Below are 113,127 nucleotides of genomic sequence, written 5' to 3' on the forward strand. Positions count from 1 at the left end.
GCGTTTTCCGCTCGATCAGTTAAAAGTCGACCGCTCCTTCACGCGCTCGATGCTCGGCAATCAGCGCGATGCGGAACTGGTCGATATCATCCTGCAACTCGGCAACACGTTTCAGGTTTCCACAACCATCGAAGGTATCGAGACCGAGGGGCAGATGGAATTCGTCCGTGCCCTCGGCGCTTCGGAGGCGCAGGGATTCCTGATATCGCGACCGGTTTCCGCCAACGACGCGCTGACCATCCTGCAGCGTGAATCGACGAAGCAGGCGGCGCGATCAACGGGTTAGAAACATTTCTCGCACCAAAGTGATTGCCATAAAGCCTTCCTAAATCCATGGAATCCTGTTTTTGTGGCCATGCAGGGGCGTGCGTCAAATATCATGCGCAAGGTCGCTGTAAGACGTGAAAGACGCCCCATATTTAATCTTGGATCGATCCTGATCCAAAGAATAGTGCGGGGGCGAAGCAGGGGCATTGCGTATGCGCAAAAAATGGTTGTGGCTCGCCGGCTCGATCCCCGCCGCTCTTGCAGCAGTGGCGACCTGGCTTGTCGTGATGCCGCCGGAGCTCCTGCGTGTCGGCGATGGTTATGCCGCCAAGATCGTCTGCTCCAATGTCTTCGTCGCCGGGCGGGATTCGCAGGCCGTTCTTGCTGACGATGTGCAGGCACCGGGGCATCCGCTGCTGCGCCTTGTGCGCATCTCCGTTGACGAAACCCGCAAGACCGTGACGGCCCGCATGTTCGGTTTTGCCGCCCCCGGTCACGCCATCTATCGCGAAGGGCTGGGCTGCACCAATGTGACAGAAGGCGAATTTGCCGCATTCCCGGGCAATCGCCAGCTTCGCCGTCGCGCGCCGCAGGCCGACGATGCCAAGCCCTGGCCGGATGGTAGCGGCACGACGATCAATCCGGCGGTGCAGACATTGGTGATGGATAGCCAACTCGCTGGTCCTGGCATGCGCGCCATCCTCGTGATCAAGAACGGCCGAATCCTCGCCGAGACCTATGCGGACGGTTTCAACAACGCAACGCCGCTGCTCGGCTGGTCGATGACCAAGTCGGTAACGGCGGCGCTGATCGGGCTTCGGATTCGTGACGGGCAAATGGCGCTGGATCGCACCGAACTTCTCCCGCAATGGCGCAATGATCCGCGCAGTCAGATCAAGCTGGCCGACCTGATGGGCATGCAGAGCGGCCTGCAGTTCAATGAGGATTATGGTGACGTCACCGACGTTACCCGCATGCTGTATCTCGAAGGCGACATGGCCGATTTCGCCGCGGACAAGTCTCTGGAAGCCAAGCCGGGTGAGCGCTTCAACTATTCGAGCGGCACCACGACAATTCTCTCACGCCTCTGGATGGATACGTTCGGCAGCGTGCGCGAGGCCCTGACCTTTCCACGTGCGGCGCTCTTCCGGCCGCTCGGCATGAACAGCGCCGTGCTGGAACCGGATGCGCACGGCACCTTTGTCGGCTCCTCCTACATGTATGCCACCGCACGGGACTGGGGGCGTTTCGGCCTGTTTCTTCTGCAGAACGGTGCCTGGAATGGCGAGCAACTGCTACCGGAGGGTTTCGTCGACTTCATGCGCACGCCGACCAAGGCGTCCGACGGGCGATACGGGGCAGGGCAGGTCTGGACGAAGTACGGTCGTGATGGCGGCCCAGCGCTGCCGCCCGATGCTTATTGGCTGCAGGGGCATGACGGCCAGACGGTGATGCTGGTGCCGTCGCTTGGGCTGGCGGTTGTGCGCATGGGGCTGACACCCTCGCGCAGCGGTTATGACGTCCGCGTGCTGGAGGCCAAAATAATAGAGGCGGTCAAGTGACCGCCTCTGGTAAGTAGTTTCGTCGGACGATATCGCCGGTTTTATCGCATGCCGAGCGTGTCGAGCAGGCCCTTGCGTTTGGCGTGATAGTAGTAGCCGCTGGCATAAAGCTTGACCGCGCCATCGTTCTGGTTGTCGGCCACCATCCAGGCGCCGGCCAGGTATTTCGTCGCGTATTTCAAGTTGGTTTCGGCGTCGAACAGGCCTTCAGCCGGCCCTTCGTAGCCCAAGCCCTTGGCCGTGTTGTAGCGGATCTGCATCAGGCCGTAATTGCCTGCGTGATAGGCGCGCGGATTGTAGGTGCTTTCGCGCTTGACGACGCGATGAACCAATTCTTCCGGAATATTGTTGAGCTTGGCGTAATAGGCGATCAGACGGTCGAGTTCGGGGCGAGAGCTTGTCGGCTTCTCTGTGATTCCCAAAGTGTCCGGAATAGCCTTTGCCATTGCGATGGCGCTCTGGCCAAGGGAGGGCTTGGGCATCGGTACGATCATGCGCTTGGCAACGAGCGTCTCAAGGCCGACCGGCTCGCCCGTATCGAAATCCGATTCCATGGCGGCCATCATGACCATGCCCTGCGGAATCTGCGGTGCGGTTTCGGTGGTGGCCGGCACCAGTGCATTGGCGGTTTGCGGCACGGCCGCGGCATTCAGTGCCTGAACGCTCGCGGAAGCCTGCTGGGGTGTCACCAACGCGTTGGCGGCGGACGGCGTTGCTACAGCTGTGTTCGCAGTTAACGGCGTGGTTGCCGCGACTTGCGCAGTTGCCGTTTCGCCGGGCTTCATCATCGCTGTTTCCGCAGCAAGAGCGGCGGCTGTCGCGGTTGTCGCGCCATCCGGTGTCGGTAGAGCGTAAGCCGTCATTTCCGTTCCGGGCTTCGGCAGCGGGGTCACCGTCTGCACCGCCATCAGCTGTTCCATCGGCGTCCGCTCGACACTCGAACAACCGCCAAGCAGCGTCGCCGAGATCAGGGCGCAGGCCGTAACGGCCGGTTTATTAACGGAAAATCGGGGTTTTGCCATGCTGTCGCTTTCATGCTGGCAGGCAAATCAGAGCCTGCAAATCAGCGGTCAAAAACCGCCATGCGCGAAACTTCATTAACCTATAGGGCTGCGAACCGCAAGCAGGGGGCGACGTTTCAGGTCGCGGCCCGCCTCAGACCGGCCGTCAGAAGCCCTGCGCCGACAAGCAAAGTGCCTCCCGTCCGGTTGACGATCCGCTGAACGTTCGGCTTGCGGATGGTCTTGCGCGCGGCTGATGCCATCAGCGCATAGGTGGTCGCGTTGACGGTGGCGAGGACCAGAAATGTCGTCTCGAAGATCAGCATCTGATTGAACAGCGGGCGGCTGAGATCGAGGAATTGCGGCAGGAAGGCCACGAAGAAGACGATGCTCTTCGGGTTCAGCGCCGTGACGATATAGGTGTGCAGGAAAATCCGCATGGGCCGTTCAACCGGGACGGCCATGGTGCCGTCGGCTGATTCCTGGGCGATGGGCGCCCGCCAAAGCTTGATGCCGAGCCAGATCAGATAGGCGGCGCCGACCCATTTGAGGACGGTAAAGATCGCGGCAGATGTGGCGAGCAGGGCGCCGAGGCCGAGCATGGAGGCGGTCATTGCGGTGAAATCGCCGAGCGCAACACCGGCGACGGTAGCGCCGGTCGTCTTGCGGCCATGGCCGAGCGCGTAGGAGATGACGAGCAGGATGGTCGGACCGGGAATGGCCAGCATAATGGCGGAGGCGGCGACGAAGGCCAGCCAGTGTTCGATCGACATGAAAACGGCTCCGTTTGAACGTGGTCTTCCATCGAAGAAGCCATGCGCAAAAGGAGCCGTCAAGTGTGATTCCCCGAAGGAAATTCGGGGCTGTCTCAACAGTTGACCTGAAAGAATCAGTGAGCGTTTTTCCACTTCTGGCCGATGGCATCCATCACTTCGCCGAACCACTTGATCGACGTGTCGAAATGCTTGCCGCCCTTGATGCGCGGGAATTCGATCGTCCGCAGCTTGCCGTTCTGGTCTTCGTCATGGCCGGTAACGCCGGAAACCTTGTTCAGCGCGCTTTCGACCGCGAGATCGACCATGCCCTGAATGAGGCGCAGGTCGTCGGCATTGGCGGGCGCCGAGCGGGCATAATAGCCGGATTTCTGCACCATCGAGCGCTCCGCGCCGAGCAGGGCAGCGAATTGCTTCTGGAACCAGCCGCCGACATTGATCGTGTCGATTTTCACATGGCCGAAGGCGTCGCGCTTGACAGCTTCGCCGGACGCTTCGCGCTCGGCGACCACGGCGTCGAGGCAGGCGCCTTCCGAGATGAATAGGGTGACGAATCCGGTCTTGTCCATGATCTGGCGCAGACGTTCGGCTTCCTCTTCGAGGTTGAAGGCCGTCTCGGGCAGGTAGAGGCCGTCGATATTCTTCATCTGGCGGTTCATCATGAAGCCGTCGACGAATTCCCGGTCATCGATGTGCTGGCAATAGGCGCGCGCGGTGGCGGCGGTCAGCCAGCCGCAATGGCGGCCCATGACTTCATGCACGACCAGAGTGCGAGGTGCCGCGCTCTGTTCGTTGCTGACATTGTCGAAGAACTTCGCACCGTACTCGGCGGCCGTCCACGCGCCGAGCGACTGGCGGATCGGCACGACGTCGTTGTCGACAGTCTTCGGCAGGCCGACCACGGTCAGATTGTAGCCGTTCGCGCCGAGATAGGCGGCAAGGTCTGCCGCGGTCGTATTGGTGTCATCGCCGCCGATCGTGTGCAGGATAGTGATGCCGTCGGCGGCCAGCCGTTCGGCAGCCACGCGCAGCGGGTTCTGGCCTTCCTTGACGAGACCGCGTTTGACGCAGTCTGCGGTGTTGGTCAGCTTGACGCGGCTGTTGCCGATCGGCGAGCCGCCATGGCGATGAAGAATGTGCGCCTTTTCCCGCATGTCGCGGGTGACTTCGATTCGATCGGCAAGCAACAGGCCTTGATAGCCTGAGCGATAGGCGACCAGTTCGATGTCCGGGGCAACATCCGTGTAGCGCTCGATCAAACCACCGACAGCGGAAGACAGGCAGGGCGCGAGCCCGCCTGCGGTCAGCATTGCAACTTTCTGTTTGGGCATGGTTCCTCCTCAGGGATGTCGGCGGTATCGTTCGTCGCTTCTCTATCGCAATTCCCATGGAAGTTAAATGACATACAGGAGGGGACATCATCCGATGCGCGCCTTCCTTCCGAGCAAGGTGATCAGGGTGATGGCACAGGCGGAACCGATCCCGGACCTGAACTTGGGTCGACAGGGCATGGTGCGCTGCCCGAGTTATCATCGATGCTGAACATCCCGCTCTCGCCGGGAACCGTTTCCCGCGAAATTCATTTGCCTTATCGGACGATCGCTGGCATGAATGTAAAAATAGTGAGGTGCCATCACAAATTCGTCATTTGGCCCTCGAGGTCGGGATTGCTGCCTTGCAATATGTCCTGAATTCTGGTCATGCTGAAGACCAGTGGGTGCATTTTCAGATGACGATAGGCCGTCTGGCCAGACTGGTATATCCGCTCCGACATACGGTCCCGGCGGTTCGCCCCAACCTTTGTTTATGAAGAGATCATGGGAAAGCACGTAGCCATATCGCTCTGGGACAGCATTCTCAGCATCGTCAACGCGACGGGCAATGCGCTCGCCGGCGTGGTCGAGGCAATCCGGACGCTGTTCGAAGGTGATCCGGAAACCCGCCGCAAGGTGGCCTTTTCCGTCGCCATGATCGCCCTATCGGCGAAGATGGCGAAAGCCGATGGCATTGTGAGCGAGGCCGAGGTTTCGGCTTTCCGCGATATCTTCAAGTTTCCGGACGATCAGGCCCAGAACGTCGCGCGGCTCTACAATCTCGCCCGACAGGACGTTGCCGGTTACGAGGCCTATGCTGAGAAGCTCGCGTCGCTTTGCGTGTCCTGCGAGCAGAACTGCCCGGTGCTGGAAGACATCATCGATGGCCTGTTCCACATCGCCAAGTCCGATGGCGCGGTCCATGAAAAGGAACTGGCGTTCCTGACGCGCGTCGCCGAAATCTTTCATATGAAAGAAGAGCGTTTCCAGGAAATCATGGCGCGGCATGTCCATGCCGGTGTCGATCCCTACAAGGTGCTGGGTGTCTCGCCGAAGGACGATTTCGCGGATATCCGCAAGCGGTACCGTGTGCTGGTCTCGGAAAATCATCCGGACATGCTGGTGGCTCGCGGCGTTCCGCAGGAACTCCATGCGCTTGCCAATGACCGCATGGCCGCGCTCAATGCCGCCTATGAGGCCATCGAGAAAGAACGCCGCGCCGCATGACGGATTTCGCCTGCGACTACCCGGCCGCGCGTGTCGTGCCGTCGCCCAACCATGGCGAGCGGGTCGGCGTCGAGGCGCCGGACATGATCATCCTTCATTATACCGGCATGGAGACGGCGGCAGCCGCGCTCGACTGGCTGTGTCGTGAGGAGAGCCAGGTTTCCAGCCATTACTTCGTCCATGAGGACGGTCGCGTCGATCAATTGGTCGCCGAGAACCGTCGTGCCTGGCATGCGGGCAAGAGCATCTGGAAGGGCGAAACCGATATCAACTCCCGTTCGATCGGCATCGAGATCGCCAATGCCGGCCACCCCGGCGGGCTGCCGGATTTCCCGCCGGAGCAAATCGTTGCCGTCGTCGAACTGTGTCGAAACTGTGGCGAACGCTGGTCGATCGCTCCCGAACGGGTGCTCGCGCACAGCGATGTCGCCCCCATTCGCAAGGTCGATCCGGGCGAAAAATTCCCTTGGGCGACGCTCGCTGCGGGTGGAGTAGGGCACTGGGTTGCACCGGCTCCGATCGGTGGCGGCCGCTTCTTCCAGCGTGGCGATCAGGGCCAGCCCGTCGAGGCGGTGCAGAGCATGCTGTCGCTCTACGGCTACGGAATTGAAGTCACAGGCGTTTTTTGCGAGAAGACGGAGGGCGCGGTGGCCGCGTTCCAGCGCCATTTCCGCCCCGCTCAGGTCGATGGTATCGCCGATATCTCAACACTCGATACGCTGCACCGGCTCCTGTCCGCGCTGCCGAATTTCAGCGTCTGAACACCTACGGAGACATGCCCGCCGGCTGTCCCGAATTCGCGTCGTCTCACTAGTTTTGTGCGCTGCCACATCATCACCATGATGCGCAGGTTTTTTGCGGTCATACCAAACCGCAGGTGATTTGCACGGCTTCGGCCTTCTCCTGTTGACGATGAGAATCGGGACGTTTGACGGCAGGGCAGGGTGCGCCCTCAACGTCATCCGCCTGAAATTTGGAGACTTCAATTTACATGAGACTATCGAAATTTGCTGCGGCGGCGGCATGCTTCTGCATGCTGTTTTCCGGGATTGAGACGTCGTATGCCGGGGGCAAGGACGATACCATCACATCCGCCATTCCATCCTTCACGCGAACGACGGGATATCCGGTTCCGGATGTTTCCTTCAAGCATTCAGCCTATGCCGATCTGATCCAGACCTATGCCAAGCAATACGGCGTCCCCGTCGATCTCGCCCATGCGGTGATCAAGGTCGAAAGCAATTTCAACCCGAAGGCCCGCGGGAGCGCCGGCGAAATCGGCCTGATGCAGATCAAGCCCGCCACGGCGCGGATGATGGGCTATTCCGGCGGCAAGGCCGGCCTGTTCGATCCCGAGACCAATATCAAGTTCGGCTTGAAATATCTCGCCGAAGCGCATGAGCTTTCGGGCGGTTTCACTTGCGGTACCATCCTGCGCTACAATGCGGGCCACGGCGCCCGGAAGATGAACCCGGTCTCGCGCCGCTATTGCGGCAAGGTGCAGGCAATCATCAATTGATGCTGATGATGCCGGCCTGATGGTAACGCGTCCTGCCCGGCATTTTTCCGATCCGAGGGTGTCAGCCGTGTCGCCTCGTGATATCCCCGCCTGATCTTTGCGAGGAGTGCGGATCATGGCGGAAACATTCGATTTTATCATTGTCGGCAAAGGCATGATGGGGGCGGCCGCCGCCCGGCATCTGGCATCAAGCGGCGCCCGGATCGCGCTGATCGGGCCGGATGAGCCGCAGGACTGGGGAAATCATCAAGGCGTCTACTCCAGCCATTACGACAATGGCCGGATCACCCGGACGATCGATCCGGATCCGGTCTGGGCTCTTCTGGCCCGCCGTTCGATCGAGCGTTACGGCAAGATCGAATCCGAAAGCGGCATCGGCTTCTATAGCGAAGCGGGGTGCCTGATCACCGGCCCCGCGCCGGGTGGTTCGGATCCCTATCTGGAGCAGGTCATCGCCGCGCGTGACCGGTTGGGTGTCGATGCACCGTTCTTCGAGGCGCGCGATATTCCCGCCCGGTTTCCCTGGTTCCAGTTTCCGCAAGGGTATTGCGGTGTTTTCGAGTCGCGCGATGCCGGGTACATCAATCCCCGCAAACTGGTCGAAGCGCAGGTCACCCTGGCGGAGAAGGCTGGCGTGACGGTGGTGCGCTCAGAGGTTTCGGCGGTGGTTCGCGTCGGCGGCGTCGTCAATGTCCGGACAATCGACGCCAAGGTCTTTTCTGCCGGCCGGGCTCTGATTGCCGCTGGTGGCTTCTCGATCGCGGGGCAATTGCTGCCGCGACCGCTGGATCTGACGGTCAAGGCGCGCACGGTATTGTTCGCCGAGATCGCCGAGGCCGATCTTGAGCGGTTTGCCGGCATGCCGTCCCTGATCGAGGCGGCTCCCGAGCAGGACCAGAGCTACTATCTCCTGCCGCCCATCCGTTATCCCGACGGAAAATTCTACATCAAGATCGGTGGTGACCCGAGCGACATCAACATCGGCAGCGAGCCGGATGTCCGCGCTTGGTTCCGTGGCAAAGCGAACAAGGCTGCTGCCGATCACATGCAGGGTCTTCTCGCGCGCGCCATGCCATCCCTGCAGCCGGCATCGCTGACCTGGAAGCCGTGTGTCACCACGTTCACCCGGCATGGCTATCCCTATATCGGCTTTGCCGATTCGGGGCGCATCGCCGTGCTGACCGGTGGCAACGGTGCAGCCGCCAAGAGTTCGGACGAGATCGGCAGGCTGGGGGCGCTTCTGCTTCAGGACGGCGTACTCGACGCGCCGGAATACGAGACGGATTTCGCCGTCTGCTTCCGCTAAAGCAGCGTTCCCTGAATGCGTCGTATTCAGGGAACGCTGCTCTCGCAGCGCCAGTCTTTCAACCTTTTTGCTTTTGGCGCTGGCAATTGGTCGGAGGCTCGGTTATGCAGCGCCTGCCAGTTGGCCGGGCAGCCGCGCTCCGCTAGGACCGAAAGGTTGCGGGGGGAGGAAAGTCCGGGCTCCACGGAAAAACGGTGCCGGATAACGTCCGGCGGGGGCGACCTCAGGGAAAGTGCCACAGAGAGAATACCGCCTGCATCCGTGTAGGTAAGGGTGAAAGGGTGGGGTAAGAGCCCACCGCGCGCATGGCAACATGGGTGGCAAGGCAAACCCCACCGGGAGCAAGACCGAATAGGGATGACGCGGTTCGCGCAAGCGGACCGGCCTTTTCCGGGCCAGTCATCCGGGTGGGTTGCAGGAGGCAGCGCGCAAGCGTTGTCCCAGATGAATGGCTGCCACGTTTCGGCTTTCGGGCCGGAGCCATACAGAACCCGGCTTACAGGCCAACTGGCAAATTCTCTCTTCGTCAAAGCCTTCGACGGACGATTTTACAAATCGCGTATCCGTTTGAATGCCCGTTCTTTTTAGATTTTACTAAAATTTAATGTGTTGATTTTTTGTCTTGTGGATTCGGCTATGAATCCAATGTCTTGGCACTCCAATCGTAACCATTTGTTAAACTTAACAGACTATCAATATTTGCTCGACGCGCATGCTGAAATAGAGCAAATCCCATTGACGCCCATATGGTCCCATGCTATCCCAATCATGCACTGCACAAGGGCTGATTAAGGCCCATTCACCGCAAGTTTCGGGATCGCCCTGCCAGGGGTTTTCGCGCGGACATGTCGTCCGTCGTTGGAGTGCTGTGTATTGTTTTGAGGGTGCGCGCGGGCTGTTGGGGCCGGCATGTCTACCGGAAACGGCTGTATTGCGTCATGAACCGCTTCCTATCGCATGCGACAAATCGGATCGATACGAAGGGGCGGGTGTCTGTTCCCTCGATGTTTCGTTCAGTTCTGTCGGCGCTCGATATTCGGGAGCTTTACTGCTTCCAGGATTTTGTTTTTCCGGCTATCAGCGCCGGCGGTCCGGATTTGCTGGATCGTTTCGAAAGGCAAATCATTGGCGAGGATCCCTTCTCGCCTCAGGCCAATCAGATGTCGCTCCTGGTTCATGGGGGCGGGGTCTTCATGAAGCTCGATCAGGAAGGCCGGTTGATGGTTACGGATTTTATCCGCGATTTCGCCGGAATCACTACGGAGGTCACCTTCGTGGGGCGGGCGGATCATTTTCAGTTGTGGGCGCCGCACGTGTTTCTCGAGACGCAGGCGGCGGCGCGGGAAGAGCGCAGGTTGCGAGGTCTGCGTTCGGACTAGAGTGGAGAAGCGGAATGATGGCGGATCAAGGCGGAGGTTCTACTGATGCCGATGGCGGACCGGTCCGTCACATTCCGGTTCTTCTCCCCGAGGTTCTGGCCAGTCTCGATCTGGCTGCCGGAAAAGTCATTCTCGATGGCACCTTCGGGGCAGGCGGCTATACATCCGCCATTTTGGCGACCGGCGCCGATGTGATCGCGCTCGATCGCGATCCGGCGGCCATCGCGGGCGGTCAGTCTTTGGTCGAAGCGAGTGGCGGCCGTCTCAAGCTCATTCATTCCCGGTTTTCCGATCTGGCGCAGCATGCGCCGGAAGGTGGGCTCGACGGGATCGTGCTCGATATCGGCGTCTCCTCGATGCAGATCGATGAAGCGGATCGCGGCTTTTCCTTCCAGCGCAAGGGACCGCTCGACATGCGCATGTCGTCAGACGGCGTTTCCGCCGCCGATGTCGTCAATCGCGCCAAGGTTTCGAATCTCACCCGCATCTTCGGGTTTCTGGGCGAGGAGCCGCAATCCGGCCGTATCGCCCGTGCCATCGAAAAGCGCCGCCTTGAGGAGCCCTTTGTCACCACGCGCGATCTCGCCGGCCTGATCGAACTCGTCACGCCGCGCAAGGCCAAGGACAAGATTCACCCCGCCACACGCGTCTTCCAGGCGCTGCGCATCTTCGTCAACGACGAACTGGGCGAGCTTGCCCGTGCGCTGTTTGCCGCCGAGCGTGTGCTGAAGCCCGGCGGCCGACTGACCGTTGTGACATTCCATTCGCTCGAAGATCGCATCGTCAAGAAATTCTTCCTGGATCGGGCCGGCAAGGCGTCCGGTTCCCGTCATCTTCCCATCGCACATGAACGCGCGGCAACTTTCGCACCAGTTGGAAAGTCCATGGTGGCGGCCAGCGAAGAAGAAGCGTCCCGCAATCCGCGTGCCCGATCCGCAAAAATGCGCGTCGGTGCCCGGACCAATGCCCCGCACGAGGCAGATGATCTGTCCATATTCGATTTGCCCAACCTTGCGAGCCTTGGAAAGATGGGGAGCTGAGACATGTTGCGTACTTTGGACATCGTCCTGATCGTCGTCATGACGGCCGCCGCGACGGTTACCTATACGATCAAGCACCAGGCCGAGAACAAGCTGGAAGAGGTGCGCAAGCTGGAAGCCGAGATCAAGCTCGAGGAAGACACGATCGATCTTCTGCGGGCCGACTGGGCGCTCCTGACGCAGCCGAACCGGCTGGAAAAGCTGGTGGGTATCTATCAGCAGGATCTGCAGCTGGTGCCGACTGCATCGACCCAGATCGCACGTCCGGAAGAGCTTCCGATGCTCAGGGCCGATCTGCCGCCGCCAGAGGATGTTCTGGAGGCAATGGGCATGGCCAAGAGCAAGGGCAAGTCGAAGAAGGCGCCGATCAAGATCGACGATACGGACGACCTTGAAACGGGTTCGGTGGCGCGCTGATGTCTTTTCTGTCTCGTATCATGGTCGTCAAGAGCAAGGCGCACTTCTCCGCCGGTGGCAACAACCATCCCGGCGATCTCGGTCGTCCTTTCGAAGGTACACGCAAGCGCAACAACAGTCAGGCGAGAAGCCGCGTTGCGATCGTCATCATCAGTTTTACCGCCGTCTATTGCGTGATTGGCGGACGTCTCGTCCAATATGGTCTGGCGAAGCCGGAAACCGTTTCGAGCATCGGCCGTGGCGACAATTTGATGGCGTCGCGCCCGGACATCCTGGACCGCAACGGTGAAATTCTCGCGACCGACATCCGGACCGTCTCGCTCTACGCCGAGCCGCACAAGATCGTCGATGCCGATGATGCCGTCGAGCAGCTCGCAACCGTCCTGCCCAATCTCAATGTCGCCGACATCTACAACAAGCTGAAATCGCAATCGCGCTTCCAGTGGCTGCGTCGCCAGCTGACGCCGAAGCAGCAGAGCGAAATTCTCGCACTTGGTATTCCCGGCATCGGTTTCCGTCCGGAAAAGCGCCGATTCTACCCTGGTGGGGCGACCGCGTCGCACATCGTCGGCCATGTCAATGTCGACAACCGTGGCGTCGCCGGCATGGAGCGCTATATCGACAGCCAGGGGCTCGCCGATCTTGCCGCCATCGGCATGACCAGCGATGCCAAGCTGGAGCCGGTAAGGCTGTCTATCGACCTGCGCGTGCAGAACATCCTGCGCGACGTCGTCGTCGATGCGATGGGGAAGTTCAAGTCTCTGGCCGCTGGCGGCGTGGTGATGGACGTCAAGACCGGCGAAATTCTCGCCATGGTCTCCTATCCGGATTATGATCCCAACAAGCCGGCCGATGGCGCCAAGGAAGGGTGGATGAACCGCATGTCGAACGGCACGTTCGAAATGGGTTCGACCTTCAAGTCCTTTACAACGGCGATGGCGCTCGATTCCGGCAAGGTGAAGCTCACCGACAGTTTCGATGCCCGCTTCCCGATCCGCATCGGAGGTTTCACCATCAAGGATTTCCACGGCAAGCATCGCGTGCTCAGTGTGCCGGAAATCTTCCAGTATTCGTCCAACATCGGAACGGCCAAGATGGCCGATATCGTCGGCATCGCCGGACACAAGGAATTCCTGACACGGCTCGGCCTGCTGACAAAGATCCCGACGGAACTGCCGGAAATCAAGATGCCGAGCCAGCCGCGGGAATGGAAGAAGATCAACTCGATCACCATTTCGTTCGGTCACGGTGTTTCGACGACCCCGCTGCAGACGGCGGTTGCCGGCGCTGCACTGATAAACGGCGGTAACCTGATCGAGCCGACTTTCCTGCCGCGCACGGAAGAACAGGCCGCGGCGGTCTCGACGCCCGTCATCAAGAAATCGACGAGCGATGACATGCGCTTCCTGTTCCGCTGGAACGGCGTCAACGGTTCCGGCAAGAATGCGCGCGTGCCCGGCTACAATGTCGGCGGCAAGACTGGAACGGCGGACAAGGTCAAGAATGGCCGCTATTCGAGTGACGCCAACTTCAATGCCTTCCTCGCCGGCTTCCCGATCGACAATCCGCGTTATGTCGTCCTGACCTTCATCGACGAGCCGAAAACCGACAAGGGCAATGGTGCGGCACTCGCCGGTAATACGGCCGCTCCCATGGTGCGTGATATCATCAGCCGCTCTGCGCCGCTGCTCGGTGTCGAGCCCAAGTTCGGTGAAGACGGTTCTGCCTTGCTTGTGTCTTATTGACCATGGAATGACAATCTGGAGGATTCGCCGCCCGGCGCATCGGTTTGTTTTTGAAAAGTGCTTCCATGAAGATCCAGGACCTGATCGGGAACGATTTCCCGGAAATTGCCGCGCAGCTGAACCCTGAAACCGGCAATATCGACATTTCCTCAATCACCGCCGATAGCCGGCATGTTGGTCCGGGCTCCCTGTTCGTCGCATTGTCCGGTACCAGGGCCGATGGCAGCGCCTTCATCGCCGATGCGATCGCGCGCGGTGCAGCGGCGGTGGTTGCCGGCGCAAAGCCGGCTGGCGAAACGGCGGTGCCGGTGCTGGTTGCCGAGATGCCGCGACGGGTTCTGGCTCTGGCCGCCGCCAATTTCTACGGACTGCAGCCGCACACGATGGTTGCCGTCACCGGAACGGCCGGCAAGACCTCGGTCGCATCCTTCACCCGCCAGATCTGGGCTCATGCAGGCTTTGCGGCTGCGATGATCGGCACGACCGGTGTCATCGCACCCGGCCGCAACGATTACGGCTCGTTGACGACGCCGGATCCGGTATCGCTGCACAAGCTTCTCGCCGAACTCGCCGAATCCGGCGTGACCCACGCGGCAATGGAAGCGTCCAGCCATGGGCTGGACCAGTATCGCCTGGATGGCGTTCGCCTTGCTGCGGCCGGTTTCACCAATCTCGGGCGCGACCACATGGATTACCATCCGACCATCGAGGACTACATGGCCGCCAAAACGCGGCTTTTCGACGGTGTCTTGCCGAAGGGATCGCCGGCGGTGATCTTCGCGGATGATGCCTGGTCGGGGCAGGCGATTGCCGCAGCCGAGGCGGCCGGCCAGGAGGTCCTGACCGTCGGCCGCAAGGGCGAATATCTGACACTCAAGCGGGTCGAACATTTCCGCCACAAGCAGATTGCCGAAATCCATGTCGGCGACGCAATCTTCGAGGTTCACCTGCCGCTGGCCGGTGATTTCCAGATTGCCAATGCGCTGGTCGCTGCCGGGCTGGCCATGTCGACCGGCGTCGGTACCAAGGCGACGATGGCCGCGCTCGAAAAGCTTCAGGGCGCCTCCGGCCGCCTCGAACTGGTCGGTCATACCGATGATGGCGCGCTGGCCTATGTCGATTACGCGCACAAGCCCGATGCGCTGGAAAACGTGCTGACCTCGGTTCGCCCTTTTACTACAGGCCGTATCATCGTGGTTTTCGGCTGCGGTGGCGACCGCGACAAGGGCAAGCGCCCGATCATGGGCGAGATCGCGACAAGGCTTGCCGACGTCGTGATCGTCACGGACGACAATCCGCGTTCGGAAGTGCCTGCCACCATCCGCAGTGAAATCATGGGAGCCGCCAAGGGTGCCATTGAGATCGGCGATCGTGCCGAGGCGATCAAGGCCGCCGTCGACATGCTGAAATCAGGCGACACGTTGATCGTCGCCGGCAAGGGGCACGAGGAAGGCCAGACGGTCGGTACGGTGACGCTGCCATTCTCCGATCATGCCGAACTTCGAAATGCACTGGGAGGGCATTGATTTGAGCTTTCTCTGGACAACAAGCGACCTGATGGCAGCCATGCATGGCCGCCCCATGGGCAGTCTCCCCGAGGGCATTACCGGCATCTCTATCGACAGTCGCTCTCTCGGCAAGGGCGAGGCCTTCTTCGCCATCAAGGGCGACCGCGTCGATGGTCATGACTATGCCGGTGTCGCGATGGCCAATGGCGCGGCACTGCTGGTTGTCAGCGAAGCAAAGCTGCCGGCGCTCGGCCGACTGAATGCGCCGATGATCGTCGTCGATGACGTACTCGATGCCATGGTCCGCCTCGGTTGCGCCGCACGCGACCGTAGCGCTGCCAAAATCATCGCCGTCACCGGTTCGGTCGGCAAGACGACGACGAAGGAAATGCTGCGCCATGTGCTCGAGCCGTCGGGCCGCGTGCATGCGTCGGTCGCGTCCTTCAACAATCACTGGGGCGTGCCGCTGACCCTGTCGCGCATGCCGGAAAACACCGATTTCGGCATTTTCGAAATCGGCATGAACCATGCCGACGAAATCCGGCCGCTGGTCAAGATGGTACGCCCGCATGTGGCAATCATCACCACGATCGCCGCAGCCCATCTCGGCAATTTCAAGGATCTCGGCGAGATCGCGGCCGCCAAGGCCGAGATCATGGAAGGCCTCGTCGATGACGGCCACCTGATCCTCAATCGCGACAACGACCAGTTCGACCTACTAGAAAAGACCGCTCAAGCGCAGGGGATCGCCCATGTGCACAGTTTCGGCAGCAGCCCGAAAGCCGATTTCCGCATGGTCGAGTTTACCGGTGGATCGGAAGGTGCGGTGCTTTGGGCTGTCATCGACGGCAAGACGCTGGAAATCCTGATGGGAGCGCCCGGGCGTCATATTGCTGAAAATGCTTTGGCCGCCATCGGTGCTGCGAGCTTGGTCGGTGCTGACATGGAAGCGGTACTGACGGCGCTTGCCACTCTTCACCCGGAGAAGGGACGCGGCGCACGCCATCACCTTTCCATCGGCTCAGGCTCGTTCACGCTGATCGACGAAAGCTACAACGCCAATCCGGCCTCCATGCGGGCTGCGATCGCACTGCTCAGGGATGCCGAGGTTTCGGGCGAGGGACGGCGGATCGCCGTGCTCGGCGACATGCTGGAAATGGGCGAGTTCTCTGGCCGGGTTCACGCCGAACTGGCGGCTCCGCTGATCGAGGCCTGCATCCGCGACGTTTGGCTCGCCGGACCGGAAATGGCGCATCTGCGCGATGCACTGCCTGGCGACATCAATGTTGTCTATCGCGAGACCGTCGATGCGCTGAAGGAATTCGCGATGGCGTCGATCGCTGTGGGGGACGCGGTGATGATCAAGTCCTCGAAGGGAACCGGCTGCGGCAGGATCGTCACGGCTCTTCTCGATGCATATCCGGAATTATCCGGAGCAGAACAGACACAATAGGCATAGGACAATAGCTTTCGAGCCGATGTCCGGTGCTAACACTTTTGATACCACGCAGTTATTCTTCCATTCGGTGATTCTGATGGATGGAATCTGCAACGAACCTTTGGGGAAAGGTCCCTCATGCTCATCTGGCTTGTCGAACTGGCGGACCATTTTCAGTTTTTCAATCTGTTCCGGTACATCACCTTCCGTACCGGCGCCTCGCTGTTCACCTCCGCACTGATCGTCTTTCTGTTCGGACCGCGCATGATCTCGTCGTTGCGCGTTCGCCAGGGCAAGGGCCAGCCGATCCGGGCCGACGGGCCGCAGACCCATTTCAAGAAGGCCGGCACGCCGACCATGGGTGGCCTGATGATTCTTGCCGGCATCGTCGGCAGTTCGCTACTCTGGGCCGATCTTTCCAGTGTTTATGTCGTCTCGACGCTACTGGTGACACTCGGCTTTGGCGCCATCGGCTTCTATGATGACTACCTGAAGGTCACTAAGCAGTCGGACAAGGGCTTCTCCGGCAAGGCGCGCCTCGGCCTGGAGTTCGTCATCGCCGCCATCGCCGTTTTCTTCATGATGCGGACGGCGCTGTCGGCCGGTGTCGCCGGTTCGACCTTCGGCTCCTCGCTGACCTTCCCCTTCCTCAAGGATTTCACCCTCAATCTCGGCTATTTCTTCATCCTGTTCGGCGGCTTCGTCATCGTCGGCGCCGGTAATGCCGTCAACCTGACAGATGGCCTCGATGGTCTCGCCATCGTTCCGGTGATGATCGCGGCCGCCTCCTTCGGCGTCATCGCCTATCTCGCCGGTAACGCGGTTTTCGCCAATTACCTGCAGATCCATTTCGTTCCCGGTACCGGCGAACTGGCCGTTATCCTCGGCGCCGTCATCGGCGCCGGCCTCGGCTTCCTGTGGTTCAACGCCCCGCCGGCGGCGATCTTCATGGGCGATACCGGTTCGCTGGCGCTCGGCGGCCTGATCGGCACGGTGGCTGTCGCCACCAAGCACGAGATCGTCATGGTCATCATCGGTGGCCTGTTCGTCATGGAAACCCTGTCGGTCATCATCCAGGTCTTCTGGTTCAAGCGCACCGGCCGTCGTGTTTTCCTCATGGCGCCGATCCATCACCATTTTGAAAAGAAGGGCTGGACCGAAAGCCAGGTCGTGATCCGATTCTGGATCATCGCGGTCATCCTCGCCATGGTCGGCCTCTCGACCCTGAAGCTGCGGTAATCCGATGATTCCCGTCACGACATTCAACGGCAAGCAGGTCGCGCTTTTCGGTCTCGGCGGCTCGGGTCTCGCAACCGCGCAGGCGCTGGTCGCCGGCGGTGCTGTGGTCACTGCCTGGGACGACAATCCCGACAGCACCGCGAAGGCTGCTGCCGCGGGCATCGGCACCGGTGATCTGCGTCAGGCCGACTGGTCTGCCTTTGCCGCGTTCGTCCTGTCGCCCGGCGTGCCGCTGACGCATCCGAAACCGCACTGGACCGTCGATCTCGCCCACGCAGCCGGGATCGAGGTCATCGGTGATGTCGAACTGTTCGTGCGCGAACGGGCCGCTGTGGCGCCCGATTGCCCGTTCATCGCTATCACCGGCACCAACGGCAAATCCACCACCACGGCGCTGATCGCCCATATCCTCAAGTCGAGCGGTCGTGACACACAACTCGGGGGCAATATCGGCACCGCAGTGCTGACGCTCGACCCGCCGGCTGCAGGCCGGTTCTTCGTGGTCGAATGCTCGTCCTACCAGATCGATCTTGCCCCGACGATCAACCCGACGGCCGGTATCCTGCTCAACCTGACGCCCGATCACCTCGACCGTCACGGCAGCATGGAACACTATGCCGAGATCAAGGAACGGCTGATCGCGGGAAGCGATACGGCGATTGTCGGCGTCGACGATGTCTATACCGAAGCCATCGCCGACCGCGTTGCGCTTGCCGGCCGTCGCGTCATCCGCATTGCCCGTCATCGCCCGCTGGGCGAGGGCTTCTATGCCGATGGCACGCGGGTCATGCGCGCCGAGGGCGGACTGGCCACGGTTTTCGCCGATCTCGATGGCATCGCAACACTGCGTGGCAATCACAACGCCCAGAATGCGGCGGCCGCCATCGCGGCCTGCCTGGCTGTCGGCGTGTCCGAAAGCGAGATCCGCGACGGCCTTGCCTCGTTCCCGGGCCTCAAGCATCGCATGCAGCCGGTCGGCCGCAAGGGCGACGTCGTCTTCGTCAATGACAGCAAGGCGACCAATGCCGACGCGGCAGCCCCGGCGCTGTCGAGTTATGACCGGATTTACTGGATTGCCGGCGGTCTGCCCAAGGAGGGCGGCATCACGACGCTCGCGCCATTCTTCCCGAAGATCGCCAAGGCCTATCTGATCGGCGAGGCGGCGCCCGCCTTTGCGGCGACGCTGGGGGATGCCGTCCCGTTCGAAATTTCCGGCACGCTGGAGCAGGCGGTCGCGCACGCGGCGGCGGATGCAGCGAGGGACAAGAGCGGTCCGTTGGCCGTGATGCTCTCACCGGCTTGCGCAAGCTTCGACCAGTACAAGAATTTCGAGGTTCGCGGCGATGCGTTCGTCAGCCATGTTGCTGCGATCGATGGCGTGACGATGCTGATATAGCCGCCTGGCGGCTGATGGGGCGATGAGCCCCGGCGAAAAGGATACTGGCGCACCGCGCCGTTGAAGGGGACGAAGAGATGGTAAGCCGTGCTGAACGTGGCCCTGTGGCCGACTGGTTCTGGACGATCGACAGGTTCTTCCTGGCGACCTTCATTCTGTTGATGGGTATCGGCTTCATGCTGTCCTTCGCGGCGAGCCCTGCGGTAGCGGAACGCCTCAACCTCGACAGCTTCCACTTCGTCAAGCGGCACGCGGCATTCCTGCTGCCGTCGCTCGGCGTGATGATCGCGATCTCGTTTCTCTCGCCCCGGCAGGTCCGGCGCATGGCGATGATCCTGCTGATCGTGTCGCTCGGCATGATGGTGCTGGCGCTGTTCTTCGGCGCCGAGGTCAAGGGCTCTCGACGCTGGATCTCGCTCGCCGGACTGTCGATCCAGCCGTCCGAGTTCATGAAGCCAGCCTTTGTCGTCGTCTGTGCCTGGCTGTTTTCAGAACATGCCCGTCAGCCCGAAATCCCCGGCAATCTCTTCGCCATCCTGCTTTATGGCATGGTGGCGGCGCTTCTCGTCGCCCAGCCCGACCTTGGCCAGACCATCCTGACCACCACCGTCTGGGGCGGCATGTTCTTCATGGCCGGCATGCCCTGGATCTGGATCATCCTGCTCGGTGGCGCCGGTGTCGGTGGTCTCGTGGTCGCGTATACGGTTCTGCCGCACGTTGCCGGTCGTATCGACCGGTTCATGACCGGGGAAGGCGATACGTTCCAGGTGGACACCGCCCGCGAGGCCATCATCCGTGGTGACTGGCTGGGCCAGGGACCGGGCGAGGGCGTCATCAAGCGTATCATCCCGGACAGCCACACCGACTTCATCTTCTCCGTCGCCGCCGAGGAGTTCGGCATCATCTTCTGCATGGTCATCGTGGCGATCTTTGCCTTCCTCGTCATGCGCGGCCTGTCACATGCCTTCCGCGAGCGCAACGACTTCAACCGCTTTGCCGTGGCCGGCCTCGTGCTGCAGATCGGCATCCAGTCGATGATCAATGTCGGCGTGAACCTGGAACTGCTGCCGGCCAAGGGCATGACCCTGCCGTTGATCTCCTACGGTGGTTCGTCCATGGTGGCGATCTGCGTCACGGCCGGCTTCATTCTGGCGTTGACGCGCCATCGTCCGGAAAAGCGCGCGGTCGAGCGCAGCCTGTTCCGCTCCGGCGTGGGTGTTCCCGCCGAATAAGGATTGATCATGAGCAAAGGCATCATCATGCTGGCCGCCGGCGGGACCGGCGGTCATCTGTTTCCGGCGGAAGCGCTGGCTTTCGAACTGAAGGCGCTGGGCTATTCCGTCCATCTGGTCACCGACAGCCGCGCCGAACGCTATGCCGGCAAGTTCCCGGCCGACGAGATCCACGTCGTACCCTCGGCGACGATCGGCTCGAAGAATCCTCTCAAGGTCGCGTCTTCCCTCTGGACGCTCTGGTCCGGCATCCGCATCGCCCGCAGGCTGATGGCCAAGGTTCGGCCGAAGGTCGTCGTTGGCTTCGGCGGTTATCCGACCATTCCGCCGCTGCTCGCCGCCACCGGCATGGGCATCCCCTCGATGATCCACGAGCAGAATGCGGTGATGGGCCGCGCCAACAAGGCGCTCGCCAAACGCGTCATGGCGATCGCCGGCGGTTTCCTGCCGGAGACCAATGGACCCTATGCGGCGAAAACGGTGACGACCGGCAATCCTGTTCGTCCGGCAGTTCTGGAAGCGGCCAAGGTGCCGTATCAGGCTTCGGGCGAGGGTGAGGAGTTCCGTCTGGTCGTGTTCGGCGGCAGCCAGGGCGCGCAGTATTTCTCCAAGACCGTGCCGACGGCCATCAGCCTGCTCGATGACAATCTGAGAAAGCGGCTGAAGGTGACCCAGCAGGCGCGCGCCGAGGATCTGCCGATGGTGCAGGGCTGTGTCGCCAAGCTGGAGATGAACGCGGAACTTGCCCCCTTCTTTACCGACATGGCCGATCGAATCGCACGCGCGCATCTGGTCATCTGCCGCTCCGGTGCCTCGACCGTCTCGGAAATCTCCGTCATCGGCCGCCCGGCGATTCTCGTTCCCTATCCCTATGCGCTGGATCACGATCAGGCCGCCAATGCCGCGACGCTCGCGGCGACCGGTGGTGCCAAGGTCATTGTGCAGGCCGAGCTTTCGGCGGAAAAACTCAGCCGCATCCTCACCGATGCAATGAACAACCCGGAGAAACTCGCCGGCATGGCGGAAAACGCCCGCAAGGCCGGCAAGCCCGATGCCGCCCGCTTGCTTGCCGCCATGGTTGAAGCTATTGCCAGCGGTTCGACGATTGCCAAGTTCAAGGAAACACGCTCATGAAAATGCCGCAGACGATCGGCCTCGTTCATTTCATCGGTATCGGTGGTATCGGCATGAGCGGCATTGCCGAGGTGCTGCACAATCTTGGCCACCGCGTACAGGGATCCGACCAGTCCGACAGCGCCAATGTGCAGCGTCTGCGTGACAAGGGCATCGAGGTCTTCGTCGGCCACAAGGCGGAGAATATCGGCGACGCCGAAGTGGTCGTCGTTTCGACCGCGATCAAGAAGAACAATCCGGAACTGATCGCCGCGCGCGAAAAGCTGCTGCCGGTGGTCCGCCGCGCCGAAATGCTGGCGGAACTGATGCGCTTCCGAAATGCCATCGCCATCGGCGGAACCCATGGCAAGACCACGACCACCTCGATGGTCGCGACCCTGCTGGAAGCCGGCGGGCTCGATCCGACCGTCATCAATGGCGGCATCATCAACGCCTATGGCACCAATGCCCGCATGGGTGAGGGCGAGTGGATGGTGGTGGAGGCCGACGAATCGGACGGTACCTTCCTGAAACTTCCGGCCGACGTCGCTGTCGTCACCAATATCGATCCGGAACATCTCGATCACTACGGCAATTTCGACGCGGTCCGTGCGGCGTTCCGTCAGTTCGTCGAAAATGTGCCGTTCTACGGTTTCGGCGTCATGTGCCTCGATCACCCCGAAGTGCAGACGATGGTCTCGAAGATCGAGGATCGCAAGGTCATCACCTATGGCGAAAACCCGCAGGCCGACGTGCGCTTCTCCAATATCCGCATGGACGGCGCGACATCGGTGTTCGACGTCGAGATTCGCCGCCGCCGCACCGGTCAGGTCATCCAGATGCAGGATCTGCGCCTGCCGATGCCGGGCCGCCACAACGTGTCGAATGCCACGGCCGCCATCGCCGTCGCCCAGCGCCTCGGCATTTCGCCGGAAGATATCGCCAAGGGTCTCGCTTCCTTTGCCGGCGTCAAGCGCCGCTTCACCTTCACCGGTGAATGGAACAATGTTCGCGTCTATGACGACTACGGCCATCACCCGGTGGAGATCAAGGCCGTGCTCAAGGCGGCCCGCGAGGCCTGCCAGGGCCGCGTGATCGCCGTTCACCAGCCGCACCGCTTCTCCCGCCTGCAAAGCCTGTTCGAGGATTTTTCCGCCTGCTTCAACGATGCCGACACGATTCTCCTGGCGCCGGTCTATTCCGCCGGCGAGGAGCCGATTGAAGGTATCAACTCACAGGAGCTCGTCTCTCGCATCAAGGCCGGCGGTCACCGCGATGCGCGGTTCATCGAAGGCCCGGAAGCAATCGCGCCGATTGTATCTGCCATTGCACAACCCGGTGACTTTGTGGTTCTCTTGGGGGCTGGCAGCATCACATATTGGGCTGCCGCGCTCCCGAAGGAACTCGCAGGCATTTCAGGAAATTCCGCATGAAACAGGTAAACGGTGAAAAGCTTCTGGCGTCTCTTGGAGACGGAATCAAGGATGTGCGCGGGCGTCTGACGCCGGACGCGCCGATGGAGCGTGTCACCTGGTTCCGCGCCGGCGGTCTCGCCGAACTGATGTTCCAGCCGCACGATACGGATGATCTCGTCACCTTCCTGAAGCTGGTCCCGGAAGAGGTTCCGGTCATGGTCGCCGGTGTCGGCTCGAATTTGCTTGTGCGCGACGGTGGCATCAAGGGTGTCGTCATCCGTCTGTCGGCCAAGGGCTTCGGCGATGTCGAGCTTCTGTCGGAAACACGGGTCAAGGCCGGTGCCATCTGCCCGGACAAGAATCTCGCCGCCATGACGCTCGATCACGGCATCGGCGGCTTCCATTTCTATTACGGCATTCCTGGCTCGATCGGCGGCGCGCTGCGCATGAACGCCGGCGCCAATGGCGGCGAGACGCGCGAGCGCGTTGTCGAGGTGCATGCCGTCGATCGCAAGGGTAACCAGCACGTTCTTTCCAATGCCGACATGGGCTATACCTACCGGCATTCCGGTGCGCCGAAGGACCTGATCTTCACGCACGCCGTCTTCGAAGGCTATCCGGAAGACAAGGCGAAGATTCGTGCCGATATGGATGCCGTGCGCCAGCATCGGGAAACCGTGCAGCCGATTCGTGAGAAGACCGGCGGTTCGACCTTCAAGAACCCCGAAGGCCATTCCGCCTGGAAATTGATCGACGAGGCCGGTTGCCGCGGCATGATGATCGGCGGCGCCCAGATGTCGCCGATGCACTGCAACTTCATGATCAACACGGGCCAAGCGAGCGGCTACGAGCTGGAATATCTCGGCGAAACCGTGCGCCAGCGCGTCTACGAGACCTCCGGCATCCGGCTGGAGTGGGAAATCAAGCGCATCGGCAATTTCATGCCGGGTTACGAGGTCAAGGAATTTCTCGGCGAACTGACGGCCTGAGCCTCGATCAGATTACAAAAAAAAGCCGCCGTGGATTCGCTCCGCGGCGGCTTTTTTGTTTCAGCTATATTACCTCAGACTTCGTCCTTGCCCGAGAGTAGGATGCAGCCGAGCGTCACGAGAGCCGCGACACCCAGGTAGTAGCCGACATAGGTCATGCCGTAGTTCGCCTGCAGATAGGTGGCGATATAGGGCGCCAGCGAGGCACCGAAGATGCCGGCGAAGTTGAAGGTGATGGACGAGCCGGTATAGCGCACGCTCGTCGGGAAGGGCGCGGCGAGCGCCGTGCCGATCAGGCCGTAGGTCATGCCCATCAGGCCCATGGCAATCACCACAAAGACGACGATGTTCGCCTCACCCGACGTCATCAGGCCGGGCAGGAAGAACGAGAAGATGCCGATCAGGATTGTGGTCAGGATCAGCACCTCGCGGCGCCCGAAGCGTTCGGCAAGTTTGGCCACGATCGGGATGAAGATGCCGAACAGGACCGAGCCGAGGATCTGGATTTCCAGTGCGTCGAGGAAGGGGATCTTCAGGACCTTGACGTTGTAGGACAAGAGATAGGCCGAGCCGATGTAGAACAGCACGAAGGTGGCGAGTGCCACGAAGGTGCCGAGCACGAGGCTGCGCTTGTGGTTACGGAACAGCTCAGCCACCGGCACTTCGACACGTTCGTGGCTGTCGATCGCCTTCTGGAAGGCCGGTGTCTCGGTGATCGACAGGCGAACCCAGAGGCCGACCGCGATCAGCAGGATCGAGGCGATGAAGGGAATGCGCCAGCCCCAGCTCAACAGCTGTTCCTGAGTCATCAGGTGAAGCAGCAGCCAGAAGGCGCCGGAGGAGAGAAACAGGCCGACGGGTGCGCCGAGCTGCGGGAACATGCCGTACCAGCTGCGCTTGCCTTCCGGCGCATTCTCGGTTGCCAGCAGCACCGCGCCACCCCATTCGCCACCGAGACCGAAACCCTGGCCGAAGCGGCACAATGCCAGAAGCAGCGGCGCGATGACGCCGATCTGGTCGTAGGAGGGCAGCAGGCCGATGACGACGGTCGAAATGCCCATGGTCAGCAATGCTGCCACCAGCGTGGTCTTGCGGCCGATCCGGTCGCCGAAGTGGCCGAACACGACGGCGCCGAGCGGGCGTGCAAAGAAGGCGATCGAGAACGTCGCGAAAGAGGCGAGCAGCGCTGTCGTCGGATCGGAATTGGGGAAGAACAACGTCGGAAACACCAGCACGGCGGCAGTGGCATAGACGTAGAAGTCGAAGAATTCGATAGTTGTGCCGATGAGGCTTGCCAGAAGAACGCGGGCAGGGGAATTGAGCGCGCCCTTGTTCAATGGCTTTGCTGTCGGCGACAACGTGGATGTTGTGTCGCTCATGGTCATTTTATCCATATCTTGGAAGTTTGATGGCCGTCTTGGGAGGCAGCTCCGGCGGCTAGTAAAGCAGATGGGCCGTCAGGAAAACCATCAAGCGCAATAAACGGCAAGATTTCTGGGGTCGCGCGTCTCGAAAATTTCACACCCTTCGCGGATCGGCGCTGGTTCTGATTCTGCCTGATCCCTTAACATTCGCTTCTCCTGGTGGTGCACCGTCAGGGCTTCAGATTGCCCAGAACTGCATCTGGTTTCGTGTGCCGATCGATGCGGATTCTTGCTTGCCCTGAAAGTAACTCTCTGATTCCAAGCGATGAATCGAAGCATGGCATTAATTCGATGCGAAATATTTCACCTTCACCCAAGGTGAGGTTAACCAAAGTAAACGGTTCATTAACCATAATGACGCTCTAGTGGCGTTGTGCCTAAGGCTGCGACTCGTGTGGGCGAGCCAGCCAGGCGCAAGCAGGAATGAGTAAGGCTGGCGTAATGTCGGGGGTTTTTATGAGTGGAAAGCACGTCGCTGTCCTGATGGGCGGATTTTCTTCGGAGCGGCCGGTGAGCCTGTCGTCCGGGACTGCGTGCGCCGATGCTCTGGAGGCTGAAGGCTATCGCGTCACCCGCGTCGATGTCAGTCACGACATCGCGTCCGTACTCGCCGACCTGCGTCCTGATGTCGCCTTCAATGCCCTGCACGGTCCTTTCGGCGAGGACGGAACCATTCAGGGTATCCTCGAATATCTTGAAATTCCCTATACGCATTCGGGTGTGCTGGCCTCCGCGCTTGCCATGGACAAGGCTCAGGCCAAGATCATTGCCGCTGCTGCCGGCATTCCGACAGCCGAAGCGCGGGTCATGGATCGCCACGATTTCGGTGTGCAGCATCCGCTGAAGCCGCCTTACGTGGTCAAGCCGGTGCGCGAAGGCTCGAGCTTCGGCGTGGTTATGGTCAAGGAAGATCAGTCGCATCCACCGCAGATCGTAACCTCCAGCGAATGGCGCTACGGCGACCGCGTCATGGTCGAGCGCTACATCGCCGGCCGTGAATTTACCTGTGGTGTGATGGGTGGTCGGGCGCTGGGGGTGACCGAAGTGATCCCTCAAGGGCACGCCTTCTACGATTATGATTCCAAGTATGTAAAAGGCGGTTCAAAACACGTCATTCCGGCGGAAGTTTTACCGAATATTTACCAAAAAATACAAACACTCTCCCTCACGGCGCATCAGGCGATTGGATGCCGCGGCGTAAGCCGCTCCGACTTCCGCTTCGACGACCGCTTCTCGGAAGACGGAGACCTCATCTGGCTGGAAATCAACACTCAGCCCGGAATGACTCCAACCTCTCTGGTGCCCGAAATGGCCGTTCATGCCGGCCATACCTTTGGTGAGTTCCTTAGCTGGATTGTGGAGGATGCGTCGTGTTTGCGTTGAGAGGCAGGAAGACAAGGCTTCGTGCGCCGCTGGAAGCAGCTGACCTGGACGGTCAGCGTGTCCTGCCGCGGCCGCTTCGCCGCGTCGTGCGTTTCCTGGTCAGCCTTGGAACCGGCCGCATCCACTTCATGCCGCATACCGGCACCATTTCCGCTGCCGCCTTTCTGGCTGCAACCGGCTTCTACGGCATGTCGCTCGGTGGCCACAGCCAGAACGTCGCGCAGGCGACGACATCGGCCGTCGGCTTTGCGATCGAAGACGTTAAGGTTTCCGGCAACGACCAGACCTCCGAGATCGACATCCTGCAGCAGCTCGGCCTCGACGGTACGACGTCGCTCGTGGCCCTCGATATCGACGTTGCCCGCAAGCTGATCAGCGAAATGCCCTGGGTCCAGGACGTTGCCGTGCGCAAGGTCTATCCGGGCACGATCGAGGTGACGCTGAAGGAGCGCAGGGCTTTCGGCATCTGGCAGCACGGCTCCGATCTGTCGCTGATCGAGGAAAGCGGTAGCGTCATCGCGCCGCTGCGCGACAACAAGTTTTCCGAATTGCCGCTGTTCGTCGGCCGTGACGCCGAGACATCGGCTGCGGAATTTTACGCAGGCTTTTCGCAGTGGCCCGAAATCTCCAAGCGCGTGAAGGCCTATGTTCGCGTCGCCGGCCGCCGCTGGGACCTGATGCTCGACAACGGCATCACCATCAAGCTGCCCGAGCACGATATCGACCGCGCCATGCAGGTTCTCTCGACCATGGAAGAGGGGCAGCAGCTGCTGGAGCGCGATATCGCCGCCGTCGATCTGCGGCTTGAGGATCGCACCACGATCCAGCTGACCAAGGAAGCCGCCGCCCGCCGCGATGTTGCCCTGGAAGCCCGGACGAAGAAATTGAAGAAGTTGGAGCAGGAGAGCCGGACATGAGCATTTTCGGTTCCTCGCATATTGGTCTGCCGCGCTTGAAGCCGCTCTCGTCGAAGCGGTCTCATGTCGTTTCGGTGCTGGATATCGGCTCCACCAAGGTCGTCTGCATGATCGGTCGTCTGACGCCGAAGGCGGAGAGCCAGATCCTGCCGGGCCGGACCCATTCGATCGAAATTATTGGGCTTGGTCATCACAAGTCGCGTGGCATGAAGAACGGGGTCATCGCCGATCTCGATGCCTGCGAAAGCGTTGTCCGTTTGGCGGTGGATGCCGCCGAGCGTATGGCTGGCCTCACCATCGATAGCCTGATCGTCAATATTTCCGCAGGTCGCCTGCAGAGCGATATCTACACCGCCTCCATCGATCTCGGTGGCCAGGAGGTCGACGCGGCCGACCTGAAGAAGGTTCTGGCGGCTGCCGGCCAGCAGTCGCTGCGCCAGGACCGCGTCATCCTGCATTCGCTGCCGACGGGCTTCTCGCTCGATGGCGAACGCGGCATCCGCGATCCGCTGGCCATGTTCGGCGATTCGCTGGGTGTCGACATGCATGTGCTGACGGCCGAACGTGCTGCGCTGAAGAATCTCGAGCTTTGCATCAACCGCGCTCACCTGTCGGTCGAAGGCATTGTCGCGACGCCTTATGCCAGCGGTTTGGCTGCGCTGGTCGATGACGAAGTCGAACTCGGTTGCGCCGCCATCGACATGGGCGGCGGCACGACGACGATCTCGGTCTTTGCCGAAGGCAAGCTGGTTCATGCCGATGCGATCAGCCTCGGCGGCCATCATGTCACGACGGACCTTGCGCGCGGCCTGTCGACCCGCATCGAAGATGCCGAGCGCCTCAAGGTCGTTCACGGCTCCGCGCTGCCCAACAGCGTCGATGAGCGCGATATCGTCTCCGTTCCGCCGATCGGCGAGGACGACCGCGACCAGCCGACCCATGTGCCACGTGCGCTCGTCTCGCGCATCGTGCGGGCACGTATCGAGGAAACCCTCGAACTCATTCGCGACCGTATCCAGCGCTCGGGCTTTTCGCCGATCGTCGGCAAGCGTGTCGTGCTGACGGGCGGCGCCAGCCAGCTCACCGGCCTGCCGGAATCGGCGCGCCGTATTCTGGCCCGCAACGTCCGCATCGGTCGCCCGCTCGGCGTGTCAGGGCTGCCGGCAGCGGCCAAGGGTCCAGCCTTTTCGACGGCCGTCGGCCTGATGATCTATCCGCAGGTCGCGGACATGGAAACCCACGCGACGCAGAGCGGCCTGCTCTCGTCGCTGGCAGGAAACAACAGCCGGATCGCCCGCATGGGCCAATGGCTGAAGGAAAGTTTTTGAGGCCGGAATCAGGACAGGAAACTGATTTCAGCCGACGGAAGCGTGAAGAGTTTTAGAGATTTGGCCGGCTCGGCAAGGCGGCCAGAAACCAGGAAGGAACGGGTAACATGACGATCAACTTGCAAAAGCCGGATATCACCGAGCTGAAGCCCCGCATCACCGTATTCGGTGTCGGCGGCGGCGGCGGCAACGCTGTCAACAACATGATCACCGCAGGCCTCGAAGGCGTCGATTTCGTCGTCGCCAACACCGACGCTCAGGCGCTGACCATGACGAAGGCCGAACGCATCATCCAGATGGGTGTTGCCGTTACCGAGGGCCTCGGCGCCGGCTCGCAGCCTGAAGTCGGCCGCGCGGCTGCCGAAGAATGCATCGATGAGATCATCGATCACCTGAACGGCACTCACATGTGCTTCGTCACCGCCGGCATGGGTGGTGGCACCGGCACCGGCGCTGCTCCGGTCGTCGCCCAGGCCGCCCGCAACAAGGGCATCCTGACGGTCGGCGTCGTGACCAAGCCGTTCCACTTCGAAGGCCAGCGCCGCATGCGCCTCGCCGACCAGGGTATCCAGGAACTGCAGAAGTCGGTCGACACCCTGATTGTCATCCCGAACCAGAACCTGTTCCGGATCGCCAATGACAAGACCACCTTCGCCGATGCTTTCGCGATGGCTGACCAGGTTCTCTATTCCGGCGTTGCCTGCATCACCGACCTGATGGTCAAGGAAGGCCTGATCAACCTCGACTTCGCGGACGTTCGCTCCGTGATGCGCGAAATGGGCCGCGCCATGATGGGTACCGGTGAAGCTTCGGGCGAAGGCCGTGCAATGGCCGCCGCCGAAGCCGCGATCGCCAACCCGCTGCTCGACGAAACCTCGATGAAGGGCGCCCAGGGCCTCTTGATCTCCATCACCGGCGGTCGTGACCTCACCCTGTTCGAAGTCGACGAAGCCGCAACCCGCATCCGCGAGGAAGTGGATCCGGACGCAAACATCATTCTCGGCGCAACGTTCGACGAAGAACTCGAAGGCCTCATCCGCGTATCGGTCGTGGCAACGGGTATCGATCGTACGGCCGCGGAGGTGGCCGGTCGTTCTGCTGACTTTCGTCCGGTAGCAGCAAAGCCGATCGTTCGTCCGTCCATCGCCATCCCGGCCGCCTCGGTTCAGCAGCCTGTTGCCATCCAGCAGCCGGCCCCGATCGCTCAACAGCCTGTTGCCCAGCAGCCGGTCGTTCAGCAGCAGCCGATCGCCCAGCCGGTTCAGCAGCAGCAGACTGCCGATTCGATCGCTGAAGCCATCCGTGCAGCCGAACTGGAACGTGAACTGTTCCTCTCCATGCCGCGTGGCGGTGCCACCGCTCCGGTGCAGCAGGCTCCGATCCAGCAGGTTCAGGACGACTTCCGTCCGCAGAGCAAGCTGTTTGGCGCCGCTCCGGTCGAACAGCCTGTGATGCAGGCTGCCGCCCCGGTCCAGCGTGCCGTCGAAATGCCGGCCTATCAGCCGCAGCCGGTTGCTCCGGCTCCGGTTGCCCAGGTTCGCCAGGAGCCGATCGCTCCGGTGATCCGCCAGCAGGCCGAACCGGTTCGCATGCCGAAGGTCGAAGACTTTCCGCCGATGGTAAAGGCCGAAGCCGAGCATCGCGCTCAGCCGGTCGCCCAGGAAGAACGCGGCCCGATGGGTCTACTCAAGCGAATCACCAATTCGCTCGGCCGCCGCGAAGAAGAAGCCCACGATGTGGCTGCCGACATGACGGCCGGTGCTCCGGCCGCAGCCTCGCAGCAGCGTCGTCCGCTGTCGCCGGAAGCCAGCGTCTACGCTCCGCGTCGCGCTGCTCCGCTCGAAGACCGTGCCCGCGTCGCCTCGCAGCCGCGTGCTCATGAAGACGATCAGCTCGAAATTCCGGCGTTCCTGCGCCGTCAGTCGAACTGATCTGACACCCGCCTTCCACCTTGCCGAAATGCCCGGGTTTGCGCCCGGGCATTTTTTATGAATTATGCTTTGTTTTCAGATGCTAATGAGCCCTTCGCAAAAGCGTAACAAAGCGAAAGAAACAGTGATTTGGAATGACGTCCCGCTGCAACTATCTTCACGATGGGACTGATGGGGCAGCATTGCGATTCGATACATCGCTAGCTTGCATGTTGGACCGGCAGGTGGCGCGCGGCGCCGCTTTCCGAACGTGTGGTCTGCGGCGTTTTTAACGATGCTCGGCTCTGTCCCTTAAGACAATTCGGCGGCAACGCCACGGTGAATTTTGAAGGCGAGAAGCATGGGACTTGGAATTGGACAGCTTGGGTTTCAGACGACGATTGCGGGTTCTGTCACTCTGTCCGGCACGGGCGTTCATTCGGGCGCAGAGGTAGCGATCACGTTCCATCCGGCGGAATCCGATAGCGGCATCGTCTTCCAGCGCATGAACGGCGATACTGTCGTTGCAGAATACAAGGCGGTTTCTTCGCAGGTCGGCAATACCGATCTTTGCACCATCCTCGGCTTCACGCCGGCCACCTTCATCGCCACGATCGAACATGTCATGGCCGCGATCTATGCGCTTGGCCTCGACAATCTGCTGATCGAGGTTCACGGCGCCGAGATGCCGATCATGGACGGCAGTTCCGCTCCGTTCGTCGAGGCGCTCGAGCAGGTCGGCATCCGTGCCCTGGCAACGAAGCGCCGTTACATCCGTATCCTGAAGCCGGTTCGTATCGAATCGGGCGCTTCCTGGTCGGAATTCCTACCTTACGAAGGCGGCATGCGCTTCGAGGTCGAGATTGATTTCGATTGCCCGCTGATCGGCCGTCAGGCTTGGAAGGGCGACATGACGCCGTCGACGTTCAAGAACGAACTGTCGCGTGCGCGCACCTTCGGCTTCATGCGTGATGTCGAGAAGATGTGGGCCGCCGGCCGTGGTCTCGGCTCCTCGCTTGAAAATTCCGTTGTCATCTCGGACGACAACACGGTCATCAATGTCGAAGGCCTGCGTTACGCCAAGGACGAGTTCGTGCGTCACAAGACGCTCGACGCCGTCGGCGACCTCGCTCTGGCTGGCATGCCGTTCCTCGGTTGCTACCGTTCGTATCGCGGCGGCCACAAGATGAACGCCAATGCCTTGAAGGCTCTGATGAGCGATCCGACGGCTTACGAGATCGTCGAGACCACGCCGCAGCGTCAGCGTTCGGCTCCGCGCGAGGTCGTCGCTGTCAACGCTCCGTGACGCACTCTGCGCGAAATCGGGTCCAAACTTGCCAGAAGCCGGTCTTTTGACCGGCTTTTTCATGATCAGGCTGCCACAAAATTGCGTTAATCAATCATCATGACGTTGCGGTCTTGTTGCATCTTGATCTAAAACGCGGTTCATAGGCGGCGGTATTCTTACTGCCGCACGAGTTGGGATTTACGAATGGTATTTGCAGGCCAGTTTGAATTGAAGAAGATGGCACGGATTGCCGTCATCGCGCTTGCGGCATCCGCAACCAGTGTGCTGGTGACTGCCTGCCAGAACGACCCCGACATCGACATCACCAAGCTGGCCGCCGAAACCGATCCGCCCGAAGTCTTGTACAATCAGGGTCTTGCCAACCTCAATGCCGGCAAGACGACAGAAGCGGCGCGCAAGTTCGACGCAATCGACAAGCAGCATCCATTCTCGGAATATGCGCGCAAAGCGCTGGTCATGCGGTCCTTCATCAATTACCGCAACGGCCAGTATCAGGACGCCATTAACGGCGCCAGCCGCTACCTGAACCTCTACCCGGAGTCCGAAGATGCTGCCTATGCACAGTACATCGTGGGGCTTGCCTATTCCAAACAGATCCCGGCCGTGACACAGGACCAGAAGCCTGCCTTCAAGACCATTGAGGCGATGCAGGCTGTCATCACGAACTATCCGGATTCGGAATATGTCGAGGATGCGCAGGCGAAGATTCGCTACGCCAAGGACCAGCTTGCCGGCAAGGAGATGCAGGTCGGGCGCTACTATCTCGAGCGCAAGGAATATCTGGCCGCCATCACACGCTTCCGCTCCGTGGTCGAGAAGTATCCGAACACGAACCAGGTCGAGGAGGCGCTGTCGCGTCTGGTCGAAACCTATTTCGCCATGGGTATCACCGGCGAAGCGCAGACGGCCGCCGCCGTTCTTGGCCACAATTACCCCGACAGCCAATGGTACGCGGATGCCTACAAGCTCCTGCAGACTGGCGGGCTTGAGCCGCGCGAAAACGGAAATTCATGGATTTCGCGTGCAGGCAAGCAGCTTCTGGGCGCCTGACGGTCCGCGACGAAGAGATTTGAAACGGGATGCTCTCACAGATTTCGATCCGCGATATCGTCCTGATCGAACGGCTTGATCTGTCCTTCGATGCGGGTCTCTCCGTGCTGACGGGCGAAACGGGTGCTGGAAAGTCCATTCTGCTCGACAGCCTGTCGCTCGCCCTTGGTGGTCGAGGCGACGGTTCCCTCGTGCGTCATGGCGGCGACAAGGGGCAGGTGACGGCTGTGTTCGACGTCGGCATGGGCCATCCGGCTCGACTGCTCATCCGCGAAAACGGCGTTGATGATGATGGTGACCTGATCTTTCGACGCGTCCAGTCCGCAGACGGCCGTACCAAGGCCTATGTCAACGACCAGCCGGTTTCCGTCCAGTTGATGCGTCAGGCCGGTCAGTTGCTGGTCGAGATCCACGGCCAGCACGACGACCGCGCGCTCGTCGACACCCATGCCCACCGTACGCTGCTGGATGCCTTTGGCGGCCTTGCCGAGGAAGCGCAGAACGTTGCCGGTCTCTATCGCGTCTGGAAGGATGCGGAGCGGACGCTGAAAAAGCACCGCGACAAGGTCGAGGCCGCCGCCCGCGAGGCCGATTACCTGCGCTCTTCCGTCGAGGAACTGGAAGGCCTGTCTCCGCAAGACGGCGAAGAAGATGATCTCGCCGAACGCCGGTCGCGGATGATGAAGGCCGAGCGCATCGCCGTCGATATCAACGAAGCGAGCGAGTTCCTGAATGGCAATGCCTCGCCGGTTCCGCTGATCGCATCGCTGGTACGCCGGCTGGAGCGCAAGAGCCATGAGGCGCCGGGCCTGCTGGAGGAAACGGTCGAGTTTCTCGATACCGCGCTCAATCATCTCTCCGATGCCCAGATGGCTGTCGAGAGGGCCTTGCGCAAGACGGAATACGATCCGAAGGAGCTGGAGCGTGTCGAGGAGCGTCTCTTCGCCCTGCGTGCCGCCGCCCGCAAATATTCGGTTCCTGTCACCGGCCTGCCAGCGCTTGCCGTCAAGATGATCTCCGACCTTGCCGATCTCGATGCGGGCGAGGAAAAGCTGAAGCAGCTCGAAGGTCAGCTGGGACTGACCAAGGCGACCTTCGATGCAGCAGCCACCGCCTTGTCGGCCAAGCGCCACAACACCGCGACGGCTCTGTCGGATGCGGTCATGGCGGAACTGCCGGCGCTGAAACTGGAGCGTGCGCGCTTCATGGTCGAGATGACCTCCGATCCGGAGGCAGGCACGGCCGAGGGCATCGATATCGTCGAATTTCACGTCCAGACAAACCCCGGCACGCGGCCAGGTCCAATCATGAAGGTCGCTTCGGGTGGCGAACTCTCGCGGTTCCTGCTGGCGCTGAAGGTGGCGCTTGCGGATCGCGGTTCGGCACCGACCCTGGTTTTCGACGAAATCGATACGGGCGTGGGCGGCGCCGTGGCGGATGCCATCGGTCAGCGGCTGAAGCGGCTGTCGAAGACGGTTCAGGTTCTCTCCGTCACCCATGCACCGCAGGTGGCGGCGCGCGCGGCGACCCATCTCCTGATTTCCAAGGGACCAACCGCAGAAAAATCCGAGACCATCGCCACCCGCGTCGCCCGCATGGACGACAAGGCCCGCACCGAGGAAATCGCCCGCATGCTGGCGGGCGCATCGGTAACGGACGAGGCGAGGGCGGCTGCGGCGCGCCTTCTGGCAGGCGGCGGCTGAGCGAATGCCCTAGAGAATAAGGCTGACCGGCGCGGTGTCTGCGCCGCCCGGCAGGCCGAGGATGGCGACCTTGCCCTCCATGCCGGCCATGCGGGCATCGATTCCCGCCAAGACCCGTTTTCCGGGATCGATGAAGGCGGTCGAATGGCCGTCCTTCTGCAGCTTGCGGGCGGAATCTTCCAGCATGAAGGTCAGTTGCTGTGTCGCGCCGCGAAAATCCGCAAGCGTTTCCTGATCCTGTACCGACAGGGACTTTCCGGATGGCGCGTCGCTCATGATGTCGCGATAGGCTTGGGGCAGGGCAGATTGCACTTCGTTGGTGGCCGTATCTGCAGCTGTGCTGCTGTCCACAGGCGTGCTGGAGGCCTGCGCCTCCGCCGAGCTGGATGCCATGCCGGCCTGCTTGGAGATGGCATCGGTGAATTGGGTCGCGGCGGCACCGAGTTCCTTCGCCAGTTGCAGGGAGCGCTGGGCCATGGGGCCGGACGCGAAGCCCCATCGCATCAGCTGGGTCATTTCCTCCTTCAGCCGCTTCAGCTTTTCTTCCGCCTGCGCCTTGCGTTCCCTCGGACCGCTATCGGCGATGTCGCGCAGTGCGTTCAGCGCATCCGAGGCACTTTGTTGTTTTGCGGCAGCGGCATCATCGGGGATCGAGGTGGAAATAGAACCGGCGCTCGCCGAGGCCGAGCCGTCCGGCGTAGCCCTCTGCGCGGTCGGACGCGGGTCAGGGGAATAGGAAGTCGTTGAGGGTATCATACCCGCTCCTCTCCATCGGGCCGGTTCATCCGGTCCTCGACGTCAATTCTCTTGGCGCGCATTTTAGCGGCAAGGAATTAAGAGGAGCTTTCTTCAACCCGCTTTTCATTCGTCGGATTTTCTCTAAAACGGAGCCGAAACATGGAGTCTGCCGCATGTCGACCTTGTCCGTTGCCGTTGAAAACCTGACGCTTGAAGATGCGGCCATCGAGCTGGAGCGGCTGGCCAAGGAACTGGCGCATCACGACGCTCTCTATCACGGCAAGGACGCGCCGGAGATATCCGATGCCGATTATGATGCGCTGAAGCGGCGCAACGAGGAGATCGAGGTCCGCTTCCCGGAGCTCATCCGCGCCGACAGCCCGTCGCGCAAGGTCGGTGCGGCTCCCTCCGGCATCTTCCAGCAGATCACCCATGCCCGCCCCATGCTGTCGCTCGACAACGTCTTTTCCGACGAGGATGTCAGCGACTTCATTTCCAGCGTCTACCGCTTCCTGGGACAACTCCCCGACAATTCAATCGCCTTTACCGCCGAGCCAAAGATCGACGGCCTGTCGATGTCGCTGCGTTATGAAAACGGCCGGCTCGTCAGCGCCGCCACCCGCGGTGACGGCACGACGGGCGAGAACGTCACGGCCAATATCCGCACCATCCGGGAAATTCCGCAGACGCTGCCCGCCGGCGTGCCTGCCGTGGTCGAGGTGCGCGGCGAGGTCTATATGGCCAAGAGCGATTTCCTGGCGCTGAACGAGCAGATGCTGGCCGAGGGCAAGCAGACCTATGTCAATCCGCGCAACACGGCCGCCGGGTCGCTCCGCCAGCTCGATCCGACGATCACCGCCAGCCGCAAGCTGAAATTCTTCGCCTATGCGTGGGGCGAGATTTCCGACATGCCGGCTGATACGCAGTTCGGCATGGTCCAGGTTTTCGAGCGCTGGGGTTTCCCGGTCAATCCGCTGATGCAGCGGCTGTCGTCGATCGAGGCCATTCTTTCGCATTACAACGAGATCGGCCTGAAGCGTCCGGAGCTCGACTACGATATCGACGGCGTCGTCTACAAGGTGGACCGGCTGGACCTGCAGCAGCGCCTCGGTTTCCGCTCCCGTTCGCCGCGCTGGGCGACGGCGCATAAGTTCCCGGCCGAGCAGGCGTTCACCACCGTCGAGAATATCGACATCCAGGTTGGCCGCACTGGTGCGCTGACACCGGTTGCCCGGTTGACGCCGGTTACCGTCGGTGGCGTGGTTGTCACCAATGCGACGCTGCACAATGCCGACTATATCGAAGGTCTCGGCAATGGCGGCGAGCGCATCCGGGCGGAGGAGCATGACATCCGCATCGGCGACACGGTCATCGTTCAGCGGGCAGGGGATGTCATCCCGCAGGTAATCGATGTCGTCATGGAAAAGCGCCCGGCAGAGGCTGTTCGTTATGAGTTCCCGAAAACCTGCCCTGTCTGCGGCAGCCATGCGGTGCGCGAGCGCAACGAAAAGACCGGCAAGCTCGACTCTGTCACCCGCTGCACCGGCGGTTTCGTTTGCCGGGCGCAGGCTGTCGAGCACCTGAAGCACTTCGTTTCGCGCAATGCCTTTGATATCGAAGGTCTGGGGTCAAAGCAGATCGACTTCTTCTTCGAGGCGGAGGATCCGACCCTGTCGATCAGGACAGCCGCCGATATCTTTACGCTTGAAAAGCGGCAGGCGGCCTCGGCCCTCACCAAGCTCGAAAATATCGACGGGTTCGGTAAGGTCAGCGTGCGCAAGCTCTACGACGCCATCAACGACCGCCGTGCAATCGCGCTGCACCGGCTGATCTATGCGCTCGGCATCCGTCATGTCGGCGAAACGACGGCTAAACTTCTGGCGCGCTCCTATGGCAGCTATGCCGCCTTTGCCGAGGCGATGAAAGCGGCAGCCGAACCGGGCTCGGATGCCTGGAGCGACCTGAATACGATCGATGGCATCGGTGAAGTGGTCGCCCGTGCGATCGTCGAATTCTACAAGGAGCCGCGCAACATCGACGTCGTCTCCCGTCTGCTCGATGAGGTGGCGCCACAGGACGCGGAAGCGCCGGTTGCAAGCTCCAGCCCCGTGGCCGGCAAGACCGTCGTCTTCACAGGTTCGCTGGAAAAGATGACCCGTGATGAGGCAAAGGCCATGGCCGAACGGCTTGGTGCAAAAGTTGCGGGCTCGGTGTCGAAGAAGACCGATCTTCTGGTGGCCGGTCCCGGCGCCGGTTCGAAGCTTGAAAAAGCCCGTGAACTCGGCGTTGAAACCACGGATGAAGACGGCTGGTTTACCTTGATCGGTGGGTAAACGCACTTCAATCGCCTGCAAAGCTTCCCTTTGCCATTCGTCTTGTTTATGAGCACTGCCAGATTTATGACAGTTTCGTGACAATGGCGAAAACGGATAGGGTGAACAATGCTGGGTTGGTTCCGCAAGCTGATGCCGCGCGAGGACAAGTTCTTCGAACTTTTCGAGGCGCATTCGCGCACGGTCGTCGGCGCCGCCGATGCGCTGAAGGCGCTGCTCGCAGGCGAGGGCGATCATGAGGCCAACTGCAGACGTATCATCGAACTGGAAGACCAGGCGGACAATATCACTCGCGATGTCATGCTGGCGGTCCGCCGCAGCTTCATCACGCCGTTCGACCGTGGCGACATCAAGGACCTGATCCAGTCGATGGACGACGCCATCGACATGATGCACAAGACCGTCAAGACCATCCGCCTGTTCGAGCAGACGAGCTTCGATCCCGGCATGCGCGAAATGGGCATTCTGGTCGTGGACGCTGCCCGGCTCGTCGCCGAGGCCATTCCGCTGCTGGATAAGATCGGCACAAACGCACCGCGCCTCAGCGCGATCGCCGAAGAGGTGACCCGCGTCGAAGGCCGCTCGGACGAATTGCATGACGAGGGCCTGAAGGACCTGTTCCGCCGTCACGGCGCGTCCAATCCGATGGCCTACATCATCGGCAGCGAGATCTATGGTGAACTCGAAAAGGTCGTCGACCGCTTCGAGGACGTCGCCAATGAAATCAGTGGCATCGTGATCGAGAACGTCTGATGGAGCCGACGCTCGCCTTTCCGCTGCTGCTGTGCCTGATCGGTGTGGCGCTGTTCTTCGATTTCCTGAACGGTCTGCACGACGCCGCCAACTCGATCGCGACGATCGTCTCGACGCGCGTGCTGCGGCCGCAATATGCGGTCATGTGGGCCGCATTCTTCAACTTCATCGCCTTCATGTTCTTCGGCCTGCATGTGGCCGAGACGATCGGCAAGGGCATCATCGATCCGGCGATCGTGACGCCGCAGGTGATCTTCGCGGCGCTGATGGGCGCCATCATCTGGAACATCGTCACCTGGATTTTCGGTATTCCCTCCAGTTCGTCGCATGCGCTGGTGGGTGGCCTCGTCGGCGCGGGCCTCGCGCGCACCGGCGGCGACGCCATCGTGCTGAGCGGCCTGTTGAAGACCGTCGGCGCGATCTTCATGTCACCGATGATCGGCTTCATGCTGGCGCTTCTGCTGGTGCTGATCGTGTCCTGGGTCTGCGTTCGCCAGACACCGTTCGCGGTCGATCGCAGCTTCCGTGGACTTCAGTTCATTTCGGCATCGCTCTATTCGCTGGGCCATGGCGGCAATGACGCGCAAAAAACCATGGGCATCATCGCCGTATTGCTGTTTTCGCAGGGCTATCTGGGCGGCACATTCTACGTTCCGTTCTGGGTGGTGATCACCTGCCAGTCGGCCATGGCACTCGGAACGTTGTTCGGCGGCTGGCGCATCGTTCACACGATGGGTTCGAAGATCACCCGGCTCAATCCGATGCAGGGGTTCTGCGCCGAGACTGGTGGCGCGATTACACTGTTCGGTGCGACTTGGCTGGGGATTCCTGTCTCGACTACGCACACGATTACTGGTGCGATCATCGGGGTCGGCGCGGCTCGCCGCCTGTCGGCAGTTCGCTGGGGATTGGCAGGCAATATCGTGATCGCGTGGTTTGTCACGCTGCCTGCGGCGGCCCTGATCTCCGTTCTGTTCTATTTTATCGCGAGCGCATTCTGATCGCTCGCGACGATCGGTTCCGTTATAGCCCGAAGGCGCGCCTGGCGCGGCGGGATTCGGCTGCGGATTGAAGAAATGCTGTCGCCTGTTCGGGTGGCAGTCCCTTGCCGAAACGGTAGCCCTGGCCTGTTTTACAGCCGAGCGCGCGCAGCGCCAGTTCCTGTTCCTCGGTTTCGATACCCTCGGCAATTGTCTCCAGCCCAAGGTCGTTACCCATCGTCAGCATCGCCCGTGTGATCGCGGCATCATGCGGATTGGTCTGGATATCGCTGACGAACCGTCGATCGATCTTCAGTGTTGTCAGGGGAAAGCGTTGCAGCGAACTCAGGGATGCATAGCCAGTACCGAAATCGTCGAATGCAATGCCGACGCCCAGATCCCGCAGTGTCCGCACAGCCACCTGTGCATTGTCGTCGTTGAGCAGGGCGATTGTTTCGGTCACCTCAAGACAGAGCTCGGAGGGATCGAGCCCATGTGCGGCTAGTGTGTCCATGACATGCTGGACAAGCGTGGTGGAACGATACTGGGCCGCGAAGAGATTGACGCTGACCTTGGCGGATGGAATGCCTGTCGCCTTCCATCTAGCCGCTTGGCGGCATGCCTCGTCGAGAACCCACCAGCCGATCGGAAGAGCCAGAGCGCTGGATTCTAGCGCGGAAAGAAATACGCCCGGAAACAGCAGGCCCCGCTCGGGATGCTGCCAGCGGATCAGAGCTTCCATGCCGGAAACATGACCATCGGACAGTGAAACCTGTGGCTGATAATGCAGCACGAGTTCCTCGTCCCGCAGGGCACGGCGCAATTCGTCCTGAATGGCGCGGCGGGTTATGGACAGATTGCGCATCTCGGGATCGAACATCAGCATCGTCCCCCCGCCAACCTGCTTGGCCTTGTAGAGGGCGAAATCCGCGCTGGCGAGAAGTTCGTCGGCGTCCTTTCCATGATGCGGGGCAAGCGCAAATCCGATGCTCGCCTGAAGCCGGAAGACGTTGCCGGCGACCTCGAAGAGCAGTTCGAAGGCCTCGAGGACGGCGCGGATGATCAATTCGGCCTCGGTACTTCCGATGTTGCCTGGCAGCAAGATGGCGAACTCGTCGCTGCCGAACCGTGCAACTGTGGAATCCACCGGCAAGACCGATGGCAGCCGGATTGCGATCGCTTGCAGCAGATTATCGCCGGCCGCATGGCCAAGGCTGTCATTGACATCCTTGAACCCATCGAGATCGAGCAGCGCAACCGCCGTCCCCGAATTTCCGGACAGTGAATCTCGCAACAAGTCCTCGAAATGATGGCGGTTGACGAGGCCGGTCAAGGTGTCGTGGTTTGCCATCCGCAGCAGACGGGCATCGCGTTCGCGCCGCTCCGAAATATCGCGAATGATGGCCCCCATGCCGATCCCTCGCTCGTCCGTCCAAAGCGATAGCGACATTTCGATCGGGACTTCGCTCCCGTCGCGCTTGCTGGCCACGACTTCCACCGTCTTGCCAATCAGTCGTGTCTGGCCTCCTGCGAGCACACGCTTGAGACCAGCATGATGCGCTCCTCTCATCCGGTCAGGAATGATGATGTCGATCGGGTGCCCGATCATTTCGTCCCTCTCGTATCCGAAGAGTTGAAGGGCGGCGCGATTGACGAACTCGATCCTTCCCGAGGCGTTGATCGAGAAGAACGCAAGTTCCGTGGCGTCCGAGAAGTTCAGGGCCGTGGAGCGGATCATGTCCTCCTGCCGAAGGCGCATTTGCTCCAGGACAAGCGCAGCCAGGTTCTTCAGCGTTTCCTTTTCGCGATCTGTGAACTCGTGCCGTGGTTTTGTATCGATGATGCACAGCGAGCCGATGGAAAAGCCATCTGCCGTGGTGATCGGCATGCCTGCATAGAACCGGACGAAAGGCACGCCCGTGACCAAAGGATTGCCGGAAAATCTTGCATCCTCGCGGGCATCGGTAACGACCAGTACGTCATTTTGCCGGATCGCATGGTCGCAGAATGAGATCGAGCGCGGGATTTCCCGGATATCGAGGCCAATGGCGGCTTTGAAATGCTGATGATCTCGCTCCATTAGCGTGATGAACGCCATGGGTGCTTCAAACAGGCTGGCTGCGAGTTCGGCAATCACATCGAACCGACGTTCGGGCGCGGTTCCGGAAATCCATAGACGCGACAGCGCGTCGAGACGACAACGCTCAAGGTCGCCATGCTCTTGCAGTTCGATCGGCTTGTCGGCTGCGTTCATCCCGGACCCGCAAGTGAGTTCGATTATCGGCAACAGAGTAGGGATGGCCGGTTATCAATCTCTCAATGAATTGTGGTGAAATTTAATGCACCCATAAGATGTTTTCCTGTTCGAAACACAGTTGGGGATCCGTGGTGGCGGCCTTCGCCCCGAGGGAGAGCCTGCTGGCAGCCGCCTCGTGAGCCTCGGTGGCGCAAAGCTTGCCCGGCGTTCCGGCGCCCCCTTGCCATTCCCGAACCTTGTTCGCATTGCGTGAATTTAGAAGGGGCGGCGGCTGCTGCCATTTGAAGCGGCTAGGGTTGCCCATTCGTCCCGCCCCACTTCATCAAATTCGACGCGACACCCGGCGCGAAATAGTGTCACTATGGTGTTAGGCGGTCGCAGAACTGCCGGTGACAACAGAACCCGAGGAACACGCAAGCGATGAAACTGGCCACTCTGAAAGACAGTACCCGCGACGGCAAACTCGTCGTGGTCTCCAAGGATCTGACCCGCTGCTCGGAAGTCGGTCATATCGCCCGCACGCTGCAGGCGGCGCTGGACGACTGGGCGCATGTCGCTCCGCGGCTGAAGCGGGTGGCGCTCGGGCTTGAAACCGGCTCGCAGCCGACCATTCGCTTTCACGAGCATGACGCGGCATCGCCCCTGCCACGCGCCTTCTTCTGGGCTGGCGGCTCCGGTGGATTTTCAGGCCCGCGCGATGCCATCCGGGTTGATTCCGGAGCTTCCGACCTTTCTGCTACTATCCAGATCGCCGTGATCGTCGATGATGTCGATGCCGCCGCTGGCAAGCAGTCCGCTGGCGAGGCGGCCGTGTTGTTCCTGCTCTCCAGCGACATTGCACAGGGCAATACAGACATCGGCTCGTCTTTCTCTCCCGTCGCAGTAACGGCGGACGAACTGGGCGAGGGTGTGGATATTTCCGTTCTCGTTCGCCGCAATGGCCAGTCTGTGCAGGGCGGAACGGGTAGCGTGAAGGATGCCATCGACAGCGTTGGTTCAGCCGCCGCCAAGCGTTCACTGATTTCCGGCAGCATCGTCGCCAGCGGCTCGGGCCTTGCATCCTCCCCATTGGCGGTTGGCGATACCGTGCGCATCGAGATGAATGATCGTACCGGCCATTCCATCTTCGGCGCTATCGAGCAAACCGTCGAAAGCCGTTGATAATTCTTGTTGCGGGCTCCGGACAACCGGAACCCGCATTTCCCGCAACAATTCTCCCTTTCGATTCTTGAATTGTCTTTTTGCACTGCACACGTTAGGAAACCGCGCCGGGTTTCCACTGATAGGACTGTGTAGACCGGAGAGAGCCAGCCGCCAGCAACAAGACGGCAAGCTTGCGGATTGGAGGATCCTCGGATGGAAACAATCACCACCATTGCGGACCTGCGCGCGTGTCTGGCGGAACATCGTCGCGCCGGCAAGTCGATCGGCCTCGTGCCGACCATGGGTTACCTGCATGTCGGCCATATGGAACTGGTCGCCCGCGCACGCGCAGCAAATGACATCGTCGTCGTCAGTCTTTTCGTCAATCCGCTGCAGTTTGGCGCGAACGAGGATCTGACGAAATATCCGCGTGATCTCGCCCGCGATCAGGCCATGCTCGTCCAAGGCGGCGCCGATTTTCTCTTCGCGCCGGGTGTCTCCGACATGTATCCGCGCCCTATGGAGACCGTCGTCGATGTGCCGACACTCGGCGGCGAGTTGGAGGGCAAGGTTCGCCCCGGCCATTTTGCCGGTGTCTCGACGGTGGTGACCAAGCTCTTCAACATCGTCCAGCCGGACCGCGCCTATTTTGGCGAGAAGGATTTCCAGCAATTGCAGATCATCAAGCGCCTGGTCCAGGACCTCGCGCAGCCGGTCGAGGTGATCGGCGTGGCGACGGTGCGTGAAGCCGATGGTCTCGCCTGTTCCTCCCGCAACGTCTATCTGAGCGCGGCCGAACGGGCCGCCGCCGCGATCGTACCGAAGGCGCTCGACGAGGCTGAAAGGCTGGTTGCCTCGGGCGTGACGAATGTTGTGGAACTGGAGCGCGCCGTGACGGATTTCATCGCTTCAGAGCCGCTGGCCAAGCCCGAAGTGGTAGCGATCCGCGATCCGGAAACGCTGCATGAATTGACCGAAATTGGCGAAAAGCCGGTTCTTCTGTTGCTTTTTGTCCGCTTCGGGAGCACGAAGCTGCTCGATAACCGGGTTTTCAGCCCGAAAACGGCTAAATTTGCGAAGGTGGCGTGAGCATGAGTGTACAGGCAGTGAAGCGTCGCCTCAGCCCCGGGAATATCGAAGCATTGAAGGGCGAGCGGCCGATTGTCAGCCTCACGGCCTATACGACGCCGATCGCGCGGCTGCTCGATCCGCATGTCGACTTCATGCTGGTCGGCGATTCCCTCGGCATGGTGATCTATGGCCTCGATTCGACCGTCGGTGTCACGCTCGACATGATGATCGCCCATGGACAGGCCGTGATGCGCGGCTCGGAAAAGGCCTGCGTCGTCGTTGATCTGCCGTTCGGATCCTACCAGGAATCGAAGGAGCAGGCCTTTCACAGTGCGGCCCGCATCCTGAAGGAAACCGGCTGCAGCGCGGTGAAGCTTGAGGGCGGGGCAGAGATGGCGGAGACCGTCGATTTCCTCACCCAGCGCGGCATTCCGGTGCTCGGCCATGTCGGGTTGATGCCGCAGCTCGTCAACACGATGGGCGGTTACCGCTCTGTCGGTCGCAGCGACAAGGAAGCCGCCAAGATCCGGCGCGATGCCAAGGCGATCGACGATGCCGGCGCCTTTGCAATCGTCGTCGAAGGCACGATCGAGCCGCTTGCGCGCGAGATTTCCGCGTCCTTGCGGGCGCCGACCATCGGTATCGGTGCATCGCCGGCCTGTGACGGCCAGATTCTCGTATCGGACGACATGCTCGGCATCTTCAGCGATTTCAAGCCACGCTTCGTCAAGCATTTCGCCGAACTCGCGCCGCAGATGTCTGCCGCGTTCGAGGCCTACGCCAACGAGGTGAAGGCGCGGACGTTTCCCGGAATCGAGCACACCTTTCAGGTGAAGCCCAAGTCCTGATCTTGGAGCCATGCCCGGACATCGGCTCTGTCGGATGTCCGGGTTTCAATCAGAAATTCGGATCGCTGCATCAATCTTATTGAATTGTCGGTTGCCGTCTTGCGACCTATCTGTGGATTCGATTTCAAACATATTTCAATCGGTGGAGAGCGGCTTCGGTCAGTCGCCTGTGCCGGAAAGTTTTCCCGATGAAAAAAGATGACTTCTGGCAGGGCGTTCGCGGCGGTTTCCCCGTGATGGTGTCTGCCTCTCCGTTCGGTGCGCTCTTCGGTGCGCTGGCGGTCGACAACGGCTTTTCGGTCTTCGACGCCGTTTTCATGAGCGCCACGGTCTATGCCGGCGCCAGCCAGATGGTCGGCATCGAACTGTTCGGCCACAATGTCCAGCCTTGGTTGATCGTCCTGTCGGTCTTTGCCGTGAACTTCCGCCACATTCTCTATTCGGCATCGATGGCGCGGCATATCCGCCATTTCTCGGCCGTGCAGAAGTTCTTCACCTTCTTCCTGCTGGTCGATCCGCAATATGCCGAAACCGAGAAGCGGGCGGAGCGCGGCGAACCCATCACCTTCTGGTGGTATCTCGGCTTTGCGATGATCATCTATCTGCCTTGGCAGTTGATGACGATGCTGGGCGCCATTTTCGGGCAGCTCATCGGCGATCCCCGGGCCATCGGCCTCGATGTGCTGCTGCCGATCTATTTCCTCGGTCTCGTCCTCGGCTTCCGCAAGCGCGATCATTGGTTGCCGGTCGTCGCGGTCAGTTCGCTGGCCTCGATTGCCGCCATGCATTTCGTCGGCTCGCCATGGCATGTGAGTATCGGTGCCGTCACCGGTATCGCGCTTGCCGCCTGCATGCCGTTGCCGGATCAGCCCGAAGAGCCCGTCACCCTGGAAAACGAGGTCTGACATGGACAGCGCTCAACACCTTCACCTGATCTACATCATCCTCGCGGCGGCCGTTGCGACCTTCCTGACGCGTATCGGCGGTTATGTGATGATCACCCAGATGAAGCGCATCCCGCCGCGCATGGAGGCGGCGCTCAATGCCGTTCCCGCGGCCGTTCTGTCCACGCTGGTTGCACCCGCCTTCGTCTATGGCGGCTGGGACGTCGCGGCGTCGATGGTCGTCGCCTTCTTTGTCGGTCTTCGTTTTTCGTCGCTCTGGATGCTGCTTGCCGGCTGGCTCGTCGTCATGGCCATCCGGCATGCGGGCATCCTCTGACGCGCTTCAGCGCGTCAGAGCCGCCGTTGCCTGATCGAGCCAGGAAAGCACCGCCTCATCGGAAATCAGCGGCGCCAGCTTTTCGCGTGTCTGCTGATGATAGCTGTTCATCCAGTCGAGCTCCTCGTCCGTCAGCAGAGACGTGACGATTAGCCGGCGGTCGATCGGGCAGAAGGTCAGGGTCTCGAAGCCGAGCATCGGCAGTTCACCGCCACCGATCTCGCTGGCCTCCAACACATGCACCAGGTTTTCGATGCGGATGCCGAAGGCGCCGGGGCGGTAGTAGCCGGGTTCGTTCGACAGGATCATGCCGGTCAGCAGTTCCTGCATGGAGGCGCGGGAGATCCGCTGCGGACCTTCATGGACGGAGAGATAGGAGCCGACGCCATGGCCGGTGCCATGGGCGAAGTCGGCGCCGGCCTTCCACAACGCGATGCGCGCCAGCGGGTCGAGATCGACACCGCGTGAACCCTTGGGGAAGCGGGCGGTGCTGATGGCGATCATGCCCTTCAGGACGAGCGTGAAGAAGCGCCGCTGGTCTTCCGGCACGGTGCCGATCGCCACGGTGCGGGTGATGTCGGTGGTGCCGTTGATGTACTGGCCACCGGAATCGATCAGGAACATGGTGCCATCGGCAATGGCGAGATCGCTTTCCGTCGTCACGCGGTAATGCATGATCGCGGCATGCGCGCCGGCGCCGGAGATCGTGTCGAAGGAAATGTCCTTCAGCGGGTTCTGCATGCGCTCGCCGACCGACTTGCGAAACGCTTCGAGCTTCACGGCGGCGGCGATCTCTGTGACTTCGCCGGGTGTCGTTCCGTCCAGCCAGGCAAGGAATTCGACCATCGCAGCACCATCCTGCAGATGGGCGCGGGCGGAGCCTTCAAGTTCGGCTGTGTTCTTGCGGGCGCGGGGCAGGCGGGCGGGATCGATCGCCTCGATCACAGTGCCACCGCTCACACGAATGCGCTCGGCCAGCGCGAAAGCCGCATGATCCGGATCGATCATGATCTTCGCACCGGTCGCTCCAAGGGCTGCAACCTTTTCCTCGAACGAGGAGGGCGCCTCGAAGTTGGCGAGTTGCGTCAGGTAAGCCTCTTCCTCGATGCCGGTCTTGCGCTTGTCGAGAAACAGTTCCGCCTTGCCATCCGCATGGACTATGGCGCGAGCGAGCGGATGCGGGGTATGCGGTACGTCACTGCCGCGGATATTGAAGGTCCAGGCGATCGAGGAGGGATCGGTCAGCACGACGGCATCGGCACCGGCCTTTGCGATTTCGGCCGCCATGGTGGCGAGCTTGTCCTTGGCGAGAAGGCCGGCATGATCGAGGGGCTGGATCTTGACGCGGCCGAGGGGAGCGTCGGGACGGTTTTCCCACTGCTTGTCCAGTGGATTGTGATCGAGGAAGACCAGCGCGCCGCCAAGCCCCTGCAATGCCTTTTCCAGCTTGCGGACTTCCGCGCCGGTGTGCAGCCAGGGATCGATGCCGAGGCGGAAGCCCTTGCGGCCGTGACGTTCGAGCCAGACATGCGGTGATTCACCGACGAGGTCGCCGCCTTCGAAGACGCTGCCATCCACCTGTTCAGCGAGCTGGGTCACGTAGCGGCCATCCACGAAGACAATTGCCTGACTCTGCGTGATGAGGGCGATGCCGGCCGAGCCGGTAAACCCGGTCAGCCATGCCAACCGCTCGGACGATGCCGGGACATATTCTCCCTGATATTCATCGGCGCGCGGCACTAGGAAGCCATCGACGTTCAGATCGACGAGTGCTGCGCGCAGCGCGGTGACGCGCGCCTTGCCGAATTGCGGTGTGGAGGTGACTTCAAAGGACTGGAACATCTGGCTTTTCCATATTTTCGCAAAATGAGGAGCCGATGGACAGATCGCGCCGGGCGACCGTTACAGCCGATTCCTCAAAGGGTGGACATAGTCTAGCGGAAACGGGCCGGGCAGTGATAGCCCGTGTTTCTTGCCCGTCCGGTTAGCCCTTGACGAATTTCCGGATGATCTCCCAGGTCAGCCGCTGATTGTTGCGTGCCCAGCGATCGTCGGTAAAGAAAACCGGTTCGGCAGGCTCCCAGCCACTGCAGCTGAAATCCGACTGCCGGGCAAAGAATGTGACGAAATCAGCCTCGCTGTCCCATTGGGCGATCGGCTCTTCGACACTGTGTCCGCCATCCTGGATTTCACGCAGCGTAATCGTGTCGCCCGTCCGGATCAGTCCGTGTCCGCAATAGTCGCGATGAAACTGGTGGATCAGCCCGGTGCCCGGTTCGCAAGTTATCAGCTTGCGATACAGATCGCGCGCCACCCGGGCGCCGAACGGTGCATGGCTCAGGCGATCGCGGCATTCGAGATGCCGCCGCTCCCTCTCTTCCTCCGAAGCATCGATCAGAGGGTAGGGCGGCCAGGCGGGCATATCCGCCGACGTCTTGCCCCGCATAGACTGCAGTATCGACCCGACGATCCAGGCGATGAGGCCGAGGCAGATCAGCGGTATTACTGTCGCAAGCATCCATCCTCCTTCGGCGCTATGTCACATTTATCATACTTATGCGTTTCATGCATGGCACCCATGCTGCATTGCACCTAGACCGGTTCGAAAAATAGTCTATAAATCCACTTAACGAACGCGGATGCAAATCCGATGTTCTCGCAAATGCCTTCGGGCACGCGCTGCACGGTCTGAATATGGTTGGTCATCCTTCTCCTCCTCCCTCCGGGTGGCCAATTCCAGATCGTGAAGAGTCCGCTTGAGCGCTCCTCCTCCTCAAGCTCGCGGACATGGCCGGCTTGCCGGTCAGCGGGCGATGCTTCGGCATCGCCTTTGTATTGAAAACCCGCTTGTCCATGACGGACAGGCGGGTTTTTCTTTTCCGAGATTTTGAAATGGATGCCTTCCGCCCGAAGGCGGAAGCGCTTCAGGCACGATCGAGATGGATCGTGACCCAGCCGTTGCGCCAGATCGTGCGGACATGGCGCAGGTGCTGGGCGTTGTAGGCCGACAGAACCTTCCAGCGCTGTGCGGCCAGGATTCCCGAGAGAATGACCGAGCCACCGGGTGCCAGATGGTTTGCCAACTGCGGCGCCATGCGGATCAAGGGCCGGGCGAGGATGTTGGCGATGATCAGGTCGAACGCGCCATGGGCGTCGAAGGCCGGCGAATGGAAGCCGGGCGCGGTGATCGTGGTGATACCCGTCGCGATACCATTGCGCTTGACGTTTTCGGCGGCGACCCGCGTTGCGATGGGGTCGATATCCGTCGCCAGCACGGGCACATGCTTCAGCTTTCTTGCCGCGATCGCGAGGACGCCGCTGCCGGTGCCGAGATCGAGCGCATTGCGCACCTTGCGGGACCGCATCACGGTTTCGATCACTTCGAGGCAGCCCGCTGTCGTGCCGTGATGTCCGGTGCCGAAGGCCTGGCCGGCATCGATCTCGATGGCGATGTCGTTGAGGGCGACCTTGTTGCGGTCGTGCGAGCCATGCACGAGGAAACGGCCGGCGCGCACCGGCGACAGGCCTTCCAGCGACTTGGCGATCCAGTCGACATCGGGAATGACTTCCCGCTGGATTTCGGCATCGGGGAAACGTTCGCCGATAACGCCGGCGAAGCGCTCGCGCATTTCTTCTTCTTCATCGAAGTCGATATAGATGGAGGCTTCCCAGATATCGTTCTTCTCGTCCATTTCCATCGTTGCGATGGCGTAACCTTCGTCCTCGAAGGCGTCCGTCATCAGTGACATCGCGACCTCGGAGAGGATCTCGGTCGTGGTGATGAAAAGGCGCATGTCGCTCAAGGTCGTTATCCTTCGGATCGGGCAGGGGGACGGCTGTGCGGGCTCTACCATGCGCTGCGATCAAAGGTAAAGCGTTCAGCGCTTGGTCAGGTTCTCCAGCTTTTGAACCGCCGTTTCGGGATTTTCGCCATAGGCGATCGTTCCGGTGAAGGCGCCCTTCGCATCGAGAAGGAAGACCGAGGCGGTGTGATCCATCGTATAGTCGCCATCCGGCTTTGCCTCGTCCAGCGGGATCTTCTTGGCGTAGACGCGGAAGCCCTTGACCATCTCCATGACCTTGTCCGCCGGACCGGAAATGCCGGTGATGCGCTTGGAAACGTTGGAGACGTACTGGTTCATGATCTCGGGCGTGTCGCGCTCGGGATCGACGCTGACAAAATAGGCCTGCAGCTTGGTGCCATCAGGATCGACCTTTTCCAGCCAGCCGTTGAGCTCAAACAGGGTCGTGGGGCAGACTTCCGGGCAATGGGTGAAGCCGAAGAAGAGGGCGGACGGCTTTCCGGTGAAGGCCTTTTCGGTGATCGGCTGGCCTGTCTGGGAAACGAGCTCGAACGGGACACCAAACGGACCGGCCGCCAGCTGCTCCTTGGGATTGCTCATCCAGTACGCGACATAGCCGAGGACGGCTGCTACGACGGCGACCGCCACCCATAGAACAATACGCAAGGTCTTCATCGAAACATCCGCTTATCTGCTGAACTGTGGCAGTTGAGATAGCGGTTCGGCACGCGCGTTGCAAACGCTCAGGCTGCCAGCGTCAAAATGTGGCAGGCCCGCTCGGAAACACCAGGAAAGTCAGAAGCACCAGGAAAGACCGTTTTCCGCCATGGCCAGAAACATCTCCGGTCCCTGGACGATCCAGCCGGCAAAGGCCGCGCCGGCCAGAAGCAGGACACAACCGGCCGCGACGGTTGCGATCAGGGTCCTCGGGTATGTCGGGGCATCGTTGTTCATGAGGCAATGATACCGCTGCGAGCTCCGGATGAAAAGGCGGTTTTGCCTGCCTGCGGCCGCGCCGCTGCATCGGGTGTCGTTAACATTGGGTGATCATTTTAGTGAAAGTTTAATTTGTGTTTGCCATGGTCTAGGGGCGTGAAGGGGTGCGAATCCTCTTTTTGACATGACGTCGCCGGTTTTTGATCGAGTCCGGGTCCCGCATTGTCCATTCCGTCGTCCGTGCCGAAAGCATCGGGCTCCGCCGAAAACTGGGAAGAGTTCTGATCATGAACAACAGCGCCATCAAGCAGTCCGGTGCCTATCTGGAAATCGTGTCCTTTCATCTGGGTGATCAGGAATTCTGTATCGATATCATGGCGATCCGCGAAATCCGCGGTTGGGCTCCGGTAACGCCGATGCCGCACACGCCGCCCTACGTTCTCGGCCTGATCAATCTGCGTGGCGCGGTGATCCCGGTCATCGACATGGCCTGCCGTCTCGGCATGAAGATGACAGAGCCGTCCGAACGTTCGGCCATCATCGTCACCGACATCGCCGGCAAGCTGGTCGGCCTGCTGGTCGAGCAGGTTTCCGACATGATGACCATCAAGAGCGAGGCCTTGCAGCCGGCGCCGGAAATCATTCCGGAGGCCCAGCGCGCCTTCTGCCGTGGCATCGTGGCCCTGGAAAAGACCATGGTCTGCTTCCTCAACCTCGATACGGTCATCGCCGACGAGCTTGCCCAGGCCGCCTGAGCCGGCCACATTTTCTGTTGAATATCCAACGGACATCGCCCGGTTTGCCGGCGGTGTCCGTTTGCGTTTGTGTCGGATGGAGTGAAAGCGGCTTGGCGCGCGTCTTGCTTCCGGTCTAGTGTCGCGCTCAACGCTGGGGGCGTCCCCCCAGCCGTGAGATAAAGCCGGAACGGAGATCGCCCATGAAATGCCTCTTGCTCGTCGATATCCAGAACGGCTTCTGCTCCGGCGGAAACCTGGCCGTCCCGAACGGCGAGGATGTCGTGCCGGTCGCCAACAAGTTGATCGCCGAGGGCGGATATGATCTGATCGTCGCCTCGCAGGACTGGCATCCTGCCAACCACGGCAGCTTTGCCTCTCAGCATCCGGGCAGCAAGCCTTTCGAAATGGGTACGCTCGGCGGCAAGCCGCAGATGCTCTGGCCGGATCACTGCGTGCAGGGTAGCCGCGACGCCGATTTTCATCCGGCTCTGAACACCGGCGCCGTCGATCACGTTCAGCGCAAGGGCGAGAACGTCACCGTCGACAGCTATTCGGCGTTCCGCGACAACGACCGTGCCGCACTAACCGGATTGTCCGATTATCTCATTGGCAAGGGCGTCGATACGCTCGATGTCTGTGGCCTCGCGACCGATTATTGTGTGAAGGCATCCGCGATCGATGCCAAGGCGATGATGCCCGGCACGGAGGTGCGATTCATCACCGACGCCAGCCGCGGGATCGATGCGGCCGGTGTCGAGGCGGCGATTGCCGAGATGAGATCCAAGGGAATCCGCATTCTTGCATCGCAGGATATCCTCGCGGCGGCCTGATAGTGCCATCCTGGCCTATTGTGGAGCGCCCTCGGTCCAGGTGACGTTCTGACCGAACAGGGGAATGGTGGAGATCGACATCTTGGCCGACCCGTCGGTCAGTTCGCGCGAATGCGCCAGATAGATCAGCGTATTGTTCTTCTTGTCATAGACCCGCGTGACGACAAGCTTCTTCCAGATCAGCGACAACCCCTCGCGGAACACTTCCTCGCCTTCGCGCGACAGATCGATATCGTCGATGATCACCGGCCCGGTCTGGCGGCATGCGATCGAATTGTTGGAGGGATCTTCGAACCAGTTGCCGTTCTTCAACCGATCGATCACGCTGCGATCGAAATAGGTCACGTGGCAGGTGACGCCTTTGACCTTGGGATCGCTGACCGCATCGATGCTGATATCATTGCCAAGCCAGTCGACGCCGACCTCTCCGACCGTTTCGGCGCGAGCGGGCAGGGAGCAGAAAACGGCTGCGGCGAGGGTGAGGGCACTGAGCAGGCGGACGGGCAAAGGCATCGGGTTCTCCTTGAGGGCCTCCCTGACATAGGCGCGCCGCCCGACAATGCAAGCCGTGAGCGTCAGGCGCTATGGGAGAACGGCAGTGATGGCGCTGAGGTGGCGGCTGCTGCCCGCATCTGTGCTGCTGCCCCTGCCAGTGCCCGGGTGCTGGCCGAGGAATAGAGGCTTTCGGCCACGCTGAACCGGTCCCGTCCAGCCGCCTTGGCCTCGTAAAGGGCCGCATCGGCCCGGATCATGACATCGGTGACGGCGCCTCCGCTTTCGCCGGTCGCCAATCCGATGCTGACGGTCAGCGAAATGTCCGTGCCGTTGATACCGCCGATGCGAATGGCACGAACGGAGTCACAGATCGCTTTGGCGATTTCGATCGCCTCCACCCGGTCGATTCCCGTGAGTACGACTCCGAATTCCTCTCCCCCCAGGCGCCCGAGAATGCCCCGTCCGGCAAGCGTTTCGCGGACCGTCCGGCTGAAGTGAGTGAGTGCGACATCTCCACCGGCATGGCCGTGCTGGTCGTTGATCTGCTTGAACCGGTCGAGATCGAGCAGCATGAAGATGCTCCGGTTTCCGGCGGTTGCTGAAAACAATCGCTCGGCCTGGGTCATGAAGGCGCGCCGCGACAGGGCGCCGGTGAGGTCGTCATGCGCGACCATGTGGCGTAGATTGGCAATCATCCAGCCGTGCAGCATCAGGATCACGCCGAGGAAGAACAGCGGTATGATCAGATGCCGTGCCGTCATGAGCGTCGCGGTCCAGACTTGGGGAGGTGTGACACCGCCAAAGCCTGGAAGGCCGGTGCTGAAGACCACAACCCGCATGGCATGGATACCAGCCACCGCAAATGCTGCGACACAGCAGAGCAAGAGGTAGAGCATGATTCCGCGCTCCCTTTGCCAATGGCGCGCAATCGTCAACCCAACCAATGTGTAGATCAATCCGGCGAAGCCAGCGCCGAGGCAGACGCGTGCGGCGGCATTGTCGATCCCGTAGCTGAAGAACATCAGGATCAAGGCGGTGCCGGAGAGCGTGAGGGCGAAGGGCCATGGTCCAACGGGCGCGCGGCCGAGAAATTGACGAAAGCCGGCAAGGATCAAAAGGGCTGCGGCAATGTTCAGGACCGTTGCCATCACGGTATGGACCCAGAGCGGGGCGAGGCCGGATGTCAGGCCGAGAGAAGTGCCCGCCGCGGCCAGCGCACAGGCGCCGCAGAAGCTTGAAACACCGGGAACACCAATGGTGCGCAGGGACAGGAGGACGGGAAGCATCACCAGAAGCGAGATGACTGCAATGGCCGAAAGAAAGCTCATGGACGCGAATTCCTGCCTTATGCGCTGAAAATGATCTGGGTCCGATCAAGCGGATAAGGCCGAATTCGTAAGTGGTGCCGCTTTAATTTTTTCAGTCGAAATTCGCTGCAATTTTAATCACTGCGGTCACCTTCCGGCAATTTCCACCGGTCTTTGAGACTTTGCTGATCGAGACGGTCTCCAGCGTTTCGAGACCGCGCCGAAATTGCCAGTTTGCGGCGAAGACACCGCGCAGATTCCATCATGTTTCGCGTGGCCTCTCCGCGAATCAATGGGAATGAGGCAGAGATTGGCTCGACAGTTTCAAGTTGTCAGCCGTGCGAGCAGTGATGCGACGGGCCACGTTTTGTCTCCCGAGACTTAGGGATAGACCCCGCCATATCCCGGCCAAAAACCCGCTTGTCTTAAAGCTGTCCTTAATATTGCCAAAAAGTAAGGTTTTGAGGCCAGTCACCGGCGCTTAGCGTTGAGATTACGTTCCAGTATCAGGCTTTTGAGAACGCCGTCGCATGGGTGACGGTGAATGGTGACGTCGTGGCGGGAAGCAAGACTTCTCCGCCTTATTGCTTGCAGCACATGCTGCCCCTTCCGTGCCACTCATGCTCCTCTTCATTCCAGGGGAGCCAGCGTAAAGGAATTGGTTACCATACTTTGTCATTCTTCCCATCAACCGGCATGTGCAGGCAAGCGCGAGATTGAGCGCCCGACTGACAGTGGACCGGCCTTGGCGGCGGCGCGTTTCGTTGTCCCCAATGTGAGTAATGCGTTTCGGGTAACGAGTATCATGGCGTCAGCAGTCGAAAAGTGCAGGCACGCAGCCTCTTCGGTGAAAGCGGTTTCTCGCCCGAAAAAGGCGGGACGGTTTTTCTCCGGTGCCACCGTGATCGGGGTCGGTATCGCCGCCTCGGTCTGGATGGTCGCCACCTTCGCTGTCATGCAGAACATGGGGACGTCCGGCTCTGCCGGACAGAACCCGCGGCTGGAGGCCTCGCTGGGCCTCAACCCGATCATTCGCGCCACGCCCAAGCAGGAACGCGTGGTTCGCCTCAGCAAATTCTCGCGGCTCACCGTAAAGCCGCAGATGAATCTCGCGGCGCAAGCCGTGCCGCACAAGAGCACGGTGGCGGTCGCGATGGCAAAGCCCGCCAGGGATTTTGCCGAACGGTCGATCGTCGTGGCGCTGGCCAGTGCCGCCGCTACCCGTGGCGACAATATGGTCACCGGCTCGGTGCCGGTCGTGGCGAATGCTCTCGTGGAAAATGTCTCGCTTCAGGATCAGGGTCTGAACAAGCCGTTCAACCTGGTCATGCAGGAGCCTGCCTCGTCGCTGAACGGCATGCTTCCCGATCTCGGGCCGCTGCCGCTCGCCAAGCCGCGCAGCCTTGCGAAGATCGATGCGGACGAGACGCCGGCCGACAAGACATTGGCGGACAAGGCCAAGAAGCCGAAGGTCAAGGAACTCGCCTATGTGCGTCCCGACATGCCGATGGCGGATGACGACGACGACATCCAGCCGAGCTTCCGCGGCAAGAAGGGCGTCGCCTATTACGATATCTCGGCGGGCGTGGTCTACATGCCGAACGGCGAGCGGCTCGAAGCCCATTCCGGCATCGGCAAGATGCGCGACAACCCGGCCTATGTGCATGTGAAGATGAAGGGGCCGACCCCGCCCGGCACCTACAAGGTGACCATGCGCGAGGCCCTGTTCCATGGCGTTGCCGCCGTGCGCCTGACGCCGACGGACGGTGTTGCCCCGCATGGCCGTGTCGGTCTTCTGGCCCACAGCTATCTCTTGCGGAACCGCGGCGATAGCCATGGCTGCGTCGCCTTTGCCGACTATCCGAAGTTCCTCAAGGCCTTCAAGCGCGGCGAGATCAGCCATATGGTCATCGTGAAGAGCATGAAGGGCAAGTTCGCGCCACGGCGCACATTCGCCTCGCTGTTCTCCCGCAAAGGGTAAGCATCCGGGTACGATGGATTTGTGAGAGGGGTCGGGATCACCGGCCCCTTTTCCGTTTTGCCGCCGCTTGAAATCGGCCCCGCCGGCCATAGTCTTTGCAGCACCCTTGCCAGAGGAACGCGCTCTGCCGCGGACCGGACCGCGTGGCGGATGGGGTGGGATGCAAACCGGGAGGAGAGGCTGATGGCCAAGAATACGATCTGCTTGTGGTATGACAAGGACGCGGAAGCCGCCGCCCGCTTCTATGCGGAGGTGTTTCCCGACAGCGCCGTCAGCGCCGTGCACAAGGCGCCGAGCGATTATCCCTCCGGCAGCGAGGGCGACGTGCTCACTGTCGAGTTCACGGTCTTCGGCATCGCCTGCCTCGGGCTGAATGGCGGGCCGATCTTCAAGCACAACGAAGCCTTCTCCTTCCAGATCGCCACCGACGATCAGGAGGAGACCGACCGCTACTGGAACGCCATCGTCGACAATGGCGGCGAGGAGAGCGCCTGCGGCTGGTGCAAGGACCGCTGGGGCATTTCCTGGCAGATCACGCCGCGCGCCTTGACAGACGCACTCGCCGCCGGTGGAGCCGAAGCCAAGCGCGCCTTCGATGCGATGATGGACATGAAGAAGATCGACGTCGCGACGATCGAGGCGGCGCGGCGAGGGTAGGGGGCTGGTTTTTGCCCCCTGGACAAGACCCCTCCCCAACCCCTCCCCACAAGGGGGAGGGGCTTAACCTGCAGTCTCTTCCGCGAAAATGAGCCATCTGTGTTGCGAGAGGCCGGCTGCGTGTCAGCCCTCCCACCTGTGGGGAGGGCGGCGAGCGAAGCGAGCGGGAGGGGTGTGGCTGCCGCTGAATAACTGGCTGGGAAAGGGGACTGAGTTCGACGAGCGACCATGAGCGACACCCAATCTCTGTCGACGCAACTTGACCGTTATTGCCTTCCTTTCCCCATCCCCGCAGCCACGCGAAAACCCTCACGCGGCGCGTTTCGCCCGTGGCTTGAAATATGAACTCGGCCGGGACACATCGTGTGCCTTAGTGAGTAGTTAAGTAATTGACACGCGATGTGTCCCGTCTCGGTGGTTTTTACCTGCAACTCCGGTTTCTCTGCCAGAACGGCACCCCTTTCGGGGGACCACCAGGGTCTGGCGGCATTGGCGCCGCCATCCGGTCTGTTGTGTGCCTCACAGGCACGCCCCGATCGTGTTTCAAACGGGAGGGAAACCACTTTCTGCCAATCCACCGGACAAGGGCTTACGTCTGTCCCCCATCCGGNCGCCGCCATCCGGTCTGTTGTGTGCCTCACAGGCACGCCCCGATCGTGTTTCAAACGGGAGGGAAACCACTTTCTGCAGGCCCTCCGGATCGTGCCTGCGTTTCAAACACAGACCAGGAGCACCGGCCCCACCTCGCCGGCAACGCTTTCCGGTGTATCCGATGGCAGGACGAGGGGAGTATGGCACGGGGCGATGGGGGCGGGGATTTGCGGGGATGAATTTTGTCGTGAGCGTGAAAACTGCACCGGAGAGTGTCTGCTTTTCACGCGTGCTGATCTGAGATAAGGTATTGCGAGGTAATACCTGAGCGCCGGAGTGATCAAGTGACAGCAGTGACGTCCGTCAAACTTGAAGACGAGTTGAAAACCCGCGTGCAAAACCTGGCTGCGGCACGCCGCCGGACGTCCCACTGGATCATGCGCGAGGCGATCGCGCAATATGTCGAGCGCGAAGAGAAGCGGGAAGCGTTTCGTGAAGAGACGCTCAAGGCCTGGGAGGAATTTCAGGAAACTGGTCTGCATGCCAGCGCTGACGATGTGGAGAAATGGTTGTCGAGTTGGGGTTCGGAAAACGAGCTGCCGACACCGAAATGCCAGCCGTATTTTTGCTCCTGCCGCGCTCCGAGACCTCGAAAGGCTGCGTGAATTTCTGCGGGTGAAGAACCCGCAGGCAGCGCGGCGGGCCGCAGAGGCGATCCTGCATGGAACACGTATCCTGGGCCTGCAGCCGCATATCGGCCGCCCGATAGATGGGTTGCCGGATGAATTTCGTGAATGGCTGATCGATTTCGGAGATAGCGGCTATGTGGCTCGGTATCGGTTCAATGGCGAGGTCGTCACGGTGCTGGCGGTGCGGCATCAGCGGGAGGTGGGGTTTTAATGGGATTCTCCCACAAGTTGCCTTGGAGTAGGGACTTTGTGACATTTCCATTGTGGCAAGAACCAAATATAAATCAGCGCTCTTGACGAGGTTTAGCCATGCTGTTTCCCCGCCGTAAGATTATTTCCATGCTCCATGAGCTTGGAGACAAGTTGCCCGCTGAAGAACGTCGAAAGTTAGCTAAAGCCCTTGATAGTTGGGACGCAAATGAGTCAATCGCGGCGACGTGGGAACTGGCGGTGTTATGGGCAACGTCGTCCGCAATAGGAGCAAGGCCGCATCCTGTAAGAATAAGAAATCAGAAGCAGCCGGACGGTGAGGTTGAACTAAATCTCGACCAACCCGTGATGTTCGATGTTAAGTCTCTTTCTGGAGACACTTTTACATTTAAGGAGCGCTTGGATAAAGCGACGAAAAAAATCGAAGAGTTGGCGAGGGCGATCTATCCTACGCTTACAGGAACGATCGAAGTTCGCTACTTCGAGTGGGCTACTTCAAAGCATATTCCCCGCCAGCCGGCCACGCTTGATGACCCGACAAGGAGCGAGGCGTTCCGCCGTCAATTCGAGGTGTTTTTGCAAGACGGCACCGTCGAAAAAGCTTTAATTCGCGTGCCCGGAGTAATTACCGCTCAATTCGAAAAGCGATCTTGGAACCGACCATATTTCGGTTGGAGTTGTTCTATTCCGGACCGTCTACAAAAAATCAAAAACAACCAGAGCAATTATGCAATCGCGCGCGCACGTGATCAGTTACTGCCTTATCGGTCTACGCATTATATAGGCTTGATACTCTGTGACGGCGGCAATCAAATGTTTTCAGACCCGCGCCGATATCAAGGCGTTGGGGAGACGGCGGCGGACATGTTCAACCATATCGTGAGTGAGTCTGAGGTTGATTTTGTTTTCACAGTGGGCTGCAAAGATGTGGCTGCGGCGAGTTCCAGCGGTCTGATTGCCTTCACCGCATTTTCAAATCACGTTCCAGCGACGTCTGTTGAAGCGTTTATGAGGAACGGACTCTCATTGAAGGTGCAGTCTACCCTCATTGCAGAATTTACCCGTGCATTGAAACAGATACCGGCAACAATGCGCAAACCCTACTCTATAAAATCAATTATGGAGCAGGACCAAAGATGGCAAAGAAGATGGGATCCTCGGCTAGGCACGTCTTGGTTCCTAAAAGAGGGAGTTAGGGGAATGAAAATCTCCGCCCGTACGCTGATCGATTTGCTTACAGGTGACATTACTGAAAAGGATCGCAACGCCATATTCGTCGGAAGTGTCAGGGAGGCGCTATCAAGCGGTAAGCGCTGCATTCGCGATATTCGCTTGGAAACAAAGGGAGATGAATTCGATGACGACTTAATTGTGATTGAGTTCGATGATGATCAAACAAGACGTTCATTCTCGGAGATCGCTAAGGAAATCGCAAGTCCCGAAGCAAAGACATCTTCCTCGCCGAAATAGAGATGGCCTACCAGCCGTCCATATAACGATCGGCGTCGGCTTCTGGCGCTAAGTCCTCGCACATTTACTCCCTCACACCCTCTCCACAAACCCGTCCAGCACCCGCTTCTGCCCGGCGCGATCAAAGTCGATCGTCAGCTTGTTGCCCTCGATCGCGGCGATATTGCCGTTGCCGAACTTGATGTGGAAGACGCGGTCGCCGAGGGAGAATTTCGAGGGTTCGTCGATTTTTGATTTGGCGACGAGTTCGCCGTCGATGGTGCGGGCTTTGGGGCCGCTTTCGCCATAGCCGATGCGTTCGATCGAGACGCCGGAGCGGTTGCCCCAGTTGTCGCGGGTGGCGTCGGTCCTGTTGGCTTGGGCGCGTTTCCAGCCGGGGGTGGAATAGGTGTTGGCGAAGGGTTCTTGCTTGTCGAAGCGGGACTGGCCATAGCCGCCCCTGTTGTAGCCGCCATAGGACTGTTCGGCTTCCGACACTTCGACATGGGTGACCGGCAGTTCGTCGAGGAAGCGCGAGGGCAGCGTCGATTGCCACAGGCCGTGGATGCGGCGGTTGGAGACGAACCAGATATGGCAGCGGCGCTTGGCGCGCGTCAAGCCGACATAGGCGAGGCGGCGCTCTTCCTCGAGGCCGGCGCGGCCGCCTTCGTCGAGTGCGCGCTGGTGCGGAAACAGGCCTTCCTCCCAACCGGGCAGGAAGACGGTTTCAAATTCCAGGCCCTTGGCGGAATGCAGCGTCATGATCGAGACGGCATCGAGGTTTTCGTTGGTCTCGGCGTCCATGACCAGCGCGATATGTTCGAGGAAGCCGCGCATGCTTTCGAACTGCTCCATCGAGCGGATCAGTTCCTTCAGGTTTTCCAGCCGTCCCGGTGCTTCCGCCGACTTGTCGTTCTTCCACATGTCGGTATAGCCGGACTCCTCGAGAATGGTCTCGGCGAGTTCGGTGTGCGGCGTGGTTTCGAGCAGGGTCTGCCAGCGCTGGAACATGGTGACGACGTCGAACAGCGACTTGCGGGGCTTGGCCTTCATCTCGTCGGTTTCGATGATGTCGGCGGTGGCCGCCAGCATCGGGATATCCCGCTTTCGGGCATAGTCGTGCAGGGCGCGCACGGTGGTGTCGCCGAGGCCGCGCTTGGGCGTATTGATGATGCGCTCGAAGGCGAGGTCGTCGGCCGGCTGGCAGACGAGGCGGAAATAGGCCAGCGCATCGCGGATTTCCATGCGCTCATAGAAGCGCGGGCCGCCGATAACGCGGTAGTTCAGGCCGAGCGTGACGAAGCGGTCTTCGAACTCGCGCATCTGGAACGAGGCGCGCACCAGGATCGCCATGTCGTTGAGATTGTGCTTGTTGCGCTGGAGGCTTTCGATTTCCTCGCCGACGGCGCGGGCTTCCTCCTCCGAATCCCAGGCGGCATGGACCTGCACCTTCTGGTCGTTCGGATCGACGCGGTCGGTGAACAGCGTCTTGCCGAGGCGGCCTTCATTATGGGCGATCAGATGGCCGGCGGCGCCGAGAATATGCTCGGTGGAGCGGTAATTGCGCTCCAGCTTGATCACCTTGGCGCCGGGGAAATCTTTTTCGAAGCGCAGGATATTGTCCACTTCCGCGCCGCGCCAGCCATAGATCGACTGGTCGTCATCACCAACGCAGCAGACATTCTGCGGCGTGCCCTTCGGCCGCTGGGCGAGAAGCCGCAGCCACATATACTGGGCGGTGTTGGTGTCCTGGTACTCGTCGACCAAGATGTAGCGGAACTTGTCGTGATATTCCTTCAGCACATCCGGATGGGCGCGGAACATGCGGATGGGATGAAGCAGCAGATCGCCGAAATCGCAGGCGTTGAGTGTTGTCAGCCGCGCCTGGTAAGCGGCGTAGAGCTCGCGGCCCTTTCCGTTGGCAAAGGAGCGGGCGTCGCCTTCGGGGATTTCGGCCGGGCCGAGGCCCTTGTTCTTCCAGCCGTCGATCATCTGGGCGAACTGCTTGGCCGGCCAGCGCTTGTCGTCGATCCCCTCGGCCTGGATCAGTTGCTTGATCACGCGCACGACATCATCGGTGTCGAGGATGGTGAAGGAGGACTTGAGGCCGACCAGTTCGGCATGGCGGCGCATCAGCTTGACGCCGATCGAATGGAAGGTGCCCATCCACGGCATGCCCTCGACCGCGCCGCCGACGAGAACGCCGACGCGCTCCTTCATTTCGCGGGCCGCTTTGTTGGTGAAGGTGACGGCGAGGATCTGGCTGGGGAAGGCTTTTGCCGAGGCGAGGATATGGGCGATGCGGGTGGTCAGCACGCGCGTCTTGCCGGTGCCGGCACCGGCAAGCACGAGGACGGGGCCATCGAGGGTTTCCACCGCGTCGCGCTGTTCGGGGTTCAGGCCGGAGAGATAATCGGGCACACGATGCTGGTCGCGGGCAGCCATGGCGCGCGCCGCGATGCCGCTTGCGGCGGGCGCTGGCGGGGCAGGCTGGTGGCTCGCTCCACGCGCAGGACGCGGCGCCGGCTCCTCGTCGAAGAAGGGAATATCGTCAAAACCATTGCTCATGCGGCTCAATGTAGTGATTCGGAGCCGAAAGGCCAGAATTCCGTTCTGCTTTTATTCCGCAAGCAGCCGCTTCTTCACCGTTTGCGTCGCCATTCCGCCGCGATCAGGGCTGATGATCGGCATCGAAGGCGGGATCGACGGGAAGCTGCAGCGCCGTCGCCAGCTGGTTGGTCTTGGCGGCGAGCGATATGACGCGCAGGAGATCGGCATACTGCTCGGCGCTCATGCCCTTGGCTTTCGCGGCTGCCGTATGCGAGTGGGCGCAATAGGTGCAGCCATTGGTGACGGAGACGGCTATATAAAGCATCTCCTTGACGAGCGGATCGAGTGTCGAGGGCATCGCCATGACCGCCTTGACCTCGGCCCAGGTGCTTTCGAGCAGGCCGGGATCGAAGGCGAGGTAATGCCACATATTGTTGATGAAATCGGATTTGCGCGTCGTGCGGATGTCGTCGAAGACGGCCTTGACCCTGGGATCGGATTCGGCGTCGGCGTTTCGGGCGATGGTGCTCATGAAGGTCTCCTCGTCGGCAGGGGCGGATCGCAATCCGCGCATTGGCTAAAACCGTTCTATTACAAATACGTAATGATGGCATTCTAGGATTGCTTGCAGTGCAGCAAGGGGAGATAGTCGCAGAAAACAACGATCCCGTGCGCCGTTCGGCCGGGACGCGCCTTATTCAATTTGGAGTTCTGCATGCGGCTTTGGAAGCAGCTTTTGATCTGCCTGGTCATTCTCGTCGCCGCCCTCGGCGTCTGGGTTCATTTCGTGCCGGGTGCGGATGCGATGCTGGCCAAGGCCGGTGTGCCGCAGCAGGTGATCGCGCTCGTCGCCAAGCCGGCCGGTGAAGCCAAGGACGGAGGCCAAGGTCAGGGGAGCGGGCAGGGCCGTCGCAATCAGGGTGGCGGTGGCGGAGCGACGCTGGTCGTGACGCAACCCGTGGATGTCGCCGTGGTCAATGACCGGCTGAACGCGATCGGCAACGGCGCGGCGATCCTGTCGGTCAGCGTGACGCCGCAGGCGACCGGCAATCTCACCGAAGTGCTGGCGAAATCCGGCGACAGGATCGAGAAGGGGCAGGTGATCGCCCGCCTTGACAGCGATGAACAGGCCATTGCCGCCGACCAGGCCAAGGTCGCCGTGGAAAGCGCCAAGGAAAAGGTCGAGCGCAACCGCAAGCTCGGCAATGCCGTTTCGGTCGCCGTGCTGCGCGATGCCGAGTTCGCCATGCAGGCGGCGGAGCTGGCATTGAAGACGGCCGAGCTTGATCTCAAGCGCCGCGATATCGTCTCGCCGTCCGCCGGCATCGTCGGCATCATCACGGTCAATCCGGGCGACTACGTCACCACCTCGACGCCGATTGCGGTTGTCGATGACCGGTCCCAGATCCTTGTCGATTTCTGGGTGCCGGAGCGTTTTTCCAACAAGATTTCCGTCGGTCAGGACGTATCGGCGACAGCAATCGCTCTGCCGACGTCCGAGCTGTCCGGCGTCATCGATGCCATCGACAACAGGGTCGATCAGGAAAGCCGTACATTGCGGGTTAGGGCGCGGATCGAGAACCCTGATGATACGCTTCGGGCCGGCATGTCCTTCTCCGTTTCGGTGCGCTTTGCCGGTGATCAGTATCCGACGGTCAATCCACTGGCGGTGCAGTGGAGTGCCGATGGCTCCTATGTCTGGCGTGTGCAGGAAGAGAAAAGCCAAAGGGTGCCGGTCAAGATCATCCAGCGCAATTCCGACAAGGTGCTGGTCGATGCCGAACTGGCCAAGGGCGATGCCGTGGTGATGGAAGGCGTGCAGCGACTGCGCGACGGCGGCGCTGTGCGGCTGGCAGAACAGCAGCAGGAGCGGCGCAACGGCAAGAAGCCGGCCGAGGCCCAACCTGCCGAGCAGAAAGTCTCGGAAGCGGAGACGGCGAAATGAGCGGCGATGCGCATCATACAGGCGCCGGCCGCAGCGCCGGTTTCACCGCTCTCTTCATCCGCCGGCCCATCTTCGCGCTGGTGGTCAACACGCTGATTATCGTCGCCGGTCTTGCCGCGCTGAACGGCATCGAGATCCGCGAATTGCCGCAGGTCGACCAGCCCGTCGTGTCCGTCAACACGACCTTCGACGGCGCCTCGCCGGAAACGGTGGACCGCGAACTGACGTCGGTGATCGAAGGCGCGGTGTCGCGCGTCCAGGGCATCAAGAACATTTCCTCGACCTCGCAATATGCCCAGAGCCGGGTGACGCTGCAGTTTTCCGACACGACCGATATCGGCCAAGCGTCGAACGACATTCGCGATGCGCTGGGCCGGGTCACTGGCCAGTTGCCGGAAGATGCCGACGAGCCGCGCATCGTCAAGGCCGATGCCGACAGCCAGCCGATCATGCGACTGGCGCTGACCTCCGACACGCTGTCGATGGAAGACCTGACGCTGCTCGCCGAAAACGAGATCACCGACCGGCTGGCAGCCGTCGAGGGCGTCGCGGACGTCCAGATCAATGGCGACCAGGAGAAGATTTTCCGAATCGATGTCAACCAGGCCAAGCTGGCGGGGCGAGGGATTACCATTGCCAACCTGCGCACGGCGCTGGCAAGCGCTTCGCTCGACGTGCCTGCAGGGTCGCTCACCAGTGTGGACCAGGACATTTCGGTGCGCGCCACCGCCGACCTGCAGACGCCTGATCAGTTCGAAAACCTCATTCTCAGCAACAATGTCCGTCTCGGCGATGTCGCGACCGTCACGCTCGGTCCGGATATCGGCACGTCCTCGTTGCGCTCCGACGGCCGGCAGGGGATCGGTCTCGGAATCATCCGCCAGGCGCAGTCGAATACGCTCGACATTTCGCGGGGCGTTGCCAATACGGTCGCGACCATTGCCGAAATTCTTCCCAAGGGAACGACGCTCAAGGTCACCAGTGACGACGCCGTGTTTATCGACGGTGCGATCCATGAGGTGGAGATCGCGCTCGTCGCCTCGGTGGTCATCGTGACCCTCGTCATCTATCTCTTCCTGCTCGACTGGCGCGCGACGCTCATTCCGACGCTGACCATGCCGATCGCGCTGGTCGGCACCTGTGCGGCGATCTATCTGGCCGGGTTCTCGATCAACATCCTGACGCTGCTCGCCATCGTTCTGGCGACGGGGCTTGTGGTGGATGACGCGATCGTCGTGCTCGAAAACATCGTGCGCCGGCGGGGCGAGGGCATGGGACCACGCGCGGCCGCCGTGCTCGGAACGCTGGAGGTGTTCTTCGCCGTCATCGCCACGACTGCGACGCTCGCCGCCGTCTTTGTCCCGCTGTCGTTCCTTCCGGGCCAGACAGGCGGGCTTTTCCGCGAGTTCGGTTTCGTGCTGGCCTTCGCCATCATGTTATCGGCTTTTGTGGCGTTGACGCTGTGCCCGATGCTCGCCTCGCGCATGCTCAAGCCGCACGCGGAAGGACATGGGCATACGGGTTTCATGGGGCGGATCGGCTATTTCGCGGCAGCATTCTACAGGCGGACACTGCGGGCCTGCCTCAACACGCCGGTGGTCGTCTTCATGGTCGCGGTCATGGTGACGGCGGCCGGTGCCGGTGCGTTCACGCTGCTGAAGTCGGAACTGACGCCGACGGAAGATCGATCGCGTATCCTTCTGCGCATCCAGGCCCAGCAGGGTGTGTCGCTCGAATATACGCAGGAGCAGATGCGACGGGTCGAGGATGGGCTGAAACCGTTCGTCGAGAATGGCGAGATCGCCAATGTCTTCTCGATTTCGGGGCAGGGCGGATCCGTCAATAGCGGCTTCATGGTGCTGACGCTTGCGCCATGGGCCGACCGCGAGCGGACACAGCAGCAGATTTCGGCCGATATCGCCAAGATGACGGCCAATATTCCTTCGATCCGTGCCTTTCCGATGCAGCCCAACAGTCTTGGCATTCGCGGCGCCGGCAACGGGCTGCAGGTGGCGCTGGTCGGCAATGATTATTCCAAACTCGGCGATGCCGCCAGCAAGCTGGTGCGGCAGATGGAAGACAGCGGGCGCTTCGAGAATGTGCGTCTGAACTATGAGGCCAACCAGGCGCAGCTTTCCGTGACGATCGACCGCGAACGGGCTTCCGATCTCGGCATCGACATTGTCGGCCTGTCCTCGGCGCTGCAGGCGATGCTCGATGGGAACAGCGTGCTCGATGTCTATGTCGAGGGCGAATCCTATCCGGTCAAGCTGCTCTCGACCACCAACCCGGTCAACGATCCCACCGACCTTCAGAACATCTTCCTGAAGACCGGGGACGGCAAGATTGTGCCGATGTCGACGATCGCCAGTGTCGAGGAACGGGCCGTTGCGCCGCAATTGTCGCGGGAATCGCAGCTGCGCGCTGTCTCGCTGTCGGCGGGTCTGACCTCCGGTCTGGCACTTGGTGATGCCCTGTCCATGGTCGAGACGATGGCCGAACCGCTTCTGCCGCCGGGATCTCGCGTGGTGCCGCTGGCCGAGGCGGCGACCCTGAACGAGAACGCCAACGGGATGTTCGTCACCTTCGGCTTTGCCATCGTCATCATCTTCCTGGTGCTCGCGGCGCAGTTTGAAAGCCTGATCAGCGGCCTGATCATCATGTCGACGGTGCCGCTCGGGCTTGCCTGCGCCGTGTTCGCCATGCTGCTGACGGGCAACACGCTGAACATCTACAGCCAGATCGGGCTGGTGCTGCTGGTGGGGATCATGGCGAAGAACGGCATCCTGATCGTCGAATTCGCCAACCAGCTGCGTGACCGTGGCGAGGACCTGCGCTCGGCGATCGAAAATGCCGCCAATATCCGTCTGCGTCCGGTGATGATGACGATGATCGCCACCATTGTCGGCGCAGTGCCGCTGGTGCTGGCAAGCGGTGCCGGCGCCGAGGCCCGCGTGGCGCTCGGCTGGGTGCTGGTCGGCGGTCTCGGGCTCGCGACCGTCGTGACGCTGTACCTCACTCCGGTGGCCTATCTCGTCATTGCCCGCTTCACCAAGCCGCATGTCGATGAGGAACGGCGTTTGCAGCGGGAGATGCAGCACGCCGAGACGCTGCAACTGGCAGAGGCGGCTGAGTAGGCAGGGGCGACAGCTTTCGGCCGGTTAAGGCTGCTGATAAGTGGCAGAGCCGGTTATTCGGCGAAAACATCTCCTTACACTCCGTCTTCCCCGCCCTTGTGGCGGGGATCCAGCGACCCGACGTCTGTCGGGTCAAAGAATCCCTTCAGCTCAATGACTTGAGCTGGCTGGATGCCTGTGACAAGCACAGGCATGACGGAGAGAATGGTAATTATGGGCTTAGAGGTGGCCTTAGGGTCGGGCCAAAAACTGATTTTTTCGACAATCTGGGCCGGCTGACGACCCATCGGTCGGCTTCAGCTTCTTTGCAAGGATGTAGCGATTTCTGCCCTGTGTCCGGACTGTCTCACCCCGTCACAATTCTTTGCTAAACCCCTGATGTTACCGGTGAGGTTCTGGACAAAGTGATTCCGATTTGCACAGTAGCGCGTTGAAATTTAAGAATTTCCGCGATGCATGGCGCGGCGGTTCGGGGAGGTCGGATGGCATTGAAGGCGATTAGGGCGGGTGTCCGCAACGAAACGGGTATTGCCGCCGCACTGCCATTGTTGAGTGCCCGTTTCGGTGATCGTTTTCAGACCGGCGAGGCCATTCGCGCCCAGCATGCACACACGACCACCTATATTCCGGCCCAACTGCCCGACGCCGTTGTTTTTCCAGACAGTGCTGCCGAGGTCGAGGCACTCGTTGCAATTGCCGCAGACCATGGTGTGCCGCTGATCCCGTTCGGGACAGGTTCCTCGCTTGAGGGGCATATCAATGCGCCGCATGGCGGCATCAGCGTCGACATGAGCCGCATGGACAAGGTGCTCGAAGTCAACGCGTCGGATTTCGACTGCACGGTCCAGCCGGGCATTACGCGCGAGGCACTGAACGTCTATCTGCGCGACACTGGCCTGTTCTTCCCGATCGACCCCGGCGCCAATGCCTCGATCGGCGGCATGGCCTCGACGCGGGCCTCAGGCACGAATGCGGTGCGCTATGGCACGATGAAGGACAATGTGCTCGCGGTCACCGCCGTGACGGCCGGGGGAAAGGAAATCCGCACGGCTCATCGCGCCAAGAAATCATCGGCGGGCTATGATTTGACCCGTCTGTTCGTCGGGGCCGAAGGCACGCTTGGCATCATCACCTCGATCACGCTGCGGCTTCAGGGCATTCCGGAAGTGATCGCGGGTGGGGTCTGTTCGTTTCCTTCGGTCGGCGACGCCTGCAACACGGTAATCCTGACCATCCAGTCGGGCATTCCGGTAGCGCGCATCGAATTGCTCGATGCGCTACAGATGCGGGCGAGCAATGCCTATTCGGGCCTCGCGTTTCCGGAGGCGCCGACCCTGTTCGTCGAGTTTCACGGCAGTGCGGAGAGCGTTGCGTTGCAATCCAAGCAGTTTGCCGAAATCGCTGCCGAATTCGGCAGTTCCGAATTTCGCTGGACGGCCAATACGGACGAACGCAACGCACTGTGGAAGGCGCGGCACAATGCCTATTGGGCGCAGAAGAGCCTGGCGCCCGGACTGGCCATTCTCTCCACCGATATCTGCGTGCCGATCTCGCGGCTGGCCGATTGCGTCGAGGCGACGCATGAGGACATTCTCGCCAACAACCTGATCGCCCCGATCGTCGGCCATGCCGGCGACGGGAACTTTCATGTCGGGCTGCTGTTTGACGACAAGGACGATGCGGATATCGCCAAAGCCGAGGCTTTTGTTGCCCGCCTGAACGAGCGCGCGCTGGCAATGGACGGCACCTGCACCGGTGAGCACGGCATCGGGCAGGGCAAGATGCCGTTCCTCGAAGCCGAACTTGGCGATGCGCTGGACCTGATGCGGCAGGTGAAGCGCGCGATGGATCCCGGTAACATCTTCAATCCCGGCAAGATTTTTGCCATGTGAAAACGGTATTCGAGTGCTAAGGAGTGGTGACGGTCTGCCGGAGCGCTATGTGCGGTAGAGAGATGAGATAGGGCTTGTAACTGGTGCTTTCGCGAATTCTGGCTTTCATCGGTGGTCTTCTGGTCGTGGCGCTGTTTGTCGCGCTGATCGCGCCAATGTTCGTGGACTGGACCGATTTTCGCAAGGATTTCGAGCGTGAGGCGAGCCGCATCATGGGCAAGCCCGTTGTGGTTCATGGCAGTGTCGATGCCAAGCTCATTCCATTTCCGTCCGTGACCCTCAACGACGTCCGTGTCGGCCAGTCCGAGACCGGCGAACCGCTGGTCCAGGTCGAGCATTTCTCCATGGATGCGGAACTGGCGCCGTTCCTGTCGGGCGAGGCGCTGATCTTCGACATGCGGCTGGAACAGCCAAAGGCGAAGATCAGGCTTCTGCCGGACGGCACGCTTGACTGGGCAAGGGGCCGTAAAGCTTCGATCCCGGCGAAGAATGTCGTGCTCGAAAATGTCGAGATCACCGGCGGGCAGATAGATTTCATCGACGAGCAGACAGGCCGGACCCGGCGTGTCACCGGGCTTGAGGCCGACCTGTCCGCCCGCTCGCTGGCGGGACCGTGGAAGATCGACGGGCGCGCGGCGCTGGATGGTGAGTCCGGTAGTTTTTCCTTTTCCAGCGGTGAGCCGGACGATACCGGCGTGCTCGGCCTGCGCTCGCGCCTGACGCCCGACAAGCGGCCGTTCGGCGTCGAGCTCGATGGCGACCTGAAGATCGTCGATTTCAAGCCGGTCTATCAAGGTAATTTCACGCTGACCGAAAACCGGCCGGCGGAAGCACAGAAGGCGCAGGAAACGCAGGCTTCCGCGCTTCGCGTGACAGGCGCATTCCAGCTGACCAACGAGCGTATCCGGGTGCCGGAATACCGGCTTGAGGTTGGCCCCAAGGATGACCCGTATCTGGTGACCGGCGAGGCGACGCTGGATACCGGCAAGGACCAGGAATTCCTGCTTCTGGCGGATGGCCAGCAGATCGACGTCAGCCGCATCGGCAATACCGGCGAGGCGGGAAAGACGGGGCGTGACCCCGCGATTTCCGTGCGCCAGCGGCTGGCCGCGATGATGGCGATCGCCGCCGATATTCCGATCCCGCAGGTTCCCGGCCGCGCCAGCCTGAAACTGCCGGCGATCGTTGTCGGTGACACCACGGTGCGCGAGGTTCGGCTCGACCTTCGGCCCGACAATTCCGGCTGGATGATCGACAATGCCGTCGCGCAATTGCCGGGACGCACGCAGTTCGAGGCCAAGGGCCGGCTGCAGCTGAGTGGTCAGCGGGCGTTTCGTGGCGAAATGCTGGTTGCGTCCAACCAGCCGTCGGGGCTTGCGACCTGGCTTGCCGGCTCCGTCGATCCGGCGATCCGCAAGCTGAAGACCGCCGGTTTTTCGGCGACGGTCAACCTGACCGACACGCTGCAGCAATTCGAGCGGCTGGAAGTCGCTGCCGGCCCGGCGGTCCTGCGCGGACGCATCGAGCGGCAGGCGCTGGATGGCGCGCCGCCGAGCCTGTCTTTACAGTTGAAGGGTAATCGCATCGACCTGGAGGCGCTGAGAGCGCTGGCCGGGCTCGTGGCGGGCGATTCCTCAAACGAAACGGTTCTGGCGCACACCATTGCCGCCGATCTGTCCGCCGAGCAGTTTTCCGCCTTCGACGAGGATGCCGGTGACGTCCAGCTGGTGGCGACGCTCAAGAACGGGCAATTGCAGGCCGAGCGTGTCTCGATCGGCAATCTGGCGGGGGCGCAACTTGCGCTGTCCGGCCGGATGAGCGGGGACATCACGGCGCCGGTGATCTCGGCCAAGATGAAGCTGGCCTCACCGGATCTGACCCCGTTCCTGAAGATGATCGAGCGCCATGCCGCAGCCCATCCGGCGCTGGAACGTCTTGTTCGCAGCGGCCCCTATTATACCGATGCGGCGCTCGACCTGACGCTCTCGACCGGCAGTCAGGATGGCAAGGCTCCGGTGACGTTCGGTATTATCGGTTCATCGAACGGCACCAAGATCGCCGCCAATTATCAGGCGCCCAATATCGGACAGGCTCTGAGCGGGCAGGGCATCCTGCTGGAGGCGACGCTGGAAAATCCCGCGACGCCGGTTCTTCTCGGGCAGGTGGGCTTCGATCCGCTGCCGTTCGATGCGGATGCCAACGCGCTGCTGTCGATCAAGCTGGAAGGGACGGACGGACAGAAGGCCAATGCCGGACTGACCTTTACCACGGAACATACGTCGCTTTCGGCCAGCGGCGATATCGAACTGTCGCGCGATGCGTTTCTGTCCGGCCAGACGAAGATCAACCTCGAAAGCCGCGACTTCGAGCCTTTCCTGCTGTTGCAGGGCATCGGCCTGCCGCAGATGGGGGCGGGGCTGCCTCTGGCGCTGAAGGCGGATGTGGCGACCACGCCGGATGCCGTGACATTGTCGGGCATCGAAGGCAAGGCGGATGGCAATGCGTTTTCCGGAAGCGTCGCGCTGGACCGCAAGGCACCGGGCAAGGCGACGGGGCAGATCGCGCTCGACACGCTGGATATGGGCTGGATCGGCGAGGGCATTCTCGGCGGCGTGCAGGACGGCGCGACGGGTGACCTGTCGTCGGCGCCGGTGGTGCAGCCGGCCTGGTCCGGCTTCGATGTCGCCGTCGATGTGACGGCGAAACGGTTCTGGCTGGGCGTTTATGGCGCGATTTCGGACATGACCGGCAAGCTTCTCTGGAAGGGCGACCAGATCGAGCTTTCCTCGCTTGCCGGCGGCTGGCTGGGCGGCAAGGCGGAGGGACGCCTGCTGCTTGGCAATGGCGACGGGTCCGGCTTCTTTCAGACACAACTCGATCTGAAGGACGGCGATCTGGCCGCCGCAGCCTGGAAGTCCGGCGGTGCGGCGGTTGCCGAAGGACGCTTCGACCTAGCACTGTCGATGGAAGCGTCCGGCAAGACGGCCCGCGCCATGGCGGAATCGACGAGCGGCTCCGGCACAGCGACACTGCGCGACGTCACCATTCACGGCCTGAACACGGCGGCGCTGCCGGACCTGATGGCCGCCGCCGACAGTCTTCAGGGCGATATCACGCCGGATGCGGTCCAGCCGTTTGCTGCAAAAAGCATCCTGTCGGGGGACACGGTGCTCGGCTCGATCACGGTTCCCTTCTCGATCGCCGGCGGCACGCTGAGGGCGCAGAATGTCACGGCCGCCGATAATGCGGCGGGTCTCGCCGGCAATCTGGAAATCAGCTTTCCCGACGAACGCATCACGGCTGGTATAGACGTTGATTTTCGTCCGGGCGAGGAGGCGCTGACCGGCGCGGAAGCCCAGGTCAGCCTCAACTATGCGGGGCTGCTGCAATCGCCGGGCATGACGCTGGATGCGACGGACCTGTCGAACTTCCTGTCACTCCGAGCCTTCGAGCGGGAACGCCGCCGCGTCGAGACGCTGCAGGCCAATGTGCTGGAAAAGCAGCGGCTGCGCCGCGAAGTGGCGCTTTACAAGGCCAATGCGGTCGAGCGCGAGTCTGCGCGCCTGCGGGCAGAGGAAGAACAGCGCCGGCGTGAGCTTGCAGCGAAGGAAGCGGCTCGCCTGAAGGCGGAAGCCGAGGCCAAGGCAACAGCCGAGAAAAAGGCTGCAGAGGAGGCTGCCGCCGCGGAGAAGGCGGCGGCGGAAGCGAGGGCGGCCGCAGAGGCCGCACGCAAGGCGAAGGAAGAAAAAACCCTGAATATCCAGCCGTTTGATCCCTCACAGGGCGTCGCTCGGGGTGAGGATCTGTCGGCGCCGCAGGGTGGGGGGGAGAGTGGGCAGCAGCAGGATATCGTGCCCAATCGGCCGTTGAATTTTGACGCGCTGCCCGGTGTCACGCCACAGTAAGGTGGTTGAGTTTATTCGTATTTACGAAGGGGACGTTCTGGCTTGTGGAATAGGTTATGCAAGGCTAGGGGCTTGTACAGCCCTTCCGGCCTGCGGCCATCTTTTCCGAAAGGGGAGGTTGTCACATTTGCGGTACCGCAGCCTCTGTTGTCTCCTCTCCCTGCCTTAACCTCCGATGTGATCCGGAAGGAAACGATCGCCTTGGACGAGTTTCTCCAGCAGAAGAGTTGAGAATAAATCCCTCATGCCGGTATCAAAGTCGGAGTTTCCGCCCCGTTAACCTCACGCCTCGACTCACTCGCGCCATTGGTGCATGCTGAATGTGGTCAGCGGAGGCATTCAGCATGTACAAAGTCGAGTTTTATAAGAGCGGCCAAACCCGGCCATTTGCAGCGCTTGCTTTGGCTGACGTGTCCGGCATCGTGCCTGGCCAATATGTCGATTTCCCCCTCTTCGCACCGGTCCACTACAGGTCTACCAGCTCCTTACCGAGATCTACCCAGACGGGCTCAAGACGAAGGTTATCGTCGGGCCTCACGCAAAGAAAGTTGTCAGCGACGATAGCGGCGCCGTGTGGCCGGATCTTCAACCGACCGGTGACCGGTGGGTACCATGGCCGATGGGGTCCGACATCGAGAAGGACTGACATTCTTTCACGAGATCGTGTATTAGGTTATGCTGTTTTTAGCCACAATCGCTGGTGAATATCGGACTGTGAACAACCACAGAAGGACTACTTCACATGCGTATGTTGACGACCGTCTTGAGTGCAGTCGCCATCACCCTCGTCATTGCTACCGCAGCGAGCGCTTTGCCCTGCGCGGACGGCATCGCCGATGTCTGCGTCGCCGGACGTTCGGTCGAGTCCCCTTGGGGCGCATGGTGGGCCGCAGTCTTGCGCTAAGCCCGGACCTCATCCGTTTGCGAATAGTCGATCCGCCGGTTACGCTGGCGGATTTTTTCATGCCTTCTCCGCAGGCCGAAGTCCCATGCATGACCACGATCTAAACATTTAGGGTATGGAGTGACTGCAAAAAAATCACTCGTCTTACCGGCTTCCATCCGATTTGACCCATTCAAGCACATAGACCCGCAGCGCCGACGAGAGGTTGCTGTCGGCGTCGCGTGTGTCGTCGATTTCGGCGATCAATTGCGCCAGCGCCATCCCTCGGGCTGCCGCGATCGATTTCAATTCGATCCAGAAGGGCTCTTCCAGCGTGAAGCTGGTGCGATGGCCGTGCAAGGTTGCGGAATGCTTGCGGATCATCGATCGACCTCAGGGAATGATTCAATTATCTACCGGATTGATTCCGGTTTTCCGCCCAAGGTCTTGATTTTATGAAGATCTGTGCCGGCTGATGATGCGCTGTGGTCAGGTTTCCCCGTCGTCCGGCGTCGTTTCGCGCCGGCCCTGATCGAGCGCCTTCCCGGCCTTGTCGTTCAAAGCGCTGGTCAGTTGCTTTTCGGCCTTGGTGCGGCCGAAGGAGATGCGGTTCTGTTCGGCAACCTTGTCTTTCTCCGTCCGCGCCTTCTGCTTGCGGAATTGACGGAGATTGACGACGTCGCCGGACATGACGGTATCCTTAAAACTGGCTTCAGTTCTTCTTGCGGAAGGAATCAAGCGAGATCACCGAGCCGCCTTCCTTCTTGCCGTCGTCGCCGGTCTTGGCTTCGGTTTCGGCTTCGGAAGGTTTCTCGACGGACGTGATCGGGTAAGCGGTGATCTCGGCGCCTTCGCTTTCTTCTTCCTCCGTGGCTGCAACATCGAATTCGAGTTCGAAATTGACCGACGGGTCATAGAAGCCGCGAATGGCGTTGAAGGGGATGACGAGCTTTTCCGGTGTATCGGAGAAGGACAGGCCGATCTCGAACAGCGTTTCGGTGACCTTCAGGTCCCAGAACTGGTGCTGCACGACGATGGTCATTTGCTCGGCATATTTGGCCTTCAGGTGCTGGGAAATGCGTACACCCGGCGCGCCGGTGAGGAATGTGATGAAGAAATGATGATCACCGGGAAGGGCGCCTGTCGCTGCGACTTCGATCAGAACCTTGCGAATGACGCTGCGAAGGGCGTCCTGCGCGAGAATGTCGTAGCGGATATGGTCTTGGCCCATAAGATCCCCGTCTTTCTTGTAACTCAACTCTGTTAGTCTTATGCCATCGGCTCTGTACGCAGGAAAGTCCTGACATACGAGTCATTTGCATCATCTATAGACCATTTCAAGGCATTGGAGAATGACAAACGATGGAACATGACGGCAAGGTAAAGGGGAGGGAAGTGGAGGTTTCTGTTGCCAGGTACCTCCGAACCCCGCCTAAGAGTGCGACCCCTTAGGACTTGATTTGAAGTGCCACACTGCGATTAAGCAGCGAGACGAGCTTCCGCATAGTTGTCGTTTGCAACTACAATTTTAGCCCGATAACGGCGGTACAATGCCGAGCAAAAAGTCGATCTTTACACCCTTGTCGATCCTATTTCGCCCCCATCAAAAGCCGGTCGGTAAGTCATGTCTGACCGGTTTTTGGTGGAGGCGCCGGGTACCGCCCCCGGGTCCAATAGGCTTATTTCATCGCCTGTTTATCGCCATAGCCGTCCGAAGACGGCAACTGTCATATAGGTGTTTCAATGCTCCAAGAAAAGGGCCTTTTCAAAAATACGGTGTGCACTTACCGTCCGGGCGTCACGGATTGGTCTTGACTTGCCCGCCAAGCGTGAAAAAACTTCCGTTCGCACCATTCATCAGGAGTGGTGGCGGGTGGCGCAAAGCCAAACCATGTGAGGAGACACCATGACGGATTATCTCGCAGACGTTCAGAAATACGACAGCGGCGCCGACGAGGCCGTTGTGAACAAGATCGTCAAGCATCTTGGAATCGCGTTGCGCAACCGGGACTCCTCGCTCGTTTCCGCCTCCGACCCAACGGAGCTTGAGCGCGTCAAGGAAAAGTGGTGCGGCAAGAAGCTCGGCGTCACCGGCCCGGATGCGGACGCTGCCGTGGACGCCGCCGCCAAGGCCATGGCTGCTGATCGATCGAAGTCGCGCGTGACCTTCTACTATTTGGTGGCCAAGCATCTCGACAAGCTGGCGACACTTTAAGACAGAATCAAGCCTGGGGACACCCGGGATTTGAGGATTGGTTCGCCGCCGACTTGCGCCTATTTTACGGCGGATAACGAATCGGCGGCGGACCCATGAAACAGTATCTCGACCTCTTGCGGCATGTGATGGAGACCGGGTCCGACCGCGGCGATCGCACGGGGACCGGCACGCGCTCCGTGTTCGGATACCAGATGCGGTTCGATCTGGCCGAGGGTTTCCCGGTCCTGACGACCAAGAAGCTGCACCTGCGCTCGATTATCCATGAGCTTCTCTGGTTCCTGAAAGGCGACACCAATATCGCCTATCTCAAGCAGAACGGCGTCAACATCTGGGACGAATGGGCTGACGAGAACGGCGATCTCGGTCCAGTCTACGGCTATCAGTGGCGCTCCTGGCCGACCCATGACGGCCGCCATCTCGACCAGATTGTCAATCTGATCGAAGGCTTGAAGACCAATCCCAACTCGCGCCGCCACATCGTTTCCGCCTGGAACCCGGCGCTGGTGGACGAAATGGCGCTGCCGCCGTGCCATTGCCTGTTCCAGTTCTACGTCGCGGACGGCAAGCTCTCCTGCCAACTCTACCAGCGTTCGGCGGACATTTTCCTGGGCGTACCATTCAATATCGCTTCCTACGCCCTGCTGACATTGATGGTGGCGCAGGTGACCGGGCTGAAGCCGGGTGATTTCATCCACACGTTCGGCGACGCGCATATCTACAAGAACCATTTCGAACAGGCGCGCCAGCAATTGGGCCGCTCACCGAAGGCCTTGCCGAAAATGGTCTTGAACCCGAAGGTGAAGGATCTGTTTTCCTTTCAATTCGAAGACTTTGAGCTGGTTGGCTACGAAGCCGATTCACATATCAAGGCGCCGGTTTCGGTGTAATCTTCACGTGCAGCGGCAAATGGGCGCTGGTGGATGACTGGCGAGGGAGGACGGCATGCTGACACTCATTCACGCGCCGATGTCGCGGTCCGGCCGGATGGTCTGGCTCTTGGAGGAACTGGGTGCCGAATACGACATCCGCTATGTCTCCATTCGCCGTTGGGATGGTTCGGGCGCGCCTGATGCCGACAATCCGCATCCGCACAAGCAGGTGCCGGCCTTGCTGCACGACAGGGCGCTGATCACCGAATCGGCAGCGATCACGCTCTACCTGACCGACCTGTTTCCGAAGTCCGAGATGGGGCGTCCTCAAGGCGATGCCGAGCGCGGTGCCTATCTCTCGTGGCTGTCTTATTATGCCGGCGTGATCGAGCCGACGGGCACGGCCTTCATAAGCGGGCTGACGCAAAGCAATCCCAATCTCGAAAAGGGCTATCGGGAGATGTGCGAGCATGTGGTCGGTACGCTCGAGCGGCAACCTTATCTGCTTGGCGACAGGGTCAGCGCCGTCGACCTGCTGCTGGGCGGCGCTCTTTCGTGGATGCGCAAGCTGCTGCCGGAAAGTGATGCGGTCGATCACTACGTCAAAACGCTCACCACCCGCCCGGCGCTCGTGCGCGCCCGCGAGATCGACAGCAAGCCGGATGGATTTCATGACTGACATAAAGACCACCATCGTTGTCGCTGTTGCTGAAAACGGTGTGATCGGACGCGAGGGCGGCCTGCCATGGCATCTGCCGACCGATCTCAAGCGCTTCAAGGCATTGACGCTCGGCAAACCCGTGATCATGGGGCGCAAGACCTGGGCGTCGATCGGCCGGCCGCTGCCGGGGCGACCCAATATCGTCATCAGCCGCGATCCGGCGTTTCGGGCAGAGGGAGCAACGACCGTTTTGTCTCTGGACGAGGCGATCCAACTCGGCAGACAGCAGGCGAAGGCTCTCGGTGTCGACGAGGTCTGCATTATCGGCGGCGGCGAGATTTATCGGCAGGCGATCGACGTGACGGACATTCTTAACGTCACAGAGGTTGGTGCGACGGTCGACGGTGACACCCGCTTTCCGCAGATCGATCCTGCTGTGTTCGAAAAGACCTTCGCCGAAACGCTGACGCGCGGCGAGAAGGACAGCCACACCATGCATTTTGCGACCTGGCGTCGCAAAAACTGAATCGCGTCAACTATTTTGCCGGATTTACGGTGAAGTTGGATACGTCGCGTTGAAAGCATCCCGCCAGATACCTATAACGAGTTCACATCCGGCCCGCGGCGTGTTCGCGGGGGCTGGGTCTCGGAATTTTTTCTATAGAAGAGGTATGAATGCCCTGGAGCAATCAGAACGGCGGCGGCGGCGGTCCATGGGGCGGCGGCAGTGGCGGCGGTGGCGGAAATAAAGGCCCCTGGGGTCAGGGACCGAACCGCCCGCGCGGTGGTGGCGGCCGTGGCAACGGTGGCCCGCCGGATCTGGAAGAAATCTTCCGTCGCGGTCAGGACCAGTTGAAGGGCGTCGTTCCCGGCGGCTTCAATGGCGGTGTCCTCGTGATCATTGCCCTCCTGCTGATCGGCTTCGTGCTGATCAATTCCATTTACACTGTTCAGCCGGACGAGCGCGGTGTCGAAATGCGTTTCGGCAAGCCGAAGGACGAGATTTCCATGCCGGGTCTGCACTACCATTTCTGGCCGCTTGAGACGGTCGAAATGGTCAAGATCACCGAGCAGCAGCAGAACATCGGTTCGAAATCTGGCCTCGGCGATCAGTCGGCGGCGGGCTTGATGCTGTCGGGCGACCAGAATATCGTCAACGTGCAGTTTTCGGTGCTGTTCTCCGTCACAGACCCGAAGGCCTATCTCTTCAACGTCGAAAATCCGTCGCAGACATTGCAGCAGGTTTCCGAAAGCGCCATGCGCGAAGTCGTCGGTCGTCGTCCGGCCCAGGACATCTTCCGCGACAACCGTCAGGCAATCGCAGCCGATGTGAAGACGACGATCCAGGCGACGATGGACACCTACGGCGCCGGCATTTCCGTCAATACGGTGGCGATCGAGGATGCGGCACCGCCGCGCGAAGTCGCCGATGCCTTCGATGAGGTTCAGCGTGCCGAACAGGACGAAGACCGCTTCGTCGAGGAAGCCAACCAATACGCCAACCAGGTTCTCGGCAAGGCGCGTGGACAGGCGGCCCAGATGCGCGAAGAAGCGAACGCCTACAAGGATCGTGTCGTCAAGGAAGCACAGGGTGAGGCGCAGCGCTTCATCTCCGTCTATGACGCCTATGCCAAGGCGCCGGATGTGACACGCAAGCGGCTTTATCTGGAAACTATGCAGAACGTTCTCGGCAAGTCGAAGAAGGTCATTCTCGACGAAAAGAACGGCCAGGGCGTGCTGCCCTATCTGCCACTGAATGAAATCGGCAAGCCCGCGACGTCGGGAGGGGCCCAGTAATGAACAATCGTCTCCCCTACATCCTGATCGGCCTGGCGCTCGTGCTGATGGCGGTCTATTCGTCGGTCTTCATCGTCAACCAGCGCCAGCAGGCAATCGTCGTGCGGTTTGGTCAGATCAAGGACGTGAAGACCGAGCCGGGCCTGTACTTCAAGCTGCCGTTCGCCTTCATGGATGCCGACCGCGTGCAGTATGTTGAAAAGCAGGCCTTGCGTTTCGACCTCGACAATATCCGCGTGCAGGTTTCCGGCGGCAAGTTCTATGAAGTCGACGCCTTCGTCGTCTATAGGATCGACGATGCCCGCCGCTTCCGCGAAACGGTGTCCGGCGATCGTGAATCGGCTGAATCCCGCCTTCGTACGCGTCTCGACGCCTCGCTACGCCGTGTCTACGGTCTTCGTGGCTTCGAATCCGCGCTGTCGGAAGAGCGCGCTTCGATGATGCGCGAGGTCCGTGCCGACCTGAAGGGTGATGCGGAATCGCTGGGCCTGAACATCGAGGATGTCCGCATCCGCCGCACCGACTTGACACAGGAAGTGTCGCAGCAGACATTCGAGCGCATGAAGGCCGAGCGTCTCGCAGAAGCCGAACTGATCCGCGCCCGCGGTAACGAAAAGGGCCAGACGCGCCGCGCCGTCGCCGATCGTCAGGTCGTCGAATTCGTCGCCGAAGCCCAGCGCGATTCGGAAATCCTGCGCGGTCAGGGTGAAGCCGATCGGACAGCCGTCTTTGCCGATGCATTTGCCCGTGACCCGAAGTTCTTCGAGTTCTATCGCTCGATGGCGGCTTATGGTTCGGCAATCGCCAGCCCGGACACGACGCTGGTGTTGTCACCCGATTCGGAGTTCTTCCGCTACTTCAACAATTCGGACGGTGCTGTTGCTCCGGCGACAACCCAGCCTGCGACAGGAAACTGATCGGCAAAATGGGTGACTTTCTGACGGGAATTGCATTTTTCCTGATCATCGAGGGGCTGGTGTACGCACTGGCCCCTTTGCTTTTGGTAGAAATGGCGAAGCGATTGCCGGAAATCCCCGAGCAACAGTTGCGTCTATTCGGCCTTGCTTCCGTTGCCATCGGCGTCGTATTGGTCTGGCTCTTGCGAGGATAGACATGACACACAAATTGCTCATTCGCCTGGTGGATGCCGAATATGCGATCACCCGGCTCAATATCGGGTCGCAACTGCCGGAATGGCTGCCGGGTGCCGGGTTCTGGGCCGTTTCCAGTTCGCGGGAAGAAATGACCCTGGTTTGCCGGGCGGCGCGCATCCCCTCGAATGTCCAGTCTTCTGGTGGCTGGCGCTGTTTCCGCATCGAGCAGCATTTCAACTTCGAGGTTCCGGGCGTCCTGGCATCGGTGCTCAACCCCTTGTCGGATGCCGGCGTCGGCATCTTCGCCAATTCGACGTTCAGCACCGATTACATCTTCATCATCGGCTCCGATCTCGACAAGGCCGTCGCAGCCTTGAAGGCCCATGGCCACGAGATCATGACGTGATGTGCCTGATGCCCCGCGCCCGTCGGCACCGCTGACGAAAAGATGACTGGACGCGTCCCAAATCCGCCTTATCTTCACATAGATTCTAAGCGATACCGGGCAGCGGACATGCCGATGCGACCTTGGGGCTGCATGGGCGCTTGCGCCACCTGACGACTACATTTGCTGCCTTTTCGGCATGCCAATCCCAAGAGGACCCCATGGGCTTGTCCATCCGCGCTTCCTTCGTCCGATCCGTCACCTTGGCCGCAAGCGCCGCGCTGGTTTTGAATTCCTGGCCGGTGGTTGCCACCGCTCAGGCTCAGGCGCAGACAAAGCCACCGGTCACAACACAGCATGGACCGGAGTCGGTTGCCGATCTCGCCGCCGGGCTGCTTGATGCTGTTGTCAACATCTCGACGTCCCAGAACATCAAGAGCGACGACGAAACGCCGATGCCGCAGGTGCCGGATGGCTCGCCGTTCCAGCAGTTCTTCGACGAATATTTCAAGGGGCAGGGCGGTGAGGGTGGCAATCGCCAGCGCAAGGTCGATTCGCTCGGATCCGGTTTCGTCATCGATCCGTCCGGCGTCATCGTCACCAACAATCACGTGATCGAAGGTGCCGACGACATCGAGGTCAATTTCGCCAATGGCTCCAAGCTGAAGGCGAAGCTGATCGGCACGGACACCAAGACCGACCTGGCGGTGCTGAAGGTCGAGCCGAAGAAGCCGCTGACGGCGGTGCCGCTCGGGGATTCCCGCAAGATGCGGATCGGTGACTGGGTGATGGCGATCGGCAATCCCTTCGGCCTCGGTGGCACCGTCACGGTCGGGATCATCTCGGCGCGAGGGCGCAATATCAATGCTGGTCCCTACGACAACTTCATCCAGACGGATGCGGCGATCAACAAGGGCAACTCCGGCGGACCGCTCTTCAACATGTACGGCGAAGTGATCGGGATCAACACAGCGATCATTTCGCCGAGCGGTGGCTCGATCGGCATCGGCTTTTCCGTGCCGACCGAGCTTGCGGCCAATGTCATCAACCAGTTGAGGGAGTTCGGCGAAACCCATCGTGGCTGGCTTGGCGTGCGTATCCAGCCGGTGACCGGCGATATCGCCGAAAGCCTGAAGATGGAGACACCGAAGGGTGCGCTGGTCGCCGGGATCATCGAAGGGGGGCCTGTCGACGGCGGTGAAATCAAGACTGGCGACGTGATCATCAAGTTCGATGGACGCGATGTGGTCGAGATGCGCGACCTGCCGCGTGTTGTCGCGGAAAGCCCGGTCGGCAAGGCTGTCGATGTCGTCGTCATTCGCGACGGCAAGGAGATGACGGTGAAGGTGACGCTCGGCCGTCTGGAAGACAGCGATGATGTGGCGGAGGCCGCGCAGAGCCCGCAGGGCCAGGAAGAGGGCACGGACCAGGCTGAGCCACCCGCTGCGGAACTGCCTGCATCCGATGTGGTGCTCGGCATGAAGCTCGCCGTTCTCGATGCAGCCAGCCGCAAGACCTACGGCATTGCCGACGATGTCCAGGGTGTCGTCATCACGGATGTCGACCCACAATCGGCGGCCGCCGAACGGCGGATCGCTGCCGGTGACGTGATCGCGGAAATCGGTCAGGAGGCGATGGAGACGCCGGAGGACGTTTCGGCGCGTGTCGAAAAACTCAAGGCGGACGGTCGTCGCAATGCGCTGCTGATGATCGCCAACAAGACAGGCGAATTGCGGTTTGTGACTGTCCGGATCGAGTAAGGTTCGCTTCATTCGACGCGTAAATGGGAAGGCGGGCCGATAGGGCCGCCTTTATGGTTTCTGCCAGTCCTCGCGGTTCAGCGCATAGAGGACATGATGTTTCAGATGGGGCAGGGTGTCGGGTACGCGAGGATGGTCGAAATCGCGGGACCGATCGTGCCGCATGCCGAGCCGCTGCATCACGGCCGTCGAGCGGGTATTTTGCTCGACGGCGAAGGAGACAATCTCTTCGAGCCCGTGCGTTTCAAATCCATGTCGCAGCATCGTTTCGGATGCTTCCGTAACGTAACCCTTTTGCCAGAACCGAGCCGCAAGTCGCCAGCCGATTTCGACCGTGCCGTCGGGAAGGTGTGGTTCAAGGTCTGTTCGGGCCAACCCGAGAAAGCCTATCGGCTCGTCCGTTTCCTTCAGGGCCAACGCGAAAAAGCCAAGCCCCGTCTCGTCGATGCGGCGCTTTACCTCATCCATCAACGCGTCCGATTCCTCTCGGCTGCGCCGGCGCGGAAAGAACTCCATGACTTTCGGATCGGCGTTGATCTCCGCAAACAGCGGTCGGTCCGTCTCCAGCCAGTTGCGCACGCGCAGCCTCGGCGTCTCGACGATGATCACCGGACGAAATCCGTCTTCCGGTAACCTTGGATATAAAGCAGAGCTGTCAGATCGGCATGATCGATACGGATCTTGACCTGCGAGGAGACGACCGGCTTGGCGTGCAGCGCGACGCCGGCGCCGGCCAGATGCAGCATGCCGAGGTCGTTGGCGCCGTCACCGACGGCCATGGCCTCGCTGGTCGAAATGCCGAGACGCGTCGTGATGTCGACGAGCGCATCGACCTTGGCCTGCTTGCCGAGGATCGGTTCGGCGACCGTGCCGCTCAGCACGCCGTCCTTCTCGATCAGGATGTTGGCGCGGTTTTCGTGGAAACCAAGCGTTGCCGCGATAGGACCGGTGAAGACGGTAAAGCCTCCGGAGACCAAGGCAGTATAATAGCCCTTTGCTTTCATGGTCGCGATCAGTTCGAGCCCGCCGGGCGTGAGCGTGATGCGCTTGGCAATCACATCGCCGACGACGCTTAGCGGCAGGCCCTTGAGCAATGCCACGCGCTCGATCAGGGCTGGCTCGAAGGCGATCTCGCCGTTCATGGCGCGGGCGGTGATGGCAGCGACCTTGTCTTTCAAGCCCACCTCGGCGGCGAGTTCGTCGATGCATTCCTGGCCGATCATGGTGGAATCCATGTCGGCGATCAGCAGCTTCTTGCGGCGTGTCTCGGCATCCTGGACGACAACGTCGATCGGCTTATCTCCGACCACGCCGCGCAATAGGGCTTCCTGCCAGTCCGGATTGGCGCCATCCTTGAGAGCGATGTCGCAGGCGACGCCATCTGCCAGCCAGTAGAGCCCGGATGCATCGACGGCGGCGGCCGCTTCCTCGGCAAGCGCCGGCGTGAGGATCGGATTTGACGGATTGGCTACAAGCGTGGCAACGAAGGCCATGATGAAAAACCTTGAAATTGGACAGGACGCCATCCTGATAACCGGGCCGACCGCCAGCGGCAAGTCCGCTCTCGCCGTCGATCTGGCGCGGCGTAACAATGGCGTGGTCATCAACGCCGACAGCATGCAGGTTTACGATACGCTTCACGTGCTGACGGCGCGGCCATCCGACGCGGATATGCAGGGCATTCCCCACCATCTCTACGGCCATGTTCCCGCCTCACAGCATTACTCGACCGGTGAATGGTTTCGGGACGCGACCCACCTCTTGGCGCGAGTGCGGGGCGAGGGGCGGATTCCCGTGTTTGTCGGCGGCACCGGGCTTTATTTCAAGGCGTTGACGGGTGGATTGTCGGACATGCCTGCCGTTCCCGCGTCCATTCGCGACGCCGTGCGGCTTCAGTTGCAGGAGGAGGGGGCAGAGGCGCTTCATGTCATTCTGACAGCCAAGGATCCAGGTATGGCCGAGACGCTGCGTCCTGGGGACGGCCAGCGCATCGCCCGAGCACTGGAGATTTTCGAAGCCACCGGCCAATCGATCCGCCATTTCCAGGAGCAGCAAGGGCCAGTGGCGATCGATCCGGATCGGGCCATGAAAATTGTCGTCCTGCCGGAGCGCGACCTTCTGCGTCAACGGATCAACAGACGGTTCTCCGGCATGCTCGACACCGGCGCGGTCGAGGAGGTCGAGGCATTGATGGCACTGGATTTAAAGCCGGACATGCCGGCGATGAAGGGGATCGGTGTGCCGCAGATAGCGGCGATGCTGGCGGGAGCGATGAGCAAGGACGAGGTGATCGAGACTGCGTCGGCCGCGACGCGTCAGTATGCCAAGCGGCAGATGACGTGGTTCCGCAATCAGTTGGATGAGAACTGGCTGCGATGGGACCCGCAATCGGTCGAGCGTGATGCTACTTCCGGATGATGCTGCTCAGCGGTTTCTTCAGCAGGCTTTCGCGCAGGGACGGTCGTGGCTGATCCGACTGCGGCTGGGCGAAGCTTGGCGCGGGACGCACGGGCTGACGATAAGGCTCGGGCGCCGGTTGGCGCATAGGGTCTTCCGAAAGCAGTTGGCTGCGGATCTGGTTGAAACGCTCCAAATGCGGATTGACCTGTTCCGTGCGCGGCAGCATGCCGGGATTATAGGGCTCGGATGCGCCCTCTTCGGAATCACGCCAGGCGACCGGCGCGGTCGGTTCCGCCAAGCCATCGCTTTCCATATAGCTGCCTTCAATGGATGGCGGCTGCGGCAAACTGTTGACAACGGTGTTGTAGGACTGCTGGAACCCTGAAATGTCCGGCCCGTTCATGGCGCGCATCCGGGCGACGACGTTGCGCAGATCGACCGTATCGGGGGTTTCGTCAGTGACCTTGACGGCGACACCATTGGCTTTTGGCAGGTTCTTTTCGTCGACGCGGGTAAACCGCATGCGCATGGGAACCGCGACGGCCTCGCCGAAGGCGATCGCCTCGCCGTTGCCGATCGAGGAAATGAAGCTGGTCGTCGAGACCGACGAATTGGGAATGGCCGAGCGGATGATTTCCTGGTCGCGGTCGTTGGACAGACGCATCGCGAACACGGTCGAGCACTGCGACAGGATCGTCGGGTCCAGTTCGCCGGGCCGCTGGGTAATGATCCCGAGCGACACGCCGTATTTTCGCCCTTCCTTGGCGATACGGGCGATGGCCTGCCGCGTCGGTACGAAACCAAGGCTGGCGTCGGCCGGAACATAGCGGTGCGCCTCCTCGCAGACGACCAGCATGTGAACGCCGCCATTGCTCCACAGGCCGATTTCGAACGCCATGCGGCAAAGCACGGATGCTACCGAGTTGACGACTTCGGAAGGAATGCCGGCGAGCTGGAATGTCGTGATCGGCTTGCCGTCGCCTGGAATGCGGAAGATCTTGGCGATTGTCTCCAGGATCGTGTCGGTGATCGTGTTCGAGGAGAACATGAAATTGTAGCGCGGGTCGTTGATCGCGCCGATGACCTTCACCTTGAGGGAGCGCAGGTGCGGCTTGTCGTTGCGGCCTTCCAGCCGGCCGATGCGTTCATCGATCAGGGCTAGCAGATCGGCCATGCGATAGGGCACCGGTGTGTCCGCGGTCATCGAGCTTTTTTCGCTGGTCCGGCGCGCGAGGCTCGATTCCGATCCCTTGAAGGCGCGCTTGGCCTCCGGAATGACGTCGCGCAGGATGTCCAGTTCTTCCGGCACCGGCGGGCGGCCGCGGAAGATGACCTCGGCGAATTCCTCAAGCTTCATCAGCCAGAAGGGCAGGTCGAGATTATCCGTATCGATGACGACGGCCAGATCCGGAAACGCGGCCGCAAATTCGTTGTGCGGATCGAGGATCAGCACGCGCAGCTTCGGATCGGAAATAATGGCCTTGCGCAGGAGCAGGGCGACGGAGGTCGACTTGCCGACACCGGTGGTGCCGACAATGGCGAAATGCTTCGACAGCATGGACGGAACATGGATCAACGCGTCGAGGCTGTCATCCTGCGTCAGCTTGCCGATGACACACGATTCGGATTTGCCGGTGTCGTAAATGCGGGCAAGGTCTGCCGCACGGATGCGGTGGGCAATGGCGCCGAGATGCGGATAGGCGCTGATGCCGGCGGAGAATTCCTCGCGGCCGGACACGCCGATATGGACCTCGCCCATCAATTCCACTTCGACGCGGAAGACGTTGTCGATTTCTTCGCCCCATTCATTGGTGGCGGTCTGCATGGAATAGACGAGGGCGACGACGCGGTTCTCACCGACAGTGATCGAGATCAGGCGGCCGACGGACCACAGCTCGCTGAGCGTCGTCTCGCCGTTTTCGGCGATCGCCGCGATCGTCGCACGCGAACCGCTGCACGCGACAACGCGCCCGAGGAAGCGGTTGCCCCGTTTCAGGGTATCACGCCGCTCCTGCTCGCCCGCGCTGATCGATGAATGTAGATCGCTATTGAGCAATACAAAACCTCTGGTCCAGAAATTGCACACTATCCGAAGGGATTTAATAAGTAGTTTCGAGGGCTTGGGTGGATGTGTGCCGTTTTGGACCCGCGCCGGCTATTTTAGGAAAAGCGTTGACGGGAGGGGCTTTTGCCGATATCACTCGCGACCATGATCAAGATCGCAGCAATTCTTGTGGTGGGACCGCGCATGGGCAGGATGGTGTAACCATCCGGCGATAGCCACCCATGCGCGACATACGAGGCCCTGACGGGGCCTTTTTTTATGCCTTCAAACACGATAATCACAGCCAAAACTCAGAAACATGGACGGAAATAGGCCAATGAGCGGCACAGACAACCAGACGCAGGGCAGCCAGGATAATCGCATGACCGGGGCGGAGATTGTTCTTCAGGCACTGAGGGACAATGGAGTGGAGCATATCTTCGGTTATCCCGGCGGCGCCGTCCTGCCGATCTACGACGAAATCTTCCAGCAGGATGATATTCAGCACATCCTCGTTCGCCACGAGCAGGGCGCCGGCCACATGGCCGAAGGCTATGCCCGTTCGACCGGCAAGGTCGGTGTTCTGCTAGTCACCTCGGGTCCGGGTGCTACCAATGCCGTCACGCCGCTGCAGGATGCGCTGATGGATTCGATCCCGCTCGTCTGCCTGACGGGCCAGGTCCCGACCTCGCTGATCGGCTCGGACGCTTTCCAGGAATGTGACACCGTCGGCATCACGCGGCCGTGCACCAAGCACAACTGGCTGGTCAAGGACGTCAACGAACTGGCCGGTATCATCCATGAGGCTTTCCGCATCGCCCAGTCCGGCCGTCCCGGACCGGTCGTCGTCGATATTCCGAAGGACGTCCAGTTCGCCACCGGCACCTATACGCCGCCGGATGCCGCGCCGATCCAGGCGAGCTACCAACCGAAACTGCAGGGCGACGCACGGCGGATCGCCGAAGCCGTCGAAATGATGAAGTCCGCCCGCCGGCCGGTCATCTATTCCGGTGGTGGCGTCATCAACTCCGGCCCGGAAGCCTCGCAGTTGTTGCGCGAACTGGTCGAACTGACCAATTTCCCGATCACCTCGACGCTGATGGGGCTCGGTGCCTATCCGGCATCGGGCAAGAACTGGCTGGGCATGCTCGGCATGCACGGCACGTTCGAAGCCAACATGGCGATGCATGACTGCGACGTCATGGTCTGCATCGGCGCCCGTTTTGACGACCGTATCACCGGCCGTCTGAACGCCTTTTCGCCGAATTCCAAGAAGATCCACATCGATATCGATCCGTCCTCGATCAACAAGACCGTTCGCGTCGATGTTCCGATCATCGGCGATGTCGGCAACGTCCTGGAGGACATGGTCCGTCAGTGGCGTGCGTCCGCCAAGGACATCGACAAGAACCGCCTAGAAGACTGGTGGACAGGCATCGTTCGTTGGCGCGGCCGCAATTCGCTCGCCTACAAGATGAACGACGACGTCATCATGCCGCAATATGCCATCCAGCGTCTCTACGAATTGACCAAGCATCGCGACACCTACATCACCACGGAAGTCGGCCAGCACCAGATGTGGGCGGCGCAGTTCTATGGCTTCGAACAGCCGAACCGGTGGATGACCTCGGGTGGTCTCGGCACGATGGGCTACGGCTTCCCGGCAGCAATTGGCGTCCAGGTTGCCCATCCCGATGCGCTCGTCATCGACATTGCCGGCGATGCCTCGATCCAGATGTGCATCCAGGAAATGTCCTGCGCCGTGCAGCATAACCTGCCGGTCAAGATCTTCATCCTCAACAACCAGTATATGGGCATGGTCCGTCAGTGGCAGCAGTTGCTGCACGGCAACCGCCTGTCGAACTCCTATACCGAGGCCATGCCCGATTTCGTCAAACTGGCGGAAGCCTACGGCGGCGTCGGCATCCGCTGCGACAAGCCGGCAGATCTCGATGCTGCCATCCTGCAGATGATCGACAGCCCGGCACCGGTGATCTTCGATTGCCGCGTCGCAAACCTCGCCAACTGCTTCCCGATGATCCCGTCGGGCAAGGCGCATAACGAGATGCTGTTGCCGGACGAAGCCACGGACGAAGCGGTCGCCAACGCGATCGACGCCAAGGGCCGCGCACTGGTTTGATGAGATAGAAAGAGCAAAGATAATGAACGCACATCTTCAGCCGACCGGCTCCGCCTATTTCATCGCCAAGGAAACGGAAAAGGCCGAGAACCACACGCTTTCGGTTCTCGTCGACAACGAACCGGGGGTGCTTGCCCGCGTCATCGGCCTGTTTTCCGGCCGTGGCTACAATATCGAGAGCCTGACCGTCTCGGAAACAGAACACCAGTCGCACCTGTCGCGCATCACCATTGTGACGCGCGGCACGCCGCACGTGTTGGAGCAGATCAAGGCACAGCTGGAACGCATCGTTCCGGTCCACCGCGTCGTCGATTTGACGGTTCGTGCCGCGGAACTCGGCCATGACCGGCCGATCGAGCGCGAGGTGGCACTTGTAAAGGTGTCGGGCGAGGGGGAAACCCGCGCCGAGACCTTGCGCCTGGCCGATGCCTTCCATGCCAAGGTGATCGATGCGACTCTCGAGCACTTCATCCTGGAAATCACCGGCAAGTCATCCAAGATCGACCAGTTCATTGCCATCATGAAGCCGCTCGGCGTCATCGAAGTTTGCCGCACCGGCATCGCGGCGATGAACCGTGGTCCGCAGGGAATGTAAAAGCAAAAGGGGCGCTGTGGCGCCCCTTTTTAATTCGGGATTTGATCGTCTCAGATCATCTCCAGCGGCATCTTCTTCCTTGGTGGCGGGAAAGTCCGGTCGAGGATTTCGAGGTCATCCGGTGTCAGGTGAACGTCCACCGCGGCACGGTTTTCGCGGACGCGTTCGGGCATGCCGGTCTTGGGGATGACGATGACGCCGGGATTGCGGATGAGGACGGCCAGCGCCACCTGGGCGACGGTTGCCTGATGCGCTTTGGCGATATGAACCAGGTCCGGATGACGGAGAAGTCGGCTTTCGTCGAGCGGCGAATAAGCCATGACCGGAATGCCGCTCTTGCGGCTGTCCTTCAGGAGGTCGTATTCGATGCCACGACGGTTGAGGTTATACAGGACCTGGTTGGTCGCGACGTTTCCGCCGTTCGGGACGCCGTAGAGTTCGTCCATGTCGTCGAGATCGAAATTTGAGACACCCCATGCGCCGATCTTGCCGGCCTGCTTCAGCGTCTCGAACGCCTCGACGGTTTCTGCAAGCGGATAGCGGCCGCGCCAGTGGAGCAGGTAGAGATCGATCTGCTCGACGCCCAGCCGTTTGAGACTGGCCTCGCAGGCCCGAATGGTGCCCTCGCGACTGGCATTGGAGGGAAGGACCTTGCTGACGAGGAATGCGTCACCGCGCCGCCCCTTGATCGCTTCGGCGACGACCCGTTCGGCACCACCGTCGGCATACATTTCCGCCGTATCGATCAGCGTCATGCCGAGATCGAGCCCGTGCCGCAGGCTCTTGGCCTCATCCGCTGCAGTTTTCTTGTTTTCGCCCATATGCCATGTGCCCTGGCCGATGACCGGAACAGTCCTGCCATCTGGAAATGCAGTGGTGGGGATGGCGCCTGGCATGGGAATCCTCTCTCGTCGGCACGACTGACGATCCGTCGTATGGATGGTCGATGTCTCATTTAAGGCGTATCGTTCCGGAGCAAAGGGCTGTTCGTGAAAAACAATGCGAAACGCTTCTTGTCACCGTGACAAGTTTCGGGTGGTCCGAGTCGATAGGTCAGTTAAACTGACCTAAAATTTCGGGAGGATTCCATGCAGGCCGACACGCTTTTCGCGTTGTTTCTCTTCGCGTTCACGACGTCGATCACGCCGGGGCCGAACAATATGATGCTGTTCGCATCGGGCGTGAATTTCGGCTTTGCCCGCACCATTCCGCACATGTTCGGGATCGGCGCCGGTTTCCTGACGCTGCTGATTGCCGTCGGCCTCGGTCTTGGTGCGATCCTGCATTCCATGCCCTTGCTTTACACGGCGCTGAAATTCGCCGGCGGGGCCTATCTGATCTGGATCGCCTGGAAGATCGGCACGTCGCGCAGTCTTTCAGACGGGAGAACAGGTGCCATGCCGATGACTTTCCTGCAGGCGGCGGCCTTCCAGTGGATCAACCCCAAGGCCTGGGTCATGGCGGTCACGGCGATGGCAACCTATACCAGCGAGCAGAGCTACCTGTTCAGCGTCATGGTTGTCGGCATTATCTTCGCGGTGGTCAATGTGCCGAGTGTTTCGACCTGGGCGGGATTCGGATCGGCGCTGCGGCAATGGCTTTCGCATCCGGTGCGGCTGAAATGGTTCAATATCACCATGGCGGTCTTGCTGGTTCTCAGTCTTTGGCCGATGCTGAAATGAACGAGGGATCAACGCAATGACGTCTCACGATCACGATCATGACCACCATGATGGTCACCACCACGACAATCATTTCTCCGACATGCAGGCGCGGGTGAAGGCGCTGGAAACAATCCTGACCCAGAAGGGCCTGATCGATCCGGCCGCCATCGACGCGATCGTCGAGACCTATGAGACCAAGATCGGTCCTCGCAACGGCGCTGCCGTGGTCGCCAAGGCCTGGAGCGAGCCGGATTTTGCAGACTGGCTGCAGCGGGACGCGACGGCGGCGATCGCCAGTCTTGGCTATATGGGCCGGCAGGGCGAGCACATGCGTGCCGTCTTCAACACGCCGGAGACGCATAATCTCATCGTTTGCACCCTGTGCTCCTGCTATCCCTGGGCCGTGCTCGGCCTGCCGCCCGTCTGGTACAAGGCGCCGCCCTATCGCTCGCGTGCCGTGATCGATCCGCGCGGTGTGTTGGCGGAGTTTGGGCTGACGCTGCCGGATAAGCAGAAGATCCGTGTCTGGGATTCGACGGCGGAGCTGCGCTACATCGTTATTCCTGAACGTCCGGCCGGGACGGATGGCCTCGACCAAAGCGCTCTTGCCGACCTTGTCACGCGGGATTCCATGATCGGAACCGGGCTGGCGAAAGCCGGGGCTGGTGCCGCATGAACGGTGCGCAGGACCTTGGCGGACAGCATGGCATGGGGCCGGTCGCGCCGGAAAAGGACGAGCCCTATTTCCACGCCGAATGGGAAAAGCGTGCGCTGGGCGTGACGCTGTCCTGCGGTGCCTTTGGCGCCTGGACGATTGATGAAAGCCGGCATGCGCGCGAGAGCTTGCCGCCGGCGACATACCTTTCCGCCAGCTATTACGAGATCTGGACGCGGGCGCTGGAAACGTTGTTGAAACGGCATGGTTTCGTCTCGGCGGCGGAACTGGCCGCCGGGCAGATGCTTGAAAGGGGCGCGGAGCCAAAGCGTATCCTGAAGGCTGACATGGTGCCGGCTGTGCTGGCCAAGGGTGGCCCTTGCGATCGTCCCGTTTCCGATCCGCCGGCATTTACAGTCGGCGAGCAGGTGCGTACGAAAAACTTCAATCCGGAAACGCATACGCGGCTGCCGCGCTACGCACGCGCCAAGACCGGCATCATCGAGGCCGTCCAAGGCTCCTTCGTGTTTCCCGATGACAACGCGCATGGGAAGGGTGAAAACCCGCAATGGATCTACACCGTCGTGTTCGATGGCCCGGAAATCTGGGGTGAGGGTGCTGATCCGACCCTCACGGTGTCGATCGATGCGTGGGAGAGTTATCTTGAACGCGCATGAGCCTTCTTCACTTCTCGCGGGATCGCCGGGGCTGCCGAAGTCGAACGACGGTGATCCGGTGTTTGCCGAGCCTTGGCAGGCGGAAGCCTTTGCGATGACGGTGCGGCTGCATGAAAAGGGCGTGTTCTCCTGGAGCGAATGGGCCGAAGCCCTGTCGCACGAACTGTTCAAGCCCGGCCGCCGGGATGATGCCAGCGACTATTTCGATTGCTGGGTGGCGGCCTTGTCGCGGCTCGTCACCGAACTGTCGATCACTTCTGTAGACACGCTCGATGACCTGACGCGGAGCTGGCAGCGAGCGGCGGAAGCGACGCCGCATGGGCAGCCGATCAGGCTGGAAAACGATCCAATTAAATAAGGCAATGCTGCCGGCGCATCGCTGCGCCAGTGGGTCGGCTCGGCCATGTTCGCATGCTCAGCTCTCGAACTGGCGATAACATTCCTCGGCGATTGCCTGCAGTTCGGCGCGGCCGAGTTCGCCGGTGACCGCATAGCCGATTGAGCCGTCGATCCAGTAGAAGGTTTCCAGCGGGCCGGCGGATTCGAAGCGGAAGCTGGTTTCGGCGTTTTCCGGATTCTTGCCGAGCAGCATGGTCAGCCGCTGGCCGGCCGCGTTTTCATACATCAGCATGGCACCCGCCTTGCCGTTGACCGGCACCAGCCGTCCGCCGACGAGGGAATAGCCCTGTGACCGAAGATCGGGGGCGACGAGCTTGTAATCGAGGCGTTTTCCGAGCCAGGTCACCAGATGCTCCTGCTGATCTGCGCCGACCTCGACGGGGTGGCGCTTCTCGCTGGCATAGATGAGGAAGGCTGATTTCGACTGGGCCGGCAGGCTTTCGAGCGCGGAAGCGGTTTCGACCGAAACGGAATAGCCCAATGTTCTATCAGCATAGATGCCGACGGCGGCACCCGACAGGAAGAGCACCAGCGACGCGGCAAGTATGGCCGCCTTGCGCCACGGCGTATTTGTAGTGGGTGAGGGGGCGGGGTGCACCATGGCGTTGTCGGCTTCGTCGAGCCGGGCGTAGGGTGAAAAGGCAGCCTTGAGGTCCGCCGCCTGCGCCTGCCATGCCGCGACGTCTGCCGCTTCCTTGGGATGATCCTTCAGCCAAGCCTCTACCTCGCGCCGTCGATCCTCGTCGAGGAAGCCGTCGACATAGGCGTGCAGGTCGTCTTCGGTGACCGGTGGTCGTTCGTCTGTCATTTCGGTCTCCGCAGCGTAACGATATTGTTCTGGGCGAGCTGCGCGGCCATCTGGCGGCGAGCCCGCGACAGGCGCGACATGACGGTGCCGATCGGGATCGACAGCATGTCGGCGACATCCTGGTATCCGTAGCCCTCGACCACCACGAGCATCAGGACGGTACGGTGATCGGCTGTCAAAGCATTCAGCGCCCGCTGCAGCCGCGTTTTTTCCAATGGATCGCCGGATGCGTCTTCGGCGGTGAGGCCAAGCGTGTCATTGAGTTCGACCGACGGATGCTGGCTGGTGCGGCGATGGCGGTCGCGGTAGAGGTTGGTCATGATGGTGAAGGCCCAGGCGCGCAGGTTGATGCCGCGCCACTGGCTGCGGCGGACGAGAACCTTCTCGACGCAATCCTGCAACAGGTCTTCGCCGTCGGTGTCGGATTTGGCAAGGCTGCGGGAATAGCGGCGCAGCGACGGCACGAGCGACAGGACCTCGGTTTCGAATGCATCCGTGGAAGGAGGCGTTGCCCCCTTCGCGCGAAAGCCCTCATCAGGGGCGTGCGGCATCCCAGACCTTTCCGACGCCGTCACCGGTGGCGTCGCCCTGCTTTGTGTCCTTGACCCAGAAATAAAGCGGCATGCCCTTCAGAGCCCATTGCTTCTTGCCGTCCTTGCGCTCGACCAGCGTATAATCGCCGTCAGCAGCAGCGCCGTCGGCGGCGAGGTAGGGCGGCCATTTCATGGCGCAATCATCATAGCAATAGGATTCGCCCTTTTCATCCTTCTTGAAGGTGTAGAGGGTCATGCCATTTTCTGCTGCAATCACCTTGCCCTTGTCGGTGTCGACAGTCTGGACCGCCGGCGCGGCAAAGGCGGAGGCGGCTGATACCACGCAGAATGCGGTCACGAGTGGCAATAGTCTCATCGGGTGTCTCCTCTCTCGATGTTCAGAACCGCTTTATCTGGCGGTCCGGACATAAGACCGATGGAGACGGCAACTTATTCCCCGGCTGCTGAAAAACTCTAGTCGCGAGAAACGGTTCGCGAGGCAACGAAGCGGGCAAGCGACGGGCCGACGGCCATGACCATCAGCAGGCGTGCCGTCTGCAGGGCCATGACGAAGGGCACGTCGACATTGCTGGAGGCGGCGATGATGGCGATGGAATCCATGCCGCCGGGGCTGGTGGCGAGATAGGCGGTCAGCGGGTCTATGCCGAGCATGCGGACCAGAATGAAGGCGAGGAGGCCGGAAAAAGCCATTAGGACAAGAATCGAGACGATGGTCGGAACCAGTGCACGGCGGGCATGCGCGAGGATCGGGCGGGTGAAGCCGAGGCCGATATTCCAGCCGAGCAGGGCATAGCTGATGGCGAGCAGCCATTCGGGAATCTCGATCACCAGCATTCCGCTGACACTCAATGCGGAGCCGATCAGGAAAGGCACGAGGAAGACGCCGGCGGGAATGCGCAGCCATTTGCCGAGACAGCCACCGACCAGGGCAAGGGCCAGCGTCTCAAGGAAAGGCACGAAGTGGATTGGGCCGAACCAGACGATAGCTGGTCCCACTCCATCGACCCCGGCCCAGAAGCGTGCGACCAGCGACGCGGCGGCCGCGACGAAGACGACGCGCAGATATTGCATGAAGGCGACGAGGCGGGTGTCTGCGCCATAGGCGTCGGCCATGACCAGCATACTGGTGGCCGCGCCCGCCGACGAGCCCCAGATTGCCGTGGTGCCGGGCAAAATATTAAGCCGGCTAATGATGTAGCCGCTCAGCGTGCTCATGGCGATGACGGAAAAGACGATCGCCAGGAACAACGGCCAGTTTCCGAAGAAGGTCACTAGGATGCCGGGACTGATCGTTTCGGCGATCATCGTCCCGATCAGGGCCTGGGCGCTGAGGAAGGGCAGGCGGGGCAGGCGGATCGTGCCACCGTTCATACCAATGATGGCACCGGCCACCATCGGCCCCATCAGAAGTGCTGCCGGAATGCCAGTGAGTTCGAGAATTCCGGCCAAGAATACCGACAGGATTAGCAGGCACAACCATTGAAGGGCCGGGTGCCGGCGGCCGATACCCGTGGCCACGGGAACGGGCGGCTCTTCGGAATGGTCAGGCTTCACGGCATAACTTTCGGACTGCGGACGATGGCGCTTGGGAGGCGAGTGAAGGGATTTTCTAACACGGGTCGAGGTCGCTTCATACGTGAGTCTTGTGGCGGTTTCTTGCCATCCTATCCGGATAGCGAGCGAATTGGGGCTATAAAACCGGGACGGTGGACTGCTTGCCGGCGCCGAGGCGCGACAGCTCCGTGCGAATCGGGCAATAGAACAAACATGGAATTCGCACCGCAACAGGATGAGGCCCTGAAGGCCGTTTCGCGCTGGCTGAAGGAAGGGCGCTCGCCGCTGTTCCGGCTGTTCGGCTACGCCGGTACTGGCAAGACCACGCTTGCGCGCCATTTCGCCGAACATGTCGATGGCGACGTGCTGTTTGCGGCCTTTACCGGCAAGGCGGCGCAGGTGCTGCGCTCCAAGGGGGCGAGCAACGCCAAGACCATCCATTCGCTGATCTACCGGCCGCGCGGCGAGGAGGAGGTGTCCGACGAGGAAACCGGCAAGACCTCGATCGCACCGATGTTCTCGATCAACCGGCAGTCGCCGGTCGCCAAGGCGGCACTGATCATCATCGACGAATGCTCGATGGTGGACGAGGCACTGGGTCGTGACCTGATGAGCTTCGGCACGCCGATCCTGGTGCTGGGCGATCCCGGCCAGTTGCCGCCGGTGTCCGGTGGCGGATATTTCACCAACGAGGAGCCGGACTACCTGCTGACGGATATTCACCGGCAGGCCCGCGACAATCCCATCATCCAGCTTGCCATGCATGTGCGCGAAGGCAAGGAGATTATGCATGGCGATTATGGCTCGACGGCGAGGGTGATTTCCAAGAGCGAGGTGACGCAGAGCCTGGTGCTGGACGCCGACCAGGTGCTCGTCGGCACCAACAAAACGCGGCGGCGCTACAACATGCGGCTGCGCGAGTTGAAAGGTTTTACCACCGACTATCCGCAATCCGGTGACAAGCTGGTGTGCCTGCGCAACGATCCCGCCAAGGGGTTGCTCAACGGCTCGCTCTGGCAGGTGATGACGTCGTCGAAGGAAACCGTAAAGCCCGGCATCAACCTGATGATCCGGCCGGAAGACGACGACATGGATCGCGGCGCAGCGAAGATCAAGCTGCTGAAACAGGCTTTCGAGGATGTCGAGGGCGAAATTCCCTGGACGACCCGCAAGCGCTACGACGAATTCGACTACGGCTATGCGCTGACGGTGCACAAGGCGCAGGGTTCGCAGTGGAACGATGTCGTGTTGTTCGATGAAAGCTGGGCCTTCCGCGATACGCGCGAACGCTGGCTCTATACCGCGATCACACGTGCGGCGGAAACGCTGACCATCGTGCGCTGAGCGTGCTCAATCGGCGGAGATGAAGCCCATCAGCACGGCCTTGGCGACGGCCTGGAAGCGGTTGTGGCCGTTGAATTTCCGCACGATATCGGATTCCAGCGTCAGCACAGCTGTCAGGTCCATGTCCATCATGACAGCAATTCGGTTAGCCGGGTAACCTTCCGCCATGAATTCGATGCACTTCGTCTCGATCGGGGAGAGGTGAATGGGCCGCAGGACAGCAAGGTTCTGCGCATCGCCTTCAGCCGCCGATTCCAGCAATTCGCTGATCCGCTGCATCTGCCGCCGCAGGATCGATTGCTGGGCGACCAGTTCGCGTTTGCGGGCGTGAAGGGCGCTTTCGAAAATCTGTGCCGCCTCCTGCTGGTTCGCCGTAGCGCTGAGCGACTCCATCAGGTCCTGGATGTCGGCGATCGGCATGTCGATCTCGCGACAGGCATTGATGATCGTCATCCGGCGGATATCTTCGAGACCGTACACTCGCATCGGACCCATGCGGTCGGCCGTAAGAAGTCCCTTTTCCTCATAGAAGTGCAGGGTTCTGTGCGTGACGCCAAAGGCGTCCGCCATGTCGGCGATGCCGACCTGATTGTCCGGGATCGTGCCGGGCAGCGGAAGATGAGGCAGAAACCCGGTCATGGTGGATCGGGAGCCGGATGCTGCAGATATTGTCTTGGACTGTTCTGGCATGCTGTGAAATTGCCCTCGCTGGTCACGCCGGCGGGAATTTTGCGCTGGAAGATTCCGGGCGTCGCTGCCGCATGAACCGGCACGGCGTTCCTGTCTCCCCAGACTGCCCCTCTAAGCCATGCACACCACCCTAACCTGATGGATACTCGCTACCATTGTGCCTGCCTGATGAGCGATCAGGCTTTTCCCCACTTGCACCATCAAGGTACACGTCATGCGAGAATATGGGTAGTTAGTAACATTAGGGATAAAATCGGCGTTTTTTGACGGAATTTGCGCGTTATCGATGGGGAAATGCCATCTTTGACGGAATTTCCTGTCAAATCCCGATGAGTAGACCTTACAGGTCCAGATTTTCAGCGGATGAGGGTGAGGGGCAGGGCGCCGGCGCTGATCACGAATTTCAGCTTCTGGCGGTGGTCACCCGATAGTTTTTCCTGGCAGTCCTTGGCTTCCTGAAAGGATTCCCGGGTCTGGAGGTGCCGATAGCTGTCCGTCAGTACCATGCATTGCATCAGGGGGCTGTCGATCGCGGCCGCACTGGCATAGGTGAAGATATGTCCCTGCGAGGACAGGGTCTGCGATGCAATCGCAAGGCTTTCATAGAGGATATCGGCTTCATCGGTCAGTACGCCATCGTCGATGAACGTCTCGTGGACGACGTCCGAGGACGCGTCGTTGGTGACAAGCACACGAAGGCCCTGTGGTGACTTCTTCCTCGATACCTCGATGGTAAACGCCAGCGGATCGGCAGATTTGACTGAAGGCTTCTGCGACAGCACGGTGGCAGGAACCGTCGCGACCGTTCGGTAGTGCGAAGCCGCATTGCGCAACGCATCGGCGAAACGCCCGGCTGTGCCGGTGCGCGGCCACCCCGCGCGCACAGTGATTCTGGGCAGGTCACCGCCAAACTTGCGCTCAAGGACAATATCGTGGAGGCGCGATTGCGCTGGAATATTGATGCTGAGGGCCGGTGAAGACAGTGGAAGAAAAACCAGAAGCGGCAGTGCCGACAGGACGGAGAGCGGCGACGACAGGGGCGCCGGTAGCCAGGACAAGCGACGGCCGGCGGGTTTGCGCGCAGAATGTGCGGCGGCCGGCGATGCGGCAGACGGTGTCGCCGAAATCTGCTGGCAGCGATATTCCGGTACGTAGGTGCCTTTTGGGATATCAATTCGCCACGGGTCAGCAGCGCCTTCGCCTGCATAATAGGCGGTGAGCAGCTTGCGCAGTTTACCGGCATGGACGCGAACCAACGGATCGCTGTCAGCATTGAAGGCTTGCGGCCGGTCAAAGACATCGATGCCGATCGTATAGCCCTTCAACTGATGGCCGGTTCCCTCCATCTCTTTTTCGACGACATATTTCAGGAAGGCGCGCAGCCGCTCGGAACGCGCAAAAAGTGCGCTCGACAACACGGCCTCAAGAGCTTTCAGGATGGTTTCGTCATCGGGCCGGATGGTCTGCTTCATCGCTGCGTCCTCTCCGAAGAACAGATCGACACCGTCCCACCGCGTGCTGCGGTGTCGGTCGATTCGGTCGGGACGAGGCAAGAACGTGAGGTCATTGGTTCCGGTTTGCTTTGTTTCGCAGGGTTCTGGCAGGATCGCTTACCATGTGGGATTACATGGTGCCTGCTTGAATATTCATTAAAGCTGACTTTTGCGGTTTTGTCAGGTCTGCTGACCCTTAAACTTGAGGTTTGGCTGAAATAAGCCCGTTGGACGTCTTTTCCGGATTATTGTGCCGGTGACGATTTCCGTGGGGTCGATTGATTGCGAGGGGCTGCTGGAACCGCTAGAAAGATCGCCAAATGACGGTCGTCTTGGTGGAAAGTGCTGAAATGCCTGCGAAACTATCGGTAAACCTGAATGCGATTGCCATGCTGAGAAACCGGCGTGATCTTCCCTGGCCGTCGGTGACGGGTCTGGGCGAAATCGCGCTGAAGGCGGGTGCGAGCGGCCTGACGGTCCATCCGCGTCCCGACCAGCGGCATATCCGCTTTTCCGACCTCGCCCCGATTCGCGCGCTGATCGACGATCTCTATCCTGAGGCTGAGTTCAACATGGAAGGCTTTCCGAACGAAGAATTCCTGGCCCTTGTCGAACAGCACCAGCCGGAACAGGTGACGCTGGTGCCGGATGATCCAGCCCAGGCGACATCCGATCACGGTTGGGATTTCCGCAAGAATCATAATCTGCTCGGCAATGTCGTTGGTCGGTTGAAGAAAAAGGGCTTTCGGGTCTCGCTGTTTGCCGATGGCGATCCGGATCATGAGGCTCTGACGATTGCAAAGGAAACCGGCGCTGACCGGATCGAGCTTTACACCGGCCCCTATGGCGGGTGCTACGATGATCCCGCGCGCGGCGCTGTGCTGCTGGAAGAGCTTGGGCGCACGGCCGATCTTGCAGGCGAACTCGGTCTTGAGGTGAATGCCGGTCACGATCTGACGGTTGCAAACCTGCCGGCTCTCGCTGCCCGCATCTCCAATCTCGCCGAAGTCTCGATCGGCCATGGCCTGACGGCGGATGCGCTGGAATACGGCATGGCGGAAACCGTCCGCCGCTTCTGCCGCGCCTGCGGCCAGGATGTTTGAGAGCAGTTCGTTAAGCGGAAGGGCTCCGGGGGAACCTGAACATCGGTTTGCGAGCAAGCTCCAAAGCGAATGGTTTGACGAGGCAGTTCCCCGTTCTCCGTCATTCCCGTGCTCGTCACGGGAATCCAGCCACCGCGCGTCGGCGCGGTGAGGGGACTATCCTTATCGGAAGCTTGTTCTTTCACGCGACGGACGTCGCGTGACTGGATCCCCGCCACGAGGGCGAGGATGAGGGAGTGTGAGGAGGCCACGTCCTCACGCAATGCCTTGGACGATGCGGTGTGAGCCCCCCTTTTTCGCCGAGCCCTTTTCCGCCTCAGCCGGCGAGAACAGCCTTGTTGGCCGTCAGGAAGTCGTCGAGCGTCGTCAGTGGCGCGCCGGAGAGGGCCTTTGCATCGCCGGTGACGAGATCGATATGGCCTTCACGCGTGTTGGTGTCGAACGAGACGATCACGGGGATCAGGAAGCTGGGCAGGCCGGCTGCCTGTAGCCCGCCTGCCAGTTGCTCATCCGTGACATGCACGACGGAAAGCGGCTTGCCGGTGGCCTTCGACGCTAGTGCTGCAACTTCGTCCGTGGTGTGCTTGGTTTCGCCGGTCAGCGTGTAGGTCTTGCTGTCGGTGGAGCCGGACGCGAGCGCGGCAGCCGTGGCCTTGGCGATATCGGCGCGGGCAATATGGGCAAGCTTGCCCTGACCCGATGCGCTGTACCATTGACCTTCAGACAGGGCGTGCGGCAGGCCCATGAACAGGTTTTCCATGTACCAGCCGTTACGCAGGATGGTGTAGGGGATGCCGGTTGCCTTGATGGCGTTTTCGGTGCCGAGATGATCCGGCGCAAACGGAATGACCGATGTTTCCGGGTTCGGCATCGAGGTGTAGAGGATGTGCTTTGCGCCGGCTTTCTCGGCGGCAGCCACTGCGGTGAGGTGTTGGCGCAGGCGCTTGCCAGGCTCGTCCAGCGCATCGGTGGAAATGATCAGGATGCGGTCGGCGCCATGGAAGGCAGCCTCAATCGAGGCGGCATCGTCGAAGCTTGCCGAGCGGGTCTGGACGCCCTTGGCAACGTAGGCCGCCAGCTTCGAGGCGTCACGGCTGGTGGCGATAATGTCGGACGGGGCGACCTTGCCGGAGGCCAGCAATTCGTCGAGCACGAGGCTGCCGAGCTTGCCGGTGGCGCCGGTGACGAGAAGAGTTTCGGACATGACTGTTCCTTTGGTTGCGAACGGCGCCCGGTTTGTTGCCGAAACATCCGCCTTGAGATATGGTCTCAAAAAGAGAGCTTCTCTTATTTCGTCATCCCCTGGCGGATGTAAAGGAGGCAGTTTTTAATGCGGTGGTTACCTGAAGGATACCAAGGCCCATGAACAAGATGACCGGCAAGATCAAAGGCGAACAGGCAATCCTCGTGATGGGCATGGTGTTTTCGCGCGAGAATTGCCCGGTGCGCGACGTCATCGACAATATCGGCGGCAAGTGGAACACGCTGCTTATCCTGGGCTTGGCCGAAGGACCGATGCGATTTTCGGCGCTCAAGCGCTTCATCCCGGATATTTCCCAGCGTATGCTTACCCAGACGCTGCGCGACCTGCAGCGTGACGGCTATATCGCCCGCGAGGTGTTCCCGACCCAGCCGCCGAGCGTCGAATACAGCCTCACGCCGCTCGGGCAATCCTTTCTCGTGCTCGTTCGCGGACTGGTGGACTGGTCGCTCATCCATCACGATCAGATCAAGGCTGCGCGTGCGGCCTATGACGAGGCAGCGTGACTATATGACTGGGGCGGTCCGGCTGGACGCCATGTGGTGACGGCTGCTACTGATTCCAGTGGGGATCAATCGGACAGGTGTTCATGAAGCAGCTCAAGATCGGCGTCGCGGGGGCCGGGCCAGCGGGACTGGCGGTCGCGCTCTTTCTGTCGCGCGCCGGTCACCAGATTGAAATTCTTGAACGTTTCGACACGCCCGCACCCGTCGGTTCCGGCCTGCTGATGCAGCCGACGGGCCTGACCGTGCTTGCCGCGCTCGGCCTCTCCGACACTATCCATCGGCTAGGAAACCGTATCGACCGACTGCACGGGGCCGATGCTGTCAGCGGACGGATGGTTCTCGATGTCCGCTATGACTCTGGCAGCGGCGGGCGTTATGGTCTGGCGGTCCAGCGGGCAGCCCTTTTTAATACGCTGCACGATGCCGTCATCGCCGACGCCATCCCGATCCGCACCGGGGTGACGCTGGCCAGTTCAGGTATCCTGCGCGAGCGAGCGATCCTCAAGGATACCGATGACACCGAAATCGGCGATTACGATCTGGTGATCGATGCGACGGGCGCGCGATCCGCTCTGGTGGCGAAATCCACTGCCGCGCCCAATGTCCGCGACCTGATCTATGGCGCTTTCTGGGCGACGCTGGATGGGGCGGGGGCGGTTTATGACCGAAGCGCCCTGTCGCAGCGTTATGACAAAGCGAAGGTGATGATCGGCCTTTTGCCGGCCGGGCGGGCAAGGCCGGATGCACAGGATCGGGTAGCATTCTTTTGGAGCATGAAGGTTGCCGATGTCGAGGCTGTGAAGGCGGCCGGGCTCGAGCGCTGGAAATCTATCATTCGCAATTACTGGCCGGATTGCGTTCCTTTTCTCGACCAGATCGAGGATTGGGATCAACTGACACTGGCCCGCTATGCCCACCGGACAGCACGGCCGCCTTTTGATGGCCGTCTGGTCTTCATCGGCGACAGCGCCCATTCGACCAGTCCGCAACTGGGGCAGGGCGCCAACATGGCGCTGCTCGATGCCGCGGCACTCAGCCACGCTCTTGCGACGTCACCCGATCTTCCCTCGGCGCTTTCAGCCTATGCCGAGGTGCGGCGCAACCATGTGCGGCTGTTCCAGTTCCTGTCTTTGGCGTTCACACCCTTCTACCAGTCGGATTCCAGTGCGATCGCCTGGGTGCGGGACCGTCTGGTATCAACGATCGCCAAGGTGCCGCCGATGCCGGGGCTGCTCGCATCGATCGTCGCCGGCACCTTGATCGATCCGTTCAAGGGAACGGGTCTTCAGGAATGCGACTGGCATCCGGATCAGCTTCAGACCGCCTGAACGCCCGGGAGTGTCAGATCCAGCACCCATGTCTGGCCGACCAGATCCTTGCCGAAGGAATGATGCGGCTCCTCCTTTTCCAGCGTGAAGCCGGCAGCGATATAGATGCGGCGGGCTGCGACCAGGATGTCGTTGGTCCAGAGTTCCAGCCGCCGGTAGCCGGCGCGTCTGGCAAAGGAAATGCATTCATCGACCAGCCGTGTGCCAAGGCCCTGACCGCGCGCGGCATTGTCGACATGCAATAGGCGCAGCTTGGCGGTCTCCTCCGTCGCCTTGACGAGGAAGATGCTGCCGAGCAGTCGGCCATCGCGTTCGGCGATCCAGCACTGCTCGCGTGCCGGATCGAAATTGCGCAGGAAGGTGGCGCAGATCTCGGAGACAAGAGCTTCGTATTCACCGTTCCATCCGTAGGCCTCGGCGTAGGCCTTGCTCTGGGCGGCGATGATCATGCCCATGTCGCCGATCCGGTGGGGGCGAATGACGATCGGGGAGTTGGCTTCATCCGACAGCAGGGCGTGGATGGACTGCATCGCCGCTGTCAGGTCATGCCGCTGCGCCTCTGCGAGAGGGGCCAGCATGGTGGCGATGCGTTCGCGGGAGCGGTGGGCGAGGTCGGCGGCAACGGCGCGCCCGTTCTCGGTCAGGCTGAGAAGACGCCCGCGGCCATCGTCCGGGTCGCGAATGCTGTCAACCAGCCCCGCCGTCGTGAAGGCTTTCAGCATGCGGCTGAGATAGGCGGGATCGAGCGACAGTTCGTCCGTCAGATGCGTGGCGGTACTGGTGCCCCGGGCGGCGAGTTCATAGATTACCCGCGCTTCGGTCAGCGTATAAGGCGTGTGCATGAAGGCGCGATCGAGCACGCCGATCCGGTTGGTATAGAAGCGGTTGAAGGCGCGGATCGTTTCGATTTCGTCATCCGCAGACGCGACGGCAAGTGGGTTCAGCATGGCATTCTCCTTGAAATGCCATGCTGTCAATTTTATTTGACTAAGTCAAGTATTTTGCTTGTGATCAAGCGGCGCGCGATGCCTGCTGGGTCATGTCGAGTGCGAATTCGACGGCAGCATTGGCATGGATCGCGGTCGAGTCGAAGCCCGGCAGCGGCAGGTTGGCGGGATCGAGGATCAGGCAGATTTCGGTGCAGCCGAGAATGATCGCATCCGCGCCTTCAGCCTTCGCCCGTTCGATGACCCCCAACAGCGCCGCACGCGAGCTGTCGAGGATGACGCCGGCGCAGAGTTCGTTGAAGATGATGTCGTGGACCAGCGTCCGGTCCTCGGTATTCGGAACCATGACATCCACGCCATCGGGGGCCATGCGGTTGACGTAGAAGCCATGCTCCATCGTGTAGCGAGTCGCCAGAAGCAGCGGCCGCTTGATACCGGCTGCCTTCATGCTCGACGCCGTCTCGTCGATGATGTTGATCAGCGGTACCGAAATCGCGGCCTGAACTTCGTCGGCGATCAGGTGCATGGTGTTGGTGCAGATCAGCACGCAAGAAGCACCTGCGGCCTCAAGGCCTTGCGCGACTTTGGACAGGCGCTTCGCCGCATCGTCCCAGCGTCCGGCCTTCTGCATGTCGACGATCGTTTGGAAGTCGACGGAATGCAGCATGACTTCAGCGGAGTGCAGGCCGCCGAGACGCGAGCGCACGGCTTCGTTGATCATCCGGTAATAGACAGCCGAACTTTCGAAACTCATTCCGCCGATAAGGCCGATCTTGCGCATTGTCTGGGCTCCACTCCAATTTTTCGATGAGGGAATTGTCGCCGGGATGCCACCGAAAGTGTTCGCTTTGTTTCGTGACTTTTTGCCCGTGGTCGCGTATTTTTTGCAAGATATTAGATTGAGGCGAAAATTTTTATTGCCTCGGTCAAGACTCACACGGAGGTCAGGCGTGCTGGACGAAAGAGACCGCAAGATTCTGTCGTTGCTACAGGAGGACGCCAGCCTGTCGGTCAGCGATCTCGCCGAAAAGGTCAGCCTGTCGATCTCGGCCTGTTCGCGCCGGATCCAGCGGCTGGAGGAAACCGGCTATGTTGCCCGCCGCATCGCCGTGCTCGATCGCGAGCGGATGGGCGTGCCGACCACGGTTTTCGCCCTGATCAAGACGGCGCACCATGCCGACGACTGGATCGATACGTTCCGCCGGGTGATCAGCGACATCCCCGAAATCGTCGAGGCGCATCGGCTGACCGGCAACTACGACTATATCCTCAAGGTCGTGCTGCCCCGCGTCGAGCAGTATGACGTGATCTACAAGCAGATCGTCCGCAAGGTCGAACTTTTCGACGTTTCTGCCTCGATCTCGATGGAAATCCTCAAGAGCGGCACGGCGGTGCCGGTGGGATATGCGACGTAAGCTTGCATGCACACGAGCCATGCCGAGATCGCAGTTGTCCATTGGAGTTGAAAGGTAGAGGCTGCGCTCCGAAACAGGAGAAGCGATATGGCGCTCGAAAACGCTCATCATGTCGTCGTTGTCGGCGGCGGGTTCGGTGGTCTTCAGTTTGTGAAGGATCTGAAGGGATTGCCCGTCAAAATCACCTTGATCGACCGGCGTAACCATCATCTGTTCCAGCCGCTGCTCTATCAGGTCGCAACGACGCTTCTGGCGACCTCGGAAATTGCCTGGCCGATCCGGCGTGTCTTTCGCGATCGCAGCGAGGTGACGACGGTTCTGGGCGAAGTGAGTGGTGTCGATACGGTGTCAAAGACCATCGCGCTCGAAAGTGGCGAAACGATTGCCTATGACACGCTGATCCTGGCAACCGGGGCCACGCATGCCTATTTCGGCCGTGATGAATGGGCGCCGGTCGCGCCGGGGCTGAAGACGCTGGAGGATGCCACGACCATCCGCCGGCGCATGCTTCTCGCCTTCGAGCAGGCGGAACTGGAAACCGACCCGGCTACGCGGGATGCGCTTTTGACCTTCACCATTGTTGGAGCCGGGCCGACTGGCGTCGAGATTGCAGGGGTGATCACCGAGCTTGCGCATTTCACCCTGCCGAAGGAATTCCGCAATATCGATACGCGGAAGGCGCGGGTGATGCTCGTCGAGGCGGGGCCGCGCGTGCTGGCGAGTTTCGCCGAAGAGTTGTCCGCCTATGCGCAGGCGTCGCTGGAAAAGCTCGGGGTCGAAATCCACACCGGCGAGCGGGTGACCGACTGCACCGCTGAAGGCGTGATGATCGGCGAAAAATTCATTGCCAGCCGGACCATCGTCTGGGCTGCTGGCGTGCAGGCCTCGCCTGCTGCCCAATGGCTGGGGGTGCCGGCCGACAAGGCGGGCCGCGTGATCATCGAAAAGGATTTGAGCGCGCCCGGCCTGCCGGATGTCTTCGTCATCGGCGATACGGCATCCCTTGTGCAGGACGATGGAAAGCCGGTGCCCGGCATTGCGCCCGCCGCCAAACAGCAGGGCGCCTACGTGGCAAGGCTCCTTCGAAACAGGCTTGCCCGCAACACGCCGACGCCGCCGTTTCGCTATCGGCATCAAGGCAGCCTGGCGACGATTGGCAAGCGATCGGCGATCATCGATTTCGGCCGGATCAAGCTGACGGGTGCGCTTGCCTGGTGGATCTGGGGTATCGCCCACATCTACTTCCTGATCGGAACACGGACGCGGTTCGCGGTCGCCTGGAGCTGGTTGTGGATCTATCTGACCGGTCAGCATTCGGCGCGGCTGATCACGCAGAAGGAAGTGTTGGGGGCCGAAATCCCCAGGCAGGCGAAGGAACTGTAGCCACAGTGTAAGCGCTTTCAGTTCCGTACACCTGCGGGGTATTGTCAGGGAATGATGCGTTTGTCGCGCATCTCCCGGAACACGGAGAAGAACATCTCGTCGGTCTGGACATAGTCATGGAAGCCCAGCCGGCGGGCCTTGCTGCCGTCGGCGAAGAAATCGTAATTCCAACTGAACACGGCGTCGCCGAAGCCCCAGGAAGAGACTGCTTCGTAAGGATGATCGGCGAGGCCATATTTTCCCTTCATCTCCCGCCAGAGTTCAGCCTTGTCAGCCATGATCACGTTGAGCGACATCGGCAGGGGCGCTGCCATTTCCATGTCGAAAAAGCGGGCAATCTTCGGCCACATGTCATTCCAGCGAAACAGGTCGCCATTGGTGATGTTGAAGGCCTGGTTGGCGCATTGGGGTTTGGTGGCTGCCCATACTGTTGCCCGTGCCAGAAGCCCGGCATCGGTCATTTCCAATAGTGTATCAAAGGCGCCGGGTCTGCCCGGAAAGCGCAGAGGAAGCCCGAGTTCCTTGGACATCGAGGCATAGAGCCCGATCACCATGGCAAGGTTCATCGGATTGCCGGTGGCGACGCCGATGACGACCGAGGGGCGAAGCGCCGACCAGGTCCATGATTTCCCGCGCTGCTGCTTCTGCAGGAATGCCTGCTGGTCCATGTTGAATTCCGGCGGCATGTGATTGTCTTCGTCTTCGCGGGCTGGTGTCTTGAACGGGCCGAGATGGGCGCCGTAGACCTTGTAACCCTGCATCAGGCTGACATGCTCGAGGTGCGTTGCCACGTTTTCGACCGTGGTCACGACGTTGACCAGCATGGCGAGATTGGGCGCAACCAGTTCCGCCCAGGTTGGACGATCCTGATAGGCGGCGTAGAATATGTGAGTCACATCAGTAAGATTGCTCAGTTTTCTCGCGCAATCCTGCGGATCGAGAAGGTCGACGGAGATATGCCGGATCTTCTCAGTCGATGGACCGCCACGCCGGGAAAGGCCGATGACCGACCAGTCTTCCAGCGTTTCGAGATAGCGGGCGAGATTGCCACCGATGACGCCTTGGGCGCCGACAATGAGGGCGGTCTTGCGCGGATTGTTCATCACAGTCTCCTGATGTGTCGATAGAGGAGATATGGACGCGCGTTCATTTGGGAACTAGACAGGCATAAGGCACAGTATTTGTGATTTGAGGGCACAATGGCGCGTGTGGACGTCAATCGCTCCGGCGAGATGGAAGTGTTCGTGCGGGTGGTGGATCTCGGCGGATTCTCCGCCGCCGCCCGCGATTTCTCGATGACGCCTTCCGCGGTCAGCAAGCTTGTGATGAGACTGGAACACCGTCTGAATGCGCGGCTGGTCAATCGCTCGACGCGCAAGTTGCAGTTAACGCCGGAGGGCTGCCGCTACTACGAGCATGGCGTTCGGGTTCTGGCCGATCTGGAGGAAGCGGAGAGAGCTGCGACCGCAGGTGACACGCCGACCGGACGCGTGCGCGTCAGCTGCAATATCCCGTTTGCACGGCATATCTTGCTGCCCGTCCTGCCAGATTTTATCGCCGCGTTTCCCGGCGTCTCGCTGGACTTGTCCTTGACCGACCATGTCGTCGATCTGCTCGATGACCGCACGGATGTCGCGGTGCGCGCCGGGCCGCTGAAGAGCTCGGGACTGATGGCGCGCAAGCTCGGTACGGTGAAACTGCATATCGCCGCAGCGCCGGCATATCTGCGGCGTCGAGGCGTGCCACGGCACCCGGACGAACTTGCAGGCCATGACTTACTCGGGCCGAACTATGTTCGCGCATCAGGCGGCTGGCCATTCGTCGTTGAAGACGTTGAGCTGACGGTCAAGCCATCTGGCAGTATCCAGGCGAGCGATGGTGAGGCTCTGCGAGAACTGGCACTTGCCGGCGCGGGGCTGGCGCGGCTGGCGGATTTCCAGGTGAAAGCCGATTTCGCTCGTGGCGCGCTGGTGCCGGTGCTTGAAAGATTCACCGCGTCTGACCGCGAGGACGTCCACGCGATCTTTCTGGGGCAGGGCGGGCATATGCCTGCCCGCGTGCGGGTCTTTCTGGATTTCCTTGCCGCGCGTTGCCGTGTCGGCTGAGCACGATCATTGCGGATCGGAAAGATTTTCGTCGTTTTCGCATTTCGACAGCGCCAGTTGCTTGAACGATAGGATTTGCGTGATGCTGCCATCGGCATCGTCGGTCTCGACCTTCATGCAGGCGCAGGCATAGCCGTAATTGCCGTTGGTGGCGACATAGTCGCGCTCGGAAATATCCGGTATCATGTCCATGCCCGGAGGACCTTCGCCGGCCCCCTGCGACATGATCGTCCAGGTTCCCTCCGCATCGTCCAGCCACCAATTGCCAGGCGTCGGGTTTTGCAGCCAGCCGCAGCGGGTATCGGCTGATAGCACCGGTGTAGCGACGAGGGTGACGGCAAGAAGAGCAGCGAAGCGGAGTTTCATCGGGTGGTCCTCGGGGCGGTCGTATGGGAGATCAGGGATTGACGCGCTTGCAGTCGAACATGTCGCCGCTCTCCATCGAGAGCCATTGCAGCGACGTTGCCGTCACGCTGGAAAGGGCGATCTGGTAATTGTTGTCGAAGGACAGGATGTAGTTGCCGTCTTCCTTCTCGATCTTACGGATCGGCTGCGATTCACTGCCGGAATCGTAAGTGGTCTCCGTGAACGTGAAGACGCCCACGCCGCAATCCCAACTGCCGATATAGGGTGGCGCATCCTGTTGTGCTGATGCCGGTTCGGCGGCTGTTTCGTTTGCGTTGATGCTCGTGATCGCCCAGTGCGTCTTGCTGCAATCGTCATTGTCGCAGACGGCGCCCATCCAGACGGCACCATCGGCGAGCATCACACCGTCGCTGTTGACGAAGATGCTGCTGTATTCCTGGTTGGCCACGGCATCGCGGATCGTCTCCGGCACCAGGGCATCGAAATGTTTTCGCATGTCCTTGGCGTCGCGGATGTCGTAGCTTTCGCCATTGGCGTTGACCCGCAGCGGATATTCGCCGAGTGCCGCGACGCCGGCGGCATCGCCGTCGCCCATTGCTTCCGTGAGTTTGTCCCATGCCGTGTCGAAGGCATCGGCGTTGCCGTGCAACTGTTCGACCCGGTCGTAGACGGCATCATCGGATTGGGCTGCGGCCGGCCCGGCGAGTATGAGCGGCAGGAGGAGAAAAGCGGCGGACAGACGGTGTTGGATCATCGGGAACTCCAGCGCGGCGGGCAGGATGTAGACGGTAATTGAAGCCTATCGAAAACAAAACCAAGCATCTCTCGCCGATCCAACCCATTTTCGGGGGAGTGTGCGTTTTCGCTGGTTTTTTCCCGTCTTGAGACGTCTTGCGGTTGGCGTTTATTCGCATCGGGTGTTTGAGGAAAAAATATCCTTTCTCCTCCGTCAGGGCAGGCTTGACCGGCCCGCGGCTTTGCGGCATAAGCTGCGAACCGTACCGTACGGTACTGTCAATGGAGACGATGTTGCAGCTTGCCGCCCACCGACATGAGCCGGATTATTCGCCGCGCCAGAACGCCGTTCTGGACAGCGCGTTGCGGCTGCTCGTCGATGGCGGCGAAAAGGCACTGACGACGGCGGGTGTCGCGCGGGCGGCCAATTGCTCGAAGGAAAGCCTGTACAAGTGGTTCGGTGATCGCGACGGCCTGCTGTCGGCGATGATTGGGTTTCAGGCGAGCAAGGTCCGGACCTTCGATGACGATGCCAGGGCGCTGACCGCAGCGACCTTGCATGACCACCTGGTCGTGTTTGCGCGCGATCTGCTGGAGGTTCTGTCGGGCGATGTGTCGCTGGCGCTGAATCGGCTGGCGATCGGGCAGGCGAGCCGCGATGGTTCTAAACTCGGCTCAATGCTGCAGGAGCGCGGGCGCCGACAGATCGGCAAGCGTGCGGGCGCGCTGCTGGAAGCCGGGCGGAAGGCCAGTCTGCTGGTCTTCGACGATCGCGACGAAGCCTATGACACGCTTTATGGGCTCGTCGTTTCCGATCTGCATCTGCGCATGCTGCTCGGCGAGGACAGTGCCCGGATAACCAAGGATTTCGGCCGCAGGGCGGAGAGGGCGGTGTCCGCCTTCCTGCGCCTCTATGGCAGGGAAAAGAATTCGGCCAAGCCTTGAGGCGGCCGGAAGTTTTGAAGAGACAAGCAAAAGGGAAGGAAATCAAATGCGCGTCTATTACGATCGTGATGCCGATCTCAACCTCATCAAGTCCAAGAACGTCGTCATCGTCGGCTACGGCTCCCAGGGCCGCGCCCATGCGCTGAACCTGAAGGATTCCGGCGCGACCAACGTCGCCATCGCGCTCAAGGCCGGTTCGCCGACCGTCAAGAAGGCCGAAGCTGACGGCTTCAAGGTCATGACCGTTGCTGACGCCGCCAAGTGGGGCGACCTGTTGATGATGGCAACCCCGGACGAACTTCAGGCCGACATCTACAAGAACGAGATTGCTCCGAACATCCGTGACGGCGCTGCCATCGCCTTCGCACACGGCCTCAACGTCCATTTCGGCCTGATCGAGCCGAAGGACACGCTCGACGTCGTCATGATCGCTCCGAAAGGCCCGGGCCACACGGTTCGCGGCGAATACCAGAAGGGCGGCGGCGTTCCCTGCCTCGTTGCCGTTGACAAGAACGCTTCGGGCAACGCGCTCGACCTCGCTCTCTCCTACGCTTGCGGCGTCGGCGGCGGCCGTTCGGGTATCATCGAAACCAACTTCAAGGAAGAGTGCGAAACCGACCTCTTCGGCGAACAGGTCGTTCTGTGCGGCGGTCTCGTCGAGCTGATCCGCGCCGGTTTCGAAACGCTGGTCGAAGGCGGCTACGCGCCGGAAATGGCCTACTTCGAGTGCTTGCACGAAGTGAAGCTGATCGTCGACCTGATCTATGAAGGCGGCATCGCCAACATGAACTACTCGATCTCGAACACCGCAGAGTGGGGCGAATACGTTTCGGGTCCGCGCATCATCACGGCTGAAACCAAGGCTGAAATGAAGCGCGTCCTGACGGACATCCAGACCGGCAAGTTCACCTCCGAGTGGATGCAGGAATGGAAGGCCGGTGGCGCCCGCTTCAAGGGTATCCGCCGCAACAACGACGCCCACCAGATC

General features: G+C 60.9%; 103 protein-coding genes, 2 other RNA genes and 1 pseudogene (2 of these 106 only partly in view). 71 read left to right on the forward strand and 35 right to left on the reverse strand.

Annotated elements, in window-relative coordinates:
• Positions 1-286: the 3' end of a putative bifunctional diguanylate cyclase/phosphodiesterase gene (locus tag ASG68_RS19260; RefSeq protein ID WP_162247279.1), read on the forward strand. The gene continues 1,289 nt to the left of window position 1, outside the view; only the last 286 of its 1,575 coding nucleotides appear in the window; its start codon lies off the left edge, out of view; its stop codon occupies positions 284-286.
• Between the two features lie 193 nt (positions 287-479).
• Positions 480-1,829 (forward strand): serine hydrolase domain-containing protein, encoded by a 1,350-nt coding sequence (locus ASG68_RS19265; RefSeq protein ID WP_062579993.1) that lies wholly within the window; start codon positions 480-482, stop codon positions 1,827-1,829.
• Between the two features lie 41 nt (positions 1,830-1,870).
• Here ASG68_RS19265 and ASG68_RS19270 read toward each other — a convergent pair whose 3' ends face one another.
• The 3 genes from ASG68_RS19270 to ASG68_RS19280 all read right to left on the reverse strand — a co-directional run bounded on the left by ASG68_RS19270 (position 1,871) and on the right by ASG68_RS19280 (position 4,934).
• A complete protein-coding gene (locus tag ASG68_RS19270; RefSeq protein WP_062579995.1) occupies positions 1,871-2,851 on the reverse strand; it encodes a lytic transglycosylase domain-containing protein in 981 nt (326 codons plus the stop codon).
• 116 nt (positions 2,852-2,967) lie between these two features.
• Positions 2,968-3,603, reverse strand: a complete 636-nt coding sequence (locus ASG68_RS19275; RefSeq protein WP_062579997.1) for a LysE family translocator — start codon at positions 3,601-3,603, stop codon at positions 2,968-2,970.
• Positions 3,604-3,719: 116 nt separating this feature from the next.
• A complete protein-coding gene (locus ASG68_RS19280; RefSeq protein WP_062580000.1) occupies positions 3,720-4,934 on the reverse strand; it encodes a pyrophosphate--fructose-6-phosphate 1-phosphotransferase in 1,215 nt (404 codons plus the stop codon).
• A 486-nt stretch (positions 4,935-5,420) separates the two neighbouring features.
• Here ASG68_RS19280 and ASG68_RS19285 point away from each other — a divergent pair, with 486 nt between their 5' ends.
• From ASG68_RS19285 to murB, 17 genes are all read left to right on the forward strand, one after another.
• Positions 5,421-6,143: a TerB family tellurite resistance protein gene (locus ASG68_RS19285; protein WP_413814030.1), complete on the forward strand. Its 723-nt coding sequence runs from the start codon at positions 5,421-5,423 to the stop codon at positions 6,141-6,143.
• Positions 6,140-6,904 carry an N-acetylmuramoyl-L-alanine amidase gene (locus tag ASG68_RS19290; RefSeq protein ID WP_062580002.1) on the forward strand — a complete coding sequence of 255 codons (765 nt, stop codon included), beginning with the start codon at positions 6,140-6,142 and terminating at the stop codon, positions 6,902-6,904. The genes ASG68_RS19285 and ASG68_RS19290 overlap by 4 nt, the downstream gene beginning before the upstream one ends.
• A 230-nt stretch (positions 6,905-7,134) precedes the next feature.
• Positions 7,135-7,662 carry a lytic transglycosylase domain-containing protein gene (locus tag ASG68_RS19295; protein WP_062580004.1) on the forward strand — a complete coding sequence of 176 codons (528 nt, stop codon included), beginning with the start codon at positions 7,135-7,137 and terminating at the stop codon, positions 7,660-7,662.
• 115 nt (positions 7,663-7,777) lie between these two features.
• Positions 7,778-8,968, forward strand: coding sequence for an NAD(P)/FAD-dependent oxidoreductase (locus ASG68_RS19300; protein ID WP_062580006.1), 1,191 nt, complete (start codon positions 7,778-7,780; stop codon positions 8,966-8,968).
• A gap of 116 nt (positions 8,969-9,084) precedes the next feature.
• An RNA gene (gene rnpB / locus ASG68_RS19305) (RNase P RNA component class A) lies at positions 9,085-9,483 on the forward strand.
• A 423-nt stretch (positions 9,484-9,906) separates the two neighbouring features.
• On the forward strand, positions 9,907-10,347 hold the full coding sequence (gene mraZ, locus ASG68_RS19310; RefSeq protein ID WP_062580008.1) for a division/cell wall cluster transcriptional repressor MraZ: 441 nt from the start codon (positions 9,907-9,909) through the stop codon (positions 10,345-10,347).
• 14 nt (positions 10,348-10,361) lie between these two features.
• Positions 10,362-11,387, forward strand: coding sequence for a 16S rRNA (cytosine(1402)-N(4))-methyltransferase RsmH (gene rsmH, locus ASG68_RS19315; RefSeq protein WP_062580010.1), 1,026 nt, complete (start codon positions 10,362-10,364; stop codon positions 11,385-11,387).
• A 3-nt stretch (positions 11,388-11,390) separates the two neighbouring features.
• Entirely contained in the window at positions 11,391-11,804 is a 414-nt protein-coding gene (locus ASG68_RS19320) for a hypothetical protein (protein WP_062580012.1), read from the forward strand.
• The gene (locus tag ASG68_RS19325; protein ID WP_062580014.1) at positions 11,804-13,549 is read left to right on the forward strand and encodes a peptidoglycan D,D-transpeptidase FtsI family protein; all 1,746 of its coding nucleotides are present in this window, start codon (positions 11,804-11,806) and stop codon (positions 13,547-13,549) included. Before ASG68_RS19320 ends, ASG68_RS19325 begins: the two co-directional genes overlap by 1 nt.
• Positions 13,550-13,614: 65 nt before the next feature.
• Positions 13,615-15,075, forward strand: a complete 1,461-nt coding sequence (locus ASG68_RS19330; protein ID WP_062580015.1) for a UDP-N-acetylmuramoyl-L-alanyl-D-glutamate--2,6-diaminopimelate ligase — start codon at positions 13,615-13,617, stop codon at positions 15,073-15,075.
• Position 15,076: 1 nt separating this feature from the next.
• A complete protein-coding gene (locus tag ASG68_RS19335; protein ID WP_062580017.1) occupies positions 15,077-16,510 on the forward strand; it encodes a UDP-N-acetylmuramoylalanyl-D-glutamyl-2,6-diaminopimelate--D-alanyl-D-alanine ligase in 1,434 nt (477 codons plus the stop codon).
• 123 nt (positions 16,511-16,633) lie between these two features.
• Positions 16,634-17,734 carry a phospho-N-acetylmuramoyl-pentapeptide-transferase gene (gene mraY / locus ASG68_RS19340; RefSeq protein WP_062580019.1) on the forward strand — a complete coding sequence of 367 codons (1,101 nt, stop codon included), beginning with the start codon at positions 16,634-16,636 and terminating at the stop codon, positions 17,732-17,734.
• Positions 17,735-17,738: 4 nt separating this feature from the next.
• A complete protein-coding gene (murD, locus tag ASG68_RS19345) occupies positions 17,739-19,130 on the forward strand; it encodes a UDP-N-acetylmuramoyl-L-alanine--D-glutamate ligase (protein ID WP_062580020.1) in 1,392 nt (463 codons plus the stop codon).
• A 77-nt stretch (positions 19,131-19,207) separates the two neighbouring features.
• On the forward strand, positions 19,208-20,362 hold the full coding sequence (gene ftsW / locus ASG68_RS19350) for a putative lipid II flippase FtsW (protein ID WP_062580022.1): 1,155 nt from the start codon (positions 19,208-19,210) through the stop codon (positions 20,360-20,362).
• A 9-nt stretch (positions 20,363-20,371) separates the two neighbouring features.
• On the forward strand, positions 20,372-21,496 hold the full coding sequence (gene murG, locus ASG68_RS19355) for an undecaprenyldiphospho-muramoylpentapeptide beta-N-acetylglucosaminyltransferase (protein WP_062580892.1): 1,125 nt from the start codon (positions 20,372-20,374) through the stop codon (positions 21,494-21,496).
• The gene (gene murC, locus ASG68_RS19360) at positions 21,493-22,908 is read left to right on the forward strand and encodes a UDP-N-acetylmuramate--L-alanine ligase (protein WP_062580024.1); all 1,416 of its coding nucleotides are present in this window, start codon (positions 21,493-21,495) and stop codon (positions 22,906-22,908) included. Before murG ends, murC begins: the two co-directional genes overlap by 4 nt.
• Positions 22,905-23,879: a UDP-N-acetylmuramate dehydrogenase gene (gene murB, locus ASG68_RS19365; RefSeq protein WP_062580027.1), complete on the forward strand. Its 975-nt coding sequence runs from the start codon at positions 22,905-22,907 to the stop codon at positions 23,877-23,879. Before murC ends, murB begins: the two co-directional genes overlap by 4 nt.
• Before the next feature lie 74 nt (positions 23,880-23,953).
• On the opposite strand, the gene ASG68_RS19370 is transcribed toward murB, so the two are convergent.
• Positions 23,954-25,258, reverse strand: coding sequence for an MFS transporter (locus ASG68_RS19370; RefSeq protein ID WP_062580029.1), 1,305 nt, complete (start codon positions 25,256-25,258; stop codon positions 23,954-23,956).
• A 501-nt stretch (positions 25,259-25,759) separates the two neighbouring features.
• Here ASG68_RS19370 and ASG68_RS19375 point away from each other — a divergent pair.
• From ASG68_RS19375 to recN, 7 genes are all read left to right on the forward strand, one after another.
• Positions 25,760-26,686, forward strand: coding sequence for a D-alanine--D-alanine ligase (locus ASG68_RS19375; RefSeq protein WP_062610047.1), 927 nt, complete (start codon positions 25,760-25,762; stop codon positions 26,684-26,686).
• A complete protein-coding gene (locus ASG68_RS19380) occupies positions 26,674-27,603 on the forward strand; it encodes a cell division protein FtsQ/DivIB (protein WP_062580033.1) in 930 nt (309 codons plus the stop codon). The genes ASG68_RS19375 and ASG68_RS19380 overlap by 13 nt, the downstream gene beginning before the upstream one ends.
• On the forward strand, positions 27,600-28,931 hold the full coding sequence (ftsA, locus tag ASG68_RS19385) for a cell division protein FtsA (protein ID WP_062580036.1): 1,332 nt from the start codon (positions 27,600-27,602) through the stop codon (positions 28,929-28,931). Before ASG68_RS19380 ends, ftsA begins: the two co-directional genes overlap by 4 nt.
• A 107-nt stretch (positions 28,932-29,038) precedes the next feature.
• The gene (gene ftsZ, locus ASG68_RS19390) at positions 29,039-30,862 is read left to right on the forward strand and encodes a cell division protein FtsZ (protein WP_062580037.1); all 1,824 of its coding nucleotides are present in this window, start codon (positions 29,039-29,041) and stop codon (positions 30,860-30,862) included.
• 340 nt (positions 30,863-31,202) lie between these two features.
• On the forward strand, positions 31,203-32,147 hold the full coding sequence (gene lpxC, locus ASG68_RS19395) for a UDP-3-O-acyl-N-acetylglucosamine deacetylase (protein WP_062580040.1): 945 nt from the start codon (positions 31,203-31,205) through the stop codon (positions 32,145-32,147).
• Positions 32,148-32,366: 219 nt separating this feature from the next.
• Positions 32,367-33,200 carry an outer membrane protein assembly factor BamD gene (locus ASG68_RS19400; protein WP_162243566.1) on the forward strand — a complete coding sequence of 278 codons (834 nt, stop codon included), beginning with the start codon at positions 32,367-32,369 and terminating at the stop codon, positions 33,198-33,200.
• Positions 33,201-33,229: 29 nt separating this feature from the next.
• Entirely contained in the window at positions 33,230-34,903 is a 1,674-nt protein-coding gene (gene recN, locus ASG68_RS19405) for a DNA repair protein RecN (protein ID WP_062580045.1), read from the forward strand.
• 9 nt (positions 34,904-34,912) lie between these two features.
• Here the strand turns inward: recN and ASG68_RS19410 are convergent, their stop codons facing one another.
• Entirely contained in the window at positions 34,913-35,659 is a 747-nt protein-coding gene (locus ASG68_RS19410; RefSeq protein WP_062580047.1) for a hypothetical protein, read from the reverse strand.
• A gap of 155 nt (positions 35,660-35,814) precedes the next feature.
• On the opposite strand from ASG68_RS19410, the gene ligA reads away from it, so the two are divergent.
• The 3 genes from ligA to ASG68_RS19425 all read left to right on the forward strand — a co-directional run bounded on the left by ligA (position 35,815) and on the right by ASG68_RS19425 (position 39,728).
• Positions 35,815-37,974, forward strand: coding sequence for an NAD-dependent DNA ligase LigA (gene ligA / locus ASG68_RS19415; protein ID WP_062580049.1), 2,160 nt, complete (start codon positions 35,815-35,817; stop codon positions 37,972-37,974).
• A gap of 108 nt (positions 37,975-38,082) precedes the next feature.
• The gene (locus ASG68_RS19420) at positions 38,083-38,727 is read left to right on the forward strand and encodes a DUF47 domain-containing protein (protein ID WP_062580051.1); all 645 of its coding nucleotides are present in this window, start codon (positions 38,083-38,085) and stop codon (positions 38,725-38,727) included.
• A complete protein-coding gene (locus ASG68_RS19425; protein WP_062580053.1) occupies positions 38,727-39,728 on the forward strand; it encodes an inorganic phosphate transporter in 1,002 nt (333 codons plus the stop codon). Before ASG68_RS19420 ends, ASG68_RS19425 begins: the two co-directional genes overlap by 1 nt.
• 22 nt (positions 39,729-39,750) lie before the next feature.
• Here ASG68_RS19425 and ASG68_RS19430 read toward each other — a convergent pair whose 3' ends face one another.
• The gene (locus ASG68_RS19430) at positions 39,751-41,961 is read right to left on the reverse strand and encodes an EAL domain-containing protein (protein WP_082478168.1); all 2,211 of its coding nucleotides are present in this window, start codon (positions 41,959-41,961) and stop codon (positions 39,751-39,753) included.
• Between the two features lie 423 nt (positions 41,962-42,384).
• Between ASG68_RS19430 and ASG68_RS19440 the strand changes: the two genes are divergently transcribed.
• The 5 genes from ASG68_RS19440 to ASG68_RS19460 all read left to right on the forward strand — a co-directional run bounded on the left by ASG68_RS19440 (position 42,385) and on the right by ASG68_RS19460 (position 46,247).
• Positions 42,385-43,125 (forward strand): fumarylacetoacetate hydrolase family protein, encoded by a 741-nt coding sequence (locus tag ASG68_RS19440; RefSeq protein WP_062580057.1) that lies wholly within the window; start codon positions 42,385-42,387, stop codon positions 43,123-43,125.
• Positions 43,126-43,320: 195 nt separating this feature from the next.
• The gene (panC, locus tag ASG68_RS19445) at positions 43,321-44,196 is read left to right on the forward strand and encodes a pantoate--beta-alanine ligase (protein WP_062580059.1); all 876 of its coding nucleotides are present in this window, start codon (positions 43,321-43,323) and stop codon (positions 44,194-44,196) included.
• A 2-nt stretch (positions 44,197-44,198) separates the two neighbouring features.
• On the forward strand, positions 44,199-45,026 hold the full coding sequence (gene panB / locus ASG68_RS19450; RefSeq protein WP_062580060.1) for a 3-methyl-2-oxobutanoate hydroxymethyltransferase: 828 nt from the start codon (positions 44,199-44,201) through the stop codon (positions 45,024-45,026).
• Positions 45,027-45,214: 188 nt separating this feature from the next.
• Positions 45,215-45,931, forward strand: a complete 717-nt coding sequence (locus tag ASG68_RS19455) for an AzlC family ABC transporter permease (protein WP_062580062.1) — start codon at positions 45,215-45,217, stop codon at positions 45,929-45,931.
• A gap of 1 nt (position 45,932) precedes the next feature.
• Entirely contained in the window at positions 45,933-46,247 is a 315-nt protein-coding gene (locus tag ASG68_RS19460; RefSeq protein WP_062580064.1) for an AzlD family protein, read from the forward strand.
• Positions 46,248-46,253: 6 nt separating this feature from the next.
• On the opposite strand, the gene ASG68_RS19465 is transcribed toward ASG68_RS19460, so the two are convergent.
• The 5 genes from ASG68_RS19465 to ASG68_RS31940 form a co-directional block, all read right to left on the reverse strand.
• A complete protein-coding gene (locus tag ASG68_RS19465) occupies positions 46,254-48,089 on the reverse strand; it encodes an aminopeptidase P family protein (protein ID WP_062580066.1) in 1,836 nt (611 codons plus the stop codon).
• 142 nt (positions 48,090-48,231) lie between these two features.
• The gene (locus ASG68_RS19470; RefSeq protein WP_062580068.1) at positions 48,232-48,765 is read right to left on the reverse strand and encodes a hypothetical protein; all 534 of its coding nucleotides are present in this window, start codon (positions 48,763-48,765) and stop codon (positions 48,232-48,234) included.
• Between the two features lie 406 nt (positions 48,766-49,171).
• Positions 49,172-50,050 (reverse strand): 50S ribosomal protein L11 methyltransferase, encoded by an 879-nt coding sequence (locus tag ASG68_RS19475; RefSeq protein ID WP_062580070.1) that lies wholly within the window; start codon positions 50,048-50,050, stop codon positions 49,172-49,174.
• A 75-nt stretch (positions 50,051-50,125) separates the two neighbouring features.
• Positions 50,126-50,725 carry an SCO family protein gene (locus ASG68_RS19480; protein ID WP_062580072.1) on the reverse strand — a complete coding sequence of 200 codons (600 nt, stop codon included), beginning with the start codon at positions 50,723-50,725 and terminating at the stop codon, positions 50,126-50,128.
• Between the two features lie 120 nt (positions 50,726-50,845).
• Positions 50,846-51,004, reverse strand: a complete 159-nt coding sequence (locus ASG68_RS31940) for a hypothetical protein (protein ID WP_164491895.1) — start codon at positions 51,002-51,004, stop codon at positions 50,846-50,848.
• Positions 51,005-51,273: 269 nt separating this feature from the next.
• Here ASG68_RS31940 and ASG68_RS19485 point away from each other — a divergent pair, with 269 nt between their 5' ends.
• Positions 51,274-51,741: a chemotaxis protein CheW gene (locus ASG68_RS19485; protein ID WP_062580074.1), complete on the forward strand. Its 468-nt coding sequence runs from the start codon at positions 51,274-51,276 to the stop codon at positions 51,739-51,741.
• Between the two features lie 182 nt (positions 51,742-51,923).
• Complete coding sequence (pncA, locus tag ASG68_RS19490) at positions 51,924-52,553, forward strand: bifunctional nicotinamidase/pyrazinamidase (protein ID WP_062580076.1); 630 nt, start codon at positions 51,924-51,926, stop codon at positions 52,551-52,553.
• Positions 52,554-52,568: 15 nt separating this feature from the next.
• Here pncA and ASG68_RS19495 read toward each other — a convergent pair whose 3' ends face one another.
• Together ASG68_RS19495 and ASG68_RS19500 are read right to left on the reverse strand one after the other, a co-directional pair.
• Complete coding sequence (locus tag ASG68_RS19495; protein ID WP_062580077.1) at positions 52,569-53,066, reverse strand: CreA family protein; 498 nt, start codon at positions 53,064-53,066, stop codon at positions 52,569-52,571.
• A gap of 62 nt (positions 53,067-53,128) precedes the next feature.
• Positions 53,129-54,376, reverse strand: a complete 1,248-nt coding sequence (locus ASG68_RS19500; protein WP_062610049.1) for a sensor domain-containing diguanylate cyclase — start codon at positions 54,374-54,376, stop codon at positions 53,129-53,131.
• Between the two features lie 826 nt (positions 54,377-55,202).
• Between ASG68_RS19500 and ASG68_RS19505 the strand changes: the two genes are divergently transcribed.
• The 5 genes from ASG68_RS19505 (at position 55,203) to ASG68_RS19525 (ending at position 59,953) form a co-directional block, all read left to right on the forward strand.
• Positions 55,203-56,336 (forward strand): DUF2778 domain-containing protein, encoded by a 1,134-nt coding sequence (locus ASG68_RS19505; RefSeq protein WP_062580081.1) that lies wholly within the window; start codon positions 55,203-55,205, stop codon positions 56,334-56,336.
• A gap of 183 nt (positions 56,337-56,519) precedes the next feature.
• Complete coding sequence (locus ASG68_RS19510; protein ID WP_062580083.1) at positions 56,520-56,993, forward strand: VOC family protein; 474 nt, start codon at positions 56,520-56,522, stop codon at positions 56,991-56,993.
• Between the two features lie 935 nt (positions 56,994-57,928).
• Complete coding sequence (locus tag ASG68_RS19515) at positions 57,929-58,249, forward strand: CopG family ribbon-helix-helix protein (RefSeq protein ID WP_062580085.1); 321 nt, start codon at positions 57,929-57,931, stop codon at positions 58,247-58,249.
• 10 nt (positions 58,250-58,259) lie between these two features.
• Positions 58,260-58,484, forward strand: coding sequence for a type II toxin-antitoxin system RelE/ParE family toxin (locus tag ASG68_RS19520; protein ID WP_413814031.1), 225 nt, complete (start codon positions 58,260-58,262; stop codon positions 58,482-58,484).
• A gap of 98 nt (positions 58,485-58,582) precedes the next feature.
• Positions 58,583-59,953, forward strand: a complete 1,371-nt coding sequence (locus tag ASG68_RS19525; protein WP_062580087.1) for a hypothetical protein — start codon at positions 58,583-58,585, stop codon at positions 59,951-59,953.
• A 72-nt stretch (positions 59,954-60,025) separates the two neighbouring features.
• Here ASG68_RS19525 and ASG68_RS19530 read toward each other — a convergent pair whose 3' ends face one another.
• Together ASG68_RS19530 and ASG68_RS19535 are read right to left on the reverse strand one after the other, a co-directional pair.
• Complete coding sequence (locus ASG68_RS19530; protein WP_062602536.1) at positions 60,026-62,500, reverse strand: ATP-dependent helicase; 2,475 nt, start codon at positions 62,498-62,500, stop codon at positions 60,026-60,028.
• A 103-nt stretch (positions 62,501-62,603) separates the two neighbouring features.
• Positions 62,604-63,014, reverse strand: a complete 411-nt coding sequence (locus ASG68_RS19535) for a carboxymuconolactone decarboxylase family protein (protein WP_062580091.1) — start codon at positions 63,012-63,014, stop codon at positions 62,604-62,606.
• A gap of 183 nt (positions 63,015-63,197) precedes the next feature.
• Between ASG68_RS19535 and ASG68_RS19540 the strand changes: the two genes are divergently transcribed.
• The 5 genes from ASG68_RS19540 (at position 63,198) to ASG68_RS31520 (ending at position 74,265) form a co-directional block, all read left to right on the forward strand.
• Positions 63,198-64,427 (forward strand): efflux RND transporter periplasmic adaptor subunit, encoded by a 1,230-nt coding sequence (locus ASG68_RS19540; protein WP_062580093.1) that lies wholly within the window; start codon positions 63,198-63,200, stop codon positions 64,425-64,427.
• Positions 64,424-67,564 carry an efflux RND transporter permease subunit gene (locus ASG68_RS19545; protein ID WP_062580096.1) on the forward strand — a complete coding sequence of 1,047 codons (3,141 nt, stop codon included), beginning with the start codon at positions 64,424-64,426 and terminating at the stop codon, positions 67,562-67,564. Before ASG68_RS19540 ends, ASG68_RS19545 begins: the two co-directional genes overlap by 4 nt.
• Before the next feature lie 482 nt (positions 67,565-68,046).
• Complete coding sequence (locus ASG68_RS19555; protein ID WP_062580100.1) at positions 68,047-69,456, forward strand: FAD-binding oxidoreductase; 1,410 nt, start codon at positions 68,047-68,049, stop codon at positions 69,454-69,456.
• Positions 69,457-69,539: 83 nt separating this feature from the next.
• Positions 69,540-73,361: an AsmA-like C-terminal region-containing protein gene (locus ASG68_RS19560; protein ID WP_062610051.1), complete on the forward strand. Its 3,822-nt coding sequence runs from the start codon at positions 69,540-69,542 to the stop codon at positions 73,359-73,361.
• A 742-nt stretch (positions 73,362-74,103) separates the two neighbouring features.
• Entirely contained in the window at positions 74,104-74,265 is a 162-nt protein-coding gene (locus ASG68_RS31520; protein ID WP_156373736.1) for a hypothetical protein, read from the forward strand.
• Positions 74,266-74,409: 144 nt separating this feature from the next.
• On the opposite strand, the gene ASG68_RS19565 is transcribed toward ASG68_RS31520, so the two are convergent.
• The 4 genes from ASG68_RS19565 to ssrA all read right to left on the reverse strand — a co-directional run bounded on the left by ASG68_RS19565 (position 74,410) and on the right by ssrA (position 76,005).
• The gene (locus ASG68_RS19565) at positions 74,410-74,628 is read right to left on the reverse strand and encodes a ribbon-helix-helix domain-containing protein (protein ID WP_062580106.1); all 219 of its coding nucleotides are present in this window, start codon (positions 74,626-74,628) and stop codon (positions 74,410-74,412) included.
• Between the two features lie 105 nt (positions 74,629-74,733).
• Positions 74,734-74,934 carry a DUF4169 family protein gene (locus ASG68_RS19570; protein ID WP_062580108.1) on the reverse strand — a complete coding sequence of 67 codons (201 nt, stop codon included), beginning with the start codon at positions 74,932-74,934 and terminating at the stop codon, positions 74,734-74,736.
• 22 nt (positions 74,935-74,956) lie between these two features.
• Entirely contained in the window at positions 74,957-75,475 is a 519-nt protein-coding gene (locus tag ASG68_RS19575; RefSeq protein WP_062580109.1) for an SspB family protein, read from the reverse strand.
• Positions 75,476-75,638: 163 nt separating this feature from the next.
• Positions 75,639-76,005: a transfer-messenger RNA gene (gene ssrA, locus ASG68_RS19580) on the reverse strand.
• 145 nt (positions 76,006-76,150) lie between these two features.
• Here ssrA and ASG68_RS19585 point away from each other — a divergent pair.
• From ASG68_RS19585 to ASG68_RS19625, 9 genes are all read left to right on the forward strand, one after another.
• Positions 76,151-76,459, forward strand: coding sequence for a DUF2853 family protein (locus ASG68_RS19585; protein ID WP_062580111.1), 309 nt, complete (start codon positions 76,151-76,153; stop codon positions 76,457-76,459).
• Positions 76,460-76,554: 95 nt separating this feature from the next.
• A complete protein-coding gene (locus tag ASG68_RS19590; RefSeq protein WP_062580113.1) occupies positions 76,555-77,349 on the forward strand; it encodes a thymidylate synthase in 795 nt (264 codons plus the stop codon).
• A 55-nt stretch (positions 77,350-77,404) separates the two neighbouring features.
• Entirely contained in the window at positions 77,405-78,010 is a 606-nt protein-coding gene (locus ASG68_RS19595) for a glutathione S-transferase family protein (protein WP_062580115.1), read from the forward strand.
• A complete protein-coding gene (locus tag ASG68_RS19600; RefSeq protein ID WP_156384896.1) occupies positions 78,003-78,518 on the forward strand; it encodes a dihydrofolate reductase in 516 nt (171 codons plus the stop codon). The genes ASG68_RS19595 and ASG68_RS19600 overlap by 8 nt, the downstream gene beginning before the upstream one ends.
• Positions 78,519-78,667: 149 nt before the next feature.
• A complete protein-coding gene (hflK, locus tag ASG68_RS19605) occupies positions 78,668-79,789 on the forward strand; it encodes an FtsH protease activity modulator HflK (RefSeq protein WP_062580119.1) in 1,122 nt (373 codons plus the stop codon).
• Positions 79,789-80,706, forward strand: a complete 918-nt coding sequence (hflC, locus tag ASG68_RS19610; RefSeq protein WP_062580120.1) for a protease modulator HflC — start codon at positions 79,789-79,791, stop codon at positions 80,704-80,706. The genes hflK and hflC overlap by 1 nt, the downstream gene beginning before the upstream one ends.
• Positions 80,707-80,714: 8 nt before the next feature.
• Positions 80,715-80,900 (forward strand): DUF2065 domain-containing protein, encoded by a 186-nt coding sequence (locus ASG68_RS19615; RefSeq protein ID WP_062580122.1) that lies wholly within the window; start codon positions 80,715-80,717, stop codon positions 80,898-80,900.
• Between the two features lie 2 nt (positions 80,901-80,902).
• Entirely contained in the window at positions 80,903-81,289 is a 387-nt protein-coding gene (locus ASG68_RS19620) for an ACT domain-containing protein (RefSeq protein WP_062580124.1), read from the forward strand.
• A gap of 206 nt (positions 81,290-81,495) precedes the next feature.
• Positions 81,496-83,028: a DegQ family serine endoprotease gene (locus ASG68_RS19625; RefSeq protein ID WP_413814037.1), complete on the forward strand. Its 1,533-nt coding sequence runs from the start codon at positions 81,496-81,498 to the stop codon at positions 83,026-83,028.
• A gap of 51 nt (positions 83,029-83,079) precedes the next feature.
• Here the strand turns inward: ASG68_RS19625 and ASG68_RS19630 are convergent, their stop codons facing one another.
• Positions 83,080-83,637 (reverse strand): GNAT family N-acetyltransferase, encoded by a 558-nt coding sequence (locus tag ASG68_RS19630; RefSeq protein WP_062580127.1) that lies wholly within the window; start codon positions 83,635-83,637, stop codon positions 83,080-83,082.
• Complete coding sequence (serB, locus tag ASG68_RS19635; RefSeq protein ID WP_062580129.1) at positions 83,634-84,521, reverse strand: phosphoserine phosphatase SerB; 888 nt, start codon at positions 84,519-84,521, stop codon at positions 83,634-83,636. Before serB ends, ASG68_RS19630 begins: the two co-directional genes overlap by 4 nt.
• Here serB and miaA point away from each other — a divergent pair.
• Complete coding sequence (miaA, locus tag ASG68_RS19640) at positions 84,520-85,446, forward strand: tRNA (adenosine(37)-N6)-dimethylallyltransferase MiaA (RefSeq protein ID WP_156373738.1); 927 nt, start codon at positions 84,520-84,522, stop codon at positions 85,444-85,446. The genes serB and miaA overlap by 2 nt on opposite strands.
• Here miaA and ASG68_RS19645 read toward each other — a convergent pair.
• The gene (locus ASG68_RS19645) at positions 85,433-87,484 is read right to left on the reverse strand and encodes an ATP-binding protein (RefSeq protein ID WP_062610053.1); all 2,052 of its coding nucleotides are present in this window, start codon (positions 87,482-87,484) and stop codon (positions 85,433-85,435) included. The two genes, miaA and ASG68_RS19645, sit on opposite strands and share 14 nt — an antisense overlap.
• 325 nt (positions 87,485-87,809) lie before the next feature.
• Here ASG68_RS19645 and ASG68_RS19650 point away from each other — a divergent pair, with 325 nt between their 5' ends.
• Positions 87,810-89,612, forward strand: coding sequence for an acetolactate synthase 3 large subunit (locus ASG68_RS19650; protein ID WP_062602542.1), 1,803 nt, complete (start codon positions 87,810-87,812; stop codon positions 89,610-89,612).
• A 22-nt stretch (positions 89,613-89,634) separates the two neighbouring features.
• Positions 89,635-90,207, forward strand: a complete 573-nt coding sequence (gene ilvN / locus ASG68_RS19655; RefSeq protein WP_062580137.1) for an acetolactate synthase small subunit — start codon at positions 89,635-89,637, stop codon at positions 90,205-90,207.
• A gap of 50 nt (positions 90,208-90,257) precedes the next feature.
• Here the strand turns inward: ilvN and ASG68_RS19660 are convergent, their stop codons facing one another.
• Positions 90,258-91,103 carry an aldo/keto reductase gene (locus tag ASG68_RS19660; RefSeq protein ID WP_062580139.1) on the reverse strand — a complete coding sequence of 282 codons (846 nt, stop codon included), beginning with the start codon at positions 91,101-91,103 and terminating at the stop codon, positions 90,258-90,260.
• Between the two features lie 192 nt (positions 91,104-91,295).
• Between ASG68_RS19660 and ASG68_RS19665 the strand changes: the two genes are divergently transcribed.
• From ASG68_RS19665 to ASG68_RS19680, 4 genes are read left to right on the forward strand one after another with little or no spacing between them, the layout of a single operon-like run.
• On the forward strand, positions 91,296-91,889 hold the full coding sequence (locus ASG68_RS19665; protein WP_062580141.1) for a LysE family translocator: 594 nt from the start codon (positions 91,296-91,298) through the stop codon (positions 91,887-91,889).
• A gap of 16 nt (positions 91,890-91,905) precedes the next feature.
• Positions 91,906-92,547, forward strand: a complete 642-nt coding sequence (gene nthA, locus ASG68_RS19670; RefSeq protein WP_062580143.1) for a nitrile hydratase subunit alpha — start codon at positions 91,906-91,908, stop codon at positions 92,545-92,547.
• A complete protein-coding gene (gene nthB, locus ASG68_RS19675) occupies positions 92,544-93,203 on the forward strand; it encodes a nitrile hydratase subunit beta (protein WP_062580145.1) in 660 nt (219 codons plus the stop codon). Before nthA ends, nthB begins: the two co-directional genes overlap by 4 nt.
• Positions 93,190-93,561, forward strand: a complete 372-nt coding sequence (locus ASG68_RS19680; RefSeq protein WP_062580147.1) for a nitrile hydratase accessory protein — start codon at positions 93,190-93,192, stop codon at positions 93,559-93,561. The genes nthB and ASG68_RS19680 overlap by 14 nt, the downstream gene beginning before the upstream one ends.
• 57 nt (positions 93,562-93,618) lie before the next feature.
• Here ASG68_RS19680 and ASG68_RS19685 read toward each other — a convergent pair whose 3' ends face one another.
• From ASG68_RS19685 to ASG68_RS19700, 4 genes are all read right to left on the reverse strand, one after another.
• Positions 93,619-94,410: an anti-sigma factor family protein gene (locus tag ASG68_RS19685; protein ID WP_062610055.1), complete on the reverse strand. Its 792-nt coding sequence runs from the start codon at positions 94,408-94,410 to the stop codon at positions 93,619-93,621.
• Positions 94,407-94,961 carry an RNA polymerase sigma factor gene (locus ASG68_RS19690; RefSeq protein ID WP_062580152.1) on the reverse strand — a complete coding sequence of 185 codons (555 nt, stop codon included), beginning with the start codon at positions 94,959-94,961 and terminating at the stop codon, positions 94,407-94,409. Before ASG68_RS19690 ends, ASG68_RS19685 begins: the two co-directional genes overlap by 4 nt.
• A complete protein-coding gene (locus tag ASG68_RS19695; RefSeq protein ID WP_062580154.1) occupies positions 94,945-95,319 on the reverse strand; it encodes a hypothetical protein in 375 nt (124 codons plus the stop codon). Before ASG68_RS19695 ends, ASG68_RS19690 begins: the two co-directional genes overlap by 17 nt.
• A 98-nt stretch (positions 95,320-95,417) precedes the next feature.
• On the reverse strand, positions 95,418-96,518 hold the full coding sequence (locus ASG68_RS19700; RefSeq protein ID WP_062580156.1) for an AbrB family transcriptional regulator: 1,101 nt from the start codon (positions 96,516-96,518) through the stop codon (positions 95,418-95,420).
• 213 nt (positions 96,519-96,731) lie between these two features.
• Here ASG68_RS19700 and ASG68_RS19705 point away from each other — a divergent pair, with 213 nt between their 5' ends.
• Positions 96,732-97,862 (forward strand): ATP-dependent DNA helicase, encoded by a 1,131-nt coding sequence (locus ASG68_RS19705; RefSeq protein ID WP_062580158.1) that lies wholly within the window; start codon positions 96,732-96,734, stop codon positions 97,860-97,862.
• Positions 97,863-97,868: 6 nt separating this feature from the next.
• Here ASG68_RS19705 and ASG68_RS19710 read toward each other — a convergent pair whose 3' ends face one another.
• Both ASG68_RS19710 and ASG68_RS19715 read right to left on the reverse strand, forming a co-directional pair.
• Positions 97,869-98,552: a MerR family transcriptional regulator gene (locus ASG68_RS19710; RefSeq protein ID WP_062580160.1), complete on the reverse strand. Its 684-nt coding sequence runs from the start codon at positions 98,550-98,552 to the stop codon at positions 97,869-97,871.
• A gap of 356 nt (positions 98,553-98,908) precedes the next feature.
• Positions 98,909-100,024, reverse strand: a complete 1,116-nt coding sequence (locus ASG68_RS19715; RefSeq protein ID WP_062580162.1) for a hypothetical protein — start codon at positions 100,022-100,024, stop codon at positions 98,909-98,911.
• Between the two features lie 371 nt (positions 100,025-100,395).
• Here ASG68_RS19715 and ASG68_RS19720 point away from each other — a divergent pair, with 371 nt between their 5' ends.
• Entirely contained in the window at positions 100,396-101,148 is a 753-nt protein-coding gene (locus tag ASG68_RS19720; RefSeq protein WP_062580163.1) for a pyridoxine 5'-phosphate synthase, read from the forward strand.
• Between the two features lie 316 nt (positions 101,149-101,464).
• Here ASG68_RS19720 and ASG68_RS19725 read toward each other — a convergent pair whose 3' ends face one another.
• The gene (locus ASG68_RS19725) at positions 101,465-102,352 is read right to left on the reverse strand and encodes an SDR family oxidoreductase (RefSeq protein ID WP_062580165.1); all 888 of its coding nucleotides are present in this window, start codon (positions 102,350-102,352) and stop codon (positions 101,465-101,467) included.
• Positions 102,353-102,510: 158 nt separating this feature from the next.
• Between ASG68_RS19725 and ASG68_RS19730 the strand changes: the two genes are divergently transcribed.
• On the forward strand, positions 102,511-102,915 hold the full coding sequence (locus ASG68_RS19730) for a winged helix-turn-helix transcriptional regulator (RefSeq protein WP_062580168.1): 405 nt from the start codon (positions 102,511-102,513) through the stop codon (positions 102,913-102,915).
• An 83-nt stretch (positions 102,916-102,998) separates the two neighbouring features.
• The gene (locus ASG68_RS19735) at positions 102,999-104,243 is read left to right on the forward strand and encodes an FAD-dependent oxidoreductase (RefSeq protein WP_062580171.1); all 1,245 of its coding nucleotides are present in this window, start codon (positions 102,999-103,001) and stop codon (positions 104,241-104,243) included.
• On the opposite strand, the gene ASG68_RS19740 is transcribed toward ASG68_RS19735, so the two are convergent.
• Together ASG68_RS19740 and ASG68_RS19745 are read right to left on the reverse strand one after the other, a co-directional pair.
• A complete protein-coding gene (locus ASG68_RS19740; RefSeq protein WP_062602549.1) occupies positions 104,231-105,190 on the reverse strand; it encodes a helix-turn-helix domain-containing GNAT family N-acetyltransferase in 960 nt (319 codons plus the stop codon). The two genes, ASG68_RS19735 and ASG68_RS19740, sit on opposite strands and share 13 nt — an antisense overlap.
• A 64-nt stretch (positions 105,191-105,254) precedes the next feature.
• Positions 105,255-105,971, reverse strand: coding sequence for an aspartate/glutamate racemase family protein (locus ASG68_RS19745; protein WP_062580175.1), 717 nt, complete (start codon positions 105,969-105,971; stop codon positions 105,255-105,257).
• A gap of 169 nt (positions 105,972-106,140) precedes the next feature.
• On the opposite strand from ASG68_RS19745, the gene ASG68_RS19750 reads away from it, so the two are divergent.
• On the forward strand, positions 106,141-106,605 hold the full coding sequence (locus tag ASG68_RS19750; RefSeq protein WP_062580177.1) for an Lrp/AsnC family transcriptional regulator: 465 nt from the start codon (positions 106,141-106,143) through the stop codon (positions 106,603-106,605).
• A gap of 87 nt (positions 106,606-106,692) precedes the next feature.
• Positions 106,693-107,988, forward strand: a complete 1,296-nt coding sequence (locus tag ASG68_RS19755; RefSeq protein ID WP_062580179.1) for an NAD(P)/FAD-dependent oxidoreductase — start codon at positions 106,693-106,695, stop codon at positions 107,986-107,988.
• Positions 107,989-108,032: 44 nt separating this feature from the next.
• Here ASG68_RS19755 and ASG68_RS19760 read toward each other — a convergent pair whose 3' ends face one another.
• Complete coding sequence (locus ASG68_RS19760) at positions 108,033-109,091, reverse strand: SDR family oxidoreductase (RefSeq protein ID WP_062580181.1); 1,059 nt, start codon at positions 109,089-109,091, stop codon at positions 108,033-108,035.
• Positions 109,092-109,187: 96 nt separating this feature from the next.
• Between ASG68_RS19760 and ASG68_RS19765 the strand changes: the two genes are divergently transcribed.
• On the forward strand, positions 109,188-110,093 hold the full coding sequence (locus tag ASG68_RS19765) for a LysR family transcriptional regulator (protein WP_062580183.1): 906 nt from the start codon (positions 109,188-109,190) through the stop codon (positions 110,091-110,093).
• A 6-nt stretch (positions 110,094-110,099) separates the two neighbouring features.
• Here the strand turns inward: ASG68_RS19765 and ASG68_RS19770 are convergent, their stop codons facing one another.
• Both ASG68_RS19770 and ASG68_RS33075 read right to left on the reverse strand, forming a co-directional pair.
• Complete coding sequence (locus ASG68_RS19770) at positions 110,100-110,459, reverse strand: DUF4087 domain-containing protein (RefSeq protein WP_062580186.1); 360 nt, start codon at positions 110,457-110,459, stop codon at positions 110,100-110,102.
• Positions 110,460-110,772: 313 nt separating this feature from the next.
• Positions 110,773-111,213, reverse strand: a pseudogene (locus ASG68_RS33075) (hypothetical protein); the annotation flags it as partial.
• A 263-nt stretch (positions 111,214-111,476) separates the two neighbouring features.
• Here ASG68_RS33075 and ASG68_RS19780 point away from each other — a divergent pair.
• Positions 111,477-112,139: a TetR/AcrR family transcriptional regulator C-terminal domain-containing protein gene (locus ASG68_RS19780; RefSeq protein WP_062580189.1), complete on the forward strand. Its 663-nt coding sequence runs from the start codon at positions 111,477-111,479 to the stop codon at positions 112,137-112,139.
• Between the two features lie 46 nt (positions 112,140-112,185).
• Positions 112,186-113,127 carry the 5' portion of a ketol-acid reductoisomerase gene (ilvC, locus tag ASG68_RS19785; RefSeq protein WP_062580192.1) on the forward strand. The gene runs 78 nt beyond the window's last position, so only the first 942 of its 1,020 coding nucleotides appear in the window; it begins with the start codon at positions 112,186-112,188; the stop codon falls past the right edge of the window.

This window comes from Rhizobium sp. Leaf453, from assembly GCF_001425605.1.
Classification (GTDB): domain Bacteria; phylum Pseudomonadota; class Alphaproteobacteria; order Rhizobiales; family Rhizobiaceae; genus Pararhizobium.

What these genes read in the sequence shown, in the direction of transcription:
- ASG68_RS19280 (WP_062580000.1), bottom strand. Translation starts at nt 4,934, where the DNA reads ATGCCCAAACAGAAAGTTGCAATGCTGACCGCAGGCGGGCTCGCGCCC.
- ASG68_RS19320 (WP_062580012.1), top strand. Translation starts at nt 11,391, where the DNA reads ATGTTGCGTACTTTGGACATCGTCCTGATCGTCGTCATGACGGCCGCC.
- mraY (WP_062580019.1), top strand. Translation starts at nt 16,634, where the DNA reads ATGCTCATCTGGCTTGTCGAACTGGCGGACCATTTTCAGTTTTTCAAT.
- ftsA (WP_062580036.1), top strand. Translation starts at nt 27,600, where the DNA reads ATGAGCATTTTCGGTTCCTCGCATATTGGTCTGCCGCGCTTGAAGCCG.
- ilvN (WP_062580137.1), top strand. Translation starts at nt 89,635, where the DNA reads ATGAACGCACATCTTCAGCCGACCGGCTCCGCCTATTTCATCGCCAAG.
- ASG68_RS19525 (WP_062580087.1), top strand. Translation starts at nt 58,583, where the DNA reads ATGCTGTTTCCCCGCCGTAAGATTATTTCCATGCTCCATGAGCTTGGA.
- ASG68_RS19595 (WP_062580115.1), top strand. Translation starts at nt 77,405, where the DNA reads ATGCTGACACTCATTCACGCGCCGATGTCGCGGTCCGGCCGGATGGTC.
- ASG68_RS19570 (WP_062580108.1), bottom strand. Translation starts at nt 74,934, where the DNA reads ATGTCCGGCGACGTCGTCAATCTCCGTCAATTCCGCAAGCAGAAGGCG.
- ASG68_RS19720 (WP_062580163.1), top strand. Translation starts at nt 100,396, where the DNA reads ATGCCTGCGAAACTATCGGTAAACCTGAATGCGATTGCCATGCTGAGA.
- ASG68_RS19455 (WP_062580062.1), top strand. Translation starts at nt 45,215, where the DNA reads ATGAAAAAAGATGACTTCTGGCAGGGCGTTCGCGGCGGTTTCCCCGTG.
- ASG68_RS19740 (WP_062602549.1), bottom strand. Translation starts at nt 105,190, where the DNA reads ATGCTGAACCCACTTGCCGTCGCGTCTGCGGATGACGAAATCGAAACG.
- hflK (WP_062580119.1), top strand. Translation starts at nt 78,668, where the DNA reads ATGCCCTGGAGCAATCAGAACGGCGGCGGCGGCGGTCCATGGGGCGGC.
- ASG68_RS19285 (WP_413814030.1), top strand. Translation starts at nt 5,421, where the DNA reads ATGGGAAAGCACGTAGCCATATCGCTCTGGGACAGCATTCTCAGCATC.
- ftsW (WP_062580022.1), top strand. Translation starts at nt 19,208, where the DNA reads ATGGTAAGCCGTGCTGAACGTGGCCCTGTGGCCGACTGGTTCTGGACG.
- ASG68_RS19375 (WP_062610047.1), top strand. Translation starts at nt 25,760, where the DNA reads ATGAGTGGAAAGCACGTCGCTGTCCTGATGGGCGGATTTTCTTCGGAG.
- ASG68_RS19440 (WP_062580057.1), top strand. Translation starts at nt 42,385, where the DNA reads ATGAAACTGGCCACTCTGAAAGACAGTACCCGCGACGGCAAACTCGTC.
- ASG68_RS19715 (WP_062580162.1), bottom strand. Translation starts at nt 100,024, where the DNA reads ATGAAGCAGACCATCCGGCCCGATGACGAAACCATCCTGAAAGCTCTT.
- ASG68_RS19555 (WP_062580100.1), top strand. Translation starts at nt 68,047, where the DNA reads ATGGCATTGAAGGCGATTAGGGCGGGTGTCCGCAACGAAACGGGTATT.
- ASG68_RS19535 (WP_062580091.1), bottom strand. Translation starts at nt 63,014, where the DNA reads ATGAGCACCATCGCCCGAAACGCCGACGCCGAATCCGATCCCAGGGTC.
- recN (WP_062580045.1), top strand. Translation starts at nt 33,230, where the DNA reads ATGCTCTCACAGATTTCGATCCGCGATATCGTCCTGATCGAACGGCTT.
- ASG68_RS19745 (WP_062580175.1), bottom strand. Translation starts at nt 105,971, where the DNA reads ATGCGCAAGATCGGCCTTATCGGCGGAATGAGTTTCGAAAGTTCGGCT.
- ASG68_RS19705 (WP_062580158.1), top strand. Translation starts at nt 96,732, where the DNA reads ATGGAATTCGCACCGCAACAGGATGAGGCCCTGAAGGCCGTTTCGCGC.
- mraZ (WP_062580008.1), top strand. Translation starts at nt 9,907, where the DNA reads ATGAACCGCTTCCTATCGCATGCGACAAATCGGATCGATACGAAGGGG.
- panB (WP_062580060.1), top strand. Translation starts at nt 44,199, where the DNA reads ATGAGTGTACAGGCAGTGAAGCGTCGCCTCAGCCCCGGGAATATCGAA.
- ASG68_RS19730 (WP_062580168.1), top strand. Translation starts at nt 102,511, where the DNA reads ATGAACAAGATGACCGGCAAGATCAAAGGCGAACAGGCAATCCTCGTG.
- ASG68_RS19480 (WP_062580072.1), bottom strand. Translation starts at nt 50,725, where the DNA reads ATGAAGACCTTGCGTATTGTTCTATGGGTGGCGGTCGCCGTCGTAGCA.
- ASG68_RS19760 (WP_062580181.1), bottom strand. Translation starts at nt 109,091, where the DNA reads ATGAACAATCCGCGCAAGACCGCCCTCATTGTCGGCGCCCAAGGCGTC.
- ASG68_RS19425 (WP_062580053.1), top strand. Translation starts at nt 38,727, where the DNA reads ATGGAGCCGACGCTCGCCTTTCCGCTGCTGCTGTGCCTGATCGGTGTG.
- ASG68_RS19300 (WP_062580006.1), top strand. Translation starts at nt 7,778, where the DNA reads ATGGCGGAAACATTCGATTTTATCATTGTCGGCAAAGGCATGATGGGG.
- ASG68_RS19710 (WP_062580160.1), bottom strand. Translation starts at nt 98,552, where the DNA reads ATGCCAGAACAGTCCAAGACAATATCTGCAGCATCCGGCTCCCGATCC.
- ASG68_RS19495 (WP_062580077.1), bottom strand. Translation starts at nt 53,066, where the DNA reads ATGCCTTTGCCCGTCCGCCTGCTCAGTGCCCTCACCCTCGCCGCAGCC.
- ASG68_RS19780 (WP_062580189.1), top strand. Translation starts at nt 111,477, where the DNA reads ATGGAGACGATGTTGCAGCTTGCCGCCCACCGACATGAGCCGGATTAT.
- ftsZ (WP_062580037.1), top strand. Translation starts at nt 29,039, where the DNA reads ATGACGATCAACTTGCAAAAGCCGGATATCACCGAGCTGAAGCCCCGC.
- lpxC (WP_062580040.1), top strand. Translation starts at nt 31,203, where the DNA reads ATGGGACTTGGAATTGGACAGCTTGGGTTTCAGACGACGATTGCGGGT.
- hflC (WP_062580120.1), top strand. Translation starts at nt 79,789, where the DNA reads ATGAACAATCGTCTCCCCTACATCCTGATCGGCCTGGCGCTCGTGCTG.
- ASG68_RS19665 (WP_062580141.1), top strand. Translation starts at nt 91,296, where the DNA reads ATGCAGGCCGACACGCTTTTCGCGTTGTTTCTCTTCGCGTTCACGACG.
- murD (WP_062580020.1), top strand. Translation starts at nt 17,739, where the DNA reads ATGATTCCCGTCACGACATTCAACGGCAAGCAGGTCGCGCTTTTCGGT.
- ASG68_RS19330 (WP_062580015.1), top strand. Translation starts at nt 13,615, where the DNA reads ATGAAGATCCAGGACCTGATCGGGAACGATTTCCCGGAAATTGCCGCG.
- ASG68_RS19765 (WP_062580183.1), top strand. Translation starts at nt 109,188, where the DNA reads ATGGCGCGTGTGGACGTCAATCGCTCCGGCGAGATGGAAGTGTTCGTG.
- ASG68_RS19600 (WP_156384896.1), top strand. Translation starts at nt 78,003, where the DNA reads ATGACTGACATAAAGACCACCATCGTTGTCGCTGTTGCTGAAAACGGT.
- ligA (WP_062580049.1), top strand. Translation starts at nt 35,815, where the DNA reads ATGTCGACCTTGTCCGTTGCCGTTGAAAACCTGACGCTTGAAGATGCG.
- ASG68_RS19275 (WP_062579997.1), bottom strand. Translation starts at nt 3,603, where the DNA reads ATGTCGATCGAACACTGGCTGGCCTTCGTCGCCGCCTCCGCCATTATG.
- murB (WP_062580027.1), top strand. Translation starts at nt 22,905, where the DNA reads ATGAAACAGGTAAACGGTGAAAAGCTTCTGGCGTCTCTTGGAGACGGA.
- ASG68_RS19540 (WP_062580093.1), top strand. Translation starts at nt 63,198, where the DNA reads ATGCGGCTTTGGAAGCAGCTTTTGATCTGCCTGGTCATTCTCGTCGCC.
- nthA (WP_062580143.1), top strand. Translation starts at nt 91,906, where the DNA reads ATGACGTCTCACGATCACGATCATGACCACCATGATGGTCACCACCAC.
- ASG68_RS19370 (WP_062580029.1), bottom strand. Translation starts at nt 25,258, where the DNA reads ATGAGCGACACAACATCCACGTTGTCGCCGACAGCAAAGCCATTGAAC.
- ASG68_RS19270 (WP_062579995.1), bottom strand. Translation starts at nt 2,851, where the DNA reads ATGGCAAAACCCCGATTTTCCGTTAATAAACCGGCCGTTACGGCCTGC.
- miaA (WP_156373738.1), top strand. Translation starts at nt 84,520, where the DNA reads ATGATGAAAAACCTTGAAATTGGACAGGACGCCATCCTGATAACCGGG.
- ASG68_RS19620 (WP_062580124.1), top strand. Translation starts at nt 80,903, where the DNA reads ATGACACACAAATTGCTCATTCGCCTGGTGGATGCCGAATATGCGATC.
- murG (WP_062580892.1), top strand. Translation starts at nt 20,372, where the DNA reads ATGAGCAAAGGCATCATCATGCTGGCCGCCGGCGGGACCGGCGGTCAT.
- ASG68_RS31520 (WP_156373736.1), top strand. Translation starts at nt 74,104, where the DNA reads ATGCGTATGTTGACGACCGTCTTGAGTGCAGTCGCCATCACCCTCGTC.
- ASG68_RS19590 (WP_062580113.1), top strand. Translation starts at nt 76,555, where the DNA reads ATGAAACAGTATCTCGACCTCTTGCGGCATGTGATGGAGACCGGGTCC.
- ASG68_RS19695 (WP_062580154.1), bottom strand. Translation starts at nt 95,319, where the DNA reads ATGAGACTATTGCCACTCGTGACCGCATTCTGCGTGGTATCAGCCGCC.
- ASG68_RS19485 (WP_062580074.1), top strand. Translation starts at nt 51,274, where the DNA reads ATGAACAACAGCGCCATCAAGCAGTCCGGTGCCTATCTGGAAATCGTG.
- ASG68_RS19295 (WP_062580004.1), top strand. Translation starts at nt 7,135, where the DNA reads ATGAGACTATCGAAATTTGCTGCGGCGGCGGCATGCTTCTGCATGCTG.
- murC (WP_062580024.1), top strand. Translation starts at nt 21,493, where the DNA reads ATGAAAATGCCGCAGACGATCGGCCTCGTTCATTTCATCGGTATCGGT.
- ASG68_RS19400 (WP_162243566.1), top strand. Translation starts at nt 32,367, where the DNA reads ATGGCACGGATTGCCGTCATCGCGCTTGCGGCATCCGCAACCAGTGTG.
- ASG68_RS19575 (WP_062580109.1), bottom strand. Translation starts at nt 75,475, where the DNA reads ATGGGCCAAGACCATATCCGCTACGACATTCTCGCGCAGGACGCCCTT.
- ASG68_RS19290 (WP_062580002.1), top strand. Translation starts at nt 6,140, where the DNA reads ATGACGGATTTCGCCTGCGACTACCCGGCCGCGCGTGTCGTGCCGTCG.
- ASG68_RS19420 (WP_062580051.1), top strand. Translation starts at nt 38,083, where the DNA reads ATGCTGGGTTGGTTCCGCAAGCTGATGCCGCGCGAGGACAAGTTCTTC.
- ASG68_RS19470 (WP_062580068.1), bottom strand. Translation starts at nt 48,765, where the DNA reads ATGCTTGCGACAGTAATACCGCTGATCTGCCTCGGCCTCATCGCCTGG.
- ASG68_RS19585 (WP_062580111.1), top strand. Translation starts at nt 76,151, where the DNA reads ATGACGGATTATCTCGCAGACGTTCAGAAATACGACAGCGGCGCCGAC.
- ASG68_RS19430 (WP_082478168.1), bottom strand. Translation starts at nt 41,961, where the DNA reads ATGAACGCAGCCGACAAGCCGATCGAACTGCAAGAGCATGGCGACCTT.
- serB (WP_062580129.1), bottom strand. Translation starts at nt 84,521, where the DNA reads ATGGCCTTCGTTGCCACGCTTGTAGCCAATCCGTCAAATCCGATCCTC.
- nthB (WP_062580145.1), top strand. Translation starts at nt 92,544, where the DNA reads ATGAACGGTGCGCAGGACCTTGGCGGACAGCATGGCATGGGGCCGGTC.
- ASG68_RS19265 (WP_062579993.1), top strand. Translation starts at nt 480, where the DNA reads ATGCGCAAAAAATGGTTGTGGCTCGCCGGCTCGATCCCCGCCGCTCTT.
- ASG68_RS19735 (WP_062580171.1), top strand. Translation starts at nt 102,999, where the DNA reads ATGAAGCAGCTCAAGATCGGCGTCGCGGGGGCCGGGCCAGCGGGACTG.
- ASG68_RS19615 (WP_062580122.1), top strand. Translation starts at nt 80,715, where the DNA reads ATGGGTGACTTTCTGACGGGAATTGCATTTTTCCTGATCATCGAGGGG.
- ASG68_RS19660 (WP_062580139.1), bottom strand. Translation starts at nt 91,103, where the DNA reads ATGCCAGGCGCCATCCCCACCACTGCATTTCCAGATGGCAGGACTGTT.
- ASG68_RS19465 (WP_062580066.1), bottom strand. Translation starts at nt 48,089, where the DNA reads ATGTTCCAGTCCTTTGAAGTCACCTCCACACCGCAATTCGGCAAGGCG.
- ASG68_RS19755 (WP_062580179.1), top strand. Translation starts at nt 106,693, where the DNA reads ATGGCGCTCGAAAACGCTCATCATGTCGTCGTTGTCGGCGGCGGGTTC.
- ASG68_RS19545 (WP_062580096.1), top strand. Translation starts at nt 64,424, where the DNA reads ATGAGCGGCGATGCGCATCATACAGGCGCCGGCCGCAGCGCCGGTTTC.
- rsmH (WP_062580010.1), top strand. Translation starts at nt 10,362, where the DNA reads ATGATGGCGGATCAAGGCGGAGGTTCTACTGATGCCGATGGCGGACCG.
- ASG68_RS19650 (WP_062602542.1), top strand. Translation starts at nt 87,810, where the DNA reads ATGAGCGGCACAGACAACCAGACGCAGGGCAGCCAGGATAATCGCATG.
- ASG68_RS19460 (WP_062580064.1), top strand. Translation starts at nt 45,933, where the DNA reads ATGGACAGCGCTCAACACCTTCACCTGATCTACATCATCCTCGCGGCG.
- ASG68_RS31940 (WP_164491895.1), bottom strand. Translation starts at nt 51,004, where the DNA reads ATGAACAACGATGCCCCGACATACCCGAGGACCCTGATCGCAACCGTC.
- ASG68_RS19530 (WP_062602536.1), bottom strand. Translation starts at nt 62,500, where the DNA reads ATGAGCAATGGTTTTGACGATATTCCCTTCTTCGACGAGGAGCCGGCG.
- pncA (WP_062580076.1), top strand. Translation starts at nt 51,924, where the DNA reads ATGAAATGCCTCTTGCTCGTCGATATCCAGAACGGCTTCTGCTCCGGC.
- ASG68_RS19685 (WP_062610055.1), bottom strand. Translation starts at nt 94,410, where the DNA reads ATGACAGACGAACGACCACCGGTCACCGAAGACGACCTGCACGCCTAT.
- ASG68_RS19500 (WP_062610049.1), bottom strand. Translation starts at nt 54,376, where the DNA reads ATGAGCTTTCTTTCGGCCATTGCAGTCATCTCGCTTCTGGTGATGCTT.
- ASG68_RS19725 (WP_062580165.1), bottom strand. Translation starts at nt 102,352, where the DNA reads ATGTCCGAAACTCTTCTCGTCACCGGCGCCACCGGCAAGCTCGGCAGC.
- ASG68_RS19325 (WP_062580014.1), top strand. Translation starts at nt 11,804, where the DNA reads ATGTCTTTTCTGTCTCGTATCATGGTCGTCAAGAGCAAGGCGCACTTC.
- ASG68_RS19510 (WP_062580083.1), top strand. Translation starts at nt 56,520, where the DNA reads ATGGCCAAGAATACGATCTGCTTGTGGTATGACAAGGACGCGGAAGCC.
- ASG68_RS19410 (WP_062580047.1), bottom strand. Translation starts at nt 35,659, where the DNA reads ATGATACCCTCAACGACTTCCTATTCCCCTGACCCGCGTCCGACCGCG.
- ASG68_RS19565 (WP_062580106.1), bottom strand. Translation starts at nt 74,628, where the DNA reads ATGATCCGCAAGCATTCCGCAACCTTGCACGGCCATCGCACCAGCTTC.
- ASG68_RS19770 (WP_062580186.1), bottom strand. Translation starts at nt 110,459, where the DNA reads ATGAAACTCCGCTTCGCTGCTCTTCTTGCCGTCACCCTCGTCGCTACA.
- ASG68_RS19690 (WP_062580152.1), bottom strand. Translation starts at nt 94,961, where the DNA reads ATGCCGCACGCCCCTGATGAGGGCTTTCGCGCGAAGGGGGCAACGCCT.
- panC (WP_062580059.1), top strand. Translation starts at nt 43,321, where the DNA reads ATGGAAACAATCACCACCATTGCGGACCTGCGCGCGTGTCTGGCGGAA.